At 65.7% G+C, this 114,736-nt stretch carries 110 protein-coding genes and 1 pseudogene (1 of these 111 only partly in view); 67 read left to right on the top strand and 44 right to left on the bottom strand.

Annotation, left to right across the window (positions count from 1 at the left end; all coding sequences use genetic code 11):
• A protein-coding gene (locus WEB52_02265) for a hypothetical protein (protein ID MEX2225257.1) crosses the window boundary here: on the bottom strand, positions 1–7,441 show its 5' portion. 4,496 nt of this gene lie to the left of the window's left edge; the window shows 7,441 of its 11,937 coding nt (coding positions 1–7,441); it begins with the start codon at positions 7,439–7,441; the stop codon falls past the left edge of the window.
• A 799-nt stretch (positions 7,442–8,240) separates the two neighbouring features.
• Complete coding sequence (locus WEB52_02260; protein ID MEX2225256.1) at positions 8,241–8,735, bottom strand: DNA methyltransferase; 495 nt, start codon at positions 8,733–8,735, stop codon at positions 8,241–8,243.
• Positions 8,736–9,189: 454 nt separating this feature from the next.
• Here WEB52_02260 and WEB52_02255 point away from each other — a divergent pair, with 454 nt between their 5' ends.
• Both WEB52_02255 and WEB52_02250 read left to right on the top strand, forming a co-directional pair.
• Positions 9,190–9,528, top strand: a complete 339-nt coding sequence (locus WEB52_02255; GenBank protein ID MEX2225255.1) for a hypothetical protein — start codon at positions 9,190–9,192, stop codon at positions 9,526–9,528.
• Complete coding sequence (locus WEB52_02250; protein MEX2225254.1) at positions 9,525–10,631, top strand: hypothetical protein; 1,107 nt, start codon at positions 9,525–9,527, stop codon at positions 10,629–10,631. Before WEB52_02255 ends, WEB52_02250 begins: the two co-directional genes overlap by 4 nt.
• A gap of 586 nt (positions 10,632–11,217) precedes the next feature.
• Here WEB52_02250 and WEB52_02245 read toward each other — a convergent pair.
• Positions 11,218–11,481 (bottom strand): hypothetical protein, encoded by a 264-nt coding sequence (locus WEB52_02245; GenBank protein MEX2225253.1) that lies wholly within the window; start codon positions 11,479–11,481, stop codon positions 11,218–11,220.
• Between the two features lie 173 nt (positions 11,482–11,654).
• Here WEB52_02245 and WEB52_02240 point away from each other — a divergent pair, with 173 nt between their 5' ends.
• The 6 genes from WEB52_02240 (at position 11,655) to WEB52_02215 (ending at position 17,310) form a co-directional block, all read left to right on the top strand.
• Positions 11,655–11,810 carry a hypothetical protein gene (locus WEB52_02240; protein ID MEX2225252.1) on the top strand — a complete coding sequence of 52 codons (156 nt, stop codon included), beginning with the start codon at positions 11,655–11,657 and terminating at the stop codon, positions 11,808–11,810.
• Between the two features lie 478 nt (positions 11,811–12,288).
• Positions 12,289–13,236: a deaminase gene (locus tag WEB52_02235; protein MEX2225251.1), complete on the top strand. Its 948-nt coding sequence runs from the start codon at positions 12,289–12,291 to the stop codon at positions 13,234–13,236.
• A 130-nt stretch (positions 13,237–13,366) separates the two neighbouring features.
• The gene (locus WEB52_02230; protein MEX2225250.1) at positions 13,367–13,492 is read left to right on the top strand and encodes a hypothetical protein; all 126 of its coding nucleotides are present in this window, start codon (positions 13,367–13,369) and stop codon (positions 13,490–13,492) included.
• Positions 13,493–14,147: 655 nt separating this feature from the next.
• Positions 14,148–14,972, top strand: a complete 825-nt coding sequence (locus WEB52_02225) for a Crp/Fnr family transcriptional regulator (GenBank protein MEX2225249.1) — start codon at positions 14,148–14,150, stop codon at positions 14,970–14,972.
• Between the two features lie 308 nt (positions 14,973–15,280).
• Positions 15,281–15,883 carry a sigma-70 family RNA polymerase sigma factor gene (locus WEB52_02220; GenBank protein ID MEX2225248.1) on the top strand — a complete coding sequence of 201 codons (603 nt, stop codon included), beginning with the start codon at positions 15,281–15,283 and terminating at the stop codon, positions 15,881–15,883.
• Positions 15,884–15,999: 116 nt separating this feature from the next.
• Complete coding sequence (locus WEB52_02215) at positions 16,000–17,310, top strand: ATP-binding protein (protein ID MEX2225247.1); 1,311 nt, start codon at positions 16,000–16,002, stop codon at positions 17,308–17,310.
• A 108-nt stretch (positions 17,311–17,418) separates the two neighbouring features.
• Here WEB52_02215 and WEB52_02210 read toward each other — a convergent pair whose 3' ends face one another.
• Entirely contained in the window at positions 17,419–17,718 is a 300-nt protein-coding gene (locus WEB52_02210) for an exodeoxyribonuclease VII large subunit (protein MEX2225246.1), read from the bottom strand.
• Positions 17,719–17,824: 106 nt separating this feature from the next.
• On the opposite strand from WEB52_02210, the gene WEB52_02205 reads away from it, so the two are divergent.
• From WEB52_02205 to WEB52_02195, 3 genes are all read left to right on the top strand, one after another.
• Entirely contained in the window at positions 17,825–18,292 is a 468-nt protein-coding gene (locus WEB52_02205) for an AAA family ATPase (protein MEX2225245.1), read from the top strand.
• Positions 18,292–19,641, top strand: a complete 1,350-nt coding sequence (locus tag WEB52_02200) for a hypothetical protein (GenBank protein ID MEX2225244.1) — start codon at positions 18,292–18,294, stop codon at positions 19,639–19,641. The genes WEB52_02205 and WEB52_02200 overlap by 1 nt, the downstream gene beginning before the upstream one ends.
• Positions 19,642–19,838: 197 nt before the next feature.
• Entirely contained in the window at positions 19,839–20,282 is a 444-nt protein-coding gene (locus tag WEB52_02195; protein ID MEX2225243.1) for a hypothetical protein, read from the top strand.
• A 231-nt stretch (positions 20,283–20,513) separates the two neighbouring features.
• Here the strand turns inward: WEB52_02195 and WEB52_02190 are convergent, their stop codons facing one another.
• The gene (locus WEB52_02190; GenBank protein ID MEX2225242.1) at positions 20,514–20,786 is read right to left on the bottom strand and encodes a hypothetical protein; all 273 of its coding nucleotides are present in this window, start codon (positions 20,784–20,786) and stop codon (positions 20,514–20,516) included.
• A 257-nt stretch (positions 20,787–21,043) separates the two neighbouring features.
• On the opposite strand from WEB52_02190, the gene WEB52_02185 reads away from it, so the two are divergent.
• Positions 21,044–21,466: a nitroreductase family deazaflavin-dependent oxidoreductase gene (locus WEB52_02185; GenBank protein ID MEX2225241.1), complete on the top strand. Its 423-nt coding sequence runs from the start codon at positions 21,044–21,046 to the stop codon at positions 21,464–21,466.
• Between the two features lie 306 nt (positions 21,467–21,772).
• Entirely contained in the window at positions 21,773–22,813 is a 1,041-nt protein-coding gene (locus tag WEB52_02180; protein MEX2225240.1) for a matrixin family metalloprotease, read from the top strand.
• A gap of 179 nt (positions 22,814–22,992) precedes the next feature.
• Here the strand turns inward: WEB52_02180 and WEB52_02175 are convergent, their stop codons facing one another.
• Both WEB52_02175 and WEB52_02170 read right to left on the bottom strand, forming a co-directional pair.
• Positions 22,993–25,230: a diguanylate cyclase gene (locus tag WEB52_02175; protein ID MEX2225239.1), complete on the bottom strand. Its 2,238-nt coding sequence runs from the start codon at positions 25,228–25,230 to the stop codon at positions 22,993–22,995.
• A 7-nt stretch (positions 25,231–25,237) separates the two neighbouring features.
• Positions 25,238–26,380, bottom strand: coding sequence for an FIST N-terminal domain-containing protein (locus WEB52_02170; protein MEX2225238.1), 1,143 nt, complete (start codon positions 26,378–26,380; stop codon positions 25,238–25,240).
• 677 nt (positions 26,381–27,057) lie between these two features.
• Between WEB52_02170 and WEB52_02165 the strand changes: the two genes are divergently transcribed.
• Complete coding sequence (locus tag WEB52_02165; GenBank protein ID MEX2225237.1) at positions 27,058–29,265, top strand: EAL domain-containing protein; 2,208 nt, start codon at positions 27,058–27,060, stop codon at positions 29,263–29,265.
• Between the two features lie 117 nt (positions 29,266–29,382).
• On the opposite strand, the gene WEB52_02160 is transcribed toward WEB52_02165, so the two are convergent.
• The 4 genes from WEB52_02160 to WEB52_02145 all read right to left on the bottom strand — a co-directional run bounded on the left by WEB52_02160 (position 29,383) and on the right by WEB52_02145 (position 34,781).
• A complete protein-coding gene (locus WEB52_02160) occupies positions 29,383–30,147 on the bottom strand; it encodes a Crp/Fnr family transcriptional regulator (protein MEX2225236.1) in 765 nt (254 codons plus the stop codon).
• Between the two features lie 669 nt (positions 30,148–30,816).
• The gene (locus WEB52_02155; protein ID MEX2225235.1) at positions 30,817–31,857 is read right to left on the bottom strand and encodes a hypothetical protein; all 1,041 of its coding nucleotides are present in this window, start codon (positions 31,855–31,857) and stop codon (positions 30,817–30,819) included.
• Between the two features lie 183 nt (positions 31,858–32,040).
• Positions 32,041–33,069: a HAMP domain-containing sensor histidine kinase gene (locus tag WEB52_02150; protein MEX2225234.1), complete on the bottom strand. Its 1,029-nt coding sequence runs from the start codon at positions 33,067–33,069 to the stop codon at positions 32,041–32,043.
• Positions 33,070–33,311: 242 nt separating this feature from the next.
• Positions 33,312–34,781 carry a PAS domain S-box protein gene (locus WEB52_02145; GenBank protein MEX2225233.1) on the bottom strand — a complete coding sequence of 490 codons (1,470 nt, stop codon included), beginning with the start codon at positions 34,779–34,781 and terminating at the stop codon, positions 33,312–33,314.
• A gap of 715 nt (positions 34,782–35,496) precedes the next feature.
• On the opposite strand from WEB52_02145, the gene WEB52_02140 reads away from it, so the two are divergent.
• From WEB52_02140 to WEB52_02055, 18 genes and pseudogenes are all read left to right on the top strand, one after another.
• On the top strand, positions 35,497–35,715 hold the full coding sequence (locus WEB52_02140; protein MEX2225232.1) for an SCP2 sterol-binding domain-containing protein: 219 nt from the start codon (positions 35,497–35,499) through the stop codon (positions 35,713–35,715).
• 87 nt (positions 35,716–35,802) lie between these two features.
• Positions 35,803–36,054: pseudogene (locus tag WEB52_02135) on the top strand (sulfatase-like hydrolase/transferase).
• A 211-nt stretch (positions 36,055–36,265) separates the two neighbouring features.
• Positions 36,266–36,586, top strand: a complete 321-nt coding sequence (locus WEB52_02130; GenBank protein MEX2225231.1) for an EAL domain-containing protein — start codon at positions 36,266–36,268, stop codon at positions 36,584–36,586.
• A gap of 173 nt (positions 36,587–36,759) precedes the next feature.
• Positions 36,760–37,278 carry a DMT family transporter gene (locus WEB52_02125; protein ID MEX2225230.1) on the top strand — a complete coding sequence of 173 codons (519 nt, stop codon included), beginning with the start codon at positions 36,760–36,762 and terminating at the stop codon, positions 37,276–37,278.
• 107 nt (positions 37,279–37,385) lie between these two features.
• The gene (locus WEB52_02120; GenBank protein ID MEX2225229.1) at positions 37,386–39,074 is read left to right on the top strand and encodes a PEP-utilizing enzyme; all 1,689 of its coding nucleotides are present in this window, start codon (positions 37,386–37,388) and stop codon (positions 39,072–39,074) included.
• 16 nt (positions 39,075–39,090) lie between these two features.
• Entirely contained in the window at positions 39,091–39,933 is an 843-nt protein-coding gene (locus WEB52_02115) for a PEP/pyruvate-binding domain-containing protein (GenBank protein MEX2225228.1), read from the top strand.
• Complete coding sequence (locus WEB52_02110) at positions 39,930–41,399, top strand: MFS transporter (protein ID MEX2225227.1); 1,470 nt, start codon at positions 39,930–39,932, stop codon at positions 41,397–41,399. Before WEB52_02115 ends, WEB52_02110 begins: the two co-directional genes overlap by 4 nt.
• Positions 41,400–41,512: 113 nt before the next feature.
• Positions 41,513–41,893 carry a hypothetical protein gene (locus WEB52_02105; GenBank protein ID MEX2225226.1) on the top strand — a complete coding sequence of 127 codons (381 nt, stop codon included), beginning with the start codon at positions 41,513–41,515 and terminating at the stop codon, positions 41,891–41,893.
• Between the two features lie 265 nt (positions 41,894–42,158).
• Positions 42,159–42,719, top strand: coding sequence for a hypothetical protein (locus WEB52_02100; protein MEX2225225.1), 561 nt, complete (start codon positions 42,159–42,161; stop codon positions 42,717–42,719).
• Between the two features lie 740 nt (positions 42,720–43,459).
• Positions 43,460–43,705, top strand: coding sequence for a hypothetical protein (locus WEB52_02095; protein ID MEX2225224.1), 246 nt, complete (start codon positions 43,460–43,462; stop codon positions 43,703–43,705).
• 47 nt (positions 43,706–43,752) lie between these two features.
• Complete coding sequence (locus WEB52_02090) at positions 43,753–44,232, top strand: TadE family protein (GenBank protein MEX2225223.1); 480 nt, start codon at positions 43,753–43,755, stop codon at positions 44,230–44,232.
• Positions 44,233–44,276: 44 nt separating this feature from the next.
• Positions 44,277–45,548, top strand: a complete 1,272-nt coding sequence (locus tag WEB52_02085) for a hypothetical protein (GenBank protein MEX2225222.1) — start codon at positions 44,277–44,279, stop codon at positions 45,546–45,548.
• Positions 45,549–45,560: 12 nt separating this feature from the next.
• Entirely contained in the window at positions 45,561–46,370 is an 810-nt protein-coding gene (cpaB, locus tag WEB52_02080) for a Flp pilus assembly protein CpaB (GenBank protein MEX2225221.1), read from the top strand.
• Between the two features lie 59 nt (positions 46,371–46,429).
• Entirely contained in the window at positions 46,430–47,659 is a 1,230-nt protein-coding gene (locus tag WEB52_02075; protein MEX2225220.1) for a response regulator, read from the top strand.
• A 3-nt stretch (positions 47,660–47,662) separates the two neighbouring features.
• Positions 47,663–48,991 carry a CpaF family protein gene (locus WEB52_02070; GenBank protein ID MEX2225219.1) on the top strand — a complete coding sequence of 443 codons (1,329 nt, stop codon included), beginning with the start codon at positions 47,663–47,665 and terminating at the stop codon, positions 48,989–48,991.
• 2 nt (positions 48,992–48,993) lie between these two features.
• Positions 48,994–49,962: a type II secretion system F family protein gene (locus tag WEB52_02065; protein ID MEX2225218.1), complete on the top strand. Its 969-nt coding sequence runs from the start codon at positions 48,994–48,996 to the stop codon at positions 49,960–49,962.
• A gap of 9 nt (positions 49,963–49,971) precedes the next feature.
• Entirely contained in the window at positions 49,972–50,874 is a 903-nt protein-coding gene (locus WEB52_02060) for a type II secretion system F family protein (GenBank protein ID MEX2225217.1), read from the top strand.
• A gap of 12 nt (positions 50,875–50,886) precedes the next feature.
• Complete coding sequence (locus tag WEB52_02055) at positions 50,887–52,002, top strand: FHA domain-containing protein (GenBank protein ID MEX2225216.1); 1,116 nt, start codon at positions 50,887–50,889, stop codon at positions 52,000–52,002.
• Between the two features lie 24 nt (positions 52,003–52,026).
• Here WEB52_02055 and WEB52_02050 read toward each other — a convergent pair whose 3' ends face one another.
• Positions 52,027–53,382 carry a M28 family metallopeptidase gene (locus WEB52_02050; GenBank protein ID MEX2225215.1) on the bottom strand — a complete coding sequence of 452 codons (1,356 nt, stop codon included), beginning with the start codon at positions 53,380–53,382 and terminating at the stop codon, positions 52,027–52,029.
• Positions 53,355–53,810 carry a hypothetical protein gene (locus WEB52_02045; protein ID MEX2225214.1) on the bottom strand — a complete coding sequence of 152 codons (456 nt, stop codon included), beginning with the start codon at positions 53,808–53,810 and terminating at the stop codon, positions 53,355–53,357. The genes WEB52_02050 and WEB52_02045 overlap by 28 nt, the downstream gene beginning before the upstream one ends.
• A gap of 246 nt (positions 53,811–54,056) precedes the next feature.
• Between WEB52_02045 and WEB52_02040 the strand changes: the two genes are divergently transcribed.
• A complete protein-coding gene (locus WEB52_02040) occupies positions 54,057–54,647 on the top strand; it encodes a hypothetical protein (protein ID MEX2225213.1) in 591 nt (196 codons plus the stop codon).
• A 124-nt stretch (positions 54,648–54,771) separates the two neighbouring features.
• Here WEB52_02040 and WEB52_02035 read toward each other — a convergent pair whose 3' ends face one another.
• Both WEB52_02035 and WEB52_02030 read right to left on the bottom strand, forming a co-directional pair.
• Entirely contained in the window at positions 54,772–55,155 is a 384-nt protein-coding gene (locus WEB52_02035; protein ID MEX2225212.1) for a DUF192 domain-containing protein, read from the bottom strand.
• Between the two features lie 10 nt (positions 55,156–55,165).
• A complete protein-coding gene (locus WEB52_02030) occupies positions 55,166–55,327 on the bottom strand; it encodes a hypothetical protein (protein ID MEX2225211.1) in 162 nt (53 codons plus the stop codon).
• Between the two features lie 364 nt (positions 55,328–55,691).
• Here WEB52_02030 and WEB52_02025 point away from each other — a divergent pair, with 364 nt between their 5' ends.
• A complete protein-coding gene (locus WEB52_02025) occupies positions 55,692–56,333 on the top strand; it encodes a LysM peptidoglycan-binding domain-containing protein (GenBank protein ID MEX2225210.1) in 642 nt (213 codons plus the stop codon).
• 23 nt (positions 56,334–56,356) lie between these two features.
• Here WEB52_02025 and ispD read toward each other — a convergent pair whose 3' ends face one another.
• On the bottom strand, positions 56,357–57,058 hold the full coding sequence (ispD, locus tag WEB52_02020) for a 2-C-methyl-D-erythritol 4-phosphate cytidylyltransferase (GenBank protein ID MEX2225209.1): 702 nt from the start codon (positions 57,056–57,058) through the stop codon (positions 56,357–56,359).
• 40 nt (positions 57,059–57,098) lie between these two features.
• Here ispD and WEB52_02015 point away from each other — a divergent pair, with 40 nt between their 5' ends.
• Positions 57,099–57,419: a hypothetical protein gene (locus WEB52_02015; GenBank protein MEX2225208.1), complete on the top strand. Its 321-nt coding sequence runs from the start codon at positions 57,099–57,101 to the stop codon at positions 57,417–57,419.
• An 81-nt stretch (positions 57,420–57,500) separates the two neighbouring features.
• On the top strand, positions 57,501–58,202 hold the full coding sequence (locus WEB52_02010; GenBank protein MEX2225207.1) for a DM13 domain-containing protein: 702 nt from the start codon (positions 57,501–57,503) through the stop codon (positions 58,200–58,202).
• A gap of 19 nt (positions 58,203–58,221) precedes the next feature.
• Here the strand turns inward: WEB52_02010 and WEB52_02005 are convergent, their stop codons facing one another.
• Positions 58,222–59,037 (bottom strand): alpha/beta hydrolase, encoded by an 816-nt coding sequence (locus WEB52_02005; protein ID MEX2225206.1) that lies wholly within the window; start codon positions 59,035–59,037, stop codon positions 58,222–58,224.
• Positions 59,038–59,290: 253 nt separating this feature from the next.
• Here WEB52_02005 and WEB52_02000 point away from each other — a divergent pair, with 253 nt between their 5' ends.
• From WEB52_02000 to WEB52_01990, 3 genes are all read left to right on the top strand, one after another.
• Positions 59,291–60,184: a TIGR03619 family F420-dependent LLM class oxidoreductase gene (locus tag WEB52_02000; protein MEX2225205.1), complete on the top strand. Its 894-nt coding sequence runs from the start codon at positions 59,291–59,293 to the stop codon at positions 60,182–60,184.
• Between the two features lie 174 nt (positions 60,185–60,358).
• Complete coding sequence (locus WEB52_01995; GenBank protein ID MEX2225204.1) at positions 60,359–60,742, top strand: hypothetical protein; 384 nt, start codon at positions 60,359–60,361, stop codon at positions 60,740–60,742.
• Positions 60,743–60,966: 224 nt separating this feature from the next.
• Positions 60,967–61,326 carry a hypothetical protein gene (locus WEB52_01990; GenBank protein ID MEX2225203.1) on the top strand — a complete coding sequence of 120 codons (360 nt, stop codon included), beginning with the start codon at positions 60,967–60,969 and terminating at the stop codon, positions 61,324–61,326.
• A 136-nt stretch (positions 61,327–61,462) separates the two neighbouring features.
• Here WEB52_01990 and WEB52_01985 read toward each other — a convergent pair whose 3' ends face one another.
• Positions 61,463–62,758: a Glu/Leu/Phe/Val dehydrogenase dimerization domain-containing protein gene (locus tag WEB52_01985; GenBank protein MEX2225202.1), complete on the bottom strand. Its 1,296-nt coding sequence runs from the start codon at positions 62,756–62,758 to the stop codon at positions 61,463–61,465.
• A 94-nt stretch (positions 62,759–62,852) separates the two neighbouring features.
• Between WEB52_01985 and WEB52_01980 the strand changes: the two genes are divergently transcribed.
• Together WEB52_01980 and WEB52_01975 are read left to right on the top strand one after the other, a co-directional pair.
• Positions 62,853–63,026, top strand: a complete 174-nt coding sequence (locus tag WEB52_01980; protein ID MEX2225201.1) for a hypothetical protein — start codon at positions 62,853–62,855, stop codon at positions 63,024–63,026.
• Positions 63,027–63,208: 182 nt separating this feature from the next.
• Positions 63,209–63,430: a hypothetical protein gene (locus tag WEB52_01975; protein ID MEX2225200.1), complete on the top strand. Its 222-nt coding sequence runs from the start codon at positions 63,209–63,211 to the stop codon at positions 63,428–63,430.
• A gap of 23 nt (positions 63,431–63,453) precedes the next feature.
• On the opposite strand, the gene WEB52_01970 is transcribed toward WEB52_01975, so the two are convergent.
• The 6 genes from WEB52_01970 to WEB52_01945 all read right to left on the bottom strand — a co-directional run bounded on the left by WEB52_01970 (position 63,454) and on the right by WEB52_01945 (position 71,185).
• A complete protein-coding gene (locus tag WEB52_01970; protein ID MEX2225199.1) occupies positions 63,454–64,968 on the bottom strand; it encodes a PAS domain S-box protein in 1,515 nt (504 codons plus the stop codon).
• Between the two features lie 162 nt (positions 64,969–65,130).
• Positions 65,131–66,993, bottom strand: a complete 1,863-nt coding sequence (locus tag WEB52_01965) for an ATP-binding protein (GenBank protein MEX2225198.1) — start codon at positions 66,991–66,993, stop codon at positions 65,131–65,133.
• A gap of 426 nt (positions 66,994–67,419) precedes the next feature.
• Entirely contained in the window at positions 67,420–69,072 is a 1,653-nt protein-coding gene (locus WEB52_01960) for a VWA domain-containing protein (GenBank protein MEX2225197.1), read from the bottom strand.
• 45 nt (positions 69,073–69,117) lie between these two features.
• The gene (locus WEB52_01955) at positions 69,118–69,495 is read right to left on the bottom strand and encodes a hypothetical protein (protein ID MEX2225196.1); all 378 of its coding nucleotides are present in this window, start codon (positions 69,493–69,495) and stop codon (positions 69,118–69,120) included.
• A gap of 128 nt (positions 69,496–69,623) precedes the next feature.
• Entirely contained in the window at positions 69,624–70,760 is a 1,137-nt protein-coding gene (locus WEB52_01950) for an acetyl-CoA acetyltransferase (protein MEX2225195.1), read from the bottom strand.
• A gap of 8 nt (positions 70,761–70,768) precedes the next feature.
• On the bottom strand, positions 70,769–71,185 hold the full coding sequence (locus WEB52_01945) for a Zn-ribbon domain-containing OB-fold protein (protein ID MEX2225194.1): 417 nt from the start codon (positions 71,183–71,185) through the stop codon (positions 70,769–70,771).
• A 200-nt stretch (positions 71,186–71,385) separates the two neighbouring features.
• Here WEB52_01945 and WEB52_01940 point away from each other — a divergent pair, with 200 nt between their 5' ends.
• Positions 71,386–71,799, top strand: coding sequence for a TIGR03618 family F420-dependent PPOX class oxidoreductase (locus tag WEB52_01940; protein MEX2225193.1), 414 nt, complete (start codon positions 71,386–71,388; stop codon positions 71,797–71,799).
• Positions 71,800–71,935: 136 nt separating this feature from the next.
• Entirely contained in the window at positions 71,936–72,733 is a 798-nt protein-coding gene (locus WEB52_01935) for a phosphatase PAP2 family protein (GenBank protein ID MEX2225192.1), read from the top strand.
• 3 nt (positions 72,734–72,736) lie between these two features.
• On the opposite strand, the gene WEB52_01930 is transcribed toward WEB52_01935, so the two are convergent.
• Positions 72,737–74,653: an NAD(P)/FAD-dependent oxidoreductase gene (locus WEB52_01930; protein ID MEX2225191.1), complete on the bottom strand. Its 1,917-nt coding sequence runs from the start codon at positions 74,651–74,653 to the stop codon at positions 72,737–72,739.
• Positions 74,654–74,904: 251 nt separating this feature from the next.
• On the opposite strand from WEB52_01930, the gene WEB52_01925 reads away from it, so the two are divergent.
• The 4 genes from WEB52_01925 to WEB52_01910 all read left to right on the top strand — a co-directional run bounded on the left by WEB52_01925 (position 74,905) and on the right by WEB52_01910 (position 77,790).
• Positions 74,905–75,756 carry a hypothetical protein gene (locus WEB52_01925; protein MEX2225190.1) on the top strand — a complete coding sequence of 284 codons (852 nt, stop codon included), beginning with the start codon at positions 74,905–74,907 and terminating at the stop codon, positions 75,754–75,756.
• A 201-nt stretch (positions 75,757–75,957) separates the two neighbouring features.
• Positions 75,958–76,335 (top strand): hypothetical protein, encoded by a 378-nt coding sequence (locus WEB52_01920; protein ID MEX2225189.1) that lies wholly within the window; start codon positions 75,958–75,960, stop codon positions 76,333–76,335.
• A gap of 260 nt (positions 76,336–76,595) precedes the next feature.
• Positions 76,596–77,030 (top strand): hypothetical protein, encoded by a 435-nt coding sequence (locus tag WEB52_01915; protein ID MEX2225188.1) that lies wholly within the window; start codon positions 76,596–76,598, stop codon positions 77,028–77,030.
• A gap of 31 nt (positions 77,031–77,061) precedes the next feature.
• The gene (locus WEB52_01910; GenBank protein ID MEX2225187.1) at positions 77,062–77,790 is read left to right on the top strand and encodes a GNAT family N-acetyltransferase; all 729 of its coding nucleotides are present in this window, start codon (positions 77,062–77,064) and stop codon (positions 77,788–77,790) included.
• 7 nt (positions 77,791–77,797) lie between these two features.
• Here WEB52_01910 and WEB52_01905 read toward each other — a convergent pair whose 3' ends face one another.
• From WEB52_01905 to WEB52_01875, 7 genes are read right to left on the bottom strand one after another with little or no spacing between them, the layout of a single operon-like run.
• A complete protein-coding gene (locus WEB52_01905) occupies positions 77,798–78,253 on the bottom strand; it encodes a hypothetical protein (GenBank protein MEX2225186.1) in 456 nt (151 codons plus the stop codon).
• Between the two features lie 12 nt (positions 78,254–78,265).
• Positions 78,266–78,718 carry a hypothetical protein gene (locus WEB52_01900; GenBank protein ID MEX2225185.1) on the bottom strand — a complete coding sequence of 151 codons (453 nt, stop codon included), beginning with the start codon at positions 78,716–78,718 and terminating at the stop codon, positions 78,266–78,268.
• Positions 78,719–78,765: 47 nt separating this feature from the next.
• Positions 78,766–80,040, bottom strand: a complete 1,275-nt coding sequence (serS, locus tag WEB52_01895) for a serine--tRNA ligase (GenBank protein MEX2225184.1) — start codon at positions 80,038–80,040, stop codon at positions 78,766–78,768.
• Positions 80,041–80,049: 9 nt separating this feature from the next.
• The gene (locus WEB52_01890) at positions 80,050–80,454 is read right to left on the bottom strand and encodes a hypothetical protein (GenBank protein MEX2225183.1); all 405 of its coding nucleotides are present in this window, start codon (positions 80,452–80,454) and stop codon (positions 80,050–80,052) included.
• A gap of 13 nt (positions 80,455–80,467) precedes the next feature.
• Complete coding sequence (locus WEB52_01885) at positions 80,468–81,025, bottom strand: vitamin K epoxide reductase family protein (GenBank protein ID MEX2225182.1); 558 nt, start codon at positions 81,023–81,025, stop codon at positions 80,468–80,470.
• Positions 81,022–81,498: a DUF1440 domain-containing protein gene (locus WEB52_01880; protein ID MEX2225181.1), complete on the bottom strand. Its 477-nt coding sequence runs from the start codon at positions 81,496–81,498 to the stop codon at positions 81,022–81,024. Before WEB52_01880 ends, WEB52_01885 begins: the two co-directional genes overlap by 4 nt.
• Positions 81,495–82,541 carry an SDR family oxidoreductase gene (locus WEB52_01875; protein ID MEX2225180.1) on the bottom strand — a complete coding sequence of 349 codons (1,047 nt, stop codon included), beginning with the start codon at positions 82,539–82,541 and terminating at the stop codon, positions 81,495–81,497. Before WEB52_01875 ends, WEB52_01880 begins: the two co-directional genes overlap by 4 nt.
• Before the next feature lie 112 nt (positions 82,542–82,653).
• On the opposite strand from WEB52_01875, the gene WEB52_01870 reads away from it, so the two are divergent.
• Together WEB52_01870 and WEB52_01865 are read left to right on the top strand one after the other, a co-directional pair.
• Positions 82,654–82,992, top strand: coding sequence for a helix-turn-helix transcriptional regulator (locus WEB52_01870; protein ID MEX2225179.1), 339 nt, complete (start codon positions 82,654–82,656; stop codon positions 82,990–82,992).
• Positions 82,974–83,723: a permease prefix domain 1-containing protein gene (locus WEB52_01865; GenBank protein MEX2225178.1), complete on the top strand. Its 750-nt coding sequence runs from the start codon at positions 82,974–82,976 to the stop codon at positions 83,721–83,723. The genes WEB52_01870 and WEB52_01865 overlap by 19 nt, the downstream gene beginning before the upstream one ends.
• On the opposite strand, the gene WEB52_01860 is transcribed toward WEB52_01865, so the two are convergent.
• The 4 genes from WEB52_01860 to WEB52_01845 all read right to left on the bottom strand — a co-directional run bounded on the left by WEB52_01860 (position 83,720) and on the right by WEB52_01845 (position 87,253).
• On the bottom strand, positions 83,720–84,190 hold the full coding sequence (locus WEB52_01860; protein ID MEX2225177.1) for an NUDIX domain-containing protein: 471 nt from the start codon (positions 84,188–84,190) through the stop codon (positions 83,720–83,722). The genes WEB52_01865 and WEB52_01860 overlap by 4 nt on opposite strands.
• Complete coding sequence (locus WEB52_01855; GenBank protein ID MEX2225176.1) at positions 84,191–85,324, bottom strand: methylated-DNA--[protein]-cysteine S-methyltransferase; 1,134 nt, start codon at positions 85,322–85,324, stop codon at positions 84,191–84,193.
• 70 nt (positions 85,325–85,394) lie between these two features.
• Positions 85,395–86,672 carry a pitrilysin family protein gene (locus WEB52_01850; protein MEX2225175.1) on the bottom strand — a complete coding sequence of 426 codons (1,278 nt, stop codon included), beginning with the start codon at positions 86,670–86,672 and terminating at the stop codon, positions 85,395–85,397.
• Between the two features lie 89 nt (positions 86,673–86,761).
• Complete coding sequence (locus tag WEB52_01845) at positions 86,762–87,253, bottom strand: SRPBCC family protein (protein ID MEX2225174.1); 492 nt, start codon at positions 87,251–87,253, stop codon at positions 86,762–86,764.
• 122 nt (positions 87,254–87,375) lie between these two features.
• Here WEB52_01845 and WEB52_01840 point away from each other — a divergent pair, with 122 nt between their 5' ends.
• From WEB52_01840 to WEB52_01830, 3 genes are all read left to right on the top strand, one after another.
• A complete protein-coding gene (locus WEB52_01840; GenBank protein ID MEX2225173.1) occupies positions 87,376–88,521 on the top strand; it encodes a GGDEF domain-containing protein in 1,146 nt (381 codons plus the stop codon).
• A gap of 363 nt (positions 88,522–88,884) precedes the next feature.
• Complete coding sequence (locus WEB52_01835; GenBank protein MEX2225172.1) at positions 88,885–90,027, top strand: hypothetical protein; 1,143 nt, start codon at positions 88,885–88,887, stop codon at positions 90,025–90,027.
• On the top strand, positions 90,024–91,385 hold the full coding sequence (locus tag WEB52_01830) for a hypothetical protein (protein MEX2225171.1): 1,362 nt from the start codon (positions 90,024–90,026) through the stop codon (positions 91,383–91,385). The genes WEB52_01835 and WEB52_01830 overlap by 4 nt, the downstream gene beginning before the upstream one ends.
• A gap of 94 nt (positions 91,386–91,479) precedes the next feature.
• Here WEB52_01830 and WEB52_01825 read toward each other — a convergent pair whose 3' ends face one another.
• The gene (locus WEB52_01825) at positions 91,480–91,920 is read right to left on the bottom strand and encodes a zf-TFIIB domain-containing protein (protein MEX2225170.1); all 441 of its coding nucleotides are present in this window, start codon (positions 91,918–91,920) and stop codon (positions 91,480–91,482) included.
• Between the two features lie 195 nt (positions 91,921–92,115).
• Between WEB52_01825 and WEB52_01820 the strand changes: the two genes are divergently transcribed.
• Positions 92,116–92,808 (top strand): hypothetical protein, encoded by a 693-nt coding sequence (locus tag WEB52_01820; protein MEX2225169.1) that lies wholly within the window; start codon positions 92,116–92,118, stop codon positions 92,806–92,808.
• Positions 92,809–92,832: 24 nt separating this feature from the next.
• Positions 92,833–93,570: a hypothetical protein gene (locus WEB52_01815; protein MEX2225168.1), complete on the top strand. Its 738-nt coding sequence runs from the start codon at positions 92,833–92,835 to the stop codon at positions 93,568–93,570.
• On the opposite strand, the gene WEB52_01810 is transcribed toward WEB52_01815, so the two are convergent.
• Positions 93,541–94,566: an alpha-hydroxy acid oxidase gene (locus WEB52_01810; GenBank protein ID MEX2225167.1), complete on the bottom strand. Its 1,026-nt coding sequence runs from the start codon at positions 94,564–94,566 to the stop codon at positions 93,541–93,543. The two genes, WEB52_01815 and WEB52_01810, sit on opposite strands and share 30 nt — an antisense overlap.
• A 157-nt stretch (positions 94,567–94,723) precedes the next feature.
• Between WEB52_01810 and groL the strand changes: the two genes are divergently transcribed.
• From groL to WEB52_01780, 6 genes are all read left to right on the top strand, one after another.
• Positions 94,724–96,340, top strand: a complete 1,617-nt coding sequence (gene groL, locus WEB52_01805) for a chaperonin GroEL (GenBank protein ID MEX2225166.1) — start codon at positions 94,724–94,726, stop codon at positions 96,338–96,340.
• A 75-nt stretch (positions 96,341–96,415) separates the two neighbouring features.
• Positions 96,416–96,883, top strand: a complete 468-nt coding sequence (locus WEB52_01800) for a hypothetical protein (protein MEX2225165.1) — start codon at positions 96,416–96,418, stop codon at positions 96,881–96,883.
• A gap of 156 nt (positions 96,884–97,039) precedes the next feature.
• Positions 97,040–98,296 (top strand): ScyD/ScyE family protein, encoded by a 1,257-nt coding sequence (locus WEB52_01795; protein MEX2225164.1) that lies wholly within the window; start codon positions 97,040–97,042, stop codon positions 98,294–98,296.
• A gap of 179 nt (positions 98,297–98,475) precedes the next feature.
• Positions 98,476–99,750: a ScyD/ScyE family protein gene (locus WEB52_01790; GenBank protein MEX2225163.1), complete on the top strand. Its 1,275-nt coding sequence runs from the start codon at positions 98,476–98,478 to the stop codon at positions 99,748–99,750.
• 90 nt (positions 99,751–99,840) lie between these two features.
• Positions 99,841–100,443: a hypothetical protein gene (locus tag WEB52_01785; GenBank protein ID MEX2225162.1), complete on the top strand. Its 603-nt coding sequence runs from the start codon at positions 99,841–99,843 to the stop codon at positions 100,441–100,443.
• Positions 100,444–100,645: 202 nt separating this feature from the next.
• On the top strand, positions 100,646–100,996 hold the full coding sequence (locus WEB52_01780) for a hypothetical protein (protein ID MEX2225161.1): 351 nt from the start codon (positions 100,646–100,648) through the stop codon (positions 100,994–100,996).
• A gap of 72 nt (positions 100,997–101,068) precedes the next feature.
• Here WEB52_01780 and WEB52_01775 read toward each other — a convergent pair whose 3' ends face one another.
• The 3 genes from WEB52_01775 to pdxT all read right to left on the bottom strand — a co-directional run bounded on the left by WEB52_01775 (position 101,069) and on the right by pdxT (position 104,326).
• Positions 101,069–102,664: a R3H domain-containing nucleic acid-binding protein gene (locus WEB52_01775; protein MEX2225160.1), complete on the bottom strand. Its 1,596-nt coding sequence runs from the start codon at positions 102,662–102,664 to the stop codon at positions 101,069–101,071.
• A gap of 1 nt (position 102,665) precedes the next feature.
• A complete protein-coding gene (locus WEB52_01770) occupies positions 102,666–103,517 on the bottom strand; it encodes a hypothetical protein (protein MEX2225159.1) in 852 nt (283 codons plus the stop codon).
• A 200-nt stretch (positions 103,518–103,717) separates the two neighbouring features.
• Positions 103,718–104,326 (bottom strand): pyridoxal 5'-phosphate synthase glutaminase subunit PdxT, encoded by a 609-nt coding sequence (gene pdxT / locus WEB52_01765; protein ID MEX2225158.1) that lies wholly within the window; start codon positions 104,324–104,326, stop codon positions 103,718–103,720.
• 142 nt (positions 104,327–104,468) lie between these two features.
• Between pdxT and pdxS the strand changes: the two genes are divergently transcribed.
• The 3 genes from pdxS (at position 104,469) to WEB52_01750 (ending at position 108,415) form a co-directional block, all read left to right on the top strand.
• Positions 104,469–105,383: a pyridoxal 5'-phosphate synthase lyase subunit PdxS gene (pdxS, locus tag WEB52_01760; protein ID MEX2225157.1), complete on the top strand. Its 915-nt coding sequence runs from the start codon at positions 104,469–104,471 to the stop codon at positions 105,381–105,383.
• A gap of 656 nt (positions 105,384–106,039) precedes the next feature.
• Positions 106,040–106,663, top strand: coding sequence for a chloramphenicol phosphotransferase (locus tag WEB52_01755; GenBank protein ID MEX2225156.1), 624 nt, complete (start codon positions 106,040–106,042; stop codon positions 106,661–106,663).
• Positions 106,664–107,272: 609 nt separating this feature from the next.
• On the top strand, positions 107,273–108,415 hold the full coding sequence (locus WEB52_01750; protein ID MEX2225155.1) for an alpha/beta fold hydrolase: 1,143 nt from the start codon (positions 107,273–107,275) through the stop codon (positions 108,413–108,415).
• 240 nt (positions 108,416–108,655) lie between these two features.
• Here WEB52_01750 and WEB52_01745 read toward each other — a convergent pair whose 3' ends face one another.
• The gene (locus tag WEB52_01745; protein ID MEX2225154.1) at positions 108,656–109,546 is read right to left on the bottom strand and encodes a patatin-like phospholipase family protein; all 891 of its coding nucleotides are present in this window, start codon (positions 109,544–109,546) and stop codon (positions 108,656–108,658) included.
• Between the two features lie 221 nt (positions 109,547–109,767).
• Between WEB52_01745 and WEB52_01740 the strand changes: the two genes are divergently transcribed.
• The 4 genes from WEB52_01740 (at position 109,768) to WEB52_01725 (ending at position 111,831) form a co-directional block, all read left to right on the top strand.
• Positions 109,768–110,160, top strand: coding sequence for a hypothetical protein (locus WEB52_01740; GenBank protein MEX2225153.1), 393 nt, complete (start codon positions 109,768–109,770; stop codon positions 110,158–110,160).
• A 188-nt stretch (positions 110,161–110,348) separates the two neighbouring features.
• On the top strand, positions 110,349–110,945 hold the full coding sequence (locus WEB52_01735) for a hypothetical protein (GenBank protein MEX2225152.1): 597 nt from the start codon (positions 110,349–110,351) through the stop codon (positions 110,943–110,945).
• Positions 110,946–110,961: 16 nt separating this feature from the next.
• A complete protein-coding gene (locus WEB52_01730) occupies positions 110,962–111,300 on the top strand; it encodes a hypothetical protein (GenBank protein ID MEX2225151.1) in 339 nt (112 codons plus the stop codon).
• Positions 111,301–111,831: an RES domain-containing protein gene (locus WEB52_01725; protein ID MEX2225150.1), complete on the top strand. Its 531-nt coding sequence runs from the start codon at positions 111,301–111,303 to the stop codon at positions 111,829–111,831.
• Between the two features lie 5 nt (positions 111,832–111,836).
• On the opposite strand, the gene WEB52_01720 is transcribed toward WEB52_01725, so the two are convergent.
• Entirely contained in the window at positions 111,837–112,682 is an 846-nt protein-coding gene (locus WEB52_01720; GenBank protein ID MEX2225149.1) for a DegV family protein, read from the bottom strand.
• Positions 112,679–114,343, bottom strand: a complete 1,665-nt coding sequence (locus WEB52_01715; GenBank protein MEX2225148.1) for a DAK2 domain-containing protein — start codon at positions 114,341–114,343, stop codon at positions 112,679–112,681. The genes WEB52_01720 and WEB52_01715 overlap by 4 nt, the downstream gene beginning before the upstream one ends.
• Positions 114,344–114,736: the final 393 nt, after the last annotated feature.

The following is a 114,736-nucleotide window of genomic DNA, read 5'->3' as shown; positions in this document are numbered from 1 at the left end:
TGATCGTGTCGTCGCCGTCGCCACCGTTGATCGTGTCGAGCCCGTCGCCGCCGCCGATGTTATCGCCGGCGTCGATGCAGCCGTCGTTGACCTTGGTGTCGCCGTCGTCGTCAAGCTGGTTCGTGCACTCCAGGCCGGTTTCTGCCGGGCCTACTGCGGCCAGCGTCGAGTTTGAAATACCGCCCGTGATGTTGTCATCGCCCGGGCCGCCGCGGATCGTGTCCGCGCCCAATCCAGCGTCGATGCCATCGTCGCCGCCTGAGCTGCCGCTCGGCGTGATGTCCGGCCTTGCGATCGTGCCATCATCGCCAAGGATGAAGTCGACGCCTGTACCGGTATCGATCGAGTCGTCGCCCTGGCCGCCGATGATGTCGTTGTCACCTTCGCGCGCCTGGATGACGTCATCGTCGGCGCCGCCGTCGATGAAGTCATTCCCGAGACTGCCCGTGAACTTGTCGTTGCCGATACCGCCAATGAGCACGCTCGGCACGGTGAAGTCAATGACCTCACCAACGGTTGGACAGCCGTCGTTCACGACGGACTCCGTCTCACCGTCGTCAGTTGCGCCGTCGTCGTCGATGTCGTTCTCGCACTGGTCGCCCGACTCCTTGTCGTCGCCGACCTTCGGGCAGCCGTCGTTTATGAAGCCGTCCAGCGGATCGTCGTCATCGTCCGCGTCGAGGCATTCGGACTCCGCCCCGACGACGCCATCGAGCAGGTGGATCTCGTCCTCGTCATCCTTCGGGTCGCCCGGCGAGTCGCTCATATCGCCTATGACAAGCGACCAGCCACCAGCCGCTTCCGTGACGAACGTCTGCGTGATGCCGAACGCCGTCACCGTCAAAGTGTTGTCGTCGATCTGCGTGACCGTGAATTCCTCCGCGGTCGTATTGATGCCGATCGACCCTGCGCCACGTCTGTCGGAGTGCGGTCCGGTGTGCAGGAGTAGCACACCTGTCTCGGTATCAGCAGGTAATCCGGCAGAGTTCTCGACCTCCCCGGCGAGAATCGGTTCGACGTTCAGATCGCACTGCACTTCGAACTGCAGCAACGTGATCTCGGCAAGTAGCTTCTCCCAGGTCTGAGACCAGAAGAACAGATCGACTTCCGCGAACACCTTCACGAAGAGGCCGAACTCTCCCGAGAAGATAAAGATGCAGAATGGATTGCCCGTCGCCTCGATGATGTTCGCGACTTCCTGGAACTTCAGTCTTCCGTCGGTATTCGGGTCCTGCAGGTCCAGGCAGAGGTTTAAGAACACGCCGCCGCGCGCCCCCGCGGAGAAGATCAGCACGCTGACGTTCGCGCCCGCGAACAGTTCTCCCCGCAGTTCCAGCTCGCAGTCGTCGATGCCCTGCGCGTTCTGATCACCCAGGAACAGACCGTTGAGCAGCGAAGCCGCGTCGGCGCCTTCGAGCAGGACCTCGCGCAGACCTTGCGTGTCGTAGCCGATCGTCAGCCGGCCGCGCAGGGTCGCGCTGCCGCCCACCTCCAGGAACACCGGAGGCAGCGACCAGATCGGCCCGAACTTCTGGCTGTAGTTGAAGCTCGCTTCGGCTTCGGCGTCGAGCTGCACCAGTACGACGTCCTGGCCGAACATCAGCGTCAGCAACTGGCCAGGGTCGTCCCACACCGGGAAGCTGAAACCGATCGACTTCGTACCGGTGACGCTCGTCACATCGCCGTCCGTCGCCGCCGGCCCGAACGTGTCGTCGACGCCGTCGAGGAGCGATGCGAGTCCGTCGATGGTATCCGTGTAGGCGCTTCGCGCCTGCGATGCGGGCAGCGTGCCCTTCTGGAGCAGGGCGCCGTCAAGCCCAAACGAACCATCGCCGATCGGTATCGTGAGGTCGCCTCCGGGTGCCGTTGTCGGGATGCTGTTGACGAACGACACGATCTTCACGACCGTGATGATCAGTTCCAACCGTGGATCGGATGGCCCGAAGGTCTCGATCAGTGTCAGCAGCGACTGGCACGAACCGGACATCTCGGACAGCACGGGGATGCACGCCTCCAGCACGTCGATCACGGGCTGAAGTGGGCGCGTATATTCCTGGATGTCAGAGAACGTCGGCGCCAGGAACTTGCTGATGAACGTGCCCGCGTCCAGCACAAGGTCGTCGATCATCAGGCCCAGGCAGTTCTGTCCCGTGTCCTCGGCGTTGATGCCGCCACCCGGCGACGTGTCCGTGCAAGCGTTCGCGTTCGGATCTTCGAGCTTGTCGGTGTCATTCTCACCGTTGAGTGACCAGTGCCAGTCAAGCTTGAAGTCGCCGATCAGCTTCGGCAGCGCCGCCTCGCCCGCGATCGATGTTTCGATGTGCAGGTTGACGTCAGCATCGGCCGTCAGGTCGAACTCGACCAGGTCGCTGAATGACGGCATGTTCGCGACGTCGGTGAATGTCAACTTTCCGTCCGGCGACGCGCCGGGGTCCATGAGATTGATGGTGAACTGCGGACGGAACACGGACTGCGGGTCCGCCTCGTCGCCGCCTGGCAGACATGGCGCGTCGGTGCTCGTAACTGCGAAGCTGCAGGCCTGCGCCGGGTCGCCGTCCTTGACGCGCACGAGCAGGAAACCCAACTCGCCTTCGAGCTCCGCGCCGCCGAGCGTCACTTCGGCGCCCACCGTCAGCTCATCACAGCCGTCGTTCGGCACGCCGTCGTTGTCGTTGTCAAGGTAGTCGTCGTTGCACTGCTCGGGCGTCTCGGCCGGCCCTTCAGGCTCATGGGTGAGCAGGAAGAAGCCGTCCTCCTTGTTGACGCCAAAGCCCAGGTCGATCTGCCAGGTCGCCTCGATCTGCGCCTCGTCCGCGCCACGCGATTGCAGGCTCAAGCCCGGAATGCCGATGTTGAAGTCCGCGTCCAGCCCGGTCTCGCCCTGCTGACCGAGGCGCACGTTGAAGCGGATCTCCGTGATGTCACCCGCCGGCGGGTCAAAGCCGTCGGGCGCGAAGCAACCATCGTTCACAGTGCCGTCGGGCGCGGCGAGCGTGCCGCCGGTCTCCGCGGCAGCATCGCTGTCGAGCGCATCGTCACACTCCGCCCCGGATTCGGCGAAGTTGCCGACCTGCGGACAGCCATCGTTTCGTTTGCCGTCGGCATCATCGTCGGCAGAACCCGTGCAGTCGGTCTCCGGCGCGATGCAGGGATTCCCGTCACAGAAGAACTCGTACAGGAAGTCGCCGTCGGCTCCGGTAGGCTCGATGGTCCCATCGCCGTCCGTGTCGGCGAGGATGCCCGCGTCATTGAGCGCGGTGCCGACGGTGTCGCGGAATGGATCCAGCAACCCCGCCACGTCGCTCGTATTGACGGCGGGCGGTCCGACGCTGAGCGGGTCTGAAGCGAACTCCGCAATCAGCTCCGCCTCGATCTTGTCGACGAACGCGATCGCTTCGTCGAGTTGGTCGCCAACGAGCGGCAACTCGAACCCGAAGATTTCGCCGTTCAACAAATCGCGCAGCTTGTCGAAGAATTCACCCAGGCCGGAGTGCAGCAGCGCCAGGTTGATCAGTTGCTGCGCGATCAGGTCTTCGATCGCGGACGGGTCAGGGAACGTCGCATCGAGCGTGCCGAGGTCGGTGATGTCGGCGATCCCCACCTCGATGTGGTGCGCCGCCGTCGTCTCGTCGCCGATCGCCACGCCCTCGAAATACAGCGGCAGCACGGCGCACGCATCGTGCGCACCGGCCGAGCCGATGTTCTCGCACTGTGCAGGCTGTGTATCCGGGCCGTCGAAGGCCGTCCCGGGCCCCGAGAAGTCCAGATCGGCGAGCGCTACGCGCTCCGTGTCACCATGCTGCTCGGCGACGTCGAACTGCGCGCCGAGATACAGGCGGCCTTTGTCTGCCCATGAGACACAGCCGTCGTTGAACTGGCCGTCACCGTCCTCGTCGACGGCGGGCACCTCGTCGCAGGTCGTTTCGGCGACGCCCGTCGCCGCGGGCGCGCTGCCCTCCGGGCAACCGTCGTCGGCCGTACCGTCGGCATCCTCGTCCACGTCGTTGTCGCATTCGCCGGCGCCATCGTCTTCCGGCACGACATCGGTCGCGCAGCCGTCGTTGACGCGGCCGTCCTTGTCGTTGTCCGTTGTGTCGGCGCCGCAGATTGCCTCCGCGACCGGGTCGTGCGTGCCGATGCTAACCTCAAGCGGGCCGAGCGCGGCTTCAATCACGAAGTCATCGGCTACGAGTGAAGCGTCGATCGACATGCCAGTCGAACCAAGTACGAACGGCGTGAAGTCATCGAGATCCAGACCGAAGTCAAGGTCGAGCACCGCGGTGACATTTGCCTCAACCTGGCCCGAGGCGTCGAGCGCGACCAGGTCCAGGTCGCCGAAGCCCGCAATCGCCGAGAGATCCGTATTGAGCGTACTCGCGTGCTTGAGCGTGACGTCGACATCTGCTTTGAAGAGCAGATCGTTCTCGCCGCCCGCCGTGTCGAGCGTGATGCTCACGTCGAGCCCCTGCACGTTCGTGTCGCGTGCGGTGCCCGGCGCGCTGTGCGTCAACTCCAATACGTTCGGATCGTCCGCCCCGAGGCTGTCGAAGGCATCGGAGAGGAGCTTCTCGAGCTGCGTCTCGACGCGCTGCAGCGTCGGGATTACCGCCGGGCAGCCGTCATTGACCGCCGCGGGAACGTCGGGCTGGATGCCCGCCGCGACGGCGTCGTTGTCTTCGTCGCTGGCGTTGTTGGAGGGCGCGCACTGGTCCGCAGACTCAGGCACGCCGGTCTGGGTTGGGCAGCCATCGTTGATGTAGCTGTCACCATCGTCGTCGGTGTTGTTATCGCAGTCCGCACCCTCTTCGGCAGTGCTTTCGAGCTGATCCGCCAGGTCGTTGATCGCGTCGGCGTAGCTCAACAGGTCCTTGAAGCTTGTGCCGATGAGCGGCAGCGGGTCGCTGAGCGAACTGCCGATGTCGCTTTCTTCCATCGCTTCGATCTGATCCGCCAGCGCGCGCACGAGCGCCACGATCTTGTCGAGCATCGCGATGCTCTCGGACTCCGGGTCCGAAAGCCCGGGACAGCCGTCGTTGATTGCGCTGTCGCTGTCGCTGTCGACCGAGTCATCGCAGTCCGCTCCGCTCTCCGGGCCGTCGCCGACCTGCGGGCAGCCGTCATTCACTTTGCCGTCGCCGTCTTCGTCGTCGGCGGTTCCGCAGGGACTGAAGTTGAACAGGTCGCTCGTCTTCAGATCGCTGCCGTCGACTGAGAAGTTGTCGAACAGGTCCGATGGGCTCGTGAGTGGACCGTCGAGCGTCCCCGACAGCACGATGTTGCCGCCGCCCACGTCCTGGCCGCCCAGTTCCGCCGCCACCGCGAGCGTGCCGTCGATGGCGACGTGCGCCTCCGGCGCGAATGTCGGACCGCCCGGCGTCGAGTCGCCGAGCACGTTGAAGAGTTCCTCCAGCGTCAGCCTTCCGTCGCCGCCGTCGTCGTAGATGTCGATCTCGATCGATGCGCAGTCCGGGTCCTCGGCGTCGATGCCGTCCGTGTCGCCGTTGTCGACGCCGTCCGCGCAGCTTCCGGCTCCGTCGCCGTCTTCTTCGCCGGTGGAGGCGACCGTGATGTCAGCGTCCGAGATCGTCGCTTCCAGGATCGCGATGCGAGCCGAAGCCGTGACGTTGGTCGCCGTCGCCTTCAGGCCGGCTGTCAGTTCGGGCGTGCCCGCGGATGTCCCGACCTCGACGAACGCTCGCTGTTCGATCGTCTTCGTTCCGGCGCAGTCGCCGTCGAACGCGTCGATCTGTCCATCATCGGGCAGGGCGTTGTCCGGCTCCGCGCTGTTGTCGATACCGTCCTCGCACGAGCCGATGCCCGCGCCGTCTTCCGTCGGCTGTGCCGAGAGGTCAAGGCCGAGCGTGAGCGCCGCCTCGTACCCGGCCTGGAAGCCGAAGTTGGCGCCTCCGGTGACCGAGATCCCTGAAAGCACATCGAGGCTGCCGCTAAAGTCCACGGGGATGTTCTTCGTCGCCCCGTCCGCGAAGCCGATCACATACGTCAGGTCGCCGGTGCCGGTATTGCTGAACGACGGTGTTATGTCGCCGGAAAGGCCCAGCCTCTCCGCGAGCTTCTCGCCCAGTTCGACCGCGTCGTCGAAGTCCGGGTCGCCCTCTTCATTGAGCGGCGTGAGCGGGTCGTCCAGCTTCAGGAGCCCGCCGGCGATCGGGCAGCCGTCGTTGATCTGGCCGCCTCCGTCGCCATCGTCGTTGGTGTCATTGGCGCACTCGGCGCCCGTCTCCGGTGAACCCGCTGTCGGGCAGCCATCGTTGATGCGGCCGTCGCCGTCATCGTCGGCCGTGTCTCCGCCACACGCCGTCTCCGGCGCCCCGTCGATCGCGTTGCCGAGCTTTTCGCCGATTGCCAGCACGTCGGTGTAGTCGCCGCCGATGAGCGGAAGCTGTACGTCGAGCACGCCGCCCGCCTGCAAGCCATCGAGCCACGAGTTCAAGCGCTGCAGCGCCCGGAACGCATCGCGCGGCGTCATGTTGCGCAGCTTGTCCAGGCCGGCGTCGTCCAGGTCGAACGTAAAGTCGTCGCCCAGCGGTGCTGTCGTGTCGTTGAACGTGAGCGTGCCATCGGTCGTGCCGGGGATGAGCGTCGTATCGAACGTGACGGTGCCGGTGAGGCTTCCGGCCGACAGCGAGGCGTCTACCAGGTCGGCAAGCGCCGTCGAGGTGAACTCATCCAGCGTGATCGTCGGGTTCGAGGCAGCGTTCTCGGGGTCCTGGAGCGTGATGTCGGCCCCGAAGCTGAGGTCGACGTCGCCGCTGACCGAGACCTCCGTGAACCCGAGTTGCGCCGTGAAGGTGGTGAGCGATCCGGTGTCGGTGTTCGCCCGGAACTCGATCGTCGGCTCGCCGACGACCACGAAGGCCTGCGCCAGGCCGTCGATGTCGGCGACGGCGGTGTTCAGTTCAAAGTCCAGTGTCGTCGCGGCCGAAAACTCGATGTCGAGCGCGCCGCCATCCAGCGTGACGTTGTCGCTCGCGAACGCCATGTCAATCGGAATGCTGGCCGATGCGTTAATCGGCACGTGGACGGAGATCACGTCCCCCGTCTGCGTGACGGCAACGGGATCCTCGCCGCCGTCGCAGGTGCCATCGCAGCCGACGACCACGTCGACGCTGCCGAGCGTCGTATCCGCCCCTTCGAGCGAACTCTCCAGCGCGTCGAGGTCGGTGTCGTCGAGACCGCTTCCGAGCACGTCGCTGAACAGGGACGACAGGTTCAGCGCGTCGCTAATGTCCTGTTCGGTCAACGGGACGTCCTCGCCGAGCACGTCGTACCCGGCGAGCGAGTCGAGCACGCCGTCGGCGGATTGAAGCGCCGTGATGATATCCGTAGCGTTCGGATCGACCGCTTCGGCCTGGTATGTGCCGCGCGAACAAAGCGCGGTGAGCACCACGACGGCCGCAAAGATGGACAGACGACGAAGCATGACGACCCCCGACGCGCGCCGTGCTGGCGTGCGCACTAGGGCACGGGCGACACCCCCATCGGGCGGTGGCCCACTTGTCCCCATGCCAAGGACTCAAAACCGCGAGGAAGTCCGCCGAGTGGATGCGCCGTGGCGAACTTAGGGGCCGAGAATACGGCCTAGATATCTATTGCGTCAACTAGTCCAAATTTGATGTCAATCTTCTCGCAGTTCCGGCATCCGGGGGGACCTCTCGCCTTCGGCATTACGGCCGCATCCATCGACTTCGGCGCCGGATACTTCGCACGTCGGGAAGTTCGATCGCACGGCTGTCCGCATGCGGATGGCTGGGTCTCTAGTCGAGGTCAACATGATGACTTGGCCCGCCAAGCACGACTTTCGACTAAGAAGCGAGGCATTGCGGAGCGCTGGCAACGAGGGTGACATTCCTCTGACTGAGGCCGAAGAACACGAGACTAAGTCGATCTGTATCGATGTAAGGCAGCGCCGTTGCATAAGGAGGCGACGTCACGATGGCATCGAAGGATGCATGGCCGTGTTCATCGTTTCCGAGCCGGCGGGCGTCGCCGATCGAGTTCGCATGCGACCGCTGCTACTACCCGTGCTCTCTTCTCAGACGAACGCAGAAGAGGCTCCATGCGATCTCCGCGCTACATCGCCTTATGCAGCCCGTTAGAGGCTCCTTTCTCGAAGCACGTTTGCTCTCAGGGCCAAGGCACCCCTTGTTCGCCAACGAGGAGCCCTTCAGGTCGCTCCATTGGCGACCGGATGAAGATGTTCTACGGTTCTGGTTCATTCCTCACGTCGTTGAGGAGATCGCCGAGATTCTCTCGTTTTGTGAAGGTGCCACCACGATCCAGGCGAGGTGGCTCTCACTAGCGGTGTTGTCGTCAATTATCGTCTCGGTTTCGAAGCAGGATTCTGAGACTCGGTATGTTCGCCAGCTGCTCAGGTACTCGCGATCGAGGCCCCCTAGGCCTTGCAGCCAATGGCGCCGCGCCCGCTTTCTCTTTGATGGCGACCCAATCACGATCGTCGAACAGAGCGCATTTTGCCGCCGATATGATTTTGCCAAAGGGTTCGCGTCGACGCCAATCGCCCGGCGCCCGAGCAACATGGCCTCCGCCAAAGTTGTGCCGCTGCCGCAGAAGGGATCAAGGACGACGTCACCTTGTGTAGACAACGTCTCTATGAGAAGGCGTGCAAGTTGGGGCACGAACTTTGCTGCGTAGGGGTGAAGGGAGTGCGTTAGGTATCCGGTATCTGAATCCGCGAACGACCAATCGGCCGACACGAGCTTCGATATGCGCACATCAGGAAGAAGAGCGCCAAGAAGGCCACGAAGAAGGCGGCGCGGGCGGCGAGCCACGATTCGTACGGGTGCGGCGTCTGCCCCGAGACGTTCCCGACGCTCAAGGCGGCGACGACGCACGCGCTGACGCACACGCAGAGCTAACCCGCCACCTCCTGCAGAACGACGCGCTCCTCGCGGGGCGTGTCGCTCTCTCTCTTGCGATCGCAACGCTGCCGCCGCGCATCGCGTACCGCCACGAAGAACCGCGAACGACGCACGAAGACGAGCGTCTCCCGCTGGCACTCATCGACGCGATCATCGCCGACGGCGAACCGTCACTATCGCTGGATAGCGGGACAGTACCTTCCGCCGGGACAAGCAGAGGTACCGATTGGTAGTGGCGCGCACATGCAGGGCGATCAAACAGGACGGCGACCGCTGCCGCTCGGCGCCCATGCATGAGCACGAGTTCTGCTTCTGGCACTCACCGGAGCACGCCGAGGAAGCGGCGCAGGCACGCAGGCTCGGCGGACAGCGGAGGCGGCGCGAGTCGACGCTCGCCGGCGCCTACGACGTCGAAGGCTTGGAGACCGTCCAGAACATCCGGCGCGTCATCGAGATCGTCACCTTCGACGCCCTCGGCATGGACAACTCCGTGGCGCGTGGCCGGCTCCTCATCTCGGCGATGCAGGCGGCGACGAAATTGCTGGAGACGGGCGAACTGGAGCAGCGCGTGGCCGAACTGGAGGCCATCCTGAAGCCGCGCCAGCAGGCGGCGAAGTCGCGGCGATGACGGACGCCAACAAGCGCCTCGACCGCATGTTCCCGCTCCTGAACGTGAAGGAGCGCGCCATCATGACGCTCCACGACTACAAGGCGAGCAAGCCGCAGGATCTCGTGCTCCTGAGCAGCACGACTGACAAGCAGACGGAGGAATTCAACCGCTACATCGGCATGATGAACGCTGCGAACAGCGACCTCGCGCACGTCATCGACATCATCCACGGACGCGCCAAGCAGGAAGAACTGCGCTTCTACTGGCTCGAGTCGATGCGCATTGCGGCCATGCAGATGTACGGCATCCGTGCAGCGTTCGCGATGAGCGGCCGCGAGCCGATCACGGAGAGCGCGTACCGCGAGCGCGAGCAGGAAGAGCGCAAGGAGCTGATCCCGATCGACGAGTGCGCGATGCTGTACACGGAGTACCACCACGCCTGGGACGACGCCGACTACGAGACGGGCGAGGACGGCAACCAGCAGCCGAGCGACGAGGCGTGGTACCGCGTGCGTGACGCCAAGCTCGCCGCGATGCGCGAGGCGGTCGTGGATGGGACGCTCATGGCGTCGGGCAAGGGCAAGCGCATGCAGATCGAGTGCGGCGCGTTCTTCGACTGGATCGGTGCGCCGGTCGCGGTGCCGCCCGACCTCGGGATCGAGTACGACGTGCGCCCCGACGAGCGCTGGCGCGAGGTGGAGCGCCGGCGGAAGGACCAGGCGTTCATCAAGACCGTGCTCGACGGCGGCGCCTGCACCTTCGACCTGCCCCTGGACATGGAGTCTGCCGCTCGTCCTGCCCGAAGACGTAGGGCGCTTCGACGAGCAGACCGCCCGCCTGGTCGCGGTGCAGCTACGCGCGGCGGTCCGCGAGAACTGGCGCGAGCTGCGGGCCGTCGAGCAGAAGATCGACGAGTTCACGGAGGAGTTCGGTGGCGAGGACGTGTGGCACCCCGGACCGCCCGTGAGCGCTTCGGCGAGGCGAAGGCGATGCTGACGGACTTGCACGAGCAGGTCCAGACGTACACCGGCGCCTTCGAGTTGGCGGAGCCAGACGACGAGCTCAACGCGATGGTCGAGCGGATCGTCGAGCGCGAGATGCGGAGCGTGCCGACGCGGTAGGCGACGGCTCCGCTCCGAATCAGCCCTGCCGGAATGCTGGTAACCTGAGGAGTCCCACGAACGTACAACACGGCCCGGTGACGTCGACGGAGTGATTCTCCGCCCGGTCGAAGGGCGAGCATCCATGAGTTCACAGAACAAGCAGACCGAACATACCCGGCACGAGTGGCTCAACCTCCGGATCGGACGCATCTGCACCGTATGCCGCTGTGTTCAGGTCATCGGACGCTTCGACGAAGCGGTGCCTTGCAAGGCTGAAGACCTCGCGAGCTGAACTTCATCGAAGGGGCGCGTCGGCGGAGCCAGGCTTGGCGTACTACCGATTGTGTACTTGAGAACTGCTCTTTGCGCCCTGCAATTTCGCACGCATGGAGATCTAGCTACACAGAGAAGGCCCGTTGAAGGGCAAATGCCGAGCAGTCCGGTCGGGGAACCCGACGACGACCTGAAGGCGATCATCGCGCGCATCGCTGATCAGGAGATCCGGGGGATTCTGAAGAACTCAGGCGGTAGCTGCCTGCGCAACACGAACGGAGGAGGTGGCCGACAACGTTTGAACCGGGTGCCACCCATGGCGGGACGCGTCCTAGTGCTGGGCTCGGACCATCTGCACAACATCGGCGAGGTAATCCGGCTCGTAGGGTTCGTGCAGGCAGATGTTTGCGTCGATCGGCGTGTCGCCCGGGGGATGCCTGCCGTCGCGAAGGCAGATGATGCAGAGGTCCGATGCGGTTCGACGCAGCAGCGACACGATCGACGCGATCGAGGCGCTGCTCTCGCGCGAGTTGATAACGAGAACGCAAGCTCCGCTCCTAGAGAGTTCTCGCTGAGCGGCAACGATCTCGGTCACGCGCGTGTTTGGTATGCCTGACTGTTGGAGGAACCACGAAACGAATTTGAAGCAGGATTCCCCATAGGCGAGCACGACTACTGGCGTCTCTGCAGATGGGTCTGAGACACGAGCAACCACCATGATGAGGACATGTTCTATTGCCGCGAGGTTACAAATCAATTGTTGGCGTCTTGAATCGTGCGACAACGATCCGATACAGCCGAGGCCTTCACGAGCGCGTTGAGGAGTACACGGGGCCGTTCGAGCTACCGGAGCCGGACGACGAGCTCGACGCGATGGTCGAGCGGATCGTCGAGCGCGAGATCCGTCACGTGCCGACGCGCTAAGCGACGAATCAGATCGCAGAGGCATTGGTACACCAGGGGTTGGGCAGGTCAGACGCGGGATTGCGTTCGCTACTGACCACTCAGTATGCTTGCGCCGGGGTGGAGCGAGGGCACCGTGACACCGCGAGACGGCTGGCAGCGTTACATCAACGCCATGCGCGATCACATGGCTGCGGACGAGCGACTCTTCGATCGCCTGCGCTACATCCTCGGCGACGCGCTCTCCCCTCCCGGCCACCTTGATCCGTTGGAGAAGGCGACCTGGAGGGATCTGCTTCGAGCGTCCGAGGCTGCGTCGATCGGGCATCGCGAAGCTCTCGATGAGTTCTTGGCCAGCGAGAGTACGCGACCTCGGTGATGGTGTCGCGCACCACCGAGCCCAACACTATTACTGCGATGTGCGCCGACCGGGCGTGCGCTCACAAAGAGTTGAGGGCTGGTAGAGTGGGCGGACACCCAGCCACTCATACAACGAGAGGTGACCGCAGCTACGGTCGAGGCTGATGACAACGACAGGTCCGGACACCAAGCTGATCGGGTGTTCATGGAGCGAGCGATAGCACTCGCTCGTCTGTGCGAGAGCGAGCCAAGAAGAGTCTCACCCAAGGTCGGAGCACTGGTGGTCCGCGATGGCGTCCTGTTGGGCCGGGCGTTCAGAGGCGAACTCGCCCCTGGAGACCACGCGGAGTTCACACTTCTGGAGAAGAAGCTGGGCGCCGCCACGCTGGCGGATGCAACGTTGTTCACCACCCTTGAGCCATGCACCAGACGGAATAGCCCGAAGCTGGCGTGTGTGGGGCGAATCATCGAGCGGCGGCTCGCCCGGGTCGTGATCGGCGTCCTCGATCCCAACGACGCTATCCGTGGAAGAGGTGAACTACGCCTCCGCGAGGCCGGCATTCAGATCGCTCGGTTCGATCCGGAACTGATGACTCAGATCGAGGAGTTGAATCGCGAGTTCGCGCGCCTGCACGTCGGTGCTCTCCAAGTTGAACGCACCAAGACGCAGACTTCCGATCCAGTTGATCCGGACCAGGTCGGACCGAACGGCCACCGAGTCGGCTACACCGAGGACGGTGACAAGGTCGAGTGGATCCCCGATGAGGACAACCCCGATGAGGTCTGGCCGTTACTTCTGCGCCGTAACGACGAGCAGATCCTTGCCACGTACAACCAGCTCTGGGAGAAGGTCTGGTGGAACCGCCACCAAGTATGGAAGCAGAAAATCCGAAGCGGCGACGAAGAGCTAAATGAGGCTCAAGAAGAGGTTTTTAAGCGTGCTTCGGATTCCGCTACGCGCATCGAGAAGAAGTACGGGCTAGAGAACTTAGGATGGGACAACTTCGAGTGGGGGTTGCTGAACGGACGCATGTCTGCCCTGTCATGGGTTCTTGGTACCGAGTGGGACGAGTCACTCGATACCTAACGTCTTGGGAACGATGAAGCACGCCACGAGAGGTTTGATTTGCGAACGGCCATGCGTGGCCGCGCGTTCGAGCTTTCGAGTTGCGCGGGTGGCCGGCGGGCGGAGGCGACTGGATCTCGGTGCGGAACAGATGACGTACCAGAGTCCCACAGGACGCCGCCGTGTCGACCTCGTCGTGGAGATCGATGATGGCTCGACCGACGTCATCGAGACCACGGCCACGGATCGGGATCGATCAACGACGCGGTTCGTCTGAGGCGCTACCGTGGCGCCGTCCCACGCACCCCACGGGCGCTATCTCGCGATAGTGAAGGCCCTAAGCAAACGTGCAGACGGACCAATGGTTGGGAGGAGATCAGCAGAAAGGCGCTGGCCAGCTTCCCCCACACGCGAAGATCAGGGTTAACCCGACGTCCGCATCGCACACAAAGACTCGAGCGCGCACCCGACGTAGCTGCGTAGCTTTAGCTGCGCCCGAGCCGCCGGCCCCGCACCCCACCGCACCGCACCGCACCGCACCGCACCGCACCGCACCGCACCGCAGGTGGAGGATAGGCGCCCTCGCCTGTCCATCGTCGCGCAGCAACCACCCGCGACGCGCGCACGACAAGAATGTAGTTGCGTAGCTTTAGCTGCGCCGGCGCCGCAGGCGATTGCCTTATTTTCTGAGGATCCCCTTCCCGGCCCGGACGGGCGGGCGAGAGGGGGATACTGGTCCGTGTTCTTAGGCACGGATACCCCTATGCGCCGCCGAGGCGTCTCTGGATCACTCGGAGGCGGCTTGACGTGCCAAAGTGATCCTTCTTGTGCCGATCGACGGATAGAAGGTGTCGCGCACACTGTGTGCGGCGCGGCTCCGTACCACATAATTGAGGTCTGATGGATATCCGTAGCGGCCTGCTGTTTCCGATTTGGATTGGCACGCCCGAACCCGGAGGCCGCCTTTGAACGCAAGCGCTCGTACTCCTCCATCGAGCCCGCATCGACGCGCGATCGCGAATCGCATCCTCTCTGCTCTCCCGAAAGCGGACTACGAGCGCATCCTTCCCGATCTGAAGGTGGTTCCGCTCAAATTCCGCATCGCCCTCCATGAGCCGGGCGACAAGATGCCGTATGTCTTCTTTCCCAGTACGGGTGTCATTTCGATGCTGACGGTGATGGGCGATGGGGCTGCGGTGGAGATCTCTACCATCGGCAACGAAGGAATGGCGGATCTCTTCGTATTCTTGGGCCTGGAAGAGTCCGACTCGAGGCTGCTCGTTCAGGTCCCCGGCAGCGCGATGCGGATGGAAAGCGAGCGGTTTCGCGAGCACGTGGAGCAGCTCCCGCGCCTACGAGCGCTCCTCGGATACTACGCCGTCGCATCGTTTGCCCTCGTCTCGCAGTCCGCGGCCTGCAATCGTATGCATCCCGTCGTCGAACGCTGCGCACGCTGGCTGCTTATGACGCACGACCGGGTGGACGCGGCTGAGTTCCCGATGACACATGTCTTCCTGTCGGAGATGCTCGGCGTCACCCGTCCGACCGTGTCCGTTGCCGCCGAAGGCCTCCAGGAAGCTGGCCTGATCACCTACCACCGCGGGAAGGTCACCGTGCTCGATCGCCCCGGCCTCGAGGCAGCAAGCTGCGAATGCTATCGCCTCGTTCGGGAGCGCTTTGATCGTTTGGCCGGGGGCAGCGACGACGACTCGAACGGGCGGCGCCTGTTGTCCTCAGGCGAGCACGCCTCGGCCTGACGCGATACGTGCGTTCTGATCAACGCAAATTAGTATGGCTTTGCAACGGTCTTCAATCAGACATACGGTCTGTCTACTTGCATACCGACCAGCCTCGGCGTATCGTCTGTAGGGGCCACCGGCGGCGTACATGCTCGTACGGTCAAGAGGTCCGACAACCGCCCCCGGAGTGGTGGGCATTTCCCCTTAAAGGCGCGGCGCCTCCTCTTCGACTCTCAAGAAGCAAACTAGCCGAACTGGATCCTCCACGTCTTTACCGAGTCCACCATTCGGGCACGCTGGCGCACTGGGCGTTAGGAAAGTTCAGTATGACCGCTGTATCCATCGAAGACGCATCCATGCCACGCCGTCTCACCGGCAGCGGAGCCGTCAACGACTGGCGGCCCACCCTCCCCGGCAGCATGGATCCGAAGACACTGCACTATGCGTACGGCGCCCATCGCGAGGCCGCGTACAGGCTCGCCTACCGGATCCTCGGTGACGGGCCCGCGTCGGAGGATGCCGTGCAGGATGCGTTCCTCAAGCTTTGGACAGGCGCCACACAGTTCGACCCGTCACGTGGCTCCATGCGCGGGCTGCTGATGACGATCGCGCGCCACACATCGATCGATGCCATACGGCGCCGTGCCCGGCGCCTGCGCACAGAAGGCGCGTATTGCACCGACGCGACACGCACAAGCGACGGGCCCGAGCAGGCGACCGAGCGCAGCGAGGACGTGCGGAAGGTCAGACGCGCACTGCTCATGCTGCCAAACAGACAACGGAGCGTGATCGAGATGGCATTCATCTCCGGGCTCACTCATCGGCAGATCGCCGCGAAGATGGCCATCCCGGTCGGCACCGTGAAAAGCCGCATGCGGCTTGGGATGCGAAAGCTCGCCTTGACCCTGGGCGACGAGCGAGAACGGTGAAGCATGTTCGTAGCCAGACACCCTGAGCCATCGTCGCGGCTGACAGGGCAGAACGGACCATCCTCATGACGGCTTTGGATCGCCTGATTGCCACCCGCCAATTCTTCCGTCGGGGCTTGCTTGTCCCTGCGCTGGTTGCCGTCGGCGCCTTTGCGCTTGCCATGTCGCTCTTGCTCGCCATCGACGATACGAACGGACGAATCGGCGGCGTCGCTGTCCTCGTGTTCGCCACAATTGCCATCGCGTCCGCGATCGTCGCGCTGTTGATCGTCGCGATCGCGAGTGTCTTGCGGATTCGCGCAGGCGATATCGAACGCGCACGGATGCACGCCATGACGACCGCGACCGATGATGGCATATGTTGCGTCGACCAGGACGGCCGGCTCACGTATGTGAATCCGGCCGCAGAGCGCATGCTGGGTTGGCGCTTCCAGGATCATAAAGGCGACGCGCTGGCAGACGTGTTCCGGCTCAGCCACCGTGAGGGGATCCCGGTGGACCAGGATCCTCCGCTCCTCGCCGCCGTCCTCGCCAGCGAGTCCTATGCCGGTCGTGATGTCGTCGTCTGTGACGACGGCCGCCTCCTCTTCGTCGACGTGCGCGTCGCGCCAATCATGCTGCATGGGGCGAAGACAGGTGCGGTTGTCGTGTTCGCCGACGACACGGACCGCAGTCGAGAGGAGCAGGCCAAGGATGACTTCGTCGGCTTCGCGTCACACGAACTGAGGAACCCGCTCACCGCGATGCTCGGGTTCTCGTCGTGGCTCGCGAGAAAGTTGGAGCAGGAGCCCTGGCGGTTCGACGCTGACACCGCAGAAGCCATTGCCGCGCTTGCTTCCGAGACCGGCAGGATGGAGTCAATCATCGAGCTGTTCCTGGATCTGACGCAGATACGCATGGACCGGCTAAGCCTCGAGCCTGATCTCGTCGACGTGACCAAGCTGCTCCGCCAGGAGGGGTCCGCGGTGAGGAGCCGTTATCCTGCCGCCACAGTCGAAGAAAGCCTCCCCAACGGCAGGGTGCTGGCGATCATGGATGAGCAGCGGTTGCGCCAGGTCGTCCTGAATCTGCTCGACAACGCCGCCAAGTACGGAGGCACAAATCCCCGCGTCATGCTCTCCCTCACAGCGTCTGACTCGATTGCCGAGATCCGCGTAAAGGACTCTGGTTCGGGCATTCCTCTCGAAGACCAGCAGCACATCTTCGAACGCTTCTTTCGAAGCGCCGCGCCGGCAACGGGCCGGAAGACGGGGTTCGGCATTGGCCTGTATGTCACCAGGCAAATCGTGGATCGCATGGGCGGCGAACTCTCGTTCATCAGCGAAGAGGGCAGCGGTACCGAGTTCACGCTTCGGCTGCCGCTCGCGCGGGAAGAGTTCCTTGACGGCGCTCGCCTTGAAACAGAGGAACCGGCACTGGCTCGTTAGCACACTCGACTGGCGATGGGCGTTGGTCTGGTCGCGGACAGACAGCCGGCGCGCCGTGCGTCCATAATGGCGTCGAAGCCCCTCACAGGAGCTTTAAGGCGGGGTGGGCTAGCGGACGGAGGCGGGGCCTGATGCTAGTCCATCCGCATTTTTCTCGTGTCGCAGGCGCGGCGGCGACCACCGACCACCGCGACATCGCAAACCGCGCTGCTGCGCCCACCCCCGAAGCTCCTGGCGCGAAGGAGTACAAATCTCCGCGGCAGCAGATGGCGTGGGAACGGTGCGATCGGCAACGAAGTCGGTGAGCGTTCTGTCCGTTTGATGTCCGATGGCGGCGATGACTGGAATCGAGCAGCCAGCGATCGCCTGGATGAGGTACCGCGACCCCGACGAGCTTCGCGTCAACACCAGGTGATTCAGGCAAGCGACGTCAACTCACCCGCCATCGGAGGTACAGACGGCCAGGGCGACGCCACTCTAGACCGCGATGCGTCCGTCGATTCCGCAGGTGACTATGGAGTACCTCCGCGACACTCTGGGCCCGGGCGCGCCGGACATCGTCGTGATGCTGCCTGAGATTCCCAGGCGTATCCCCGATCTCGAAGAGTCACCGCAGCTCGAGCCGGAGGCGGAGCGGGCGCGGCTCTTCGACAGCATCAACGCCTGGCTGCGCAACGCCGCCGAGACGAAGCCGCTGGTGATCTTCCTCGACGACCTGCACTGGTGCGACCGGCCGTCGCTGGCGCTGCTGGAGCAGGTGCCACGCGGCTGCGCCAACCAGCGCATCGTCATCGTCGGGACATACCGCGACGTCGAGGTCGACCGCGTGCACCCGCTCGCGCAGACGCTCGCGGCACTGCGGCGCATGGAGCACCACGAGCGCATCGCCGTCCGCGGCTTTACGCAGGAGTCGGTGCAGGAGCTGCTCACCGCCATCGAGTCGAGCGAGTCCACGGCTGCCGGCCGTCACGCGCTGGCGTAGTGCTGCACGATGAGTGCGAGGGCAACCCGTTCTTCATCCGCGAGGTGCTCAACAACCTCGTCGAGACCGGCAAGCTCGTGCAGCGCGACGGTGTCTGGGTGGGTACGGTCGCGTCGATGGAGGAGATGGGCATCCCCGAGGGGATCAAGGAAGTGATCGGCCGGCGTCTTTCGCGGCTGAGCGATGCCTGCAACCTCATGCTCGGCCGCGCGTCGGCGATGACCGGCGGCTTCACCTGGGACGAGCTGCGCGCTATCTGTGACGAGCCAGAAGACGGCCTGCTGGACGCGCTCGATGAGGCGCTCGGCGCGCAGCTCATCGCGGAGCGCGAGCGCAACACCTACGCCTTCACTAACGCGCTGATCCGGGCGACGCTCTACGACGAGCTAAGCACGCCGCGTCGCGTGCAGCTCCACCGGCGCATCGCCGAGGCGCTGGAGCGCCTGTACGCCCGGCGCATCGACGAGCACTTGCCGGAGCTGGCGCACCATTTCTTCGAGGCGGCGTCCGGCGGCGATCTGGAGAAGGCGATCGACTACTGCATGCGGGCCAGCGACGCGGCACTGGCCGCGATCGCGTACGAAGACGCCGTGCGGCATCTGGAGCGAGCACTTTCCCTGACGGAATTGACGGACGATCCTGGGGAGGCATTCCGGTGTCGGCTCCTTCTCCAGCTCGGCGATGCCCAGGCGCGAACGGGGAACCTCGGCCGAAGCGATCTGGCGTTTGATCGGGCGGGCCAGCTGGCACTGAGTTTCTCGCGCAACGACATGCTGGTGCACGCAGCGCTCGGCGCGCAGTTGTTTGCCCACGGCACGGGGTCGGTCAACGTTGCCCTACTCAAGGCGGCGCTGGATCGTCTTGAACCGGGCGACAGCATCGTTCGTGCTCGCTGCATGGCACGGCTGTCACCGGCGTTCGCGCAAGACGCGCGAGGCGCCGAGCTGGCGCGGGGCGCCGTCGCCATGGCCGAACGCCTGGGTGATAAGGCTTCCCTCATGCACGCGCTCGCGAGCCTTCATCGCCACCTGTTCCTTGTGGTGCCCGACCGAGTCCAGGATCGAATCGAAGTCGCCAGCCGAATACTTGCCGTGGCGGAAGAAGTTGGTGACCGAGAAATGGCGCTCGTCTCCGGACACTGCAACCTGCAGGGCGACCTCATTCATCTTGGCGAGATGAAGGCGGCGGACGTGCACATCGCGGCCCACGCCAGGCTCTCGGAAGAGCTACGCCAGGGAGCGCAGCAAGGGCACACCCTGCCCTGCAGGCCATGCGCGCGCAGCTCCGCGGGCAGTACGCCGGCGCCGATAACCTGGCTCGGGCCGCATTTGAATTTCGCAGCTCGATAGGCAACCCCTTCGCCAAATCTATCTGGCTTCTGGAGCGCTTCGCGGTGCACTGGGACAGAGGAAGTCTCAGAGAGGTCGCGAACGTCACGCCGCTTCCTCCTATCTGGGATGAACTACTCCGCGGTTTGGCGGCCGTTGAGTTGGGCGCACGGCCAGCTGCGCCGAAGCTGCTAGACCGCCTGGCAGCGGATAGCGATGTGATCCCGTTTGGCAGCCCCGCCGAGGCCTTCCAGCTCGCGCTCTGTGCGGAACTTTGTTCGCAGCTGGCGCACACAACGTCGGCGCCGGTGCTACTGCAGAGGCTCGCCCGCTATGAACAACGCACGATCACCCTGAATGACGCGTCTGTCGTGCTGGGCGCTGGCGCTCGCTACCTGGCGATGCTCGAGGTAGTGATGGGTGACTGGGACCACGCAGAACGGCATATGGAGATGGCGCTGGACACCACCCGGCGCCTCGAGTCGCCACCGTGGATCGCGCGGACGCAGCATGACTACGCGCGCATGTTGCTCGCGCGCGGCGCCGCCGGCGATCTCCAGCGCGCGCTGGCGCTAAACGCGGAGGCGCTGGCGACGGCGCGCGAGCGGGGGATGCGCAAGGTCGCCGCCGACTGCGAGCGGCTGTTGGCCACCGTCATGTAGTCGATGCGCTGTCGCTCTTGCGCATGTCTCGCGAGCATGATCTAATCCAACGGTCAGTTGCCCGTTGGGAATGACACCCGGATTCGTTCGCAGCGCGCGCGATCTTGGAACTCGAACGGCGCTGACGCCAGTCGAATCGCCGTTTGCTGCGCCAGGCGGCTAATCCTGTTAAGTGCACGTCGACAAGCTGAGCGTCAAGGCCACCTCTCACTCGGCCACGCCAGAGGGGGCTCACTTGGTCGCGAAGTTGTGCAGCTTCCGGTATCGCCGGTCCGGCACCACGCCTTCCGGAAGATTCGGCTTCACGTTCTCCTCGAACGAGCGCTGGCCGTCCTCCTCGGACTCCCATACTTCCACCACCGTCCACACACCGTCATCGCCCATACCCGCCGCGTGCGAGATGAACCCCTTCGCCTGCTTCAGCCGTGGCATCGCATTCGCGGCGATACCGTCGTAGATCTCGGGCGTCATGCCTGGGACCTTTCCTGTCATCATGACTGCCATAGATTGTGCCTCCTTTTCGTGCTTTCGACGGATCTCCGTAATACCCGAAGTCACTGCTCCTCGTCCACTGCACCTCGGCGTCGGCTTGCTCTTGCTGGCAGGCAATCACCTTCCTGTCCTGATGATGAAAGGTCAGACCTCGGAATCCCTTCAACCGCGACCGCCAACTATGACCGGCACCGCTCCGCGCTGGCGGTACGCTCGCTGCTCCTGTCAGGCTAAATGGAGTTCGCGCACACAGAGCAAGGAGCTCATCAATGCCGAATCCTGCCAGCGAAGACTTCAACAAGCAGATCATGGCCGAGTTTCACGCCAACCAGGGGAAGGTTGGAGGGCCGTTCGCGGGCGCAGACATCCTCATCTTAACCTCCACCGGAGCCCGAACAGGCCAGACGCGCTGGAATCCGCTCGTGTACACCAGGGATGGCGATCGGTTCGTCATCGTGGCGTCGAAGGGCGGGGCGCCAGCCAGCCCCGACTGGTACCACAATCTCGTGGCAAACCCTTCGGCGGTGATCGAAGTGGGCACCGACGTGATCTCCGTGGAGGCCTCGATCGCCAGGGGCGCGGAGCGCGATCGTCTCTACGCGGGGCATGCGGCGAAGATGCCGCAGTTCCTCGAATACGCCAAGAAGACCAACCGGACGATCCCGGTGATCGTACTAACCCGCAAGCGCTGACGCGGACACTATTCCTCCGTAGTGGCTGCGCGAGTACCCGCTCGTGGCGGGCGCCGACTTCCTGATCGAATCTGCAACGCCGGCGAGATGGCGGCGCGCGGCCTCGGCTACGATGAGTTGGCGGCGATCAATTCCGCGCTGGTGTACGTCTCGATCACGCCGTTCGGATTCCGCCACCGCGTTCGGGCTCGACTCGTCCCAATAGCCGCCTTGTCAAGTCCCGAGGCTCTCGCCGATTGACAGCTCGGGCGGTCCCGACTAGCGTAGGAGCCGCTTCATAGATCATCTTTCCGGGGGAGGTTGGCCGTGGCGAAACTACTGGGGCTGTCGCTCATCGTGCTCATCGCGTTCGCGACGCTCGGCGCGTCTACAAACGGGAGCGACGCATCCGCCGGAGGCCCCATCAACGTCGCCGGACTGGGCGTCGCCGAAGTCGACGGGAAGCGCGTGATGGTCGAGGTGTTCGTCTCGGTCACCCGTGGCGCTGACCCTGTCGCGCAGGTGCATGCTGCCCTTGAGGAGCGCGGCGCTCGCCCGCTACAGAAGAGCGAGTACGTGCCGACGGGGCTCGTGTGGAACCAGTTTTCGGACGACCAGACGACGAACGACTACGTGCGGCAGTACTACAACCCGGGAAGCGCCTCGACGGCGCCCGACCCGACGAGCGGCGGCGGCCTGACCGCCCTTCTAAACACACACGCCACCTGGAGCAATGTTGCTACGTCGAGCTTCGCGTTCGAATACCGTGGCACGACGTCACGCTGCCCGTCGCTGGTGCAGGAGTGCCCCGGCGATCAGACGTTCGACGGCTTCAACGACGTCGCCTGGCTCGACCTGGGGCGATGTAGCATCTTCCGCTGCACGTTGGGCGTGACGTGGTTCGCCACGGAGGATCCCGACGAAGCGGACATGGCTCTGAACACGCGGGTCGCATGGCGCACGAACGGCAGTGACTACGACGTCGAGACGGTGATGCTGCACGAGAACGGGCACGTCGCGGGGATGGGCCACTCCCAGGTGAGCGCGGCCATCATGTACGCGTACTACAGCAGTGTGCGACGGACGTTGCACCAGGACGACATCGACGGCATCAGCGCGCTGTACCCGGCGGGCGACGTCGCGACGAATACGCCGACACCGACCGCTGAGCCGACGGACACGCCGACTTCAACGGCCACGCCGGGTCCTACCGATACGCCCGGCCCGACGGACACGCCGGCGCCATCGGCGACGGCGACGCATACGTCCGAGCCGACGCTGACGCCGACGGCCACGAGTACGACCGAGCCGACGGCGACGAACACGCCGCACTGCCCGGCCGGGTGGCAACGCCAGGGCAGATGTTGACCGAGATCAATCCGCGCCAACATCGCCGCGTTGGATGCCTGTTAGGAGCAGCGTCGACTAAAAACCGTTCAGTGCGTGGCGGCGTCGGGTGGATCGAAGTGGTCTAGCGAAACGTTCTCTGTATCCCGCCCTCAAAGGGAAGCCACACATAGCCTCGTGTCCTGCGGAGGTCTGGCTCGTCATGCGGCGAGGTGCTGCATTTGGTTTTCGCCGTTCGGTTCGCGCTGAGGAAGTTCACCGCGACGATGGACGCCACAAAGGGCGTCGACGACGTCTGGTGAGAACTGCAGACCGCGGCAGGCGACGATTTCCTCGATGGCTTCGGCAAGGGGCCGGCCTGCGCGATACGGACGGTCTTGGATCATCGCATCCAGGGCATCGGCAACGGTGACGATCGCAACCTCTTGCGGTATCTCGGCACCTGTTAAACCGTCCGGGTAGCCGCGTCCATCCCACCGTTCGTGATGCCATCTCGCGACCTTTGCTGCGAGATCGAAACCGATGCGACCCGAGAGGAACTCCGCGCCCCACACCGTGTGCTGCTTAAGCGTGTCCCAGATACGGTCGAATTCCGCATCGTCCGTGTCGAATCGCATGGGGCTCGAAAGGATGCTGTCCGGTACGCTGATTTTCCCAATGTCATGGAGGGTGGCAGCGAGGCCGAGCTCTTGTATCTGCTCGGGAGCATACTCCAGTTCGCGAGCGATCAATTCCGAAAGAACGCGGATGCTGGCTAGGTGCAGGCCCGTGGTCTGATCGTGGGCTTCCGCTGCGGCGGCCAGCATCAGTACGGTCTCCGCCTGAGCCGTGGATACGCGCGTAGTCGCCTCCTGCATGCCCTCCATCAAGGCGGCCATCCGAACGATGGCAGCTACTTCATTGGCGATGGCTGCCAGGAACTGCGCGTCACGAGGATCGAATGCTGCGCGACTGCGACGAGCCACAGCTAACGTACCAATGAATTCGGCCTCCCAGAACATGGGCGCAACGATCGCCGACTCCAAGCCGGCCGCGGCTAACACCGCACGCTCACCGTCGTTCAGGCGTGCGTCGGCTGCGATATTCTCCAGAATGATTGGTCGACGCGTCTGGGCAAGGATCACGTTGATCGGTCGGTCACGCCCATCGTCGCGAGCTTGCTCCGCTGCCCAGAGTTCGGTCAACTCATCGACGCGCCCATCGTGCAAGGAACTGTCCGCGTTGAGACCGGTGTCGCGAAAGATCTGACAGTCGACCGCGTCATAGCCTGTGCCCATCGAGAGTCGACCGGCGATCAACTTCAGCTTCTCTTCGAGCTTTCCTGAAGACGTGAGGAGCGGTACGAGATCCGCGACGATGTGCGACACGCGATCGCCGAGCCGCCGATTTGCGTGACCCTCCTCAAGCGCGCGCTTGCTCTTCGCTGCGTACATCGCGGCGTCGGCGAACTGAATCAGCTCGGCCATGGAACTAGCTTCATCTGGATACACGCCGAGGCCGACGCTCACCCGAACTCGGATCACCGCGCTGGTCATCTCATCGATCACACGACTCTCAAGAAGCGTCTGGTGCAGCCGAGCTACGTACTCTTCTGCATGCGCACGGTCAGCGCCGGCGAGGACCACCAGGAACTCGTCGCCGCCGTATCGCCCGACGACGGCGCCCTCCGCGACGAGCGCGCTCGCGACAGCACTCAGCACTGTGTCGCCCGCCAGATGGCCATAGGTGTCGTTCACGGCCTTCATACCGTCGATGTCGACCATCGCAAGCGCCACGCGGCTCAGGTCCGAACGATCGAGTTGCTCGGCGAGGCATTGGGTGATCCCGCCGTGATTAAGGGCTCCCGTGAGCGAGTCGCGTCGAGCCTGTTCAAGGATCTTGCGTACCGCTTCCTCACGTTCCGTCACATCTCGAAAGCTCCAAACTCGCCCAGCAAGGCCCGTACCGCTGGGCAACGTTCGCGAGTAGCGCTCGAATATATGTCCATCACGGAATGCCAGGGCGTCAAAGCTCTCGTCAGGGGAGGCGTACAATTCACGCACCTTGCGCAGAAACGCCTCCGGGTCAACGAGTTGTTCGAGCACGAATCCCAGGAGTTCGTCGTCGTCGCCCCGCTCCGCGAGTTGTCGCGGAACACGCCAGAGTTCCAGGAAGCGCACGTTGTAGTACATGACGCTACCGGTGGCGTCGACGGCAAGGATGCCATCCGCCGTCGATTCCAAGGTAGCGCGCAATAGCTCTCCCTTTTGCCTAAGCTCGCTGTTCGCCGACAGCAGTTCCAGTGAGCTGAGATCCAGCGATCTCTCGGTCATGCGCCGGTCGGTATCGGATGAATCATACGCGTCCGAGACGGCGGCGAGCAGCGCCTGGACGTCAGAGGAGAGCGTATTGGCATCGATGCAGTGGCGCCGGAGCTGGCGGGCAAGCAGGCTGTGCATATGATGCCTAGGCCGCGCGTTCCGACAGCGTCGTGATGGTCATCGTCTGATTGTGCAGCTCACACTTCGCGTGAGGAGTGAACGGAGAGATCTCGCCGTACGAGTAAAACCCGGCGAGCGCGGTGTGTTCGCCGAGTACGTCTCGCACGCCTTCCACTTCCTCCTCGACCCGTTGCTTGAGCACCATCTTGCGCCCTACGCAACTGATCAGGATGGCGAGGTCGGGTGAAGATCCGTCGACTGCTTCGTGGCTCGTCCGCGCCGCCCCAACGGCGCCGTCGATCAGGCGGTCGAAGTTCGCCTTCATGAGGCGCGCGTACGCCCCCATCGGGACATCGCCCGCGAACGTCATGCTCTGCGCTTCTTCGTCCACCCCGAGGATCGTCCGCACCACCGGCGTCTCTCCGTCGCGCGTGCGGAGACTCAACGGGAAGAGTAGGCCCGTGGCGGGAAGCCCGGCCGCATGCTTTCCGAGGTACTGCTTGTACAGCTCAAGCGCCGACTTGCCGTCAAGTTCGTACAGAACGTTCCCTTCCGAGCGCGTGATGAGACGCTCCGGGCCGAAGGAGTCCCAGCCGCCTAACGATGCGTATCCGACCCGGAGCGCATCGCCGTAGAAACCGATGGCGCCGATGGCATCGCTCTGCGGCTTCCCTTCGAGAATGACGAGCGTCTTCGCAAAGCGATCGCCGTCGCCCGATAGTCCGCCGGTGATGCTCACGCCCTCCGGGAGACGTGCACTCAGGCCCTTCACCAGGTCACTGCCGTTGACCTTCAAGCCGTCGGAAAGGACGAACACATGGACCAGCCCCTCGTGCGGCAGGATCTGCGCCAACCGCTCGCCGGCGTCGTAACTGTTCGTGACGTCGAACATGCGGATGCCGGCGTAGCGCAACTCGGTGTGCTCGAAGTCGATTGCCGTCACTGCGATAGAATCATCGTCGACATGAACGTCATGGATCTCGCCGGCGGTTGAGCAGCCGAATATCAGCGCGTGCGGATAGGCACATTTGATCTCCTCGAGGCAACCGGCGTCCTCGAGTCTTGCGGTGCTGCTGAACACCAGCGCCAAGTCCGCCGTCTTCATTTCACGCGGTGTGGCCGGCTCCCAGCCACGACTTTCGGTCCATTGAGTCTGTTCGAGCTTCAAGCGGTCACCTCCGATGATGTGGATTCAGAGGTACTATCGGCCCCCGAGTGTGCGCGTTGAAGCCGACAGCCACTCGGCGGCTAGGTGGAGGCTCCTATCAATCCGAGATCGCTTTAGGCATAAGCCAGAGGTCGAGTCGCAATTTCGGTCGGTACGCACGATTCGCACGACTCCGCCACCGTGCCGACGTGCATCCGTCGCCTGGGGTTCGGTGATGCCGCGAACGCTATGGGACGATAGTGGGAGCAGCCTATCTCTGATGACTCGCGGCGCACGTTTGCGATAGGGTCACGAGCGGATCATGAGGATCGCGCTGTCTGAAGTAGAACTGGCTTCCGGCTAGTGAGTCGGGATTCGTGCTCGCGGCTATCAGATTGGCGCACGCCGTCGGGAATGTCACCGCGCCGGCCTCGTCCTGCGATGCCACGTAGAACGGTGCAGCAGCCGAGAAAATAGCCACGGCGAACGCAGGTACGACCACAATCCGTCGCAACTTGAATCGGACCATAGCGGTCCTCCTGAGGGAATCATCGGCAGCTTCGACGCCCGCTGAATGTCAGAGTGGCCCGTCCAGCCGGACCTCCGAGCGGCCGAACATCCTTCTAGTAGGAGCGATGCGCGTGTTCAAACGCCGGGCCTGGCCTCGCATATCGGTGAGCGGAACAACCACGGTCCTCGTGGTTCTGTTGCTCCTCGCCGCGGTCCTTATCGTCGTCGGCACGCAAGCGACGGCGGATCGCCACTCGGAAGCGCAGGGCCGCGCCGACCGCGCCATCGCCAATACCGGGCTGTTCCAAGAGGCGATCAGCAGCGCCTATGACGAATGGGTCATGGTCACGAGTTATTTCGTGACGCAGGACGAGGCATACATCACGCGGTTTCGAGAGTCGCGGAGCAGAGTGGATGAGTCGCTCGCCGAATTGATCGCGGACGCGCGCGTTCACGATGCCGCATTTTCGCAACAGCTCGACGAGTACGCAGCGACACATGGACATTTCGCGGCGGCCGAGGAGCAGGTGATCGATGAGATCACGTCTGGCGATCTTCTCGCTGCGATTTCAATCGCAGTGGACAGTGCATTGACGGTCGAGTCTGCCGCCTTCCTGGAGGACCTCAAAGGCGAAATCGAGGCCCAGCAAGCCGAGTTGCGCAGCGCGCAGCGCGAACAGGAACGCGCAGTCGAGGCGACGGCGCGCTGGTCACTCGCGATTGGCGGCCTTTGCCTTGTCCTGCTCGCCGTCGTCGGTGCCGCGAGCTACCAGTGGATAGGGAAGGCGCTCCGCCGGACAAGCCTTGCCACGCGTGCGATCGCGTCAGGAGATCTCACGGCGCGCGTTCGACGTGAGGGACCGCGCGAACTCGCCGACCTGGCCGACGACGTCAATTCGATGGCAGATGCGCTGATTCGCCGTTCAGAGGAACTGAACGCGTACCTCGCGCAAGACTTGGAGGCGCGCACCCGGGAATTAGAGCGGGCGAACGGTGACTTGGAGCGCGAGGTGGAGGACCACCGCCGGACAAGCCAGAGCCTCCAGCGGACTCTGGAGACGGAGCGCGAACTCAAGCAACAACTCCGCCATCAAGCGTTTCACGATGGTCTAACCCAGCTCGCGAACCGCGCGCGCTTCCTGGACCGGCTGGAACACGCCGCAGAGCGTGCCGTCCGGGACGGCAAGCAGCTCGCGGTGTTGTTCATAGACATTGATGACTTCAAGTCCGTGAATGACTCCCTGGGACACCCGGCAGGAGATCGCCTGCTCCAAGAAGTCGCAAGGCGAATCGTGGCGTGCCTCCGTCCCGGAGACACGGCGGCGCGCATAGGTGGCGACGAGTTTGCTGTCCTCGTCGAAGAGGTCGCACACGCGGACGAAGCTCGGCACGTCGCCGAGCGCATCTTGCTTGCGCTCCAGTCGCCGGTCGCGCTTGAAATGCATGAAGTGTTCGTTCGAGCGAGCATCGGCGTGGCGCTCGGCACGAGCGCAGATCCTCCAGACGAAGTCCTGCGGCGTGCAGACGTGGCCATGTACGCCGTCAAGTCGCGTGGAAAGAACGGGCATGCACTCTATCGGCCTGCGATGGAATCCTCCGTCGGTATCAACCTCGCCCTCGCTAGCCAACTACAGCGAGCCCTAGAGCGAGATGAGCTTGCCCTCCACTACCAGCCGAGTGTGCGGCTATCCGACGGCAACATCGCCGGAGTCGAAGCCCTACTTCGATGGAACCATCCGACCAGAGGTATGCTCGCACCGCAAGAGTTCATATCGGTCGCGGAGAGCACGGGCATCATCATCCCGATCGGGCAATGGGTGATCGAACAAGCCTGCAAGCAAGGTCGACAATGGCAGCTTCAGTTTCCCGCCGAGCCCCCGCTCTCGATCGCCGTGAACGTCTCTGCCGCACAGGTACATCAACCCGGACTTCTCGACATCGTGCGCGGTGCGCTCAACGAATCTGGTCTGCCTCCCTCGTCTCTCATCCTGGAGATCACGGAGACCGTCATGATGCAGAACGTGGAGCGGTCGATGGCGCATCTCATGGAGCTCAAGGTGCTGGGCGTTCGGCTGGCCATCGACGACTTTGGCACCGGCTACTCGTCGTTGAGCTACCTGCGCCGCTTCCCCATCGATGTGTTGAAGATCGATAAGTCGTTCGTGGATGGACTCACCGAGCAGGGGAAGGAGCAAGAGATTGTCCAGTCGATCATCGAGCTTGGGCAATCGCTGGACTTGGAGATCGTGGCCGAGGGCGTCGAGCAGGTTGAGCAGGTCGGTTGGCTGCGGGCGCGGTCCTGTGACTTTGTTCAAGGCTTCTACTTTAGTGAGCCCCTCCCGCCTGAGGATGTTGGCGCCCTACTTCGGGCCGCGCCGCAGTCAAAGTCGGCTTGATTTCTATCGGTACGTGGAGTCAGAGCTGCCGGGGCCACCTTCCGTTTCTACCAGGGATCAGGCGTTCGACGGAGTAACACCGCACGCTATGACGACGCAATAGCGTCGGCAATAGCATCAGACAGACGCTTGTTCACCCGAGGACAGCAGCCGCCTGCCGGGTGTGCTGCCCTTGCTACGGCCGGGCAGCCGGTCAAAGCGCTCCCGGATGAGGCGGTAGCACTCGCAGCTGGCACTCTCGAGGCCGCGCCGGTCGAGTACCGTGACCTTCCCGCGATGGTAGGTGATGAAGCCTGCGGCCTGGAGAGCTGCGGCGGCGGTGGACACGCTCGGCCGCGGGACGCCGAGCATCGTGGAGAGGAACTCGTGCGTCATCGGGAACGCGGCGGCGTCCACGCGGTCGTGCGTCATCAACAGCCAGCGCGCGCAGCGTTCGACCATCGGATGCACGCGATTGCAAGCGGCGGACTGTGCGACGAGGGCAAGCATCGACACGGTGTAGTAGCCCAGGAGCGTTCGCAGGATCGGCATCTGCTCAACGTGCTCGCGAAACCGCTCGCTTTCCATGCGCATGGCGGTGCCAGGGACCTGAACGAGCAGCCGTGAGTCGGATTCCTCAAGCCCGAAAAACACCGAGACATCGGTCATCCCCTCGTTGCCGATCGTGGCGATCTCGACCGCTCTGCCATTTCCCAGCACAGTGAGCGTTGAGATCACGCCGGTGTTGGGGAAGTAAACGTACGGCATCTTGTCACCGGGCTCGTGGAGGGAGATGCGAAACTTGAGTGGAACTTCCTTCAGGCCCGGGAGGATGCGCTTGTAGTTCGCCAGCGGGAGAGAGGAGAGGATGCGGTTCGCGATACGGCGTCGCTGCCTGCTCATCGAGGCACAGGTACTCTCGCTTTCAGGCGGGCAGGCCTGCGCACACCCGCGTGCAATGACCCTGAGAGGATAAGCGATCTGAGGCTCGCAGTTGCGCGCGGCTACTTCGACATTTGATGCGAACCCTCCTCCCTGGCCGGAGGAGGCAGCATCATGAGTTGATAGCACAGGATATTGTTGGGGGCCCTCACCGTAAGGGCCCCCAACGTCTGGGCACTAAGGACAAGAACTCACGCCGTGCCCATCGCGCTGGGCGATCTGACCCAAGTCGATCACGCTCACCGTTTAATCTCGCTAGATTCAGCTATCTGGCACGCGGCCGACTTCGCTTAGGTTCTCAATTTGGTACGCACTATGACGACATAGCGGACGCCCCGTAGCCCAGTACATAATGCTCTACCGGATGATCGAACCTATTGGCGCGGTCGCACGCCCGTCACAATTCGGCATCTAGGGAGCACCGTGTCCTCGGTTCCTCGTGGGCAGTGGTGATTGGCGGCACCGCTCACTAACTCCGGCAGGACCGCTCCTGCGGCGTATCATTGTCCCCATGGGTGCCTCGGACTGGTTCGGTGTGATTGTAATAGTCGCGTTCGCGGGTTACTTCGTGCTGGTCGGACTAACCGCCCTCGCACTCGACCTAGTCGGGACGATTTCGCCGCGGTTCGCTCAATGGTGGCGGCAGGTGCGGGAGGAAACCGCGCGGCAGAGAGAGCAATCACACCGTTCACTCATTGCTGGCTCGGCGCCTGGTCCCGAGCCGATCTTGCGCGCCATGATCGTGACGAACACGCGTGTCATCGGCTCAGGCCACGCAGTCAGCAGCAGCGCGCCAACGACGAGTCCGGCCAGACGCAATGCCGGCGCATGCTTCGGAATCTCGTCCGCGAAGTCCGATGCGGCGGCGCCTTCGCTTCGTAGGACGGTGCCACGCGCCGCTCTCGCGAGGCGCGTGTCGCCGGCGATCATGGCGCCGGCGCCGACCGTGAGCCCGGCGAGCACCACGAGGAACGCCTGCGTCCGGTAATCGTTGACCAGATGATCGAACACATGCTCGGCGGCGTTGGGATTCTGTGCGTACGATGCGACGATGGGGCGCACGGGTGCCAGGATGACCACGGCCAACACGCCTGACGCCAGCAGCACGAACCCGGCATTCCGGATGGCGACGCGCCTGTCTCGAGCGACGGCGACCGCGAGCGCATAGCAGGCAACCGTGGCGCCGAGCGCGATCCAAACGATCGTGTCGTGGCGCGCGATTACGCTCTGGATCGTGCTCGCCGTTTCCGCGTCTTCGATAAGGACGACTTGCCCGGAGTCCTCGGGGAGATTGAGGCGATCCAACAGCCCGCTCCCATTGTCCCTGTCGAAGTCCGCGGCGGTTTCCTGCAGGATCGCGCGCAGATCGAGCACCACCGCACCGTCGCTGAATGCGACGTTGCCCTCGCCTTCCAGGATGCGCACGACACTGCCATGGATCTCGGTGAGCGCGACATCGAGGACCGCGTGGATCTCGTCTGATTGCAGCACCCGAAGCGCGACCCGCTGGATGACCTCGCGGGCGGTGACGGCAATCGCGGGCGCCAGCGGCTTCATGCCTTCGGGCAGAGCCTGGCTGATCCGCGCCTCAACGTCTCCTTCGGCCACGAGTTCGGTCGAGACGCGGAAGCCGAGTTGCTGCTGCACTTCCTCCCCCTTCGAGGACGTCACCGACCGTCCCGACGAATCGATCGGTATCGAAGAAGGTGCGGTTGGCCCACACCGTCGCATTGGTGGAAAGCGTGAGCACCGCTGCGAGCGCGAGGCATGTCGCGCTAAGAAGTGAACGCATGACGCCCCTCGCCCAATGGCTCGATGGCACCCTGGCGACGTCAGATCGTCGTCACTCGACCGTCACTCAAGGCCCTCGGATGTGGCCCTCACGAGACGGACACCGAACTCGGATCCGCCTCCGGTGCGCGGCGCGGCCCACACCGATCCACCCTGGAGTTCTGCCAGGCGTTTGCAGATCGCCAGGCCAATCCCGCTGCCGGTGACCTGCGTCGTTGTAGCCGCGCCGCGCACAAAGGGAAGGAAGAGACGTTCCACGTCCTCGGCGCGAATGCCCACACCGCGGTCTGAAACCACAACTTCAACCGAGCGGTCGTAGACCCGCACGCCAATTTCGATGGATGTGTTCCGGTCGGGGCTGTACTTCTCTGCATTGCCCAGGTAGTTCGCCAACATCTCCTCGACGAACTCGCTCACGGCGAGCACGTACACGTTTCGAGCGTCAGGCTGGATCGAGACTTTCCGCGTCGGGTAGGCATCGCGGTGCCGCGCCACGAGTTCGCCGAGCAGCGTGTCGAGATCGACACAGGAATCCCGCGCCTCCATCGACTCCATGCGGGCGATCTTCAAGAGGCTCGTGGTGAGCCGGAGGAGGCGCTTCGTTTCGGCTTCGACATCGTCCAGGGCGATCTCTCGCAGGTCCGGCGGAACGGTTGCGAGTCTGCTGTTGAGAATATGGACGTTGCCGGAGATCGTCGTGAGCGGACCGGAGAGCTCATGGGCGAGAAACGCGATGAACTCCGTCATTCGAGTTTCATTTGTCTTAATCGCGTGTATGTCAGTCGCCGTGATGAGCCATGTGGCCGGCAGCACACCGTCCATGCGGGTCCCATGAACGGCGTACCACCGCCCGCTACCCGGCCGCGGTCCATTGAGCCGGCACCGATCATCGAAGTCCTGGTCGGAAGCGACGGCACGGGTCCACTTGATGGCGATGTCGCGGCGGTCCGGAAGGTCCACCAGCCACTGCCACTTGGTGCCGTTCACCAGGGGCATGTGAGCGGGTATGGGCCAGTATCGACCGCGAGCCACATAGTCGCCGCCTTCCGTTGCGAGGCACGCCGGGATCGGCAGCAGGTCGAGCAGCGCCACGTAATCGGCTACTCGATACAGCTCTGCGATGGGATCGTGTGCCCGGCGGGCCAGCGCTACGGCATTGTCTGCAATCACATGCATCCCCCTCCAACGCTTCCGGCATTCACGATCGGGCAGTTGCTTCGATGCTGAGCCGTGACCGTCTGTTGAGGCCGCAAGAGTGAGAGTACGGGCTGGAGCCATCCCGCCACATGCCGATGAATGGGAGTTTGCGTACCTATTTCTCGCCCGAGCAGTGTTTAATCGAGGAGCTCTTCGCGGAATGCGCGGACGCCGGCCGCCGTGCGGGAAGGCGCATCCATCTTCGAGAGAATAGCGGCGACGTGCTTGTTGACGGTGAACGTGCTGATGCCGAGGGCTTCGGCGATTTCCTTATCGGCGGAGCCTGCCGCGACGTGATGCAGCACCGTGAATTCGCGAAACGTCAGGCCATACGGATTGCGGCGCGCGATCTGCCGTTCGACCTTGCCTTCCAGTTCCGCGCGTTCCTCGCGGCGGTCGATCTCGCGCCGCATGTTCCGCTCTGCGGTGAACTCGCGGACGAAGGCAAGTACTTCGTCATTCGTGACCGGTACGATGCGGGCTTCGTACAGCCGCTCGTCGCCGTCGTACACAAGAGCGTACTCCATCTTCTGGCGTTCGCCCCCGTCCAATGCCTCATGCACCGCACGTAGAGAGGCCACGGCGATATCTTCGGGCATGATCTCGACAATGTTCCGGCCAACAAAGTCCGCGGGAATTGCGAACGGCGTCGCACCCTCCGCCGGTATGAACTCACGATAAACCCCGGCCCTGTCGATGCGGAACACCATGTCTGGCAGCGCTTCGATGACGGCGCGCTGACGACCTTCCGCCTCGCGAAGCGCTTCTTCGAGCCGCACGCGCGGGCTTACGTCGCGCACAATACCCTCGATCGCCGCCAGGTTTCCCGTGTCATCGTTTACCGGGATGGCGACATATTCGCCGTACACCACGTGTCCGTCGCTGTGTACCCAGCGCGTGATCGCGCGCGTCGTCTGGTTCCGGACTTCCCTGCCGAAGATCTTCTCGTGATCGTCAGCGTGGAGAATACGCATCGCGAGTCGCCAGTCGGCGTAAAACTCGTCCGGGTCGTAGCCTGTGAGGACCTTCACGGAAGGGCTGAGGTACTCGAAATGCGGTTGCGGGTGAAAGTCGAAGTGAAAAACTACGTCCGCCGCACGTTCCGCGAGCAGGCGGAACATCTGCTCGCTGCGCCTCATCTGTTGCTCTGTGCGGTGTCGTTCCAACTCCCCGGATATGCGGGGCGCGAGCGCGCGAATCGTCGATTCGATCGGCAGGCTCTCGTGGATCGGTTGGCGCGACATCACGGCGATCTGGCCCAGAACCGCTTGATCGACACCGACGAGCGGCACGCCCAGGAAGCTTCTCATCTGGTGTTGGCGTAGCCAGGCGTTGTCCGGAAATCTGTTCGCGATCTGGTCGCCACAGAAGTAGAGGTTGTTCGTCCGTATCACTTCCCCGGAGGGCGAGTTGTCGGTGGCATACGTGCCGGCAAGCGCGAGTTCGTCGCCGTCCGAGGTTGCGACGACACGTTCTAGCGTCGAAGCCTCAGTGACTTCAGAGACGTAGGCAAGGTCGACGTTGAGCTCGAGTGCCGCGTGCAGCACGAGTTGCGCGAGGAAGGACTGCCCCACGAGAGAGGCCGTCGCGCCCACGATGTTTCGCACGATGTCTGCGTGATTGCCGCGGCGCGGTTCAGCTTCGAGGCTCGCGAGAGTTGCGTACGAAGGAGGTTGGTCGCCGTCCGATTGGTGTCGTCGTGATCGCCGCCCCATCGGGTGTCATCCGTGACGCTAAGCCCCCGGTCAGTGACGCCTGCAACGTTATGGATACCTCAGTTGGTGACCGATTGGTAGGTAAAGACTGGTAAAAGAACGGCGAACTGGCAAAGAATCACCAGACCGGCGTACGTGCGTTCTGGGGCGACCGAGCCAGCAAGGTGTCCCCGCCAGCTCTGCTTAGATCCATCCCGAGCTTTCGAGATGCATCGCGACGAGGATGTTCGCATGATGGCGGCGTGAACGGCACGGAACCGAAGCGTGCGCGGGTGCGCGGGCCTCCGTTTCGACGCCGGTACTTCCCATAAGACCGCCCCGGGCTCTGCGATAGTTACACACCATTCCATCGGCGTGCCGGTCAGTCCGTTGGTGGTCGTCGCGCTGATCCTGACGTTGCTTACGCCGGCGGCGCACGATGGCCGTGGCGGTGCGACGTTCTTGTGCTGGCGCGAAGCTTCATCGGCGACGGGCGCGCTGCTTGTCCTTGTAGAGCACTACGCAACTAAAAGCGCCAAGCCCGAGTATCTCGGACGTGTCTTTTGCGTGGTTGATCCGTTGCGCCGGCGCGCAACACACCGTCGCTGGCAAGCCTTCACCACGATCCATGGCGGACAATTGCGTTTGCCGGCTATCCGCGCGCAGCCAACCCGACGACGCGGACTGCATTCTCGAGATGAGCGAAGAAACGCTGTCGGACATCCTCAGTGGAACGCAGAACGTCGCTACGGCTCAGCTCTCGGGACGCATGAAGGTCCACGGCGACGTGTTCCTGGCGCTTCGCGTGATGCGCGCCGTAGAAGGGGCTGAGCGTAGTGTTGCTTGAGCGGGCGGCCCAACTATCCCACACGAATTCGTAGCGTTGTGAACGCGACGATGCGACAAGGGAACCAGGAAGAACAGGAGACCAAACGTGGCGCGACCGAAATTCCAGGGCACCATCAACATCGACATCAGGGACTCCGTGCCGGATTGGACGCCGTATGAGCCGCCGCGGGCGCCGGAAGGAGCGCCGCACGTGCTGTGCATCGTGCTCGATGATGTCGGATTTTCGGCGATGGAATGCTACGGCGGGCCGATCCCGATGCCAAACATCGACCGTATCGCGGACAACGGGCTCCGATACACGCAGTCGCACACGACGGCCCTGTGCTCGCCGACGCGTACGCGCCAGGCGATCGCTCGATTCGTCGAGGATGCGCACGATGCGCGTGCCCCGACCTCACGCCGGCCCAAACTCCGTTGCCGCGAGATATCAGGCCAGCACTACGACGCAATAAGTGTGACGCCGTAATGCTGCATCAGTCCGGCAATCGCCGCCAGATCACTACGATAGCCACCACGAACCAAAACGTAACCAGAGACAGCGTCGTCCAATCGACGACTTTGGCACAGGCTATTCCTCCCTGAGCTACCTCAGGCAGTTTCCCTTCGACATTCTGAAAATCGACAAGTCCTTCATCGATGGGGCGGGCGACGAGCACAACGGACACGAGTTGACGGCAGCGATCATCGAACTTGCGAAGACGCTCCAGTTGACGGTGGTCGCCGAAGGTATTGAACGCCTCGAACAGCTCACGCGTCTGCGATCCCTGGACTGCGAGTTCGGCCAGGGCTTCTACTTCGCGACGCCGGCGGATGTTGGGACAATGGACGAGTTGCTGGCGGCGGCTGAGCGGGACTCGAGCGTCGCGTAACGCAGCCCTGTAGTCTACGTGTGCCGGATTTAGTAACTGCCCCTTCGAGGCATGAAGCTCCATCGTGTGCTTCCCTGTTAGCGTGGCGGACTATGCGTGCAGGCTCGGGCGCGCACGTGGCGGCGTAATGCCGTCTAATCGATAAGTTTGAACTCTGGCACTGGGAGGTCATCATGACGAGCACGCTCTATCTCTCGCTCGCGATCCTGGTCGGCGCCGGCGTTGCCACGCAGACGGCACTGCTGGCGGCGATGGGCCGCGACAAGGGGCCATACGAAGGCACATGGATCAACATGCTCGCGGCAATCGGCGGACTCGCCATCCTCTTTGTCGCGCGGGGGATGATCGGGCGCTCGCCGATGCTTCCGGTCCCGTTCAGCCACGCTGCGGCATTCGTTGTGGTCGTCGGCCTCGCCGGCGCGGCGCTCGCGATTTCGGTGCGCGGGCTGAACCCCGTGTACGCGATCACCGGCCTCTTTGCCGTCGCGTACCTGCTGGCGATTGGCTACGGCGCCCCGAAGATCGGCATCGCGCTCTTCGTGGCCGGCGTGACGGCGGGGCAACTCGGCGGCGCACTGGTGTACGACCATGTCGGCGCGTTCGGACTCGACGTGCATTACGCCAGCCTGACGCGCATCGCCGGGCTTGTCGTCGTGCTCGCCGGGGCGCTGATCGTGCGATTCGCGCCCTAAGCCTGGGTTCACAGGATTGGGTCTAGGCTGGACGCGCGTTGAAGCGGTAGGATAGCTGTCTTATCTGTCTTCCCTTGGGCAAGGGCACATTCAGGAGCAGCGGAGCCATGACGACCAGCACCACGAGCGCCGACCAGCAGGTACCGGCTGGCGACTTCCCGATCACATGGGACGACCCACTCGATGCTGAATTCCCATGGTTCCAGGACGTGATGCACAACCCGCTGCCGATCACGCCGCTCACCGCCACGCTCTTTCAGCCGGCGTTCGCAGAGGGCGCGGGCCGGGCGATCGGCAGGCTCTCGATGCCGGTCGAGGGCCTGAATGTCACGATCCAGAATGGCTACGTCTACCTGGGACCACGGCCGGTGCTCGGCTCGCCGGACGAGATGGAAGCGCGCTTCGCCGAGATGCAGCGGCTGACGATCGAGCTCACTTCGACCGTGCTCAAGGACTGGCGGGAGACGTTCGAGCCGATGGTGCTGGCAAAGTGCGATCGCGTGTTCGCCTTCGACTACGACAACGCGTCGACGCGCGAGACCGCGCAGTTCGTGCGGACCCTGCGCGACGAACTGGTCGACGCCTGGGACATCCACATGCGGGTGAACATCCCGCCAATGAACGCCGTCTTCGGGTTCGAGGAAATGCTCGGCGGGGCGCTGGGCCAGGAGGCCGTGCAACAGTCGCGATTGTTGCTGCAGGGCTTCGATAACAAGTCCGTGCAACTGGGACGCACGCTCTGGTCGCTGAGCCGCTGGATCCGCGGCATCGACGGTCTTACCGAGGCGATCGCCGCTGCGAGGGTGCGCGACGGTGCGGTCGACATCGGTGATCACGGGCAAAGCGGCGCGTTCCAGGAGCGCTGGCAGGAGTTCTTGGACACGTACGGCTGGCGCTCCGACCGCTTCATGGAGTTCGGGCACAAGTCGTGGCGCGAAGATCCGTCGACGCCGCTGACGCAACTCAAGGGCTACCTGCGCATCGATGACGCGCAGGATCCGTTTGCGGGGCACGGGCGCTTCGTCTCCGAGCACGAGGCGATCGCCGCGAAGATCGAAGGGCAATTGCCTCCAGAATTGCGGCCAGTGTTCCGTATGATGCTTCCGCTCGCGCAGCAGTACATTCCGATCGCGGAAGACCACAATTTCACCATCGACCAGAAGTTCACGATGGTCGTGCGCTCGGCGATCCTGCGGCTGGGCCACAAGCTCGCGGCCGAAGGCGCGCTCCGCGATCCGGAGTCGATCTTCTACCTGACGTTCGATGAGATCTGCGACATCGCAGACGGGACGACGCCGGATGGGCTGGACGAGCGGGTGCGGCAGCGGCAGCGCGAACTGGGCAGGCAGGCATCGATGAAGGCGCCGACGATGATCGGCACGCCGCCGCCGGCGGATGTGCCGCCGGATCCGGTCGTGACCAAGTTCTTCGGCGTCGGGCTCGTGCCATCGAGCGACGCGTCAGTGATCACGGGGCACCCGTGCTCGACCGGCGTCGTCACCGGTGAGGCGAAGATCGTGCTGACACTGGACGAGGCGGGGAAGGTGAACCCCGGCGACGTCCTGGTGTGCCGGATGACGATGCCGGCGTGGACACCGCTGTTCGGCGTCGTAGCGGCGGTGGTCGCGGACAGCGGCGGCCCGCTATCGCACTGCGCGATCGTCGCGCGCGAGTACATGATCCCCTGCGTCGCCGGCACGGTGAACGGGACGGCGGTGCTGCGCGACGGGATGCGCGTGCGCGTCGATGGCGGCACGGGCATCGTCACGGTGCTCGACGAACGCAGGCGCGGCTGAGCGACGGGCGGCGACCATGAGGCCGATACGCTGGCTAGGTGACGACGATTGCCATCTGCACGAAGCGGTCGGCGGCAAAGCGGCGACCCTGAGCCGCTTCGCTTCCGTGCACCAGGTGCCGCCTGGTTTCGCCGTCGCGGCGCTGCCGGCGGCGATCGCTTCGCTGCCGGATCATTTGCAGGCCGAGATCCAGCGCGCGTACAACGTCCTCAGCGAGCGTCGCGGCGGGAACGACGTCCCGGTGGCCGTGCGCTCGTCCGCAATAGACGAGGACGGAGCGGCGGCATCGTTCGCGGGACAGCACGACACGTATCTCAATGTACGGGGCGCCCTGGCCGTCGTCGATGCGGTACACCGCTGTGTGCGCTCGGCGATATCGGGCGAAGCGCTGGCGTATCGCTCGCAGCGGGGCATCGCGCTGGAGGATGTGCTGATCGCCGTGCTCGTGCAGGAGCTTGTGCCTTCGGACGTGTCGGCGGTGGTATTCAGCGCGAATCCGCTGAACGGCGAGCGCGACGAAGTGATGATCAACGCCAACTGGGGCCTTGGCGAGAGCATCGTTGGCGGCAGCTCGACGCCCGACACGTTCATCGTCTCGAAGGCGCAGTTCCAGGTGTCCTGGCGCGATATCTCGCACAAGGAGCGCATGACCGTCCTCTGCGACAACGGCACGGCGGAAACCGATGTGCCGCTGGACATGCGCTCGCGACCGAGCCTGGACGACGACCAGATCCTGCGGATGGCGAGGCTCGCGCTTTCGCTGGAGGAAGCAGCGGGGTACCCGGTCGACCTCGAGTGCGCCATCGCGGACGACGTGCTCTACCTGCTGCAGTGCCGTCCGATCACCACGCTCGGGTGACCGGCGCCCAACGACTGCCGGTCCCACAACGCACGACGACGGGCCAGCCAAGAGTACCGCTGCTGCTCGCGCTGTCGTCGCTGGGCGCCGTGCTGGCGCCGCTCAACTCGACCATGATCGCCGTCGCGCTGCCGGAGATCCGGCAGGAGTTCGACCTGAGTCACGCGGCGGTGGGCTGGCTGATCTCCGGCTACCTCATCGCGATGGCGGTGGCGCAGCCGCTCGGCGGCCGGCTCGGCGATCAGATCGGCCGCACGCGCGTGTTGCGGACGGGGCTGCTGGCGTTCCTGGCGTTTTCCATTGCCGCGACGTTCGCGCCCTCGTTTGCGTTTCTCGTCGTCTTCCGCATCGGCCAGGCGATCGCAGGTGCGGTGCTCATCCCCAACGGCATGGCGATGCTGCGCACGATGGCGCCGCCGGATCAACTCGGGCGGCTCAACGGCCTCAACGGGTCGATCCTTTCCGCGGCGGCCGCGGCGGGGCCGCTGCTGGGCGCGGCGGCGCTCGCGATGGGCTCGTGGCGACTCGTTTTCCCGTTGAGCGTGCCACTCGTGCTCGTGGCGCTTGTGCTGCTGCAGAGGTTCCACATACACGAAGAGCGTGGGCCGGCTCGCACGCCGATCGACTGGGCGGGCACCGCATTGTTCGTCGGGCTGCTGACGGCGGTGACGCTGCAACTGGCATCGTTACGCGAAGGGGACGGCGCCGTGGAGACCGTGCTACGTTGGGCCGCGCTCGTCGCCTTGGCACTGGCGTTCGCGTGGCGGCAATACGTGACAACGTCGCCGGCTGCGGAGTGGCGCCTGTTCCGCGTGCGCTCGTTCGCAGCTTCGAGCGCGTGGATCTTGCTGACAAACCTGTCGATGTACACGACGCTGCTGATGATCCCGTTCTTCGTCCGCGACGTGCAGGGGAAGAGCACGGAGGTCGCCGGCCTGCTGCTCGGCGCGATGTCCGTGCTGGTGGCGATCACGTCGCCGTTCGGCGGCCATCTGTCGGACGCGTGGGGCAGGCGCCCGCTCGCCCTGATAGGTTCCGCGCTGGCGTTCGGCGGTTCCCTCGTGCTGCTGCTCGGCCTGAGCAGCGGCGTTAGCGCGTTCTACCTGGCGTTCAGCCTGGCGATGGTCGGTGTCGGGCTGGGTCTTGGCATCGGCGCGGCGACGACGGCGGCCATCGAATCGGCGCCGGCGATGTTCGCGGGCGCGGCATCGGGCACGAGTTCGATGATGCGGTACGCCGGGAGCATTTTGGGCGCGGGCGCGCTGGCGGGCGTGCTGCGCGACGGAGGCAGCGGAGCCGCTGACGTCGACACGTTCCGCCTGGTGGCGCTGGCGGTCGTGATCACGGCGGCGCTGGCCGTCGCGGCGTCCGTATTCATTCACAGGTTCGTCGCGCAGCCGATCGTCGCCGTCGGCGACAGCGATCCCGGCACGGCGATGGCGTCGCGCGGAGCGGCGGCGCGGTAACACCGAGCAACTCGTCAGATCAGGATCGAGTGTCACCGAATGTGCCGGATCCGCGGCGCGATCGACTCGACCGCGTCGGATCGCATGAATGCCACGCCTGCTACAAACAGATAATGATCAGTAGGCACGGCGTCCGCGTCGCGGTCGGCGGCAGCGGCGTGTTGGTCGGCGGCAGCGGCGTGTTGGTCGGCGGCAGCGGCGTGTTGGTCGGCGGCTTCGCCGTGTTGGTCGGCGGCTTCGGCGTGTTCGTCGGCGGCACAGGCGTGCTCGATGGCCTGGGCGTGCTCGTCGGCGCGACGGGCGTCTTGGCTACGACGGGCGTGCTCGTCGCGGCGACGTCCGGCCGCGCGGTCGGCGATGGCGGCGCGGCGTTCGTCGCGACGGCCGGCGGTGTCGCGTTGCGTTCTGGCGACGGCGCCGTCGTCGATCCGGCGCGCGCCGTCGCCTCACCGGACACGCCTCATCATAGAAATATCGGATTTCTAAGGGTATAGACGTAGGGGTTGGCGCGCCCCGGCGGGGGCATAAACTGAAGCCGCCCTGAAGCGGGGCCGGGGCGCGGGAAGAGCCGCTTCTGGGACCGGAGGCTACGAAGGGCAGTCTGGAGCCGCATGCCCGAGGCCCGGAATCGCCGCACCGAGACTGCGATGCAACCCTAACCTCCGCATCGCGTGGCTTTGCCGGAATGCCAAGCCGCGCCGTGTGCACGATCTCCATAGCCCCGAAGCATGGGCAAGGAGGACACATGGATACCTGGGTATGGCTTGGGATCGCGGTCGTCGTCGTGGCGCTGGGGCCTTCGCATGGCAGCAGGGCAGGCGGCAGCGCACGGAGCGGCTACAGTCGACGTTCGGCAACGAGTACGACCGCACCGTCGAACGGTCCGGCGACCGCCGGCAGGCCGAGTCGGAACTAGAGGAGCGGCGCGCGCGCGTCGAGCGATTGCAGCTGCACGAGATCCCGCCGGAGCAGCGGCAGCGGCTGCAGACGGCGTGGACCGAATCGCAGGCGCGCTTCGTCGATGAGCCCGACACCGCGATCGACGACGCCGAACGGCTCGTCGATGAGGCGATGAAGGCGCGCGGCTATCCCGTCGGCGATGACTTCGACCGCCGCTACGACGATCTGTCGGTGGAATACGCGCACGTGCTCGACAACTACCGCCGGGCGCGCGACGTCTCCGTCGCGCGGAACGAGGGCGGCGACGTTACGACGGAGGACCTGCGGACCGCGATGGTCTGCTATCGCGACCTGTTCACGGAGCTGTTGAACACGTCGGAGGGGCCGCCGGCGATGCGTGATTCACGGCGCACCGCCTGAGCCCGATCGGCATTGCAGGCCGCAACGAAACTGGCCGGGAGCGGGGCGGGCAAGGATGCCCCCCCCCGGACGGCGCCAATCCCACGAGCCGACTTTCGCTTCTTGACAATATGCGTCCACCGATGCATTTGACACGTGCCCGCGCCGCCCGCTGGATTCAACCGGAGCTTGACGGCGTCATGCGCCCGCCACATTGGACGGGTATGATGGCCTCTGCCGCGCGGTGGGCGCCGCCAAATGTCAATGGACGTTATTGACACCTTATTGAGGGCAGTGTTAGCTTCATTTCTGCCTTACCCGCACAGGCAACGCGGGCGCCGCTCGGGGTGGCTACGTCGCTCGCCAGACTGAAGTACGGACCAGGGGGCTCCCGCCCGCGCGGCCTGCAAGGCTGTGCGGGTTACGCGGCGTTTGGCCGGTTGGCAAGCGGCGTCAAGCGCGCATCGGCGTTACGCAACGACGGCGCGAGCATGGCGTTCTAGGGAGCGAAGACTGCTGCGGAGACGCAGATGGGGGAAGGCGCTCGCTCGTCGGGCCCCGCGCGCGCGAGAAGGCCGGAAGACCGGCGCTCGCCGCGAGAGGGCACACACCGCGCTCACACCAACACCCGCGCGGGGTGCGTTGCCGGAACCACGGAGGTGACGCAGGAAAGCCAGCTCACTCCCGACAGCAGAGGGATCATCGCTTCCGCGGGGCGGGGCGTGAATCAGCAATGACTAGAGGTAGCAGGAGGATCACAGGTGGTTAACGAGTTCATGCTTTCGGCCTGCACGTGGGCGCAGGCGCTCAAGACGGCGGCCATTGCGGCCGTGACGCCGGAAGACGGCCAGGACATCATGGAGTACGCCGTCCTCGCGGGCGGCATTGCGCTCGTGCTGGGCTTCGTGCTGTTCGTGGTCGGCGACAACTTCCTGCTCGCCGCCTTCGAGACGTTCGCGGAGGAGATCGAGGCCTGCGTCACGTTCGACCCGGCATGCGGTAACTAATCATTGCGCTGGAGGCGGGGCGTCCATCGCCCCGTCCCCTTCGAACCATGATTGGCAGACGGAACGTCCGAGAGCGCGGACAGGGCATTGTTGAGTTCGCGGTGATCTTTCCGATCTTCGCGTTCTTGCTCTTTGCCGTCATCGACGGCGGCCTCGTCATGGGCCGCTACAACAACGCAAACCAGGCGGCGGGCGTCGGCGCCCGGCTGGCGGCCACCAACACGCCGGTGAGCACCGTCCGCTCGGCAATACAGGATCAGATGCACGGCGAGATGTCCGGCCTGACGTGCGATGACAGCGAAGACGATGTGTGCATCGACTTCCGCACCGGGCCGAACGGCGAAGCGGCCGGCGACGTGGGCTCCATCGTCGTCGTGTACGTGCGCTACGAGTACGACCTGATCACACCCATCGTGGGTAATGCCACGGGTGGAGACTGGGACATCGACGCCTGTAGCGTGCAGCGCGTCGAACGGCCCATATCCGGATCCAATCTGAGTTTTGACCAGAACGTCACGGAATGTTGAGAACGAACCGGCCGCTGCGGTCCGCCGATGGAGAGGAGGGGCAAGTGCTCCTGCTCTTCGTCGTGCTGTTCTCCGTCATCCTCGCGATGGGCGCGATGTCGCTGGACCAGGGCTTCTGGCTGGGGCGGCACCGCGCGACGCAGGCGGCGGCTGATGCGTCCGCGCGCGCAGGCACGCTTGCATTTGTCGCAAACACGAACGCAAGTTCAGGTTGCGCGCCCGGGGATCCTCGGAGCGTGGCAGCATTGAACGCCGATTCCAATCGCATCGACGTGACCGTGGCAACGTGTTCGGGGCCCAACACGAGCTTCGCGGCTTCAGCAGACTGCCAGGGCGCGATCGACAGGCCGTCGGTGACGGCGGATGTGGGTCAGGAACTGCGCGCGTTCTTCGCCGGCGCGTTTGGCATCGATGACATCGAAACGCGCGCGGAAGCAACGGCGTGCGTGGGCACGATCTCAACGATGGGCATCGACCCGGGCCGTGACGATCATCTCATCTCGGCCTTGCCCGTCTACATTCAGAACAACGACACCTACAGCGGACGCGGCTGCTTCAACAATGGCGCGCCGAAGATCGGCCAGCAGTGCGTGATCGTACGCGCCTGCGAGCGCCAGGGTGGCAGCGGTAACAACCAGGATGACTGCACGTTCGGCAACGACCCGGTGCGCTCCGGCGTGTTCGAACGGACGGATCCCGACGAATGCGAAGGCGATCCGACTCAGGACGACATCCTTGACGCGATTCGGAATCGGGACATGGGCTTCCTGTGCAGCGTCGAAGATGGGAACGGGTGCCCCGGAGACAACGTGTGCGTCGACGCGGAACCGGCGCCAGACAACGTAAACGAGCACGCGGACATCATGAATGCGTTCGAGGTGCGATTGGCGAACGCGCCCCCGGAATGCGATGAGTTCGCCGAGTTGTTCCGGCGGTTCGATGGCGGGACCGTCGTGGCACCGTGGGACAGCGGCGGCAACCCGGACGAGACGGTGTACGTGCCCGACCAGGACTGCAATATGGGCGATTCTGGTCGCGCCGGCATACTCGTGTTCACCGAGGGCTCGTCGCAGCGCGTCAAGGGATTCGCAACGGTATACATCATCGGCTGTTTTACCGAGGGGACCAATTTCACCACGCAGGAAAACACGTGTAGCTTGTCGAGTCAGGACGATCACGATCAAGAACTCCGCGGCGTGCTCCTGCGGACGTACCTGCCGGAGACGGACCGCGGCGACCTGGGCCGCGTGAGCATCGATACGTCGGGGTCAAACCAGAACATCAACATTCCATTCACCACGCAGACGGTCGAGTAAGGAAAGACTTCTATGGCACGAACACTGACCGCAGGCGGCCCGGACCGGGCGAACCGGATGATCTTCTTCGGCGCGGTGGGCCTTGCGCTGCTGGCGGCGTTGCTGGTGTTCGCGGCGCTCGCGAACTTCGGCGGCGATGGCGGCACCGCCTCGATCGGCGACACGTTGGAAGTCGTCGTGGCGTCGCAGGACATCAGCCCCGGCGACGAGATCACCGGCGACATGGTCGAACTGGCGTCATTGCCGGTGAGCGTGCTGGTGGATGACGCGTTCACCGAAACGTCGCTCGTCGTGGGCACGACGGCGAACGCACGTCTCTTGCGCGGCGACCAGCTTGCGCCTTCAAAGGTGCAGGGCCTGGGCGACGAAGAGGCCGATGGTGTCGCCTTCATCATCCCGGACGGGATGCGAGCAGTCGCCGTATCGGTGACAGAAGAGACGGCCGGCGGCGGCAACATCTTGCCGGGCGATCACGTCGACGTGGTGGTCGTCGCGGCGACGACCGTGGACGGTGTCGATATCACGCGCGGCGTGCTGCTCCTGCAGGACATCGAGGTGTTGGCGGTGGCGCAGGAGACCCTGCGACCCGTCACGCGCGTCGATGTAGCCGGCGAGCCGCTTGAGACGGAAGACTCGGAAGGCACACTCTCCTCGCGAGATGGCGCGGAAGAAGACCCGGATGCGGCCACCGTGACGCTCTCCGTATTCCCGGAGGACGCGCCGCTGCTCGCGGTCGCGCAGGAAGAAGGCGCCGTTTACCTTGTGCTCCGTGCCATCGGCGATGGCGGGACGGTGGACGGAGTGGAGCGGGTGTTGCCGTAGGAGCCACGGCGATCGGCAGGGGAAGAACGCACGGATAGCACGAGAGAGGCAGACCGAGAGTGGCCAAAACACCGTCAGCGCTGATTGTAGACACGGACATCCAGGCGCGCTTCGACGTGAAGCAGGTCGTGAAAGCATGCGGCCTGACGATTGCGGGGGAGTGCGGATTCGGCATGGAAGCCGTGTCAACCGCGAACGAGTTGCGCCCTGACGTGGTGCTCATCGGCATCATGGAGCCCATGGAGCGGCCGCTGCAGACGGCTGAGTCGCTGCAAAGCCTGCTCCCGGAGACGCCGATCCTGGTGTACTCGGAGTTAAAGGACGTCGAGACGATCCGCAAGGCGATGATGGCGGGCGCGCGCGACTTCCTCACCAAGCCGATCAAGCCGGAGACGCTGCGCGCTTCGGTGCTCGCTTCGCTGGAAGCCGAAGAGAAGAAGAAGCTGCGCCAACTCGGCCAGTTGCCGACCGCCGCGACGTCCGGCACGATCGTGACGATCTTCGGCGCCAAGGGCGGCATCGGCAAGTCGACGATCTCGACGAACGTCGCGGTGGCGCTGGCGCGCATGGAGCGCTCTTCGGTCTGCGTGGTAGACCTCGACAACGGCTTCGGCGATATCGCCGGCATGCTCGACGTGAAGCCCGAACGCACGCTCGCCGACCTGGTGCGCGACGTCGACCAGCTCGACCGCGACGACATCCAGCGCTACGTGACGCGCCACGAGCTGACGGAGCTGGACGTGCTCGCCGGCCCGACCGTGCTCGAATGGCGCCGCATCTCGCCGGACGAAGTGCGCCGCGTCGTCGAGGTGCTGGCGCAGAACTACGACACGGTGATTCTCGACACGTCGGGCATGCTCAACGAACTGGCGGAGATGGCCGTCGAGATGGCGACGATCGTGCTGTGGGTGACGACGACGGAGTACGCGAGCGTCAAGGACTCCCTGGAAGCGATGCGCGCGCTCAAGCTGCTCTCGTATTCGCAGGAGCGCGTGCGCATCGTCATGAACGCGATCTCGCCCGATGACGGCGTCCGGCCGAGCGTGGTGCAGGATGCGCTGCAGCGCGACGTGTTCTGGACCATCCCCTACGACAAGAAGGTGCGCCAGGGCACCCACCTGGGCCAGCCGATCGTGATCACCGCACCGCAGTCGATCGCGGCGAAGAGCCTGACCGACCTTGCGACGATCATCCATGGCGGCCGCATCGAGAAGGGCGGGAGGCTGCTCAGCGGGTTCCGCTGGCGGTCAGGCGGCGGGGCGCAGCAGATGGCAGAGGCGGGCGGCTAACACATGGCGATCGATACGACCTTCGGCAACGGCCGGTACGAGTTCCGCATCGACGACGAAGAAGGCGACGGCGACTACTTCGACGCGGTACACATGGTGCACCAGAAGATGCTGCAAGAGATGGACATGAAGTCCATCGAGAAGCTCGATACGGAGCACGCGACGGAAGCCGTGACCGTGGCCGCACGCCAGATGGTGCTGCAGACGTATCCCTCGCTCCTGGGCGATGACCGCGAGCGCGTCATCAAGCGCGTGATCGATGAAGCGATCGGCTACGGGCCGATCCAGCCCCTGATCGAAGACGACAACGTCTCCGAAGTCATGGTGAACGCGCCGGAGGAGATCTACTACGAGCGCGACGGCATCCTGTACCTGAGTTCGCTCAGGTTCAAGGACGGCACGCACATCATGCGGATCGTCGAGCGGATCATCGCGCCGCTCGGGCGCCGCGTCGATGAGTCGTCTCCGTACGTGGACGCGCGCTTGCCCGATGGCTCGCGCGTGAACATCGTCATTCCGCCGCTCGTGCCGCGCAGCCCCACGGTCACGATCCGGAAGTTCCGGCGCGAAAAGTTCAAGATCGATGACCTCATCGGCAACGGGACGATGACGGAAGAGACGGCGGAGTTCATGCTGGCGTGCGTGCGCCAGCGGCTGAACATCGTCATCAGCGGCGGTACCGGTACCGGCAAGACGACGCTGCTGAACGCGCTCTCATCGGCGATCCCGAACAGCGAACGCATCATCTCCATCGAGGACCCGATCGAGATGCGCCTGCAGCAGCCGCACGTGATCGCCATGGAGGCGCGCCCGCCCAACATCGAAGGCAGGAACGAGATCGCCCAGCGCGACCTGGTGCGCAACGCGCTCCGCATGCGCCCCGACCGCATCATCATCGGCGAGGTGCGCTCGGCTGAGGCATTCGACATGCTCCAGGCGATGAACACCGGTCACGAGGGCTCGCTGACGACGGTACACGCCAACTCGCCGCGCGACGCCGTCATTCGCATCGAAAACATGGTGATGATGGCCGGGTTCGACCTGCCGGTGCGGACGATCCGCGAGCAGATCGCGTCGGCGATCCACGTGATCGTGCAAATCGCCCGCTTCTCCGATGGCCGGAGGCGCATCGTGCAGGTCACCGAAGTCACCGGTCGCGAAGGCGACATGGTGAGCACGCAAGACCTCTTCGAATTCAACCAGCGCGGCCTCGATGACAAGGGGCGCGTCATGGGCGACCTCCGCCCGACGGGCATCGTCCCGTCGTTCGCGGACGAGTTTGCGCTGAGCGGCATATCGCTCGCCGCGATGGGCTTCGGGATGCAGGGATAGCCATGGAAATGCTGGCGGCGCTGTGTACCGGGTTCGCTGTCATGCTTTTCGTGTTGTACGTGGGGCGCCGACGGCTTTCGCGGCCGGAGATCGTGCGCATCCAGCGACTGGCGGACGAACCGGCTCCCACGCGACAGGTGATCTCCTGGGACGACCTGCGACGGCGTGGCCCTTCGAGCCTGCCCTTCCTCCGCGACGTACTGCTGCAAAGCAAGTGGGCGCTTGGCATGCAGTCGGAGATCGAGCAAGCGGGGCTGCGGCTGCGCGTTGGCGAATATCTCATTGCGCGGGGCGCGATTGCCGTCGTCGCGTTCGTGATGCTTGCCGCCTTGACCGGCGGCGCCGCCATCGGACTCGTCATCGCAGCGGTGGCCGCCGTCGTCGGCTGGCTGGCGCCGCGCGTGTGGCTGCGCATGCTGCGGCGGCGCCGCGTCGAGCAGATATCCAAACAGCTCCCGGAAGCGACGCAGATGCTCTCGAGCGCGCTGCGCGCCGGCTTCGCGTTTCAGCACGGCATCGACATGGTGTCGCGGCAGACGGAGCCGCCCCTCGCCGACGAATTCACGCGCGTCATGGTCGACCTGAACATCGGCATGGGTGTCGACGAAGCGATGCTCAGCCTGCTCGCGCGCGCTGACTCCGAGGACATGAACCTCGTCGTGACGGCGGTGCTCGTGCAGCGCGCAAGCGGTGGCAACCTGGCCGAGATCATGGACACCGTCAGCGAGACGATGCGCGAGCGCGAGCGCCTGGTCGGCGAAGTGAAGACGATGACATCGCAGCAACGGTTCTCCGGCACCGTGCTGACGTTCTGGCCGGTGGGACTGCTCGGCCTGTTCGCGCTCATGAACTGGGACCAAACGTCACTGCTCTTCACGACGGGGGCCGGCCAAATGCTGCTGCTCGTCGGCGGCGGCCTGCAGTTGCTGGGCTATCTCACCATCCGCCGCATCCTGGACATCGAGATCTAGAGGGTCGATATGCCGTTCTTCGCGTCGCTGATGGTGTTCGGGTCGGTCGTCCTCTTCGGGCTGTGGTACGTGCGCAGCAAGAACCAGATGGAAGACCGCGTGCGCGCGCTCTCCGCGCAACGCCGCGCGATGCTCGAGCAAGACGACCCCTTCACGCAGCGCATCATGTTCCCGATGGTGCACGGCTTCACGACGCGCGTCGTGAACGTCATGCCCACGGCGCTCATCGTGCGGGCGGGCAAGTGGCTCGAAATCTCGAACAGCAGCATGAACCTGGGCACGTTCCTGACGATCGTGCTGGTAACCACGACGCTGCCGGCGGCCGCCGCCTTTGCCCTGGCGTTCTCTTCGGCGGGAGCCATGCCGGGCGGGCGCACGATGTTCCTGATTCTCGGTATCGCCTTGTTTGGGCTGATCGCCCCGTTGATGCTGCTGCGCCGCGGCGCCAAGAACCGTCAGAACTCGTTCTGGAAGGCGCTCCCCGACAGCCTGGACCTGCTGACGACCTGCGTCGAGGCGGGCCTGAGCCTGGACTTCGCGTTTCAGCGCGTCGCCGACCGTCAGCGCGGGCCCGTCGGCGAAGAGATCAGCCGCATGCTGCGAGAAAAGGCGCTCGGGCAGACGCGCCGCGAAGCGCTCACCGGCATGGCCGAACGCATCGACCTGCCCGATGTCAACGTCTTCGTGAACTCCGTTATCCAGGCGGAGACGCTCGGCACAGGCATCGGCCAGGTGCTTCGCACGCAGTCCCGGCAGTTGCGCATGCGACGCCGTCAGCGCGCCGAACAGGTGGCACGCCAGGCGGCGCCCAAGATGGTGTTCCCGCTGGTATTCTTCGTCCTGCCGTCGTTATTCATCGTCGTGCTTGGTCCGATCGTGATCAATGCGCTGGACGTCGTGGGAAGCCGATAGCGGGGCGCCTTCATGCCGCAGCCGCAAGGACCGCGCTCTTTCGACCCGTACCGGATCCTGCAACTGCAGCCGCATGCCGCGCGCGATCTCATCGTCGAGTCGTACTGGACGCTCGTGGCGCGCGCCAAGTCGCACGGCAACGACGCGGCGATCCGCGCGCTCAATGCCGCATATGAGCTGCTGACCACGGCCGAACGCCGCGCCGAATACGACCTCGTACACAGATACGTGCAGGAAGAACTACCGCCGCCAGACAAAAAGAAGCACAAGGACGGCAAGAACGGTGCGAAGGCGGCGCCCGACCACTACACGCTGCTCGCCGTTTCAGCCGAAGCTGACGTCGATGTCATCGAGCTTTCGTACCGCATTGGCATGCGACGGGCGGCGGGATACCGGCCCGAGCTGGTACTGATGCGCGAACAGCTCACAGATGCGTTCCAGACGCTGTCTGATCCGCAGGCGCGGGCGCAGTACGATGCCACGCTCGCCGTCGCGCGGTCCTCGAACGGTTACGTCGCGATGCCGGAGCCAGCCGAGGGCACGGGGGCCGCGCCCGGCGTGCCGGACTTCCTTTCGAAGAAGAACAAGCCGCGAGGCGGAGACCCCGAGAGCGCGCCGCGCAGGAAACGCGGCATGTTCGGCCTGTTCGAGAAGCGCGAGAAGAGGCCGGTGGACGGAAGTGTGCGGCGCGACAACCGCCTGCCGGCGCCGCCGACGACGAAGGTCGCCGAAGAGACCGCCAGGGGCGACCGGCTGTTGGAACTTCGGCCGTTTGGCGCAGAAGTGCTCGCCGGCGCGATGCGGCGGCCCCCCGCGCCCGAGCAACCGCCCATGGCAGTGCTCTCCGTCAGGGGCCCGCTGGGCGAAGAGCGCGTGCCGCTTCCGCCTCGGACGATCACGATCGGCTCCTCCGAAGAAAACGACATCATTCTGCCCGGAAAGCGCGTCGCGCCGGAGCAGGCGCGCATGTGGCCGCATGGCGACAGCTTCGCGCTGCGGGTGACGGGCCGCGGCCAGGTGCGGGTCAACGGCGTCGAGCCGATGCTGGCCGTCGTCCTGCTCGAAGACGCCGACATCGTCGACATCAACGAATATCGGCTGACGTTCCTCAACGCGCCGCGTCGCTAAGCTTCCGGCCACCGCGACGCAGGCTCAGGTCGTCAGCGCCACCAACGTCGCGTAGGCGATGCGGATCGTCTCTTCCAGCGATTCGGGCCGTATGCGCTCGACGCTGTCCTGCGGCGTATGGATCAACGTGTCGTTGCGGTAGAAGAACACCGCCGGGATCCCCGCCTCGATGAAGCTGGCGTGATCGCTGCCGGCGCCGTTCGGCACTTCACCACGGCGCGCCTCGATGCCGATCTCTTCTCCGGCGATTCGCGCCGTGTCGATCACGTCGTCGCTGCCAATCAACACGAGGTCGCTATCGAGACCGACGACGTCGAGGTTAAGCATGGCCCGCAGCGCGTCTCGTGCTTCGTCGTCTAACTGCCGGACGTATTCCTTGCTTCCGAATAATCCGAACTCTTCGGCGCCGAACAGGACGAAGCAGTTGGCGTCCAGCCTGTCGTTCGCAGCGACGACGCGCGCAAGTTCCAGCACCGCGGCCGTGCCCGAGGCGTTGTCATCGGCGCCGCCCGTCACAGCGACGCTGTCGTGGTGGCCGCCGCTGACCGTCTCGCAGGCACCGGCGCCGGGAGGCTTCGCGACTACGTTGTATGCGGTGCCACGCCGCGGGCTCACGGTGATCGTCGCTTCCACCGCACCGCCGGCGGCCAGCGCACGCAACGCTTCGCCTGCTTCGGGCCGCAGGCCGATGACTTGCACGCTGGTATTTGCTTCGGCGAGCAGGCTGCCCTCCTCGTTGTTGTAGATGATCGCCCCCGCCGCGCCGGCAGCGACAGCGTTCTCGACCTTCTGCTGGAACGTCAGTTCACCACGCTCGATCAGCGCGATGCCGCCGTTGAGCCCGCCGGCCGGGAACTCCTCAGGACGGCCGATGCCGGCAAACACCAGCGCGCCCGTCGCGACGCCCTCGGCAGATCCGTTGAAGGCGAACCCCGGATGCGCTTGGCCCTGCGCATCGACGCGCGCCGGGAGGAAGGCGCTGGCATCGAACGCGAACTCCTCGACCGTGACGTCGTAGCCGTAACGGGCAAGTTCGGCACGGATGTACTCGACGCCGAGTCGTTCGCCCTCGGTGCCGGCGACGCGCGGGCCGATATCGACGCTGAGCGCGCGCACGTGTTCCAGCGCACGCTCGCCGGAGGCCTCGGGGTCCAAGAGCGGGTCGGGCGTGGCGGACGCCGCAGGCGTCGCGGCAGCGGCCGTCGCCGATGCAGACGCCATCGGCGTGGGTTCGTCGTCATCGCCCGAGCGGCAGGCGGCGCCCAAGGTGGTCAGGACACACGCGACCAGCACGAGGATCAAGAGGCGGGCCATCGGCGCGTGGGCGAGCCGGCGGAGACGCGATGGGTCGATTACGAGCGCCCCCTTCGCCGGAACCACTCCTTGATCCGGTCCATGCGCGAAGGCTCGCTGTATTCGATGACCTGGCCGCGCCAGCTCTTCTGGACGTGACGCGCGCCGACCGTCGTACGGGCGCCGCCCGTCATGAGCGAAAGCACGAACGCGAGGATCGTGAGCGCAAGGCCGCCGAGCGTGACCCACGTGCTCCAGGCGCCCAGGGCGTCGTCGAACAGCCAGCCGATGAGCATCAGGGCGAGTCCGGCGAGCATGAGCTGGCCGAGCGAGATCTGCGACAGGCGACGCTTCGCGCGCTCGAAGAAGGTCGGGCCGCTGTCCTCGCGCCGCACGTCTTTGCGGCGGTTCCGGATCTTGGCGGCGAGGCGTTCTTCGGGGACGAACGTGTCCAGCTTGCCGAGGAGTTCCTCGATCTCGCGCTGGACTTTGTCGGGAGGATTCTGCTGTGGCATGCGGCGCGTCTCCAGGACGGTGCCCTGAATTGTAGCCCTCGGGACGCCGGTTGGAAACGCGAGCCGCCAAGACGCCGCCCGCAGGGCAGGCGCAGAATCAACGCGCGGGTCGACGACAGCCTCTGGGACGAGATTTACGGAGAGATTACCCGGCGTTGCACGAGACGTGCAGGTACACGGGCTAGGCTCTCGTTGTGTGAAGCGGGGTACGTGACCCCCCGGCTGGTTGAAAGGGAAGGCGAGAACATGAACATCAAGACCTGGTGCATCGCGGCGGTCGCGGCGGCACTCGTAGCCGCCGGCGGACTGGTGTTCGCCTCGGGAGCCGGCGCGCAGGACGGCGACGCAGCTGGCGGGCGTACCGGCATCATGGCGCGCGTCGCGGAGAAACTCGGAATCGGCGAGGAGCAACTGCGGAGCGCGTTCAAGGACCCGCAGCTCGATGCCGTCTCGGAGGCGCTCGCCAACGGGCGCATCAACGAAGAGCAAGCGGCGAACGCCCGCGAGCGCATCGAGCAGGGGAAGCCGCCGCTGGGCGTCGTGCGCGCGCACGCCGTGCTCCAGGCGCGACGTGCGATCATCGAGTCGGCCGCTGGGGCGCTCGGGATCACGGCGGATGAATTGCGCGCCGAACTACGCGCGGGCGCGTCGATCGCGGACGTCGCCACGGAGCGCGGCGTCAGCATCGACGACGTGAAGGCGCGGATCATCGCGGACGCCGAAGCGCGGCTCGCGGCACTCGTGGCGGACGGGCGCATCGACCAGGCGGGCGCGGACGCGGCGCTCGCCACGCTCAGCGAACGGCTCGACGAGATCGTCACGCGCGCGCGACCGTAGTAGTTCGCCCGTCGCGATGTTCACGGCGCGCGTACCTCTGTCCGCGAGCGGACGGGGTACGCGCCGCCGTGCGCGCGGATCACTGATCATCGACCGGTAGTGCGGCGGCGCATGACAGCGCCGATTACGACGAAGGCGCGTTCACTTCTTCGAACACCAGCAGGTCGCCCTTCTGTGTGTTCGTGCGTTCGGCGACGCCTGCCGGAAGCTCGAGCGTGTCCTTTGCGCCGCGCCCGCCGAACGCGAGCCACCACTGCCGCATCGACGGGACGATCTTGACGACGCGATCGTCTTTATCGAGGAAGATCGCGTCGAAGCGAAAGCGCATGAAGCACGAGTGGATGGAGTTGCTCCTGGTGAGCAGGATGCCGCCGCCTTCAGGCACACGCTTCTTGAACATCAGTCCCCAGAAGCGCGCCCAGTACGAAGACGCACGCTGACCGTTGGTGGCGAGGATGGTGCCGCGATCGGCGTTACGCACCGAGAAGGTTGTCAGCGTTGTCGGCATGGATCTCCGATCAGCGTTTCAGCGCGACCTGTATGAAGTACGCGCAACCAACCACGTACCAGAGAAGAAAGTAATAGCCGGGTCCGAAGTAAAGGCCGACGGCGCCGAAGACGAGCGTGAAAGCGAGCAGCGCGTCCCAGTTGCGACGCAACGATCGTAACCAATCGCTCATAGGTCGATACTAGTTTCTGCGATCCGCATTTTCAATCGAACGGCGGCGTTTCCCCGATCGAAGTCTTCTATCAATGATGGGGTGCGCGATCGGGCGCAGGAATAAGGGAACGCCCGCAGTTGTCCTGCAGCCCGCTCAAACAAAAGACGCAACGTGACGCGTGTCCGGGCTCGATGACGCGTGTCTTCGGTGGGCGCAACCACCACAACCCGCCGGGGGCGGGCGCTACGTGAGGCGTCCGGTGATCGCCGCCATAAGCAGGATCCAGCTTCGAACTTCGTGCTGAGCGGTGCACCTTTTGCCGCCCGAAGGGCCGTCCGCTACGATGGCCGCTGGCTTCCCGAGGGCTGGCAGGAGGGGACGGTTGAGGCTTCGACGCCGGGCATGGTCCGTCGCGCTTGGCGCGCTGGCAATCGCAAGCATCGCGGGCGCGGCATGCGGCGGCGAAGGCTCCGACGCCGGCGAGCCGCCGGACCTCAGCAAGGTCGCGACGGCGACGCTGCCGGCGGAATTGCCGGAACCGATCCTCATCGGCCTGGGCAACGTGTCCACCACGGGCGGCCCGACGTACACGGTGCAGTCGGGCGACACGCTTGCCGGCATCGCCGCTCGCTTCAACCTGAGCCTCGACGACCTGCGCGCCGCAAATCCGGTGCTCGACCCCGCGCAACTTTCCGTCGGCGACGTCGTGCGGTTGCCGGAGGGTACGGAGCCCGCTGCGCCCACCGAGACGCCCGCAGCAAGCGAGGAACAGACGCCGACCGAGGCGCCGCCGCCGGTTGAAGAACCGACGAGCACGCCCGAGCCGCCGGCGCCGACGCCGACGCCATCGTCGATCGGACAGACGTACGTCGTGCAGTCAGGCGACATCCCGGAGACGATCGCCGCGCAGTTCGGCATCACCACGGCGCAGTTGCTCGCCGCGAATCCCGGCGTCAATCCAAACAGCCTGCAGGTGGGCCAGGTGCTGATCATCCCGCCCGCGGCGGCGCCGGAGGGCGGCTAGCGGCGCAGCGAGATCTCTCGCCGTTAGATGCCGTCTTCCTCGAACCGCCGCCGCAGCAGCGTTTCCGCGATCAGCAGGTCGTCGCGCGTGGTGATCTTGATGTTGCGAGCGTCGCCCTCGTAGACACGCACCTCATGCCCTGCCGCTTCGACCAACGAAGCGTCGTCCGTGGCATCAGACGTTGCTTCCAGGTGCGCGCGCAACAGCAGCGTTCGGTCGAAGACCTGCGGCGTCTGTGCCAGCCACACGCGCGCGCGGTCACGCGTCTCGCGCACGACGGGCGGATCGCCGTCGACTTCCTTCACGGTGTCGCGCGCCGGCACGGCGCAGATCGTCGCGCCGGCTTCGCGCGCGAGCGCCACGCCTTCGGAGATCAGGTCCGAACTGACGAGCGGCCGCGCCGCATCGTGGATCGCGACGATCGTCGCGCCGTTCGCCGCTTCGATGCCGGCGCGGACCGAGTCCTGCCGGCGCTCTCCGCCCGGCACGACGTTGATGACGTTCGTGAATCGCCACTCTACGACGAGGTCGCGCATGCGGCTGATGTTTTCGGGCGCCGCGACGATGACGACGCCTTCAATCGCCGCGGTGTTCTTGAATGCGGCCAGCGCCCACGCGACGAGCGGACGCCCCACCAACTCGGTGAAGACCTTGTCGACGCCGTTCATGCGCTCGCTGCGCCCGGCGGCGACGACGATGCCGTATGCGGGGCCATCGATCGCCATGCAACGGCATGGTACGCCATGACGGATGTACACTCACGCTATGGACTCACGCCCGCGCGCCGAGCAACTGCTGACGATGTCGAGCGCCGGACGCCGGCTCGTCGACCTCATCGCGGCGGCCGAAGAACCCGTCCACTACAACGTCATGCGCCACCTCCTGCGTGTCAGCGAAGAGACGATGACCGAGGTGCTGCAGGAGGTCGTTGAGCTGGGGCTGGTGAAGCGCGCCGGCCACCCGCTGCTCTACGTCCCGGGCGACGAGGATATCGGCCAGGAGATGCGTGAAGCGCTCGGCCCCGACCGCCTGGCGCGCCACCGAGCGCAGATCGCATCGGCGGCCAGGCGCGTATTTGAGACGTAACGTCTGGCGCCGCTCCCGCACAGTAGAGGGTGATTATTCCAGGGGCTGGAGCGGCCTAATCTGGCGTGAGAGGCGGGGATGATGTTTGAGTTCCTCGGCGAGTTCGAAGAGATCGCCGGCGACCTGTACCCCTATCGATGGCCGATCTCGATCGCCGCGGTCGCGTTCGCGGCAGCGGTCGTCGCGCTCGCACTGCGCATGCGATGGCATCGCGCGCTGTGGGAGCATCGCGTGTTGACGGCGGCAGTCGCGGTGCCGCTCTTCGTAGCGGCGGCGCTGTTCGGCACGTACACGCTGCCGCCGCTCTGGGAACGCTCGCGCCTCGACGAGGCGAGCCCGCTCGCGAGCGCGCCGACGGTCGCCGCCGCCACCGCGGGCGCCACGCCGGCCGCGGCGGCCACACCACCCGGCGACGGCGGTTCGATGCCCGCCGGCGGGAGTGCCACGTTCATGGCGCGCGTCACGCACCATGGCATGTTCCAGGGCGCCGACGACTTTCACTTCGGCCGCGGCGATGCGATCCTCATCGAGACGTCGCCGCAGACGTTCACGCTGCGCTTCGAGAACTTCTCCGTGCGCAACGGCCCCGATCTGTTCGTCTATCTCTCCAACGACCCTGACGACGTCTCGGACGCCGTGAACCTCGGCGACTTGAAGGCGACGGACGGCAACTTCAACTACGAGATCCCGGCGGACGTCGATCCGGCGTCGTATCGCTACGCGATCGTCTGGTGCAGGGACTTCGCCGTGCTGTTCGCGTCGGCGGCGCTGGAGATGGCGTAGGCGCGTCGTCCGGGTGATGCTACTTCGCCGGCGCGAGCGCATGACGCTCGAGATGCGCCCGCAGCGCGGCGTTGAACAACTCCGGGCGCTCGTACTGCGGCGAATGCCCCGCTTCCGGGACCTCGACCAGCGTCGCGTTCGGAATGGTCGCCGCGAGCCGCTTCGACGCCTCGACCAGCGCTATATCGAGCGCGCCGTAGATGACGAGCGTCGGCGCCGCCACCTGATGCGCGCGCTCCTTTACGCCTTCCCACGTGGCAAGCGCAGACCCGCACCCCAGGAAGCCATCGACGGACATCCGCGCGAGGCGCTCCTTCTCTTCGGCCTTGCGTTCGGCGGACATGTGCGGCGGCGGCTTCGTGATGCCCGGCAGGCTGGCGACCGCCGCCATGCCCTGCCGTGCGGCGATCAGGTTGCGCGCGGCGATCCAGTTCTTCACCGCTTCGCTGCGCGTGGCGGCGAAGCGATAACTCGTGTCGTGCAGCGTCAGCGAGATCAGCCTCTGCGGACTGCGCAGCGCAATCTCCTGCACCACGGCGCCGCCCATCGAGTGGCCGAGCAGATGGAACCGCTCGAAGCCCGCGTGCGCAACCACAGCCTCGACGTCGTCCGCGAGGGCGTCGATTGTGTAACACGCGCGGTCCGCCGGTGCGTCGGACTTGCCGTGGCCGCGATGGTCCATCACGAGCACGCGGTGCGTCTTCGAGAACACCGGGAGCTGGTGACGCCAGTCCGTGATGTCGCCGGTATAGCCGTGGATAAGCACGAGCGGCTCGCCGCTCTCGCCGTGCGTTTCGTAGTAGATGTTGACACCGTTCACGGCAAGATGCGGCATCGAATCGTCCTCCCAGTGCTGGCCCGGACCAGGTCGATTGTATCGTGCGGAGATGCAAGGGTCGCGTCTGGCGCGGATCAAGTCTCCTCCACCCGTCATCCTGAGCAAGCGAAGCGCGGCGAAGGATCTCGTCGCGGCGACCAATATCTAAGTGGCCGCGCGCTGCGGATGCCAGCGCCTGCCTTGCTCCAGACCGCCGCGCAATCGATGATTCTGCGGCGTGAGGCGCCGTTCGAGCCACAGGGAGGATCGTATGGAAGTCGGATTACACGTGCCGCAGGTCGGCCCGAATGCGAACATCGCGAACATCACCGCATTCGCGAAAAGCGCCGACGACGCGGGCTTCGATGGCCTGTGGGTGTTCGACCACGTCGTGCTCCAAAAGGAGCAGCAGTCGAAGTACCCCTACTCCGCCGACGGCAACATGGGCTTTCCGCCGACGATGAACTTCCTCGAGCCGCTGACGCTGCTCACGTACCTCGCCGGCTTCACAAAGTGTGCCCGGCTCGGCACGTCGGTGCTCGTGCTGCCGATGCGGCAGCCGGTGCTGCACGCGAAGATCATGGCCACGATCGACTTCCTCTCCGGCGGGCGCTTCGTGCTGGGCGCGGGCGTCGGCTGGTGGGAGCAGGAGTACGAAGTGCTCTCCGTGCCGTTCGAGCGGCGCGGCAAGCGCATGGACGAGTGCCTGCAGCTCGTGCGCTCGCTCTGGACCGACGAATGGGTCAACTTCGACGGCGAGTACTACGAGGCCAAGGACTGGACCTGCAACCCCAAGCCCGTGCAGGCAGGCGGCATCCCCATCTGGCTCGGCGGCGAGAGCCGCGGCCAGCTCCAGCGCGTCGGCAGGTACGCCGACGGATGGCTGGCGACGGCGAAGTCGCTGCCCACCCTGCAGGACGACTTCGCGATCGCCCGCGAGGCGGCGGAGCGGGCCGGACGCGATCTCTCGAAGCTATCCATCTCGATCGAGGGCGCGGGAATGCTGGACGCGGACCACCAGGAGCAGACGGCTGAGCAGCTTGGCCGGCTGAAGGAGATGGGCATCCGCCACGCGATCCTGGGCGTGCATCCGCGGCTCATGGCCGAGGCGGTGCCGCTCATCGAGTCGTTCGCCGCGAAGCACCTCCAGACGCTGCAGGCGTAGCGACCGCTCCCCGCGGGGAACTCGCAGGTTGGCATGGGCGTCAACTTCCCACGCGGGGTAGCGCAACCGGCCGGGCTTCTTGACGCCTGCCGCATCCTCCTGAAATCAGCGCCTCATCGCCTTCGTTGTTCTTTGTGACGATCAGGCTTCGCAGGAATCGGAGGCCACGACACGATGGGTACCATCATCGACCAGGTAGAAGGCAAAGAACAGCAAGCAGCGGTCCGCTGCCCCGTCTGCGGGCGCGGCGACGGCCCCGGCAATCACTGCCCGCACGTGCGCTGGGCGTTCGAGCAGGGCGACCCGCTCGACTTCGCAAAGTACGCGATGCAGGCGAGCCCATACGTCCGCGGCCGCGGTCACAAGTGGACCGACATCCCCGCCGCGTGGTGGACCGCCAACGGCGACTGGATCATCGCGCAGATCGATGTCCGGCTGCACATCGGCGACGGATACGTGTTCGGCGAGTTGGGCGATCTCGACCTGCTGGCGCGCGATGTGTGGAAGGCGTTCTCCCCGGACCACCAGCGAACGTCGATCTCACGCGTCGACCTGTAACCCCCTGACGCAAGCACCGCTTGTGACGCCCGGCGCGATCCCGTCGCGCACGCAAACGCGTGTCACAACTAAACTGGCACGCCATTCACCGACTTGCAGCGCCGTAGCAATCGCGTGTCGATGCTGTTGCACGTCGCGCGTGCCGCCTGCGCGCGTTGGGATCGGCGGCGCGGGCGTCCTATGGTGTCCTGAGAAGCAGGAGACAGTCATCAAAGGAGGACGCCATGGCAGGCAAGGGCGCAATTGCACCGCACCACACCGATGTGAAAGACGGCGAGTGGGACGCCGACGCGGTCGAGCGCACGCTCGGAGACGACGATGTCAAGGCATTCCGCCAGGAGTACGCGTACGTCGACCCGGAGTCGCCGGAGCGCAAGACCGGCGCGAAGTTTCCGCACCACGAGGTGACGGACAGCGGCAAGGTCGGCGCTGCGAACGTCAGGGCGCTCACGTCCGGCGTCGGCATCTTGAACGGCGGCCGAGGCGGCGCGGACATCGACAAGCGCGAGCGCAAAGCCATCTACAATCACCTGGCGACGCACCTGAAGGACGCCGGACGCGAACCGCCACCGCTCGACGAGTAGCCACCGCACGCATACGTGAAATGCAAATGTAGGGGCGCAGAGCTGTGCGCCCCTACCGTACTGTGTGCTTCTGCGCCCCGCGGGCTGAAGCCCGCGCTCGATAAACGTCTCTACGGTGCGGGCCGTGCGGCGGACGCTACACGAACGCGCGCAGGCGAATCGCGCGCGCGACGCGCTCGACGGCGATCGCGAACGCCGCATCGCGCCACGAAGTCCCGTTCGAAGCGGCATCGCGCACCTGGCCGTACGCCGCGACGATGCGCTGCTCGAGTTCTTCGTTCACGCGCGTTTCCGTCCAGCGGAACTGCTGGATGTTCTGCGTCCACTCGAAGTACGACACGATGACGCCGCCCGCGTTCGCCAGGATGTCCGGAATGACCGTGATGCCGCGCTCGGCGAGGACAGCGTCGCCGTCGAGCGTGATCGGGTGGTTTGCCGCCTCGACGATCAGGCGCGCCCGCACATCGCCGGCGTTCGCCGCGTCGATGACCTCGCCGGTCGCGGCGGGGATCAGCACGTCACACGGCAACGCGAGCAGCGCCGACGCGTCTTCGATAGGCTCTGCGCCCGGAAACGACGTTATCGGCGAACCGGCATCGAGATGCGCGACGAGCGCCGGCACGTCGATGCCGCGCGCGTCGGCGATGGCGCCGCGCAGGTCGCCGACGCCGGTGACGCGAAAGCCCCACGCGTGCGCGAGCAGCGCCGTCCACGATCCGACGTTGCCGAAACCCTGCACGACGACCGTGACATCGCGCGGGTCCATGCCGGCATCGGCGCAGAAGGCGCGCGTCACCAGCATGACGCCGCGTCCGGTCGCGGACTCGCGTCCATACGACCCGCCCAGCTCGACCGGCTTGCCCGTGACGATCGCCGGCGCGTAGCCATGCGCCGAGCCGTAGGCGTCCATCATCCACGCCATGGTGCGCGCGTTCGTGCCCATGTCGGGCGCGGGAATATCGCGGCTGACGCCGAGAATGTGCGAAATGTTCTGCATGTAGCGCCGCGAAAGGCGGTTCAACTCGCCTTCGGTCATCCGCGAGGGATCGCACTGCACGCCGCCCTTCGCGCCGCCGAACGGCACATCGACGAGTGCGCACTTCCACGTCATCAACGCCGCCAGCGCCCGCACCTCGTCCAGGTGGACGTCGGGGTGGAAGCGGATGCCGCCCTTATACGGCCCGCGAGCGCCGTTGTGCTGGACACGGAAGCCGGAAAACACTTCGAGGCCGCCGTCGTCCATCCGCACCGGCACCTCGACGTGCATCTCGCGAAACGGCGCGCGCAGCAGCTTGACGACGTCGTCTTCCAGGGCCAGGTGGGCGGCGGCGCGCAGGAATTGCTGTTGCGCATCCTGCCACGGCGATGACGCCCGCGCCGTCGGGACGGCGGCGAGGAATGGCGCGCTGCTGCGGACAGGGGTTCGAGGCATCGTGCGGCTCCCGGCTGAGGTATCGGCCGCCCGGCGCTCACGGCCTGTGCGGGATCCCCCTATGATCGCGTGCGTTTCGTCACTGCCCTCGGCGTTGACAAACTACGGCGCGGCGCAGGCCGGCGATATCGTCATGTCGTCGCGCGTGTTCGAGGTTGTCAGCGGCGACTATCCGCATGCCCGCCATGACTCCATCGCGCTGAAAGGCAAGAGCGGGTTGAAACACGTCCACATCATCTCGCTCGATACGGCGGCGGCGCTCGCGTAGCTCGCCTCGCGGCATCTCCCTAGGTGCGATCCCGCATGAAACGCACGTCATGCGTGCGCCGGCAGGAACGCCGCAAACCATCGAATCGGGCGTCCCCGCAGCGCTTGTCAGGGTGTTAGCCGCGCGACTCTTGTCGAAAACCCTCATCGCTACGAGCGGCGCGGCGTGCGACACCTACGCCCATGCTGATACTCGACAAGTCGCGAGCGTTGGACCTCATGGTGGCGCAAGCCTCACGAGAGCAATTGCCGGAGGAATTCAGCCTCAGCGCAAGCCCATGGCAGGGCGCCGGCCAGCGAGCGCCGTTCCGCGTGGCGGTGTACGGCCCGTTGCGGGCGGCGCCTGCGCGGCGTGAGGAGCGCACGTGGCAGCAGGCTTTGGCCCCGGCCACGCTCGCCGGATGACGTGATCGATCAGGCGCTTGAGGTCAGGGGCGGCTTGCGCCGAACTCGCTCGCAATGACCGGCACGCTGAACGCGAACGTCGTGCCGCCGCCGACGCGTGATTCGCACCAGATACGGCCGCGCTGCGCCTCGACGAGGCGCTTGCATACCGTAAGACCGAGCCCGAGGCCGCCTGAGCGGTGACCGGTACTGCTGCGATAGAAGGGCTCGAAGAGGCGTTTCACATCCTCTGGGGTGATCCCCGTGCCCCGATCCGTCACCGACACAATGACCTCGCCACTGCCCGACGCAATCGAAATGTCGATGGGTGCGTCCGGATCGCCGTACTTTTCCGCGTTCGTCAACAGGTTCTCGAGGATCTGGTCGACGAAGTCCGCGCTCGCTTCGGCCAGCGGCAGATGCTCTTCGGCGTCCACGTGGACGTTGCGCTCCGGATACCGTTCGCGGTGGTGCGTCGCCGCCTGCGCGATGATCGGCGTGAGTACAGTCGGCTCGAGTTCCGGCGGGTGGCCGCGATCGAGCCGCGCAAGCGCGAGCATGTCGTCGATGACGCGCGCCAGCCGCTCGGCGTCGCCGTGAATGTCGGAGAGCGAGGAGCGCACGACATCTTCCGGCAGATCAGCGATCCTTCGGCGAAGGATCGCGGCATTGCCGAGGATGGTCGTCAGCGGCGTGCGCAATTCGTGCGACACCAGGCTGATGAACTCGTCCTTGATGGCGAGCGCTTCGGCAACGGCGGCTTCCCATCGCTTACGCTCGGAGATATCGCGAGCCACCTTCGATGCGCCGATAATCCTGCCATCGCGATCGCGTACTGGTGAGACGGTAAGAGAGATCGGAACGTGAGTGCCATCTTTCGTGCGCCTCAACGTCTCGAAGTGTTCCACGCGCTCGCCACGCCGCACGCGGGTGAGCACGCTATGTTCCTCATCCCGGCGGTCGGCGGGAATGATGACGTAGATGGAATGGCCAATCACTTCATCAGCCTTGAACCCGAAGAGCCGCTCGGCTCCATCGTTCCAGGACGTTATCGTTCCGTTCAAGTCCTTGCTGACAATGGCATCATCGGATGACGCGACGATCGCGTTGAAATACGACGCGACTTCCTCCGCCCGTCTCCTCTCAGTGACGTCAACAAGCACGTTCACCGCGCCGATGAGGTTGCCTTCGGCATCATGCAGCGGTGTCGGATACGGGACAAACCAGACGCGCGTTCCGTCGGGCCGCTCGGCGATGGCTTCCTCGCCGCGCACGATGCGGTCCTCCTTGAGACACACGCCCATGGGACACTGGTCATGCGGTAAGGGCGTGCCGTCAGTCCGGTAGATTTTCCATGAGCCGCACCACTGGTCCTTCCCGAGTTCCGGTTTGCGGCCCCAGAGCTGGAAGGCGGCGTCATTGAACGACGTGATAATCCCGTTTGCGTCCGTCGTGTAGACGGCGACACCCAGCGCTTCAAGGAAATCCGGCGACGCGTAAGGCGCGGCGTTGGCGCCGTTCTCGCGGCCCTTCGGTCGTTTCAGGCGTTCGAGTACCACGTTTCCTCTTTCAACCGGTGCGTCGTGACAGCGTGAGCGCTGCGGGAAGCGGCTGCGCGCGTTCCGTATGCGAGAAATTGTAGCAGCGCGGCCCGTTGTATTCGCATCTCAATACCATCTAGTCACGTGGCGCCATTGCGGCGCGTTCAGCGCTGGGCCCGGCTATTCGTCTTCGATGATCGGAAGCGCGAAGCCGAACTCGCTGCCGCCTTCGGCGCTCCGCCGTGCAGCCCAGATGCGTCCGCCCTGCGCTTCAATCAGCCTGCGACAGACGGCCAGGCCGATGCCGACGCCCTGCGCCAGGCTCGCCGTCGTACTCGACCGGTAGAACGGTGTGAAGATGACGTCCAATTCGTCCTCACGCACGCCCGGCCCCTCGTCGAGCACGCGGACGATCAACTCGTTGTCGGCGCGGCTCGCCTCAATACGGATCTGTCTATCCTGCGGACTGTACTTCTCGGCGTTGCTGATCAGATTGCGCAGCGTCTGCTCCAGGTACGGCGGCGAACCCAGGACCGGCGCCGGGTCGAGGTCCCATCGGACGTCGATCACGCGGCCCGGAAATGACCTGCCGTGTGACGTCACGATCTGCTGGACGATCCTGCGCACGAGCATCGGCTCGCGTTCGATCGAGCTTCCCTGTTCCAGCCGCGCGAGCACCAGCAGGTTATCGATGATGCGGTGCAGGCGTTCCGCTTCGGCGCGGATATCTGCCAGCGCTTCGATCCGGTCTGCATCGGCGATCGCATCAAACCGGCGATCGAGCACTTCCGCGTTCCCGAGAATGGTCGTGATCGGCGTCTTCAATTCGTGCGAGACAAGACCCAGGAACTCGTCCTTCGCCGCGTTGGCGTCGCGTAGCTCGTCCGCGACGCGGCGCGCGGAGGCGAACAGGCGCACGCCATCGAGCGCGATCGCGGCGCGACGCGTCACTTCCTCGATGAGCTGGACGTCCTTCAAGCGGTACGTGCGGTCCGCAACCGCCGTCAACGTGCCGATCGTCTGGCCGCGCACGCGCATCGGCGCCATGATGATGGAACGGGCGGCGATGCCACGCGCCGCGTCGAGTTGTTCGCGATTGGGCGTGCATGCCTGCAGCCACCCCTTCGTGACGTCCTCGACGACGAAGGTCTGACCCTCGGCGACGGCTTCGCTGACGGTCTGATCCGATCCCGGCGCCGTCAGCCAGTCGCGAAGATGGATCCGCGATAACGCGCGCGCGTCGACGCCTTTCACCGTTGCCGCTTCCAGGCGCCGGACCTGGTCTCGGCCTTCAAACACGTCTATCACGCAGATGTCCGCGAACGCCGGTACGAGTAAGCGCGCGAGCGCTGCCAGCGTCGGCGCGTGTTCGCCGGCATCGCCATTCACCTGCGATGCGTCGAGCGTGGCGCTGAGCACCGAGGAGGCCTCGGAGAGCATGGCGAGGCGGCGGTTCGCATCCGCCAGTTCTTCGTTCGCGCGCCGGGTCTCTTCGTGCAGCCGCGACGATGTAATCGCTGCGGACGCGAGGCTCGCGAGCGCCTCCGCGACGCGCACGTCGCCATCACTCGTGACGTGCGGGCTTCGATAGTAGAAGGTGAGCGTGCCGTGGTTCTCGCCTGCCATGCGCAAGGGCATGACCATCAGCGAGCGGATGCCCTCGGGGCCGTAGCCGTCCCGCCGGCCTTCAAGCAGTTCTTCCACGTCGACGTCGGGGATCACCATCGGCCCGGTGAGCCGCGGCGTCTCGGGCGTCACCGCGATCGTGGCGTTCGCGAGGTACGCGGCAGAAAGCCCCTGCGACGACAGCACTTCCCAGGCGTTCGCGCGGGCATCGAAGTTCCATAGCGCGTACGCGTCGGCGTTGATGAGCTGCGTCGACAGGCGAAGGATGCGCGGCAGCACATCCTTCAGCTCCAGTGATTCGATGAGCTGGCCCGCCGCCTCGACGAGCAGCATCAGGCGGCTTTCGGCCAGGGCGTGTTGCCGCGACGCCAGCAGGTCGCCGGCATCCGATCTCGCTGGTGTTTCAGGTTCGATCATGAGCATGCCGCCGGGCGCAACAGCGCGCTGCCAGCAGGATGAGTATCACGGCCCGAAGATGACGCATCCGTGACAGGCGGCGGTCCTTGCATTTCGAGAGCATAACAGGGCCCGAAACGCGCGACGACAGCCCATACTTGTCACCGAATGGGAGCGGGTTGCCGCGCCGCCGCCACAGCGCGAAGGGCGGAGCGCCTTGCGGCGCCCTGCCCTCCTGTTATTCGCTGCGATCACCCGTAACTTCCGGGCGGCGAAGTACTGATTGAAGGGATTCTCGATCGGGAGCTTCTCGAACGTCTTGAGACGTATCCGCGCCGAGCATCTCCGCTGTTCCGAATTCTGGCGACATGCGTGCGAACTGCCCGATAAGCATAGATCGCGCTGCTCGCGCCGTTCAGCCTGCCGGGGGTCGTCGCTGGCGGAGATCTAGAAGCGGAGCGGCCGCTCGTTACCTTCTTCGACGTACACGAGCTTGTGCGGCCCGATCTGTACCTCGTCGCCGTGCTCCAGCACGCACCAGTCCGTCGGCTGCCCGCCGACGAGCGTCCGGCGCCGGAACCCGCCGGCGTGGTGCATGACGTACTTCCCGTCGCGCAACCAGATCCGCACGTGCGCGGGCGCGACATCGACGCTGGCCGGCAACACGATCGTGGACTCTCGCGGCGATGATCCGATCACGATCGGCCCGGCGCCCAGTTCGTACGTCTCTCCTCGCCCACGCGGCGTCCTTTCGACGAACCGCCCGCCCGCCCGCGTCCGCGATGCGCTGGCGACCTCCACCGGAACGGTCGCGGACACCACGATCGTCGGCGCGGGAACGCTCATGCGCTCCGGCATGGGAGCCGGCTCCGGCACGGAGGCGGGCTCCGGCGCCGCGGATGGCCCCATCGATGGCGCCAGCGTGGGGGGGCCGGACATTACCGCCGCCGTCCGGAGGGGGCCCGCCGGCCGGGGCAACGGCTGTGCGGCGGCGCGTTGCTGATTCGGCGCCACCCATTCGCGCTGGTGGTGCTCTACACGCATCTGCCGCAGCGTCGCAATTGCCCAGTAGGCTGCACCGGCGATGATCCCGGCGCCGATCAGCGCCAGCAGCGCAAAGAGCGCCGTCCGTGCGAACTCGGTTGTGGCCGTATCGTCGTCCGGGTGGCCGAACGCCTCCGCCGGATCCAGTCCGCGACGGAATCCCGCCACCGCCCCCGCGGGCGTCCCGTCTATGTCGGCGATCAACCGCAGTTCGCCCGCTCTTCCGTTCGCGGCCGCTGTTCCCGACCCCGTCATGGTGAGCACGTACTGACCGCGCAGCACGCTCGCGATGTCGCTCAGCGCCCCGGCGGCGCCGCTCGCTTCCGCAACGCGGTGCTGTCCCATTGTTACGGCGGCGAGCCCCTCGAGGAATGTGCCATCACTCGCCGGCCCGAGCGCGACCGTAAAGACGGGCGCCGCGACGGTCTGCGCCACGCCGAGCGCCGCACCGGCGGTGACATCCGGCGATGTGCTGCCACTCGCCGCGAGCAGCACAATGGCTTTGCGCTCGGTCGTCGTCGCACCGGCCGCAAACGAGCCAGCCTGCGCCGCCTGGTGCAACGCGGACCCGCCACTGGCCTCCAGCCCGGCAATCCCGGCGACGAGCGCGTCCCTGTCGAGTGTGAATGGCACCACCGTCTTCACGTTGTCGTTGAACGCGAACACGGCAGCCTCGTCCGCCGGTCCAAAACCCTGCACGAACGCAATCGACGCCAGCTTCGCCGCGTCGAGCGGCGCGCCGCGCATGCTCGCGGACACGTCGATGACCAGCGCAACGCCGAGCCTCTGCGATGGGTCCGAGGCAGCCGTCACTCCGGTCAGCGTGATCGGCGTTTCACCTTCGAACGGTTGGAAGGAAGCGGCGCTCAGGCCGGGGATCGGCGCTCCGTCCGCATCGAGCGCGCTGACGACGGCGCGGATCCTGGGATACGCGAGGCCGTCGACCTGGTGAATCTGCAACGTGGGCGGCGGCTCTTGCGCGCGCCCGGACGAAGGCATGGCGAAGAGGACGCCGCCGAAGAGCGCCGCCATGGTGAGGAAGATCATTGAATGCATTCGCGGCACTCTGCGCCCCCGCCGCATCCCTGCCTGCTCCCCGCCTTACCGGTGGTTATAGAACTCGACGGTCCAGCGCCACTCGCTGCCGTCCTCCGCGTTCCACCACTGCTTGAGGATCCCCACCTCTCCTCCGGGCAGCAGCACCGGACGGCCGATGTCCTCGTCCTGTGGCCATTCGTCCTCGCGCACCAGCGTCTCGCCGCGCCGCCGGATGCGCGTCATCGGGAAGTGCCGGCCTTCCCGCTTGAGGCGATCGACGAATGCCACCCGTTCGCCCGCCTCGTCTCGAACTTCTATCCGCAGCGAGTTCGGCGCCGCGTGGATCATGATGGCGTCCGCACGCTCCATGCAACCGAGTGCGAACGAAAGTCCGGCGGCCGCCGCGTCCGGATACCACACATCCCACGTCTCCAGGGGCATCCTTCGCTCCTTCGCGCGAGAACATAAGGGTACAGCGGCGAAGCCCCGCCGTGAAGCATGCGTCGTAAGTTTTTCGGAAACTAGGTCGGAGGCGGGTCTTCGTTCGATTCCGGGCGGCTGGCCGGCTCTCAGGCCCGCTCGTCGTTTGTCAAAATCAGCGTCCCGGCGGCGTGGAACATGCCGCCGACCCCGTGCGCGATGCTCGTCTTGACGCCCGCCACCTGTACTGCCGCCTCGCCCCGCAATTGACGCACGGACTCCTGGATCGCGAACATGCCGTACATGCCGGTGTGCGTGTAGCTCAGGCCGCCGCCGTTCGTGTTCAGGGGAAAGTCGCCGCCCGGCGCCGTCCGCATCTCCTCGAAGAACGGGCCGCTTTCGCCCTTCCCGACGAAGCCCAGGGCTTCCAGCGCGAACATCGGCGTGTGCGCAAAGGCGTCGTAGAACATCGCGTGGTCGATGTCCTTGCGGGAGATTCCGGCCTCGTTGAACGCCAGGTCTCCGGACACCTTGAACGCGCGCGACTCCGTCATGTCGATCATCTGGCTGATCATCGAGTGTTCGCTCGACTCGCCGGTGCCCAGGACGTACGCCGGCTTCTTCGGGAAGTCCTTCGCACGCTCCGCCGCGACCACGACTAAGGCGCCGCCGCCATCCGTCACCAGGCAGCACTCCAACAGGTGCACCGGCCACGCGATCACACGCGAATTGAGCACATCCTCGACGGTGATCGGCTCCCGCATCATCGCCCGCGGGTTCTGCTCCGCCCAGCGACGCGTCGCGACGGCAACCGACGCCATCTGCTCGTGCGTCGTGCCGTATTCGTGCATGTGGCGCAGGATCGGGATCGTAAAGCGCGTCGGCGGCCCGGCGACGCCGTACGGCTCCTCGAACTGCGCCTGTAGCATCTGGCGAGCACCGCCCCAGCCCCCCATCCCGACGCGGGACCGGCCGCTCTCGCCGTGCGTGATCAGCGCCGTCGTGCAAAGCCCCGCCCGGATCGCCGCCGATGCGTGCCGCACGTGCATCATGAACGAGCAGCCGCCGACGCTCGTTCCGTCCAGGTAGTTCGGCACAATGTTCAGGTACTCGGCCACCGCCACCGGCGACTGGCCCGCGCAGAGCACCGCGTCGATGTCGTCCTTCGTCAGCCCCGCGTCGTCCAGCGCGTTCAACGCCGCTTCCGCGTGAAGCTGGATCGCCGACTTGCCGGGCAACACGCCAATTTCGTCGGTCTCCGCCGCCCCGACGATGGCCGTCGTCATCCGGAGGCTCATGCGCGTGATCCCGCCGGACGGAACAGCGGCACCGTGATGTCGTCGCTCTGTTGTTCGAACGTCACCTCGACGGGCATGTCGACGGGCAGGTTCTCCGGCGCCGGTTCCACGCCGATGATGTTCGTCATCATCCGCGGCCCTTCATCGAGCTCCACGATCGCGATGACGTACGGCGTCCAGTCCTGGAACCCGTGGGCGGGGCGATGGCTGATGACGTACGAATACAGCTTGCCCTTCCCGCTCGCCGTGAACCACTCGACGTCCTTAGATGCGCACCACGGGCAGAACGGCCGCGGATAGAAGTACGCCTTCGAGCACGAGCGGCAGCGCTGGATGCGTAGTTCTCCGCGCTTCGTGCCCTCCCAGTACTCGCGTGTCTCAGGCGTCGGTTCGGGAAGAGGTCGTTTGGGCATCGACCGGGAGTATGCCAACGCGGATTCGTTAGCGAAAGGGCAATCAATCGCCCGGTCCGCGGTGGAAATCGTCGAAGAACGACAGGCGCCTTCCGAAAAGTACCGTCGGCGAAGAAACCCATCGCGGGAGTCATCGAGGCCGCCAGGAACGTCCTCGTGCTCTAAAATGAGGATGAAGGAGGCACGCGACGGCCAGTGACATGACGGAACCCGAGATCGAGCAGTTCCTCGCCGAGACGCGCCTCGGCATGTTCACCACGCTCCGCAAGGACGGATCGCCTGTGACGGTCCCCGTCTGGTTCGAGTGGGACGGGTCGGTGGTGCGCGTCTTCGTCAGCGCCGATTCCGCGAAGGTGCGCAGGATCACTCGCGATCCCCGAGCGACACTCCTCGCCGCCAATCACATCAGCGAGCCGGAGGCGTGGGTCGCGTTCGATGGCACCGTGACGATCTCGGACTCCGTTGTGTTCGAACTCGCCGAGCGCATGGCGCACCGTTACTGGGATATTGAGCAGCAGGAACGCCGCGCGACCGTCGACTCATGGAGGGAGGCGGCTCCCAACCTCCGCGTCCTCTCGATGAGCCCCGCGCGCATCCGCAGTTATAAGGACTAGTCGCGCTCCGACGGTCCGTCCGACGCGAGCGCCGGGAAGACGGCATCGGCGCAATTCGTAGTTCAATCGCACTATCCCCAAATAACGTGCTTCGTGTTAGGATCGTCCGGCCAAGTTCAAGGAAGCGATCGTAGCGATGGATGCACTCCTTCTCAAGAGTGTGCGCTGGACGCTCGTCGCAGGGATCTTTGCCTTCATCATCTATAGAAATCGAGCGACCCTCGATCGCGTCGGGTTCGGCCGCGAAATTTCGCTCGTCGTCTTCGCCTACTTCGCCTATTTCGCCGTGCGCGGCGTCACCCAGGGCGCCGAAGCGCAGGCGCTGATCAACGCAGACCGGGTCGTCGCCTTCGAACGCAAGTTGGGCATCCTCTGGGAGCCGGCGTGGCAGGCCGCGATTCTCCCGCATCCGTTGCTCGTTGACTTCTTCAACTGGATCTACGTCTGGGGCCATTGGCCCGTGATTATCACCGTCGCGACCTGGCTCTTCATGTCCCGGCCCGACCTCTACCGGCTCTACCGGAACGCGTTTCTCTTCTCCGGCGCGATCGGCCTCGTGATCTTCGCGACCTTCCCCGTCGCGCCGCCCCGTCTTGCCGGCGACATCGAGGTCATTGACACCGTGACGCTTCACTCCAACTCGTACCGCGTCCTGCAACCGCCGGGCCTCGTCAACCAGTACGCCGCGGTCCCCAGCCTGCATTTTGGCTGGAACATGCTCTTGGGCATCGCCATTGTCACTGCCGCGCGCTCGCGATGGGTGAAGCTCGTGGGCGCGGTGATACCCCCGATCATGTTCCTCGCCATCGTGCTCACCGCGAATCACTACATCATCGATGCCGTGGCGGGTGCGGCAGTCGCCGGCGTCGGCTTATGGCTTGCATGGTCCGGCGCGCGCGACGGTCCATCCGGCCAGTACGCAGATGCCTACTGACCGCTACAACGCGACGAAGTCCGCCGGATCGGGCTCCCGCGTCTGCTGCCAGTACTCGATCGCGTTGAACGGCCAGTTCTGCGACACGCGCCCGAACTTGTTCTTGTACCAGCTGTTGACGCCGCTCGCGCCCCATGTGCGCTTCTTGTTCGCCTCATCGATGCGCCGGTTGTACGCGTCGTGTACGTCCTGCCGGCAGTCCAGCGCCCGCGCCTCACCCTCGATGAGCAGCCGCATGCAGCCCATCACGTACTGCACTTCGCACTCCGAGAAGTAGATGATGCTGCCGTTGACGACAATGTTCGTGTTCGGTCCGTAGAGCATGTAGAAGTTCGGGAAGTTCGGCACGACCAGGCCCATATACGCCCGCGCGTCGCCGCCCCACTGTTCGTTCAGGTCGACGCCCTGGCGCCCGATGACGCGCATCGGCACCAGGAACTGCGACGCCGTGAACCCCGTGCCGTAGATGATCACGTCGACCGCGCGCTCGACTCCATCCGTCGTCACCACACCCGACGTTGTGATCCGCGCGATCGGCTCCGTGATCAGACGCACGTTGTCGCGCTTCAACGTCTCGGCCCAGATGCCGTTGTCCAGGATCATGCGCTTCGCCGCGGGCGGATACGCGGGCAGCACCTTCTCCATCAGGTCGGGCCGATCCGCGAACTGCGCCTGGATGTACCCCGTGAGCAACATGCGCAGCACGTCGTTTTCCATGCTCACCGAGCGCTCCATGTTCGGCCACGCATCATCGACGATCGCCGCCGGCAGCAGCCCCTCCGTCGTCATCCAGAACATCCAGAAGCGGTACCAGTGCGCGTAATACGGCACGTGCCGAAACAGCCACTGCAGCCCCTCCGGCACGTCATCGTGATAGGTCGGCACCGGCACGAACCAGTTCGGCGTGCGCTGGTACACGTACAGCTCCGCAACTTCCGCCGCGATCGCCGGGATGAACTGCGCGGCGCTGGCGCCCGTGCCGATCACCGCGACGCGCTTCCCCTTTACGTCGACGCTGTGGCCCCAACGGGCCGAGTGAAACGCCGGCCCGGCGAACGTCTCGCGGCCCGCGATTTCGGGGATGTTCGGGCGGTTGAGTTGCCCCACGGCGCTGATCATCGCCTGCGCCTCGAACGTCTCCTCGCCGTCCGGCGTGCGGAGCCGCAGCGACCAGTGCGCCGAGCCCTCGTCGAACGTCGCGGAGAGCACTTCCGTGTTGAAGCGAATGTGCTCGCGGATGCCGTACGCGTCGACGACGCCGCGGAAGTAGTCGAGCAGCGTCCCCTGCGGTGAGAAGAACTTCGGCCAGTCGGTCTTCTGTGCGAACGAATAGCTGTAGAACGCGCTGCCCACATCGACGCGCGCGCCCGGATACGTGTTCTCGAACCACGTGCCGCCGACATCGACGTTCTTCTCGATGATCGTAAACGGCACACCCGCCTGCTTGAGCCGGATGCCCGCAAGGATCCCCGACATCCCCGCCCCGACGATCGCGACCTTAAACGCGGTCCCCGCCGGCATCCGCCATTGCGGCGCCCGCGGATCTTCGCCGGATGGCGCCAGTTCCTCCAACAGCAGCGGGATGTACTCCTCCGTCGCCTTATTGCCCGTCATCCACTTGATGATCGCGAGCACGCGCTCTTCATCGCGTCCGTCCGCCGCCTCGACGTCGCCGTCGCGCAGATGACGCAGCGCGTCGAGCGCCAGATCCTTCGCCGTCGCCTGCTGCTCCTCGGTCATGCCGCCCTGTGGCGCACCGGGCGCCAACGTCTGCGGCAACAGCCCCTCGCGCATCAACGACAGATCGCCCGTCGCGTGCGCCAGCGCCGGCAGCAGCGCCGGCAAAAACGCATCGTCGAGCGACCGGCGGATCACGTCATCGCTCGCGACGATCGGCTCGACCGCACCAGAAATAGCCACCTTGCCGACTCCTCGCCGCTCCGCATCCCACCGCTGGGAAAGTGTAATTGCCAGGCGCCCTAACGCGAAGCGAACGCACCCCGGCGATCTCGCCGCCAGCGGTGCGGCCGCGGTCCCGTTCCCAGAAGGTGAGCATGGCGGCGGTAGAGGTTGGAAGCGAAAGAAGCGAGAACCTTCCAGCATCCAACATCCCGCCTCCCGCTTCCCGCTTCCATCGCGCAGTAGCCGATACTTCCCGATGGAGGAGCAGGATGCCTGACACAGAATCGCCCTGCCGGCTCTACGTGTACATGGCGTCGCAGGCGCCGGTGGCGGTCGTGCTGCGTCGCGGGCCCAGCGCCTGGTCGCGCCTGAGCCTGTGGCACACCGAAAGCGACACGTTCGAGCACGGACAGTGGCACGGGCGCGTGTATCCGCGTCGCTGCGACGTCTCGCCGGACGGGTCGTTGTTCGCGTACTTCATCCACAAGGCGACCGGCGGCCCCGACGTGAGCGTCGATTCGTGGGCGGCGGTGAGCCGGCCGCCGTTCTTCACGTCGCTCGCGCTGTGGGCGGTCGGCACGACGTACTTCGCGGGCGGCCTGTTCATCGACAACGACACGTTGTTCATGAGCTGGATCACCGATGAGCAGCCAGACATCGGCGCGCTGCCATCGTGGCTCAAGATGACGAAGGAGTTGCCACACATCTCGCGCACGCCGGAGTGGACGGACCAGACGGTGCACTTCAATCGACTGCTGCGCGACGGCTGGACGCCGGCGGGCCCAATCGATGAGCCGAAGACGACGTGGGAGCGACGGCAGCCCGCCGGCGACATCACGCTGGTCCGCGCCCCGGCACTCGATGTCGACGTTGCGTCGGACGGCGGCCGCCACGTCGATAGCTACGCGCTCCAGTTCGCGGACGGCGAGGTGGAGGTGCTGGGACGCGCGACGTGGGCCGACTTCGACCATCGCGGGCGGCTCGTGATGGCGCAGGACGGGCGGCTCGTCGAGTGGCAGCGGGGGCGCGGTATGCGGGAGATCGCGGACTTCAACGGCCAGTCGCCGGTGACGGAGAAGTCGCCTTCGTGGGCGGCGGAGTGGCCGGGGCGGGGGACGTAGGACACGGGAAGCGGGAAGCGAGAGGTTGGAAGCTGAGGGGGAGCTCGGCGTCTGCGCCGCGAGCGCTATTGCCACTCGACCTCCCATTTCCGACTTCTGACTTCCCACTTCCGACTTCCCGCTTCCCCTACGGGCTCCGCCTAGGGGTGCCGATACTTCGTCGAAGGAGGCGGGCGGTGGCTCGCGCCTCGGGAGCGTTCGATGGCGTTCGGGAAGAAGAAGGCGAAGGACGAGGAACCGGCGGCCGGCGTGCTCGTCGCGCCTGAGCCGGCACTCGAAGCGGGCGCGGCGCTCGACGGCGAGATGTTCGCATCGAGTGCCGCCGCACCGGATGACGCCGACGCGCCGGCGCTGGACGAAGCGCCTGCCGATAACATCGCCGCCATCGAGCCGGCGCCTGAGCCTGCACCGGCGGCCGATCCGCTCGCAGGCGGCCCCGACCTGCTGAGCATGTTCCAGACCACGACCATCGAGGCCGATGACAAAGCGGCGCTGCTGGAGCTGGCTGGCGAGGTCGAGATCGACGACCTGCTTGAGGACCTGCAGACCGTGAAGGCGGCGCTCGGCTCGAAGCGGTAGCCAGCGATAGCCACGCCAGCGTCGGCACGCCGCACCCGCATGTTCTCACAATCGACGACCGATGACTCCCACGCCGCCTGCAACGAACACCGCCGCACTTGCGCGCTCGCCGTCGAGTACAAGCGCGTGCAGTTCCGGTATACGCGGTGACGGTACGTGTTCGGCGATCGCCCTCTCCGCACGCGTGATCCGTTGCAAGGCGTCGTCCAGACCGACTACACTCCGCGCTAACGAACGATCAACGAAGGGGAGCGACCACCATGATCGACCGCCTGCGCGACTTCTTCCGCAACGAGCACATCGGCATCACGATCCCCGTCGGCGTCGTCATCGGACTGGCGCTTACGTCCCTGCTGCAGACAACCTTCTTCTATGTGCTCACGCCACTACTTGCTGAGACGCCGTTGGGAGACGACGACAGGTCGTTCGGCGGCGGGTTCGCCGACCTCGACTTCTACATCGGCGATGCGCTCATCTTCTACGGGGCGCCGCTCATGGACCTGCTGACGTTTGCGTTCGTTGTACTCATTGCCTGGACGCTATTCATACGGCCAACTGCCGCTGAACTCGCGGCAGCCGATGACGACGACGGCATGCGCGAATGCCCCGAGTGCAAGTCACCGATCGTCGCGGACGCCACCCGCTGCGCATTCTGCACAGCGCAGATTACGCCGCTCGCGGAGCCGCCGAGTTAGCTACAGCCACACTGAAACGAGGTGCGCTCGCGTGAAGAGCGAGACCATTGAAAAGATCGAGCGAGCGTTCGCCGAAAACTTCGAAGTCTCCCCGCGTGCGCTGTCGCTGGAGCGCGTGCTGGTGCGGGCGCATCCACAGATCTACGCCGAGTACGCAGGCGCGCAGCTATTGCGCACGCCTCATGGCTACTTGTTGACCGTGCTGCCGGAGTGGCTCGAGCGCGCGACGAAGGCCGTCCGAGACGTCCCCGCTGCCAGCGTGTTCGACGTGCAGACGCTGAGCGCAATCTTCGGCGACGCCGCCGACGTAGCGATCGGCCCATCGACGATCGCCTACGCCGATGAGGAGGTCTTCAGGCCCGCGACGCCGATGGGCGAGCGGCTACTGACGCGCGAGGACGCGGAGGCGATGATCGAGTTTCGCGAAGCTTGTGATCCGCTCGAGTGGAACCATGGCGGCGCCATCAGTCCCGCGCAGCACCCGACCTTCGCTCTGTACGTCGATGGCGCGATCGTCGCGGCGGCGTCGTACGACTACCAGGGCGAGTACCTGCGGCATGCCGGCGTGATCACGCACCCGGGCCACCGCGGTAAGGGCTACGGCGCGGCCGTCGCGAGCGCCCTGACGGCGCACGGCCTCGGCGAGGGCGGCATCATGCAGTGGCAGACGTTATTCTCGAATGTCCCGTCGCTTCGGATCGGCCGCGCGCTCGGCTACGAGCCGTGGGTGGAGACGATGGCCGTACACTTTCGGAGTTGAGGCTCGCTCATTTCCGATCGTGGAGCGCCGCCGTGGTCGGCAGCCGCAACACGCGCGCCGCAAGCATCGCGATGCCCCAGACGACCATGGCGGTGAGGGCGCCGGACGTGACCCCGAGGAACAGCGCATCCACCATGTTGACCTCATCATCGCTGCCCCGCACGTCGTAGGCCGCGGACAGCGTGAACGCGGCGAACGTAGCGATCGTCACGAGCATCGAGGCGGTGGCGACGTCGGGCAGATCCGCCTGTCGGACAAGGAGCAGCGCGACGACGACGGACGACAACGTGGCGACTCCCCAGAGAGAGACCAGCGCCCCGAAGTTCGCGTCTCCTGGCCCCGTGATGTAGGGCGCGATCGCGAGCGCTCCCGCCACCTGGACAGCGAAAAGAGCGACGCCCGCCGCGACGAGCGCCTTCTTGCGTGCGGTGAGCGGAAGCTGCGGGCGGTCGTCGAGCGTCACGTCGTCACTTCTTCACGTACGGTAGCGCACGACGAGGTCCCGTAACGTCGCGGCCGCAAGTCCCGTCGGGACGCCGAGGAAGAGCGCGTGGACGCCGATCAAACCGAACGCCAGCGCCCACTGCGGCCCGAAGCGCTCTGCATCGAACGATCCGCCGCGCGCGGCGTGGATGATGACGTAGAGCGTTTCCGCGGCGGCCCACGTCGCAGCCCCGAGCACCACGGTGAGAAGGAATGCGCGGGTTCCGCGATCCCGCCCGAAGAGCGCGAGCGCGGTCGCCAGCACGCCGCCGCCGACCATCAGGAGCAGCGGATACCGCAGCGCGCGGACGTCCAACCATTCCGCCGCAACACCGGCGAGGACGGCGACGAGCGGCGCGCAGAGCAGCGGCCATGAGCGTTCGATGTGCGCAGGATCCATTTGGAGGCGAACTGCTTTGGGCGTCAGCGGTTGGGCGTTAGACATCAAGGTCAGTATTTCGGGACGGGATAGGTGCGGCAAGCACCGTCCGCTCAGATGGCTGCGGTGATGCGTTCCATGCCGCCCATGAACTTGCGCAGGACTTCCGGGACGACGATCGAGCCGTCTTCCTGCTGATAGTTCTCGACGATCGCGATCATCGTGCGTGGGAGCGCGAGCCCGGAGCCGTTGAGCGTGTGCGGGAACTCGGGCTTTGCGCCTGCCGCGCGGCGGAAGCGGATGTTCGCACGCCGCGCCTGGAAGCCGGTGCAGTTGCTGACGGAACTGATCTCGAGCCACTCGCCGACGCCCGGCGCCCACGCCTCTACATCGAACGTGCGCGCTGCATTGAAGCCGAGGTCGCCGGTGCAGATGCTGACGACGCGATACCGCAGGTCGAGCGCGCGGCAGACGTCGAGCGCGTCGTCGAGCATGCTCTCCAGTTCCTCGGCTGACTTCTCCGGCTCGCAGAACTTGTACATCTCGACCTTGTCGAACTGGTGCACGCGCTTGATGCCGCGCACGTCGCGGCCGGCGCTCATCTTTTCGCGGCGAAAGCACGGGGTCCACGCGACGTAGTGCTTCGGGAGAGTGCCGGGCTCCAGGATCTCGTCGCTGTGGAGGTTGGTGAGCGGCACTTCCGCCGTCGGCACGAACCAGTAGTCTTCCTCGGCGTCGCGATAGAGATTGTCGCGGAACTTCGGCAGCTGGCCCGACTTCCACATCGCTTCTTCTTTAACCATCGAAGGCAGGTACATCTCCGTGTAGCCGTGCTTATCGATGTGCATCTCCAGCATGAACGCGATCAGCGCGCGCTGGAGGCGAGCGCCGGCGCCCGTGAGCACGTAGAAGCGGCTCCCGGACATCTTCACGCCGCGCTCGAAATCGATGATGCCCAACGCTTCGCCGAGATCGTAGTGCGGCTTGCGCCAGGGGTCGCTGTACTCCTCGCCGTGTTGCTGCTCGATGCGGTTGTCCTCCTCGCCGCCGCCATAGGGCGTCGCCGGGTCGGGGATGTTGGGGATCTCCATGAGGAGCGCGTTGAGCCGTTCATCCACGTCGCGCAGTTGCGGCGTCAGTTCATCGATGCGATCAGCGACGGATTTCATCTCGCCGATCATGCGCTGGCGCTCGTCGGGGTCTTTCTCGGCGCCGATCTTCTTGCCGACGGCGTTCTGTTCGGCGCGGAGCCCTTCAATCTCCGTCAACAGTGCGCGGCGCCGCTCGTCGAGCGCGAGCACATCGTCCAGCGGCGCCGCCGTGTGGCGCGCTTCGAGCGCCTTGCGGACGACGTCGGTCTGCTCACGGATGAACTGCAGGCTGAGCATGCCGGAAGATTACGATTTTTCGTCTCGGAGGCGTAGCACGTCGTCGCGCGGTGCGATGAGCGCGGCCCAGCCGCCCCCGAACCGCGCGACGGTCCTTCCCGACAGCAGGACGGCGACGGTGAGGAGGAGACCGGATGCCATGTCGCTGGCGATGCCGCTCGCGCTGTCGTAGCGAAGCAGCCAGGGCGCCAGCACAAGCCAGAGCCCGATGATCACGCACGCGAGTCGAACGCCTCGTAGGCATTCCCACAGCGCGATCGTCGCGAAGCTCACGACGACGGGTCCGGCAATGTGGCCGTTGGTGGGCGCGGCGCCATCGAGATCGAGCACCGCCGGCGCTACGGTGATCCAGATGCCGACCGCGACGGCAACGGCCTGGATCCAGAACGAGGCCGAGGTCACGCGCAGATCCACGGAACCTCCGTATTCAACTCAGCCCCCAGAATCGACGCCACACCGAGGCTCCACGATCGCGCTCGCGTCGAAGATATTGCAGGCTCGCCAGCACCTCGTCCATCGCCGGACCGATCATGATCAGCGAGGCCGCGGCGGAAGCCAGGCAGAGCGTGCACCACGCGTCGAAAAGCACTGGTTGGAACACGACGAGCATGACGCTTACGACGCCCAGCGGCCCGACGGCGACGCCGAACAGCACGACGATCCAAGGCATCTTGCGCCAGCGTTGTGTGCCACCGACGACGCCTGAAACGACATCGACCAGGTAGCCGAACGCGCCGAGCGCGGCGTCGGGGACGGGCAAGGCGCGGGACACGCGCGAGTTCAGGATCTCGCTGCTGCCTTCGCCGAAGAACGGTTCCCACACATCGTCGACAACCTCGAGTTGGCAGAGCGAAAGATAGCCGGCGATGAGAAATCCGGCGAAGGCGATCGCGGCGATCGGCAAACGCTGCGACCAGGAGGATGGATTGGTATCCCAGCCCGGAGGTACGGCGGAGTGCGCCGCCGCATCGGTGGCGGCCGTCATGCGTTGCGGTCGCGGCGGATCGCGGAGAGCACGAGGCCCATCGATATGCCCCAGACGACGTGCGCGGCGATCATGACGGCATTGCGGTCGGCAGGCTGCTGGGTCGCGGGCGGCATGATGCGCAATGCCGGCAACCAGCCCATATAGCTGATCGTCCAGACGCTCAAGGCGAACAGCAAGCCTGAGACGACGCGCGGGACGGCGACACGGTCGGCAAGCACGCCGTACAACGATCCGGTGGCTGCGCCGTACGCGAAGTGATTCGCGGTCGTCACCGCGCGGACTTCCCTTTCGTCCATGGATTCGGCGAGTCCGGTGCGTTCGGCGAGTTCTTCGGTGATCTCGCGCGGCGGCAGGGGATCGCGCGCATTCCACGGCGAGCGGCCGTGCAGCACGGCCATCGCGAGCGTCATCGGCGCCGTGGCGACGAGGCCGCTGACGCTACCGGCGATCATGGGCGCAATAAGGCTCATCGTGGTTTCTCCCCGCATGAGGCGCGACGCGCGAGCAGCGCAGCGGCCAGGCCGATGACGCCGACGGCGCCCGCGACGGCGATGTTGTTTCGGTGCATCTCCAGCACGAGCAGCGTGCTCGTGTCGCTGGCGCGCGCATCGAAGTCGCCGTGCGCCGCATAGTTGCCGGGCACGGTTTCGAAGAGGTTATCGACACGATCGGGATCGGCTGCGCCGTCGTACTGCTGCGATTCGTACGCGCTGGCCGCGAGCCGGTCGAGGACGCCCGGCATGATGCGGTTGGCGACGATGACCTTGAGCACCGACCAGGCGGGCACGACTTCGCGACGGCGGTGCTTCGAGGCCCAGACGATGGCACGCGCGGCCACCTCCGGCTGATAGATCGGCGGCACGGGCTGCGCCTTGCGCGGAAGGCGGCTGCGCACCCACGAGAACTGGGGCGTGTTCAGCGCCGGCATCTGCACGCTCGTGATCCAGACGGCGCTGTGGTCGTGGTAGAGCTCGGAACGCACCGACTCGGTGAAGCCCTGGATGGCGTGCTTTGCACCGCAGTACGCCGACTGAAGCGGAATGCCGCGATAGGCCAGCGCTGACCCGACCTGCACGATCGTGCCGCGGTCCCGGGGCGCCATCCGACGCAGGGCGGCGAGCGTCCCGTAAACGTAGCCCAGGTACGTTACTTCGGTCACGCGTCGATACTCTTCCGGTGTCATTTCGAGCGCCGGCGAGAAGACCGACGTCATCGCGTTGTTGACCCAGACGTCGATCGGCCCCAACTCGCGCTCAAAGTGCTCCGCTGCGTCCTCCACCGCCTGCGTATCGGCAACATCGCCCGCGAAGATCGAAGCGCGGCCGCCGCACGCCTCGACCTCGCGCTTCGCCGCTTCGAGGCGCCCGCCGTCCCGGGCGAGCAGGCCGACGTCGCAGCCGTCATCGGCAAACAGGCGGACGCAGGCACGCCCGACGCCGGCGGACGCGCCGGTGATGACGACGACGCGCCGTGATGCGGCTCCGTCGTTCGAACTGAACGGAAGAATGCTCACAACCCACCTTAGGCGGAGAGCAGCGACGACTCTCACGAGGTTCGCCGCAGGAAGGTATCGGTTCTGTTGCAGCGCTTGACAGCCGCGCCTCACATACCTAGGCTGTCTGGGTATGAATCCAGACATGCTCAAGGGCAACCTGGAGATGATGCTCCTTGCGGTCGTCGCGCGGGCGCCGGCGCATGGCTACGCGGTCATCGAGGATCTGCGCAGGCAGAGCGGCGGGGCGTTCGACCTGCCGGAGGGCACGGTGTACCCGGCGCTGCACCGCCTGGAGAAGCAGGGACTCTTGGAGAGTCGCTGGTCGACGGCCGCGGCGCGCAAACGACGTCTGTACGAGATTACGATGAAGGGCGCCGCCGAACTACGCGGGCGCGAGCGGCAGTGGAGCGCGTTTTCGCGCGCGGTCCGCTCGGTGATGAAGGAGAAGGCATGGGCGCCGACGAACTGATCGACGCATATCTCTACGAACTGCGAAGCGCCCTCCAGGCCGACGGACGCGAACGCGACCGCATCGTCGCGGAGATCGAAGATCACCTGTGGGAGTCGTGGGAGCGTTATGTCGATGAGGGCGTTGCGCCGGACGATGCGGCGCGGCTCGCCATCGCCCGCTTCGGCGGCGCGCAGGAGATCGCGGCGGCGTTCCCGCCGGAAACCGCCGGACGCCGCTTCGCGCGTCTTTACTTCACGGCGGCGACGCTGTTCGCAACATTGCTGATCACGATTGGACTCGCCGCGATGATCACGCTGCCCGTCCATTCGGTGCTGGGTGCGGACTTCCTCTACGGGCCCGAGGGCCAGTGGAAGGCGCCGGCGCGTTTCTGTTCGAACCGCGACTTCGCCTTGAGCGAATGTCAGCAAGCGTGGGACGACTTCTTCGTGGTGCGCGCGTTCGGCTTTGGCGCCGCGGCGACCTTGCTGGGCGCGATGATCGCCAGTGCGCACGTGCTCGGCGCGCGTTACGCCTTTGGCGGGCCTTCGCGGCGCACGCTGGTCACCGGCGCGTACCTCTTCGGCATCGCGGCGGTGCTATTCCTGGCGGGCGGCACATTGAAGTACGCGTTCGGTCCCGAGTCCGGATGGAACACCTGGTTGCCGGCGGGACTCGCGTCGATGCTGACCTCGAGCGCGTTCGTCGCGTTGCTGCGCCGCAGCGACGACCGGGCGGCGACCGCCGCTTAGCCTGCTTCTCGCACGATCGTGATCGCTTCCAGCGCGAGCACGCGCACGTCTTCGGCCACCGGCGTGTCGACGCCGCATGATGCGAGCGCTATCGGTTCGCCGGCGCGGAGTTGCTCTTCGGGGACCCACACGAACCCGGCAGCAAGCGCGGCACCCGGCACGACAGGACGCAGCGCGTAGATCATGTCGATGTGCTGGTGCGGCCCGTCGGCGATGTCCTCGACGAGGATGAGCATCGGCGGCGGCAGTTGGGCGGGCCTGGTGAAGGCGTACATAGTCGTCGGCGATACGACTTCTGCATCGATGCCCGTCTCTTCACGCACCTCGCGCACGACGGCCTGCACCGGGTCTTCATCCGATTCGATGTGGCCGCCGGCCGGCAACCACATGCCGTTCTTGCGGTGCCAGTGGAGCGCGGCCCGGTCGCCATCGACGAGGAAGCCCGTCACGGTGAAGTGTCGCTGCATCTAGCGATTCGACTTCCTGATGGCGACCTGCGGCCTTTGTTCGATCTCCAGGAGCTTGCGCTTGCGCTCGAGACCGTACGCGTAGCCGCCAAGACCGCCGTCGCTACGGACGATGCGGTGGCACGGGACGACGATCGCGATGGGATTCGTGGCGCAGGCGCGAGCAACGGCGCGCCGCGACGTGGGACGCGCGACTGCCTCTGCGATCTGCGTGTACGTGCGGGTCGTGCCGGCGGGCACACGCATCAACTCCTGCCAGACAAGGCGCTGGAACGCCGTCCCGCGAATATCGATCGGCAGCGGGCTCGACGCAAGGCGGCGTGATGGCCGATCGAGCCGCGCCAGCACGTTCGCCACCCACTCGCCGATGCTCTCGTCGTCGCGCGTGATCGTCTTCGCGGCGCTGAACTCGTTGTGCAGCGATGCTTCGAGACCGCCGTCGCTGTCGCCGATGATGATCGAGCACACGCCGGTCGCGGTTGCCGCGACAAGCAGCCTGCCGAGCGGCGACGGGACGATGCTGTAGGCGATCTCGGCGCCGCGGCCCTTGCGGCCGTACGTGGCAGGCGTCATGCCGAGGTGTTCGCCGGCGCCTTCGTACAGGCGGCTCGACGAACCGTAGCCTGCGTCGTAGAGGACGCGCGTGACGCCGCCCCCGGCGCGCAGGCCGTCTTTGAGACGCCACACGCGGCGCGAGCCGGCGTACTGCTTCGGAGAGACACCCAGCACACGCTTGAATGCGCGATGCAAAACGCGCTCGCCGATGCCGAGGCTTGCGGAGAGTTCAGCGAGCGTCACAGGCTCGCCGCCTGCGTCGTCCAGCAATTCGCAGGCGCGCCGCACGAGGACGCGGATGTCGCGCTCAGGCCCGGCATCGGGCCGGCAGCGCAGGCAGGCGCGGTAGCCCGCATCGCGCGCGATCTCCGTTGTCGCGAAGAACGACACCCCGTGGCGGCGCGGCAGGCGCGACGGGCACGAAGGACGGCAGTAGATCTTCGTCGAGTGGACCGCCACGACGAAGGTGCCGTCGGCGTTCAGATCCTTGTCGACTACCGCCTGCCAACGCGCGTCGTCGACGGTCATGCGGTGGGCAGTCCGTACGGTTGTTGTCCTTTGGTCAAGCACTGTGCTCATGTGCCACCTCCGAACCTAAGGTAGTAGGGCCGACGCATGCAAACCATCCGGTTTTGGACGCCAGAGCAGATCACGCCGCGTCGAGGATCTCCTGCAGGAGGTCGGCATCGCCGCCGGGTCCGACGACGGCCATCGAGAAGCCGCCCGGCTTGAAGAGCCGCTGTGCGACGTGCTGCACCTCGGACGGCGTCACGGCGTTGATCGCGTTCACGACATCGTCGATCGACTCGATCTCGCCGTTCATCAGCAGCGATTCGCCCGCGCGCTGCGCCAGCGCCATCGTCGACTCGAGCCCGAGGCGAAAGTTGCCCACAGAGAAGTCGCGCGCCTTCGTCACTTCCTCCTCCGGCGCCGGATCGGTCGCCAGCAAAAAGAGTTGCTCGCGGATGACGCGCGTTGCTTCTTCGAGATGCTCCAGCGTGACGCCGGCCGACACGTTCATGACGCCGACATCGGTGTACCGCGCCATGCCCGAGCCGACGGAATACGCCAGGCCGCGACGTTCCCGCACCTCCTTGAACAGGCGCGAACTCATGCCGCGTCCCAGGACGGTGTTCATCACCATCTGCGGGTAGCGCTCCGGGTCGCGGCGCGCCACCCCGTGCAGCGCGATGCCCATGTTGCACTGCGCGATCTCCCGCTTCTCGACGACGACGCGCTCAGGCGCGAACTGCATCACGGCGGCCGGCGGCGGCGCGATGTCGGCCGCAGGGATGTCGCCGTAGAGCTGCTCAGTCAGCGTCATGACTTCGTCGTGCGTGGTGTTACCGGCGACGCTGAGGACGGTGTTCGACGGCACGTAATACTGCGCGACGTGCTCCACGAAGTCTTCGTGAGCCATGGCCTCCACCGTCTCGAGCGTACCGGCGACCGGCCATCCGATCGGCTGGTCGCCAAACGTCGCGCGCGACAGCAACTCCGATGCCCATGCGCCGGGCTGGTCGAACGAGCGACGGATCTCCTGCTGGACGACGGTGCGCTCGCGGTCGATCTCCTGCTGCTCCAGTTTCGAGTTGCGGTACATGTCGGCAAGCACGTCCATCGCCTGACCGAGTTTGTCGAAGGGGACCTGGTTCCAGTAGCAGGTCAACTCGCGCGTGGTATAGGCGTTGAGCACGCCGCCGGCCCCCTCGATCGCCTCGGCGATCATGATCGCGTCGGGACGGCGCTCCGTGCCCTTGAAGAGCATGTGCTCCATGTAGTGCGAGAGACCGTTGGTGCGCCGGTCCTCGCCGCGCGAGCCGATGCCGACGAACACGTTGACGCTGACCGACTGGGCCGTCGGCACCGGCGTCGTCACGACGCGCAGCCCGTTGTCCAGCCGCGAGATCTGCCATTCGATGGGCAAGAGGACATCCTTCCGGGAGGGCGAGTGCGCCCTGAATTGTACGTTGGATACAAGAGTATAGCGGGGGTCTTGTGGTGCGGCCGCCGAGGCTAAATCGCGTCGCTCGATGCAGGCGCGGCGTCCGCCCGCGCGGCGAATTCCTCGGCGCGATGCTTGCAGGCGTTCACCTGCTCGCGGGCGAGGCGCCGAAGCCGCGGACGCACCATGAACGCGTCGATCACGTAGCCGAACGGGGCATATCGGACGCGGTAGTCGAAACGGTACGTAACGGTGCAAGAAGCGCCGCGCGGCACCGCGGTCCACGTGACGGTGCCCTCTGCGAAGATTCCGCCCTGCATGCGCGCGACGTACCGCGCCGGCGTGCATTCGAGCACTTCCGCGCGCGCCGTCGCACCGGTGCCCTGCAGCGCGAACTCGAAGGCGGTGCCGGCGCCCTCCGTCAGGCGCACGATGCGCAGCCCGGCGCCGATGAATGCCGGGTGCCACTCCCCGTAGCCCGCGATCTGGCTTGTCGCTAACGTCGCGTCGAAGAACTCTTGTGGCGTGGCGGCCACGGACTCACTGGTTTCGACAGCAGACATGCTGGCGTTCGCCTCCGATCCGCCCATCCCGGCCGGGGGTGCTGGCACCCATCTTCATGCCCCTTGGCGCGCCGTTCAAGCGAAAATCAACGTACTAACGAGTCTCAAACGATCACCGCTCAATGCCGAACCTGATCCTGACAGATAGAGCCTGCAGTGCGGGCAGCACGGCCGACGGCACGATTACCATGCTCGAACCGTCCACGCATACGCATATCGAGAGCGCAGCGAAGATCCCGGCGGCGCACCCGTCCCGGCACGGCACGCAGGAGCCGTTCCAGGAAGCTGTCGACCCTGGTTACTGGCCGCGCGCCATCGGGCTGCGCCTCCTCATCGCCGTCTGTTACCTCGTGCTCGCGGCCATCGGACTGCTGCCGATGTCGGACCTGTGGTTGGGAATTAGCGGCGGTGCGTTCCTCGTCTACAGCCTGGCGATGTACGCCACGTACGTGCGGGTCGGCTTGCTGCGCGCGTATCACCAAACCATGTCGCCGTACACCGACACGCTGATCGTCACGCTCTGCATCGTTGCGCTCGCGAGGCCCGAATATCCGATCTGGGCGGGCTACTTCCTGATCATCCCGTCGCTGGCGAACTTTCACAGCACGCGCTTCCTGCTCGGATTCGCGGTGTGGAGCATCGCCAACTGCGTCGCAGGCTTCGCGGTGCTCGATGTGACGGGACGGGCGGGCGTGAGCTGGCCGATGGCGACCATCATCTCGTTCATGGCCGTATTCACCGCGATGAACGCGGACATCATCGGCACGAGCAACCGCAAGCTGCGCGCGATGGTCCGGGAAGCATCGTTGACTGACCCGCTCACGGGACTGGCGAACCGCCGCATGTTCCGCCAGGTGCTCGACGCGCACCTGGCGCCGGAGATGCGTCCGCTGGCCGTGCTGATGTACGACGTCGACAACTTCAAACAGATCAACGAGACGCGCGGCCACCTCGAGGCCGATACCGTGCTCGTGGCGATCGCCGCGGAACTGCGCCACTGCTTCCGCGATGCAGACGTCGTAGCGCGGTACGGCGGCGACGAGATCATCGTGCTGGCGCACGTGCAATCAGCGAGCGAAGCCGCGTCGATGGGAGAGCGCAGCCTGACACTCGTGCGCGAGCGGTGCGGCGTCACGCTCAGCGCGGGCATCGCGGTGTTCCCGCTGACGGCGCGGACGCTCGAGGCGGCGGTAGCCGCCGCCGACGCGGCGCTGCTCGAAGCGAAGCACAGCGGCAAGGCGCGCGTCGCCGTCGCACGTGCCGCCTGATTCTTCTTATCTTTCTCGATCGAACCGGCAGCGCCAGGCCGGGCCTAGTTGACAGGATCGCGCGGCGCAACTAGACTCTGCCTCGATTCGAGCAGGGCAAGATCGGGCGAATCGGCGGTTGTGGTGAGGCAGTGCGGTGGAACATAACTCGAAGGTTGAAGCCCTGAACGCCCCTCACGCTCGATACCCCGCGGATTCTTCCTGAGACTCGCATTTGCACGCGTCTGCTACTGTTATGCGGGCACGCGTGTGCGGGAGTCAACGGCATGCGCAAAGAGTTGCTCCGGCCCTGGCGGGGTGCCGGCGCGAACGCATGAATAGGCTGGCTCGCAAGAGCCTCCTGACAGGGAGAGTCAAGGGCCTATGATGCTCGTCCGCGTCATTGCCGCGCTCGCCAAACCGGCGCTCGTCGGCGGAACGCTCACCGTAACGGTCGCCGGCTCGTACATCGGCTACGAGCGCTGGCACGACGACGGCGTCAGCCCGTTCCAACAAGTCCAGTCGCAAGGACAGCGGCTCCTGATCAGCGAGTTCGGCGAGGACGCCGATACGATCGTCGCCGTCGATCCCGCCGATGCCGCTGCCCGCACGGAGATCGCGACGATCGATCACGCCCCCGGCTACGGCATCTTCGCGACACTCTCACCCGACGGCGAAGCGATCGCCTACACGGCATTGCCGTCCGACAGCGCGCAACCTTCGCCGGATGCGGCGGCGCACGCCGCGATCGTCGACGGCGACGGCGACGTGGCGCTGCTCGCCGATGACGTTGACCTCCTCGTGCCGCCCGTCTGGTCGCCCGACAGCGAATCCATCGTCGTGCGCAAGAATGTGCCGGAGGACGACGGCGCCGGGTCGTTTGAACTGATTGCGCTCGCGATCGACGGATCGCGCGCGACGGTCACCGCGTGGTCGAACGCCGCGGTCTTTCCTATTGCCTTCGCGCCGGACGGTTCGACCCTCTACTTCGCGACGCTCAACGAGCGCGGCACAGACCTCTACCGCGTGGCGCCGGACGGCGCAGATGAGACGCTGATCGCGCACCTGAGCGATGAGATCGCGCGCGACTGGCGGCTCTCGCCTGACGGTACGACGCTCGCGTATACGGTCGCCGAAAGCGGCCTCACACCGCGCGTGGTCACCAAGACGCTCGACCTCGCGTCGGGGGAAGCGGAGCGCGTGACGTCGAGCGAGGACCGCATGGAATTCAACCCGGCGTGGAACGGCGACGACGAGTTGACGATCAGCTCCGTCAAGCCTGAAGGCGGAAGCGACGCCGTTTCGGTGGATGCTCGCGGCGGCGTCTGGCCGCTGAGCAGAAACGACGACTCGATCGACGTGCCGCTGGCGTGGTCGCCGGACGATTCGACGCTCGCCGTTCGCACCGTCGAAGGCGAATCCGCGTCGGACACAGCAACTAGTTATGTCGAGTTCTTGACGCCGGGTGGCGCCCGCGACCGCGTCTCCGATTCGGCAGACGTGCTGATCGTGGGGTGGATCGAGTGATCCGCGGACTGCGCCGGCTGCTTCCCGTCCTGGGCATCTTCTTAATGGTCGCCGTGATCTCGCCGATCGTGCCGCGCGACGATACGCGCGTCGTGCAGGCGTGCGCGTTCGCCACGCCGCCGACCACGTACGAAGGGCTTGAGGATCGATCGTTGTACATGGCGGCTATGGACCTCGCCGGCAACGACATGCTGTTCCCCAAGGACAAGTTCTTCTCGCAGGCACACCTGGAAGTGGGCACGCGCAACAATCGCGTCCCGGGCGAGCTGTACATCCCGCCGACGTTGCTAAAGGCGATCAGCTGGATCGAAAGCGTCGCCACGCAAGGAGCGCCGGACCTGCCGTTCGGCGCCATCGGACCAGCGCTGGTGTCGTTCGACTGCGGCTACGGCGTCGCGCAGGTGACGAGCGGCATGACGGCGCCGCTCGGCGAGGGCGGCGACGTCACCGACGAACAGGCGCTCACCGCGACGCACTTCGCGTACAACATTGGCCGCGGGGCGGCGATCCTCGCCGACAAGTGGAACTCGGCGCCGGAAGCGCGTCCCGTCTCGGGCATCGACACAAACAGCGATCCGAAGCTCGTCGAGAACTGGTATTACGCGATCTGGAGCTACAACGGATTCACCGGCCCCGGCGCCAATCGCAGCAATCACCCGCTCGACCCGCTGTACGGCGCCTGGCCACGGACGCCGTACAGCTGCGGCCCCGCTAACGACGGCCTGAGCCACAACCGCTCGCTGTTCCCCTACCAGGAGTTGGTGTACGGGTGCATGGCGCATCCGCCGACCGTGCAGGGCAATCAGCTCTGGAAGCCGCTCGATGCATCGCTGCCGGATCTCAACAACCCTTACTGGCGCAGACCGCTCGATCTCGCGAACTTCCGCTATCCGTACAGCGCGATGGACATGCCGACGGCGCAGCCCTCGCACCAGGACCCGACGCCGAAGCCGACGCTGGTACATCGTTTCGCCGTGCTCGGCATTCCGAACATGGTGGTCGACCCGCCGATCGTGCTCGTCAACGTGCGTCCGGGCGAATCGGCCACGCCCGGCGAAGTACACATCTCGAACACCGGCAGCGGCATCGTTGCGTGGCGCGTCACCGCGAACAGATCGTGGGTCACCGTCTCGCAGGTCGCCGGCATCGCCGTCGGTGCGAATCTGCCGTGCCTGTCGTCGTCGCCGTGCGATCGTGCCGCGACGCTGCGCATCTCCGTGGATCCGGACAAGGTGCTCGGCAGCGACGCGGCGGTCGTGACGATCCGCGGCATCGGGCACGGCGGCCGCATCCAGGACATCGCGGTGTTCGTGCGGGCGAACGTCGCGATCGGGATCCCCGGTACGACGCGTAATTAAATTAAGCTATCACGACAGCCTGACTGAGATTGACAGATGTCGTAGGTCGTTCTCTTGTTGCCGGTGAGGGATAGCCGGCGCGAAGTCGTCGGCCTCACCCCCGCAAGAATTCCATCAGGCGATCTAGCCAGGATGGGTTCCGCATCTTGTACATGAGCGCGCCCCACTCCACCTCCGCCTTATTCGCACGCTCCAGATCCTCGACACGCTCGTCCATGGCGTCGCGCACGTCACTCGCCTCGCCGCGATCGAGCCAATAGCCGTGTTGGGCGCGGCACACGTCGAGGTGGACGCCCTCGCCGCGGTAGTCGAACGTGGTCATCGGCTTGCCGCAGGCGGGACACAGTAGGTTACTCGGCGCCTTCGCCCACTCGATCATGCCCGCGCGCCACGCCTCATCGGACTCGACCGTTGCCTCAAGTTGCGTGAGTTCGTTGTGGTCGAGCCAGCGGCCATTGCAGTTCGGGCACCGCTCGACCGCTATCCCGTCAGCCGTCTCTCCTTCGAGTGACGTTTTGCAGCGTGGACATCTCATGCCAGTCCCTTTACATGCCCGGCGTAGTCGCCGGATCGGAAGAGGTTGAGCGGAATCTTACCGCGGACGCCGGGATAGCGTGATCCGTCCGCCCGCCGCGTGCGAATGAGACTCGTAGCACGCGTACGGTGACGCGGCGACGCACTGGCCGCCATCGCATTGCAACAAAATCTACAGAGGAGGACACAGGCAAGCATGAAGCATGGATTCTGGAAGAGGGCGTCGCTGGCCGGCGCCGGTCTGGTCATCATCTCCGCTGCGGTCTTCGGCGCAGCATGCGGCGATGATGACGATGACGACGACACGACGCCGACGCAGCCCGCCGCGATGGCGACGCAACCCGCGGCGGAACCCACCGAAGACGCGAGCACGCCGGAGCAGGGCGGCGCGGACGACCTGGGCGAAACGCCGGGATGGGCCGCAGGGCAGGAAGGCACGGTGTTCTACACCAGGCCCTTCTTCTGCAACAGCGAGCCGTGCGTCGTCGGCGAAGCGGGCATGAACCCGCAGGACGTGACGGATCCGGTGCCATCGGTCTGGGTGCTGGTGCCGCTGTTCACGGAGACCGAAGGCCTGACGTTCCACTGCAACACAGAAGGCATGTGCCCGACGCATCCGACGGAGCTGGACGTCAGCGCGATCGGTCTCGGTGACGTGATCCCGCTGCCGCCGCACAGCCACATCATCGACCCCAATGAGGCGGGCTTCAGCGCGGCGGGCGAGACGCCGTGGAAGGTCGTCGTGGTCGGCGTCAACAGCCGCGAAGCATGGGACATGCTCGAGGCGGGCAAGTCGATCGACACGCTGCGCGAAGTGCAGGCGATGGGCGACACGTCGGCGACGGCGGACATCCCGTCGAACCTGATCCTGTTCTTCGGTGTGCGGTAATTGAACGCGAACGGAGCGACCGCGATGGCAATTTCCTCGGTGACTCTCCAACGACACGCCGTCGCGATCGGTGCCTCGCGGCCGTCGGGGAGGTGGAAGGAACGGATCTTCCACCTCCTGGCGGCGACCGGCGCGGTAACGGTGATCGTCGGCGCGTACCTGCCCTGGGCGACGTTCTACGCAGGGCTCATCGAGCGCAACGGCGTGCCCGGCCACGGCAAATACTTCATCGCGCTCGCGGTCGGCGCGCTCATCGCGAGCGCGCTCTCGTCGATGCGCGGGCTTGCGCCGCTGCGCTCGCTGACGCCGATCTTTGGCGTCGCGATCGCCGCCTTCGCGGTGCGTGACCTGCGCAACCTCTACGCACTGACCGACAACCCGGCCGCGGCGTTCTACGTGCCCGGCCAGGGACCGGGGCTCTACGTCGTCATTGCGGGCGCGACGCTCCTCGCGGCGTCATACTTCGCAGCGCCGCGCGTCCGCGACTGGCGGATGACGGACGTCGCAGCGACCGGCGTTGCCGCAGCGTTCACGATCGGCGTCACGATGCTGATCGCCGGCGCGTATGGCGAGTACTACCTGCACTTTGCCGGCGGTCACGCGCACAACCACACCGATGCATTGAACCCGGCGCACGTGCTGACGTTCTCCGGCGGCTCGCTCCTGTTCGTCGCATCGTCCGCGATCGTGTACCGCCTCGGCGCGAGGCGGCGGCCGCCCGTCGCGCGGCGCTCACACGACGTGGGCGCGAGTGATGTCTGAGATCGACGGCGTCCCTAGCAGTGACATGGAGTAGCGCACTTCGGCGGCCATCAGGTCGAGCGCGAGCGTGACGCCCTCCTGGCCGCCGCAGGCGAGCGCGTACAGAATTGGCCGGCCAACAAAGACGGCACGCGCGCCGAGCGCCAGCGCGGTCACGACATCGCTGCCGCGGCGCACGCCGCCATCGAGATAGACCTCTGCATTACCGGCGACGGCATCCACGATCTCTTCGAGCACATCGATCGATGCGGATGCGCGATCGAGCTGGCGGCCGCCATGGTTCGACACCCACACGGCGTCCACGCCGTGCTCGACGGCGAGTCGCGCATCCTCGCCCGTCATGATGCCCTTGAGGATGATGGGGAGCTTCGTCGTGGCGCGGAGCCAGGTCACGTCGCTCCACGTCAACGTGACGGGCGGCGGCGCCGCGGCGGGCGCATCCGGGAAGTTGCCAGGCCGCAGGACAGACGTATCCAGGAGAGCGCGCAGCTCGCGTTCGCGCCGGCCGGGCACGGCGAGGTCGACAGTCAGCGCGATGGCGGTACATCCGGCCGATTCGGCGCGGCGAATCAGCGCTTCGGTGCGCGGTCCGGTGTTGTCCTGCACGTAGAGTTGGAACCAGAACGGCCCGCCGTCAGCAGCGCCGATCTCCTCGATCGGACGCGTGGACTGGGTGGACGCCACATAGAGCGCGCCTGCGCGGCTGGCCGCACGGACGGTGGCGCACTCGCCTTCAGGGTGCGCCAGCCCGTGCTGTGCAGTCGGCGCGATGCCGACCGGCATGGTCACCGCTTGTCCGAGCAGCGTGGTCGCCGTGTCGATCTGCGAGACGTCCACGAGTACGCGGGGGCGCAGGCGGCGCCGGGCGAACGCGGACTCGTTGTCGCGGAGGGTGACTTCGTCGCCGGAGCCGCCGGCGTAATAGGCGAACTGGCCAGGCTCCATGCAGGCCCGTGCCAGTTCCTCAAAGTCTCGCAGGTTGTGGGCGTCAGGCACGGTTTGCTCTCCGGGGCCAATCTAGGCTCGATGCCCGTCTTGATCCAGCCGATAGCAGGGGCTAGAATCAGATTTAGCACTCCCATCCGGAGAGTGCCAGAACCCGGACGAAACTGCACGTTCCACCCGAGAACCATGCACAAAGGATGAGGTAGATATGCCCAAGCAGCTCCTTTTCGAAGAGGACGCGCGTCACGCCCTGATGCGCGGCATCGACGCGCTCGCCGATGCCGTCAAGATCACGCTCGGCCCCAAGGGCCGCAACGTCGTTCTCGACAAGAAGTTCGGCGCCCCGACCATCACCAATGACGGCGTCACAATCGCCAAGGACATCGAGCTCGATGAGCCGTTCGAGAACATCGGCGCCCAGCTCGCGAAAGAGATCGCGTCGAAGACGAACGACATCGCAGGCGACGGCACGACGACCGCGACGGTGCTCGGACAGGCGATCGTGCACGAGGGACTGAAGAACGTCGCGGCGGGTGCAAATCCCATGGCGCTCAAGCGCGGGATCGAGGCGGCCAGCCAGGCCGTCGTCGCGCAGTTGAAGAAGAACGCCAAGCCGGTGACGACGCGCGAGCAGAGCGCGCAGGTCGCATCGATTTCAGCCGCCGACGCGACGATCGGCGAGCTGATCGGCGAAGTGATGGAGAAGGTGGGCAAGGACGGCGTCGTCACCGTCGAAGAATCGAAGGGCATCACGACGGAAGTCGAGTATGTCGAAGGCATGGCGTTCGACCGTGGCTACATCAGCCCGTACTTCGTGACCAACAGCGAGAAGATGGAAGCGGAGCTCGACGAGCCGTACATCCTGATCACCGACAAGAAGATCTCCGCGGTGACGGACATTCTCCCCATGCTCGAGCGACTGCTGCAGGTGAGCAAGAACCTGCTGATCATCGCGGACGACGTCGAAGGCGAAGCGCTGGCGACGCTCGCCGTGAATAAGTTGCGCGGCACCATCAACGTCGTCGCCGTCAAGGCGCCGGGCTTCGGCGACCGCCGCAAGGACAACCTGGGCGACGTCGCCGCGCTTACCGGCGCCACGCTGATTAGCGAGGAACTGGGCCGCAAGCTCGACGCCGTGCAGGTCGAAGACCTCGGCCGCGCCCGCCGCGTGATCATCTCCAAGGAGAACACGACGATTATCGAGGGGCGCGGCAAGCCCAAGGACGGCGAGGCACGCGTGAAGCAGATCAAGGCTGCGCTCGAGACGACCACGTCGGACTGGGACCGCGAGAAGCTGCAGGAGCGCCTCGGCAAGATCGCCGGCAGCGTCGCGGTCATCAAGGTTGGCGCCGCCACGGAAGTCGAATTGAAGGAAAAGAAGCACCGCGTCGAGGACGCCCTGTCGGCCACCCGCGCGGCCGTCGAGGAGGGCATCGTCTCGGGCGGAGGCGTCGCGTTGATCAACGCGCAGGCCGCGCTCGAAAAGCTCGACCTGACCGGCGACGAGGCGACGGGTGCCCGCATCCTGCGCCGCGCGCTCGAAGAGCCGCTGCGCCGCATCGCGACGAACGCCGGCAAGGACGGCTCGGTGATCGTCGAGCAGGTCAAGAAGCTGAAGCTCGGCGAGGGGTACGACGCATCGCTTGACGAGTTCGGCAACATGATGACCAAGGGCATCATCGACCCGCTGAAGGTGACGCGCGCCGCGCTCGAAAACGCGATCTCGATCGCCGGCATGGTGCTCACGACAAACTGTCTGGTGACGGATCTGCCCGAGAAGAACGGCGCAGGCATGGGCGCCGGCGCACCGCCGCCCATGTACTAGCGTACGACATCGCATTCGCGGACCGGGCACGGAGAAGCGCCGTGCCCGGTTCTTCGATCGCGCAGGGGATGACACATGTACACAGAGAACGGACTGCTCGTGGACCTGAGAGAGATCAACCACATCGTCAGGAACGCCGACGTGTTCGCCGCGGCGTTTCGGCTCTTCCCCGAACGCATCCTGGTCGATACGCGTCACGACGCGACAGACCCGGACGGCCCGTGCGGGATGCCGATGCTCGCGATCGTCGATCCTGTTGCGACGTTGCAGGAGCGCTACTTCTGGTTGGGCCAGCAGCGGCCGGCGCTCGGCACGCCGAAGCACTTCCAGTTCTTCTTCTGGCCCCACAGCATCCGCTATCTCGAAGAATGCGGCGTGTGGGCCACCATCCGTGAACGCGTCGTCGCATCGGGATTCGCCGGCGCCGGCGAGACCTGCGATGCCGCGTTGCGTGATCTCTATCAGCGCGAGTACGCCGCCAACCGCGACGCCATTCGCGGCGACAGGTATCAGACTCTCTGGGCCGACGCTGGTACCGCCTGACGAATCACTAACGCATCCGTCCGGAATGGGCGTCGGCGCATGACGCGGGCGTAACAACGCGTGCGCCGCCGCCGGACAGTAGTTGCTTTCAGTGCTCCATAAGACGAGAATTGGCGCCGTTCCCGGGACGAATCCGGAGCAAGGAGGAGGGTTCTTGTGAAACCGCAGTTCATTCTGGCCACAGCCGCGCTGCTGGTCGCAGCAGCATGGCTGATGGCCCAATCCGTCTCGGCGCAGGAGGAAGGACCGCCGCCGAGCGCCGGCACGAAGATCGCCGAAGGACTGGCCGGCTCGCAGGGCGCGGCGATCGGGCCGGACGGCGCGCTGTACGTCACGCTGTCAGGGACCGGCGGCGACACCGAAGTGACGCCACCGGACGACTTTCCGCCGGATGAGCCGGTACCGACATTCGGCCTGACCGGCACCGTCGCGCGCATCGATCCCGCGACCGGCGAGGTGACGACTGCCGGCTCCGGGCTGCCATCGATCGGTGGCGAGGAAGGCGCCGGTGGAGCGGTCGACGTCGCGTTCATGGGCAGCACCATGTACGTGCTGACGACCGGCGACGCCGACGAGTTCGGGCAGGAAGAATGGCCCAACGGCATTTACCGGGTCGCGGGCTCCGACGTCGAACTGATCGCAAACATCGGCGAATTCAATCGCGATAATCCGGTCGACTTCCCGGACGCAGGACCGGGCGGCAATCCGTTCGCCATCGACGTCCGCGGCACCGAGTTCTACGTCACAGACGGTAACCACAACCGCGTGCTCCGGGCGACGACGGCCGGCGCGGCCAGCATCGTCACGACGTTCGATAACGTCGTGCCGACGGGCCTGGAGACCGGCTCGAGCGGGCCGATCCTCATGACCCAGTTCGGCGCGTTCCCGCAGACGGCCGCGAACAGTTTCGTGGTATCAGTCGCCCTGCCGACCGGCAACGCGACGAACGTCGCGAGTGGATTCGCGCAACTGATCGATGTTGAGAACGGGCCGGGCGGTACGTACGCACTTCAGTTCGGGAGCACGGACACCAGTCCTGACGGCGACCCGTTCAGCGGCAAGATCCTGACGCTCGCGGGCAGCACGCTGACGCCGCTCGTGACGGGCTTCATGTTGCCGACGTCACTGGACTTCAGCGGCGACACCGCCTACGTGACGACGCTGCTCGGGGAGGTCTGGCAGATCGAGGACTTCTCGACCGTCGAGCCGCCGCCGGCCGTCCAGCCGACACCCGTCGTTCCGGTCGAGCCCGGCGTGGCGCCTACGGCAACGCCTCGCACCGGCGTGACGGCGCCGGACACGGGCACGGGCCCTGGCGGTGGCAATCACAACGTCATGCTGCTCGTCGCCCTGGCGATCGGCGCGATTGGCATGGCAACGGGTGCGGTCGCCGTTGCGACCAGGCGCGCGTAAGTTGTGACGAGGGGCAGGGCGGCTCGTCGCCCCGCTTCGGCGCTGAGAGCCTCCGCCGAAAGTCGTAGACCGGTCTCCGCCGCTGCGACGCTGACGCTGTGACTCATCGACGCTACATTCTTGCCGGACGGAGGGCATTTCTCGCACACAATGTGGATTTGGGGGAGAAGGAGACAGCCTTGAGTTTGAGATTCATCGTCGTAGGGTTGGCCGCGTTGGCCACGCTGACCGTGTTCGCCGGGATGGCATCCGCGCAGGATGGCCCACCCGGGCCGAGCGCCGGCACCGTGTTGGTAAGTGACTTGATCGCGCCACGAGGGATGGTGGTTGGGCCGGATGGCCTCATCTACGTCGCAGAAGCGGGCACTGGCGGCGACACGGAGTTCGTGACGCCCAGCGGAGAGACGGTCAACAACGGCTTCACGGGCCGCATCTCGTCGATCGATCCGGAGACGGGCGAGCGCACGACCCTCGCCGAAGGCCTTCCTTCGCAGCGCCTAGAAATGGGCGACCAGATAGGCCCGGCGGACGTCGCGTTCATCGGCAGCGCGCTCTACTACCTCCAGACGCACGGTGGTGAGCACTACGGATTCCCCGACAACCCGACGGGCATCTACCGCGTGCAAAGCAACGGCACCGTTGACCTTGTCGCCGATATCGGCCAGTTCAACATCGACAACCCCGTAGCCGCGATCGGCAGCGGCGCGCAACCCGATGTCGAGGTGGGCGGCAATCCGTACAGCATGATCGTCCGCGACGGCCAGTTCTACGTCTCGGACGGCAACCACAACCGCCTGTTGGAAGTGACTACTGGCGGTGACGTCTCGGAGATCGTCGAGTTCCCGGACCACCCCGTAAGCACCGGCATCGCCCAGACGACTAGCGGTCCCTTCCTCGTGGGTTACCTGGGCCGCGGTCCGTTCCTGCCGGACGACGGCAGGGTCGTGAGCGTTTCGCCGGCCGGCACGATCACCGAGATCGCGCGCGGCGTGCCGATGATCACCGACGTCGAGGTCGGTACGGGCGGTCAGCGCTACGCGCTGTCGTTCGCCGACGGATTCGCGCCGTTCACGGGCAGCGTGCAGCGCATCAACGCCGACGGCACCATGACGACCATCGTCGCCGGGCTCACGTTCGCGACCGACATGATCTTCATCGGCGACACGCTGTACGTCACCGACGACGGGCTGAGCGCGCTCGGCCCCGGCGAACTGATCGCCATCGAGAACTTCTCGGCGGTGCAGCCGCCCGCGCCGGCTCCGACCGCAGCACCCACGCAAGGCGCGCCCGCGCCAACGCCGACCGTGGGTACCGGCGTCACCGCTCCGGATACCGGCAGCGGCGGATACACGGACAGTAGCGGCGGCGCGACCACGATTGTCGTCGCGATCGCGCTCGCAGTAGCCGCCGCGGCGGCGAGCGGGTTGGCGGCGCTCGCATGGAAGCGGCGCTAGCGACAACAGCAACTCCGAGGAGGGGCCGGAATGTTCCGGCTCCTCCTCGAAAACAGACAGATATCAGATTAGATAGCGAGAAAGAACATCATGAAGACGCTACATTACCTCGCACTCGGCACACTGGCCGTCACCGCGTTGCTCGCCGCATGTGGTGGCAACGACGACGATGCTTCGGACGATGATGCGACGCCGCGAGCAAGCGCGACGGCGCGGGCAACCCGGCCCGCAGCCTCCGCCACCGCCGACAACGCGACGGCGACGCCCGAGGCCGCAGCAACGGCCACGCCCGAAGCTCCGCCGCCCGTCAACAGCGCTGCGACGCCGGCCACGGCGCCGCCTCCTCCGCCGCAGGCGCCCGCCCCCACAAGTACGCCGATTCCGCCACCGCCGCCCCCGCCGTCGGTGCAGCCCCAGTCGCTCAGGATCGTCGCCAATCGCACGACGTTTGCGCCGACGCAACTCACGGCGAGCGCGGCTTCAGCAATCACGGTGACGCTCGACAACCAGGATGCCGGCGTCGTGCACGACATCATCATCTACACGCCCGCGGGCGCCATCGCGGCACAGACGGCGATGTTCGCGGGGCCGGCGCAACAGTCAGCGACGTTCACGGCATCCGGGCCGGGCAATCACTTCTTCAAGTGCTCGCTCCACCCGCAGCAGATGACCGGATCGATCGCGATCTCCTGAGCGACCCGCGTGCGTCGGTGCGCCTCTGCCACATCGGGCCTGTGTGCTCACGTGCAGGGGGTCGCCGCGCTCTGCGTCAGTCCTGCACCGTCTTGCATTTGCGAGTCGCCACGCGCGCTTGATCTGGTCGCGAAAGCAGCGTTCGCCTCCGGCAACCCGTCGAACGCTAGGCTGAAGGGTCAAGGGCGACGAGAGGGACAGCATGGCACGAGATCGCAAACAGCAGCGCGACGCCGCCACGCTGGGAGATGCGCAGCGCCCGGAAAGCACGGGTGAGCGCGATGCAGATGCCCCGAACAAGTCCGACAGGATGGAGCATGCGGAGATCCGCGAAAACATCCCCGGAGAACGAGACGACTTGAACGCGGACAATAGCCAGGGGTTCACGGGCGAAATCGGGGACCGCGACCGGCAAGTTCCCGGCAGCGAAGCTACCCGTCGCACGGTTCCGCGCGATGATGCCGGATCGACGCGCGAGCCGACCGAATCGCGCCAGCGAGATGACGCAGCGATGAACTCCGACGACTTCGAGAACGAAGATACCGTGGATTGAAGCCGCAGATTCCACCTGTATGGAAACGGGGCGACCGAAGCGGCCGCCCCCTTCTCCTGTCCAACGTAAGGCTTAGTAGCGGACCTCGTCGCGGCCGATCATGACGCGGCGATACGGTTCCCGGCCTTCGCTGCGTGACGTGAGATTGTACTGTTGCGCCATCTGGTGCTGGAGACGGCGAATGTAGGCGTTCTGCGGCGTCAGCTCAACGGCACCGGACTCGCCGTTGAGGACGCCGGTGATCGCATCTTCCGTTTCCTGCATCGCCGTTGACACGTCGCCGCCACTGCCCCGCTCCGCCATCGAGAGCAGGCTCTGCTCCATCTGCACGACCGTGTTGGTCTTCAGGACGTAAATGGGGATGCCGCGAGACTCCGCGTCGCGGAGCGCCTGCGGCTTTCGCCGGAAGTACGTGCGGAGCGTCATGACGCTGTCGGCATCGCCCAGTTCGTCCGCGATCGCGACGCGGGCCGCCGTCTCGCGGACAGCCTGCTCCAGGCGCTTGCGGGAGATGCCGAACGGGTAGACGCGCCGCACGGCCGCATCTTGTGCCACCACTTCCTCTGGTACACGCTCGCGGAACGGCGTCGGGCGGCGTTCGCGGATACCACGACGCTCCGCAGGCTGTCCGCCGCCAAGCGACTGGATCGAGCGCGGCGCTGCTAGCACGCGGACATCGCCGTCCTCATCGAGTTCGCGCACTTCGGCGGGAATCTTGTAGCCGCGCAGGAGCGAGTCGATCGTCTCCGCTACGTCGCCGTGTACGGCCACGCGGTCCCAGCTCTGGATTTCGACGACGACGTCGAACGTGGGCGGCGCCTTGCGCTCGAGGATCGATTTCTGCGTACCGCGACGGCGCGCTTCTTCGTCGCCGAGCGTCACGGACTGGATGCCGCCGATGAGGTCAGCGAGCGTCGGGTTCAGGATCAGGTTTTCGAGTTCGTTGCCATGCGCGGTCGCCACGAGCTGCACGCCGCGCTCGGCGATGGTGCGCGCCGCTGCAGCCTCGAGTTCCGTACCGATCTCGTCGATGACGATGACCTCGGGCATGTGGTTCTCGACCGCCTCGATCATCACAGCGTGCTGCAACGCCGGCGTCGGCACCTGCATGCGTCGCGACGTGCCGATAGCGGGGTGGGGGATGTCGCCGTCACCGGCGATCTCGTTCGATGTGTCGACGATGACGACGCGCTTGTTCAAGTCGTCGGCGAGCACGCGCGCGACTTCGCGCAGCATCGTCGTCTTGCCGACGCCCGGACGGCCGAGCATCAGCGTGCTCTTCCCCGTCTTGATCAGGTCCTCGATGACGTGGATCGTGCCGTAGACCGCTCGGCCAACGCGACACGTCAATCCCACGATCCGGCCGCGCCGGTTGCGGATGCACGAGATGCGGTGCAGCGTGCGTTCGATTCCGGCGCGGTTGTCATCGCCGAACTCGCCAATGCGCGAGACCGCGTAATCGATGTCTTCGGGCGTCACTTCCGCGTCGGAGAGCATCACTTCGCGGCCGGGATAGCGCGCTTCGGGGCGGCGGCCCAGGTCCATCACGATCTCGAGCAACTCGAAGTTGTCGTCGCGCAGCTTCAGCGGGCCGCAGATGTGCGGCGGCAGCGCATCGAGCAGCAGATCGAGGTCGTCGGTGATCACGCGTTGCAAGTTGTTCGTCATTCTAGACCATCGTCGTCCGCGCGACGGCGGGCACTCTTTGTGCGACCTTCACGGGCCGCACCGTGCGCCGCGAGAGCACGGCGTACGATTCGCCTTCTTCGAATCCGATGCCGGCGAGGCGCTCAGCTACCGCCCATTGATGCTCCGGCACCAGCGTATACGCGCGCTCGCGGTTGGCGACCTTGTGAAGCGCCGCTCCGATCAGATCATCCAGGGCGTCGTGCGTGCCGAGCACCTCGAAGCGACCGATCTCGCCGTCGCCGGCGACGCGCAGCCAGCCCGAGAGCTTGCCGCCGTCCCGCAACACCCACTGCGAGGTGCGCCCGAGCCGTTCCTGCGCCGCGGTCCATTCGGTGAACGTCATCGCCTCGAAGCGGCGGACCGACTCCGGCACAAGGTCGTTGTAGAGCTGGAACACGCGGTACGCGTCCTCCTTCGTGCGCCGCTCGAGACCTTCGACGTTACGCCGATGCGCCGCAAGCGGTTCGCTGCTTGACCAGTACACGGTCTCACGCGCGTACGCGCCGAAGCCGCATCGAATAATCGCCGCTTCGAGGTGGCTCGCCCCGGGCACGCGGATGAAGATCCGCAGCGCGCCCGACCTGCCCGCCGCCTCCGTCACCTGGTCGACCAGGCTCAGCAGCACGCCATCATCGTCCGGCTCGGCATCGATGAGACAGTCGATCTCCCAGGCGAGCTTCGAGCCGCGCTTGCGCGCCGAAACGAGTCCGCGCAGCGTCGGCCCTTTCACGCTGATCCAGGTGTGGCGCCCGGTGGCGAAGCTGAACCACTGCTCGAACGCTGTCTCAAGCGGGTGCGGCGAGTCCTGCGTTCCGATCCGGTCGAGCGTCATTGCCTCGTTCGCGTAGACGCGACCGTCGTAAGAGACCAGTGCAACGAGGTCAGTCGGAAGGACGGTACGCGCGGTGGGGGTCAATAGACGTCCACGCTCCTGTACGCTACGGACTCAATTGTAGCGCGGATTGGAGCACCCTGTGTTGCTAATTCGGCGGCGCAGATCTCTCATAACAGCATCCACGAGCGTCAAGATGGCTACTTCGGGGCGCTGCGTTCGCGACGGTGCGCCTCCGCCAGTTCGGCCAGCAGCCGGTGGAATCGATCGTCATGGGTCAGCTCCGGGTGAAAGACGGTTGCCAGCAGGCGCCCCTCCCGGGCGGCGACGATGATGCCGTCATCGAGTGTGGCGAGCGGCTCGACGGCCGGCCCCGCACGGTCGATGCTGGGCGCGCGGATGAAGACAGCGTGGAACGGCCGATCGCCGAGTCCCGCGACCGCAAGCTCCGCCTCGAAGCTGTCGACCTGGCGGCCAAAGGCGTTGCGCCGCACGTCGATGTCCATGAGTTCCAGGTTGGGGCGATCGAGGTCGGTGGCATGCTTCGCCAGGACGATGGCGCCGGCGCAGGTGCCCCAGATCGGCAGTCCCTGCCGCCCGAGGCGCTTGATCGGCTCGCGCATCTCGTAGATGTCCAGGAGGCGCGTGATCGTCGTGCTTTCGCCGCCCGGGATGATCAGCGCATCGAGCGATGCGAGCTGGGACGGCAGCCGCACCTCGACAGCTTCGAGGCCGAGCTTCTCCAGCATGGCGATGTGCTCGGCGAAGTCGCCCTGCAGGGCGAGGACGCCGACGACTGGCTTCTCCATCGATCCATGATATCGCCGATATCGAGGGCCGACTCGGGCCGCAGCGGACTCATCGCGTGGATCCAATCGGAATCCGTCAATTGGCCCTCAATCAGCGCCGCCGCATTCGATACACTGATGCTCTCACGAACGGAGGAGCACCATGGTTGCAACGAACGATCGCGTCAACGGCAGCGCCACCACAGGCACGTGGGCGGTCAAGAAGGGCCTGGCACAGATGCTGAAGGGCGGCGTCATCATGGACGTCGTGACGGCGGACCAGGCGAAGATCGCCGAGGAAGCGGGCGCCTGCGCCGTGATGGCGCTGGAGCGCGTGCCATCGGACATTCGGGCGGACGGCGGCGTCGCGCGGATGTCGGACCCGGACATCATCACGGCGATCGTCGAGGCGGTGACGATCCCGGTGATGGCGAAGGCGCGCATCGGGCACTTCGTGGAGGCGCAGGTGCTGGAGGCGCTGGGCGTCGACTACATCGACGAGTCGGAGGTGCTGACGCCGGCCGATGAGGCGAACCACGTCGACAAGCACGGCTTCAAGGTGCCGTTCGTCTGCGGCTGCCGGGACCTCGGCGAGGCACTGCGTCGCATCTCCGAGGGCGCGGCGATGATCCGCACGAAGGGCGAGGCGGGCACGGGCAACGTCGTCGAGGCGGTGCGGCACATGAGGCAACTCTGGTCGGACATCCGCCGCATCCAGTCGATGCGCGAAGACGAGTTGTTCGCGGAGGCGAAGAACCTGGGCGCGCCGCACGAACTGGTGAAGGAAGTGGCTGCGCTGGGCAAGCTGCCGGTCGTGAACTTCGCGGCGGGCGGGATCGCGACGCCGGCGGACGCGGCGCTGATGATGCACCTGGGGGCCGAGGGCGTATTCGTTGGGTCGGGCATCTTCAAGTCGGAGGACCCGGAGAAGATGGCGAAGGCGATCGTGAAGGCGACGACGCATTACCAGGACCCGGCGATCATCGCGGAGGTGTCGCGGGGGACGGGGGTGCCGATGCGGGGGTTGGAGATCGGGACGATCCCGGAGCACGAGATCCTGGCGAAGCGCGGCTGGTAGCGCCTGCGGCGCGCACAGCAAGCAGCACACAGCAAACAGCAAAGGGGAGCGGGCGGAATGCGTCCGCTCCCTCCTCTTTGCCGGCGCCGTTAGAACTAATGTTTCACGTGAAACATTGAGTGTGGTGGCTGTAGATCTCGATTGATCGCATGTTCGGGATTGCGATTTGGCTCCGGGGGATTCGCATCTTGATTGTCCGTTTTGATTGAGTGTGCGTCGGCGCGTGCTGGCGGTTGGATTGGCGTGCGGCCGGCGCACACGAGGACGCAGCGAGTTCGGAGCTGGCATGTGGTCTCCCGCACGGATGGTACGGCGGCGGGCGGCGGATCTCGAAGCGTTGCGTGGCACGGGGGGACGTTCACCGCAGAGGCGCAGAGACGCAGAGGTTAAGGGGGTGGGGCGGGGATGTCGGTGCCGCGCGGACTTTCAGCCCGCGCTCGGGTGGGTGGTGATGGGCGTCCGTTGGCGGCGGTGCGTCTGCGAATGCGGGATCCTTCGCGTTGCTCAGGATGACGGTTGTGCGACGCTTCGGGTTCGTGGCGCGGTGCGGGAGCCGCGCGGGGCTTCCAGCCCGCGCTCGGGTGTTCGGGCGCAGAGGCGCTCGGGCACGCGAGGACAGGTAGTAGATTTGATGCGGGCAAACGTTGGGAGTTTTGATTGTGGCAGATGAAGGACAGCCGGGGCAGATTGTGATCCTGAATGGTGTGCCGCGGTCGGGGAAGACGAGCATTGCGCGGGTGATCCAGGATACGTTCGAGGGTGCGTGGATGAACATTGGCGTCGATGCATTCTCGCGTCACGTGACGCCGCGGGAGTTTCAGCCGGGGATCGGGCTGCGTCCGGGCGAGACGGGGCATGCGGCGGAACCGATGGTGCCGGTGTTCTACGCGGCGATGTATGCGTCGATCGCGGCGCATAGCAGGCTCGGGCTGAACGTCGTTACGGACGTCGGGCACCACGATTCGTACGGCGACGACGTGATCGGCGCGTGCGCGCGGCTGCTCGCGGGTTTGCCAGTGCTGTTCGTCGGCGTGCGTTGTCCGATCGAGGCGATCATGGAGCGTCGGAACATGGGCGAAGGCCCGTACGTGAAAGGCAGCGCCGGGGATCCGGTGCCGGCGCCCGTGCTGCGATGGCAGGACGCGGTACACGCGCACAGCGTCTACGACCTGGAAGTCGACACGTCGGTCATGAGCGCGCAGGAGTGCGCGGAGGTGATCCGGGGGCGGCTGCGCGATGGCGCACCCGGGACGGCGTTCGCGGAGATCGCGAAGCGATAGCGTGCGATGCTGGAGGTGTGTTCACCGCAGAGGCGCAGAGCGGTTGGGGTTGCTTTCACCACAGAGGGCACAGAGGCACAGAGGTTTTGGGGAGCGTGGTAGCGGCTGGCCGCGGTGCGTCTGCGAAGGCGGGATCCTTCGCTTTGCTCAGGATGACGGTTATGCGGCGGTTGGTGCGCGGGTCGAGAGTGTCGTGCTGGGAGATTCTTCGCTTCGCTCTGAATGACGGGGAGCCTCACCCCCCGGCCCCCTCTCCGTCGGGCGGAGAGGGGGAGCTTGAGTGAGTGTCGGCTTCGGGTGCGACGTGGTTGTCGTGCTAGGAGATTCTTCGCTTCGCTCTGAATGACGGGGAGCCTCACCCCCCGGCCCCCTCTCCGTCAGGCGGAGAGGGGGAGCTTGGTGAGTGAGTGTCGGTTTCGGGTGCGAGGGTGGTGCGTGGGTTGATGGTTGTCGTGCTGGGAGATTCTTCGCTTCGCTCTGAATGACGGGGGACCTCACCCCCCGGCCCCCTCTCCGTCGGGCGGAGAGGGGGAGACCCGAATGACTCTTTCCACCGCTCGATGTGGTGGGTACCGTCTAGTGGTGATTGCGATGCGGCGGATGCGGTGGATGGCGCTGTGGCTGGCGGCGGTGGTGCTGCTGGCCGCGTGCTCTGATGACGGCGGCGACGGCGCGCAGGTGACGGCCGAGGCGTCGGTCGAGGCGCTGACGGTTGAGGATGTGACGGCGCCAGGGCCGTACGCGGTGGGCGTCGCGACGTACGAGCTGGTGGATACGACGCGGCCGACGTCGGCGAGCGGCGACGTCCCCGGCACGGACGAGCGTCGTCTGCCGACGGAGGTGTGGTATCCGGCGGTCGCCGACGCTGCGAAGCCAGACGGCCGCGAACTGCTCGTCGACGAGAGCGGCGCGCCGTATCCGCTGATCATCTTCGCGCACGGGCTCAGTTCGTCGCGGTTGTTTTCGCCGGACTACACGCGTCACCTGGCGAGCCACGGCTACGTCGTGGCGGCGCCGGACTTCCCGCTGACGCGCATCGGCACGCCGGGCGGCGTGCGCTTCATGGACGTCGTCAACCAGCCGGGCGACGTGTCGTACGTCGTGGACACCATGCTGAGCTTCAACGAAACGCAGGGACACCTGCTGCAAGGCGCGGTCGATGGCGAGCGCATCGCGCTGACGGGGCATTCGCTCGGCGGCTTCACGGCGCTGATCGGCCTGTACGAGGTGTACGGCGTCGAACGCGACGAGCGGATCGACGCGGGGCTGACGATCTCGGCGAGCGGGTGCGTGTACGACGAGAACACGGAGACCGACGTCGCGATCCCGATGATGTTCCTGACGGGTTCTGAGGACCTGATCGTGCCGCGCGCCGGCAACCGCAGGGCGTACGATTTGGCGGCGGCGCCGCGCTACTGGGTGGAGGTGAGGGGCGCGAACCACGTGCGCTTCTCGTTCGCGGACATCGACGATGCGGTGGTCGCGCAGGGCGTGCTCAATCTCACCGGACGCGGCGGCGATGCAACGCCCGGCGATGGCCAAGGCGTCGATGACGGCGACCGTGCGTGCGGCGACGCGGCCAACCCGCTCGGTGCGCCGAAGCTGACGCTCGAGGAGCAAAACCGCGAACTGCGGCTGTACGCGACGCCGTTCTTCGACGCGTATCTTCGGGACGACGAAGCGTCGCTGCGGTTTTTGCAGGAGACGCTGCCGTCGCTTGAGGGTGCTGCGTACGAGTTTGAGGCGGAGTGAGGCGGGTGAGGAACCACAGAGGCACAGAGACACAGAGACGTTTTCTTTAAAGATGGCGATGCTGCGCGCCGGGGCGGAACTGAAGCTCCGCAGCTACGTCTTTTTCGTTTGACCGTTCGCAGAAGTCTAACGGGCTTGATGTTCACCGCAGAGCCGCAGAGACGCAGAGGTCTTTGGCAGGGGTGGCGATGCTGCGCATCGCCGGGGCGGAGTTGACGCTCCGGGGCTACGTAGTGCCGGTTAGGTGGCGCCGAGGTCGGTGGCTAGCTTGGGGTTGGCGATGAGTTCGGTCGCTTCGGCGGGTAGCGGCTCGCCGGCGAGCAGCGCCTTGATCGAGGGCAGCGCGGCTTCGGCGGCGGCGATGCCGGCTTCGAGCACGTCGACCATGTGGAAGGGCGAGTTGCCGCGAATGCGCGAGATGCCACGCGGGCGGATGACGAGCTGGGCGGTGCGTCCCGGCTTGAGCGGCGTCGTCGCGGCATGGAGTGTGAAGGGCACGCCGGCGATCGTGCGGTGCAGTGCGGCCTTGGCGAGGCGCCCGGCGATCCAGGCGGCGGGCCGGTGACAGACTTCGGGCAGGCTGAGGGGCTTGCCGAGTTCAACCGCGACGACGACATCGGCGCCGAGGCCGACGGCGGCGTCGACGGGGGCGCTGTCCCAGAACCCGCCGTCGAGCAGGTAGCGGCCCTGGTAGAGCACGGGGCGGGCGATCACGGGGATGGCGATGCTGGCTTCGATGGCATCGATGATGGGGCCGCGGTCGATGGCGACGGGGCCGCGCTCGACAATGTCGGAGGCGGTGGCGGCGTATTTAATCGGCAGGTCTTCGATGTTCCAGCCGGCGAGCGCCTCGTAGAAGCGTCGGGCGAGGCGGTTGCGGTGGCGGATCTTGAGGCGGTGGCGGAAGAACTGGATGACGTCGTTGGGGGGGCAGGTGCGGATGCCGTCTTCCATCTCGGCGGCGGTGCGCCCGACGGCGAAGGCGCCGCCGTAGAGGCTGCCGACGCTGGTGCCGGCGATGACATCGGGGCGGATGCCGGCGTGTTCGAGGACGCGGAGGACGCCGACGTGGGCGGCGCCCTTGGTGCCGCCGGCGCCGAGGGCGAGACCGAGCTTGAGTTGCCTGGGCATGTGGTGCTCCCTACCGGCGGGGTCCCGAGTCCACTCCTGTTCCATACATAAGATAACGTACGGGCGAGTGTGGGGGTTGCGGGCCGGGGTGGTCAAGTGTCGATTGGGTATCGGGGTGGGGTGGGTGTCAAGGGGTGCTGTTGACTGGCGGTGGTTCTGTCCTGTACAATGGCGCCTGAAACGACTTGTTAATCGTCTGTCATTATGTCGGGAGAGATCTAATGGGGCTCGAAATCCGCCTGGGTAGGGACGACCACAAGGTAACGGATGAGTTCATCTCATCCGAGCCCGTTGGGATCGACGCGTTCATCGTTGACGCGAACCACCTCCGGCGTCACTCCGTCGTCATCGATGCGGCGCGAGCGAAGGGGATCGGGGTTCTCGTCGAGCCACTTACAGAACGTCTCGTTGAACTTGGTTTCAGGGGCGGAAATCTTGACTACTGGGACGCCCTTCCCATTGATCCCTTTGAGTTCACGAAGCCCTCGAAACAGGTGGAACTTGTAGAGCGGGTTGTCGGACCGCAGATTGAACACGCAACACCCTCGTCGCACCTCACTTTTACGCGGAATCGGACGGCCTCATCGAGGTTAACCAAGAACTCGCTGGAATGACTGTTCAGGCATTCCGAAGCAAGGGGATACCTGTCAGGGCGATACTTTCGGCGCCGCTCGCGACCTTGAGGAACGCAGAGCGACTTGCGTCGGCTGTCCGCCAATACTCGCGACTTGGGCTCGAATCAGTTGATCTCCGGCTGTCGCCCGTCGGTGGGGATGAGGAAGGGCCGAGGAAGGTCGCAACGGTGTTCGAGATCCTTGAAGCGTTCAAGCTAGCAGGTATTCGCGTCTCGCTCGGGTTTCAAGGCGACATCGGCCAAACAGCGCTGGCGCTCAACGTGGTTGATGCGTACTCAACCGGCATCGGCTATCGCGAACGATTCGACCACTCCGGTGTAATGAGCCGACAACGCCGCCTGACCGGACAGGCCAAGCCCTCGGGCGGTCCCACAGCCGGTGTCTTTCTACCGCTCGCGGAAGGAACTGTGCCGAGAAGATTGGCGCAAGCACTCTACTCTGATGAGTCCATTCGCACTCGTTTGGCCTGTGACCTCGGTGGGTGTGCAAAACAGATCGACGCGCCAGTGAACGATCCTCGGGCACATTACTTGCATTCCCGGGCCTCTCGGGTCGAGGAGATCCTCAGGTATCCGCCGGCGTGGCGACCGAGCCACGAACGCGACCGCTTGCGTACCGCGATCGAGTTCCGCGAGAGGCTAAACGCGCACCAACTTCCGACATACACTCGTAAATTTAAGACGCAAGAGAAGATTGGCACTCGAACGATGAACGCTCTACTCACTCAGGTAGACCGACGAATCGACGCATCCAAGTCAGCTTAGAACCGAGAGGAATACATTGCCAACGGCAATTGCAGAAAAAGTGCGCTATCTCTCAGACCACCTCTCTCTCACACAGGAGGAAGTGGCGCAAATCGTCGGTTCGTCTCCTCGCGCCGTAGGACGATGGTCAGCGGGTGACGTTCGCCCCCAAAAGCTAACCAAACAGCGGCTTCTTGAGCTCGCGTTCATTGGAGAACAACTCGCAAGTGTCTTGCGACCTGAAGACGCTAACGTATGGATCTTTTCTCCAAACGCACTGCTGGATGGTGACACTCCCGCGGCACGCATTCACCGCGGTGACTACAAGACTGTTCTCGCACTGATCGAGGCGCTTGCGGACGGAGTCGTCGCTTAGTTGCCGGCGCGGGATCTTCTACAGCAGGTCAGCGACCTTGGTTCGACCCGTTGGTCTGGTGTCGCATATCGGCACACATCTACCGGTCGCGATCCCATGTCGGGCCGCGGAGCACTGCTGTTCGGAGGGCGGTGGAATCCGCCGGACGTCGTTTCGACCGTCTATTTGGCGTTCCCTGAAGAGACATGCGTGGCGGAGTTCCTAAAGGTCGCCGAAACCCAAGCCAGAGGAGCTTCGTCGTTCGCTCCGCGCTCGATACACACGTTCCAGCTCACAAACATCGAGTTGCTCGATCTCACCGCGCCCGGCTCGCTCGAGGCGGTTGGCCTCTCACTCGCGGACATCGAGTCGTCGGACCGGCGTGCATGCCAGGCCGTCGGCGAGACGGCGCACTACTTGATCTACCAGGGTGTGCTTGCTCCATCGTCGACGGGCATCGGGAACGTTATCGCGGTGTTCGAGCCTCGCGTTCGTCCCGGACAGCTAGCGCTGGTGGAGACTCGTCCGTTGTCTTCGGTGTTCAGCGACTAACGACGTCACCCCTCGACGACGGCGACGCCGAGCATGCCGGGGCCGCCGTGGGTGCCGAGGACGGGGCCGAAGCGGACCTCGTGGAGGGTGGCTGCTGGGGCGAGGGTGCGGGCGCGCTGGGCGAGCATCGCGGCGTCTTCGGGGGTGGTGGTGTGGGCGATCGCGACGTCGGTGACGCGATCGAATTTCGTGATCAGGTCGCAGATCTCGTCGATGGCTTTCCGGCGCGAGCGGGCGCGGGTGACGGGAAACGCTTCGCCGTCTTTCACGGTGAGGACGGGCTTGAGGCGCAGCAGGCCGCCGAGAAAGGCGCTGGCGCGGCCGATGCGACCGCCGCGTCGCAGGTACTCGAGCGTCTCGAAGGCGACGGCGACGTGCACGCGTTCCGCGACCGACTGCGCGGCGGCGGCGCACTCCTGCATCGACGCGCCTGACTGCGCGGCGCGGGCGGCGGCGAGCACGCACATGCCGAGGCCCATCGACACGCTGCCGGAGTCGACGACGGTGATTCTTTCGGGTGCGACTTCGGCGGCGACTGAGCGCGCGGTCTCGACGGTGCCGCTGAACTTGTGCGAGAGGTGCACGGAGACGACATCGCCCCGGGTGATCAGGTGGCGGTACGCGTGCTCGAACAGCGCGGGCGGCGGTTGCGACGTCTGCGGCAGTTCTTTCGTCGACGACAGGCGCTGGTAGAAGTCATCGGCGGTGAGGTCGATGCCGTCGCGAAAGGACTGGGCGCCGAACTGCACGGTGAGCGGCACGACGGTGATGCCGAACTCGCCGGCGAGGGGCTTCGAGATATCGGACGTGCTGTCGGTGACGATGCGGCACGCCTGCGGAGTGACGGTCATTCGACGCCCACGAAGTACGGGTAGTGCGGCTGGCCGCCGTGCACGACGTCTACATCGAGGCCGTGACGCTCGCGCAGACCGTCGGCGATGGCGTTCGCCGCGTCTTCGGTCTCGCCTTCGCCGACGTACAGCGTGATGAGCGACGCGTCGCGCGCGGCGAGGATGCGCGCGACGCATTGATGCGCGGCCTCGGCGATCGTCTCGGCGGCGACGGCGAGATCGCCATCGATGAGGCCGATCGGCTGGCCTGCGCGGACGTCGATGTCGTGGATGCGCGTCGGGCGGGCGGCGAGCGTGATCTCGGCGGTCGTGACGGATGCGATGGCGTCGTTCATGGCGGCGACGTTTTCGTCGAACGGCGCTTCGGTGTTGAGCGCGACGAGGGCGGCGACTCCCTGCGGGATGCTGCGGGTCTCGACGACGGCGACGAGCGTCGCAAGGCCTTCGGCGGCGAGTTTGGCGGCCATGACGACGTTCTTGTTGTCGGGCAGGACGATGACTTCGGACGCGCCGGTGGCCTCGATGGCGGCGCGGATGTCGCCCGCTGACGGATTCATCGTCTGGCCGCCGCGGACGACGCGCGCGCCCATCGACTCGAAGAGTTCGGCGATGCCGTCGCCGAGCGCGACGGCGACGACGGCGATGCCTTCCGTCGGCGCGACGGATGGAGAAGATGCGGCGAGGGCGCGGAACTGCGCCTCCATGTCGTCGACTTTTTCGTGCGAGACGTCGCCGAGGGTGCGGGCGTGCGCGAGCGCGTCGTCGGGGACGTGCGTGTGGACGTGGACGCGCACGACGTCATCGCCGCCGACGACGAGCACGCTGTTGCCGAGCGCGTGCATGCGGGTGCGCAGCGCGTCGGCGTCGATCGCAGCGCCGGTGACGACGAACTCGGTGCAGAAGCCGGACTGTGCGTCGCCGTGCGCGTGCGTGCGTACGGTGGCGGCGAGCCATGCCGGGTCGATGGCGCCGAGATCGGCGGCGGCGGTAGCGCCTTCTTCGCCGCGGAGGCCGCGCAACATGCCATCGAGCAGGACGTAGAGGCCCTGGGCGCCGGCATCGACGACGCCGGCTTCCTTCAGCACCGGCAGCAAGTCCGGCGTGCGATCGACGGCTTCACGCGTGGCGGTGACGACGGCGTCGAGCACGATGACGGTCGACGCGTTGCCGGCGAGCGCCGCGGCGTCGGCGGCGGCAGCGATGGCGGTGAGGATGGTGCCCTCCTTCGGCTGCGAGACGACCTTATACGCGGCGTCTCGGGCGCGGGCGAAGGCGCGGGCGAGTGATGCGCCGTCGAGCGCGGCGTCGTGATCGGGCATGGCCGCGAAGCCGGCGAGGATCTGCGACAGGATGACGCCGGAGTTGCCTTTGGCGCCCATGAGTGCGGCCTTCGCGGCGGCCGTCGCGACGACTTCGGCACTGCGTTCGTCGTCGAGTGTGATGGCGCCCGCCGCGGCCTGCATGGTCAGCGACAAGTTGGTGCCGGTGTCGCCGTCGGGGACGGGGAAGACGTTGATGGCGTTGATGGCGTCGGCCTGGGCGCGGAGGGCGGCGGCGCCGGCGCGGAACATGCGGGCGAGGGTTGCGCCATCGATGGTGAGGCCGGTGATGCGCGGGTTGCGCGCGTTGTGGTGGAGTCGTCGGATGAGGGGATTGCCCATGTTCCCCCTGTTTGGTGTGCGTGCGCGTTCTGGAGGATCGTACCGTATTGGAAGCGGGATGCGGGATGCTGGATGCTGGGAGCCGTTAGTCGCGGCGTCTGGTTCGTTGGCGGCGAACCTCACCCTCTTATCCCTCTCCGTCAGGCGGAGAGGGACGATCGACCTGTGCGCGGGAGGTCGCGTGCGGCGCGAACCAGGCGCCCAGTCCTCTTCGAGATCTGCGGAGTTGTTGATCGGGGTTAGCCCGCGAGGGTTTTGGCGTTTTGTTCTTCTCGGCGGGCGGCTTCGAGGAGGGCCTCTTTTGTGGCGGCGTCTGGCTCGTTGGCCGCGAACCCTTCCCCTCTTATCCCTCTCCGTCAGGCGGAGAGGGACGATCGACCTGTGCGCGGGAGG

Source organism: Dehalococcoidia bacterium (genome assembly GCA_040902535.1).
Taxonomy (GTDB): domain Bacteria; phylum Chloroflexota; class Dehalococcoidia; order DSTF01; family JACRBR01; genus JBBDXD01.
This window is presented reverse-complemented; position numbering and strand designations above follow the sequence as displayed.

What these genes read in the sequence shown, in the direction of transcription:
- WEB52_02255 (MEX2225255.1), top strand. Translation starts at nt 9,190, where the DNA reads ATGCATGAGCACGAGTTCTGCTTCTGGCACTCACCGGAGCACGCCGAG.
- WEB52_02250 (MEX2225254.1), top strand. Translation starts at nt 9,525, where the DNA reads ATGACGGACGCCAACAAGCGCCTCGACCGCATGTTCCCGCTCCTGAAC.
- WEB52_02230 (MEX2225250.1), top strand. Translation starts at nt 13,367, where the DNA reads ATGACGTACCAGAGTCCCACAGGACGCCGCCGTGTCGACCTCGTCGTG.
- WEB52_02220 (MEX2225248.1), top strand. Translation starts at nt 15,281, where the DNA reads ATGACCGCTGTATCCATCGAAGACGCATCCATGCCACGCCGTCTCACC.
- WEB52_02205 (MEX2225245.1), top strand. Translation starts at nt 17,825, where the DNA reads ATGGAGTACCTCCGCGACACTCTGGGCCCGGGCGCGCCGGACATCGTC.
- WEB52_02190 (MEX2225242.1), bottom strand. Translation starts at nt 20,786, where the DNA reads ATGGCAGTCATGATGACAGGAAAGGTCCCAGGCATGACGCCCGAGATC.
- WEB52_02185 (MEX2225241.1), top strand. Translation starts at nt 21,044, where the DNA reads ATGCCGAATCCTGCCAGCGAAGACTTCAACAAGCAGATCATGGCCGAG.
- WEB52_02175 (MEX2225239.1), bottom strand. Translation starts at nt 25,230, where the DNA reads ATGCACAGCCTGCTTGCCCGCCAGCTCCGGCGCCACTGCATCGATGCC.
- WEB52_02160 (MEX2225236.1), bottom strand. Translation starts at nt 30,147, where the DNA reads ATGAGCAGGCAGCGACGCCGTATCGCGAACCGCATCCTCTCCTCTCTC.
- WEB52_02140 (MEX2225232.1), top strand. Translation starts at nt 35,497, where the DNA reads ATGGCGGACAATTGCGTTTGCCGGCTATCCGCGCGCAGCCAACCCGAC.
- WEB52_02125 (MEX2225230.1), top strand. Translation starts at nt 36,760, where the DNA reads ATGACGAGCACGCTCTATCTCTCGCTCGCGATCCTGGTCGGCGCCGGC.
- WEB52_02120 (MEX2225229.1), top strand. Translation starts at nt 37,386, where the DNA reads ATGACGACCAGCACCACGAGCGCCGACCAGCAGGTACCGGCTGGCGAC.
- WEB52_02115 (MEX2225228.1), top strand. Translation starts at nt 39,091, where the DNA reads ATGAGGCCGATACGCTGGCTAGGTGACGACGATTGCCATCTGCACGAA.
- WEB52_02105 (MEX2225226.1), top strand. Translation starts at nt 41,513, where the DNA reads ATGATCAGTAGGCACGGCGTCCGCGTCGCGGTCGGCGGCAGCGGCGTG.
- WEB52_02100 (MEX2225225.1), top strand. Translation starts at nt 42,159, where the DNA reads ATGGCTTGGGATCGCGGTCGTCGTCGTGGCGCTGGGGCCTTCGCATGG.
- WEB52_02090 (MEX2225223.1), top strand. Translation starts at nt 43,753, where the DNA reads ATGATTGGCAGACGGAACGTCCGAGAGCGCGGACAGGGCATTGTTGAG.
- cpaB (MEX2225221.1), top strand. Translation starts at nt 45,561, where the DNA reads ATGGCACGAACACTGACCGCAGGCGGCCCGGACCGGGCGAACCGGATG.
- WEB52_02070 (MEX2225219.1), top strand. Translation starts at nt 47,663, where the DNA reads ATGGCGATCGATACGACCTTCGGCAACGGCCGGTACGAGTTCCGCATC.
- WEB52_02065 (MEX2225218.1), top strand. Translation starts at nt 48,994, where the DNA reads ATGGAAATGCTGGCGGCGCTGTGTACCGGGTTCGCTGTCATGCTTTTC.
- WEB52_02060 (MEX2225217.1), top strand. Translation starts at nt 49,972, where the DNA reads ATGCCGTTCTTCGCGTCGCTGATGGTGTTCGGGTCGGTCGTCCTCTTC.
- WEB52_02055 (MEX2225216.1), top strand. Translation starts at nt 50,887, where the DNA reads ATGCCGCAGCCGCAAGGACCGCGCTCTTTCGACCCGTACCGGATCCTG.
- WEB52_02045 (MEX2225214.1), bottom strand. Translation starts at nt 53,810, where the DNA reads ATGCCACAGCAGAATCCTCCCGACAAAGTCCAGCGCGAGATCGAGGAA.
- WEB52_02040 (MEX2225213.1), top strand. Translation starts at nt 54,057, where the DNA reads ATGAACATCAAGACCTGGTGCATCGCGGCGGTCGCGGCGGCACTCGTA.
- WEB52_02035 (MEX2225212.1), bottom strand. Translation starts at nt 55,155, where the DNA reads ATGCCGACAACGCTGACAACCTTCTCGGTGCGTAACGCCGATCGCGGC.
- WEB52_02030 (MEX2225211.1), bottom strand. Translation starts at nt 55,327, where the DNA reads ATGAGCGATTGGTTACGATCGTTGCGTCGCAACTGGGACGCGCTGCTC.
- ispD (MEX2225209.1), bottom strand. Translation starts at nt 57,058, where the DNA reads ATGGCGATCGATGGCCCCGCATACGGCATCGTCGTCGCCGCCGGGCGC.
- WEB52_02015 (MEX2225208.1), top strand. Translation starts at nt 57,099, where the DNA reads ATGGACTCACGCCCGCGCGCCGAGCAACTGCTGACGATGTCGAGCGCC.
- WEB52_02010 (MEX2225207.1), top strand. Translation starts at nt 57,501, where the DNA reads ATGTTTGAGTTCCTCGGCGAGTTCGAAGAGATCGCCGGCGACCTGTAC.
- WEB52_02005 (MEX2225206.1), bottom strand. Translation starts at nt 59,037, where the DNA reads ATGCCGCATCTTGCCGTGAACGGTGTCAACATCTACTACGAAACGCAC.
- WEB52_02000 (MEX2225205.1), top strand. Translation starts at nt 59,291, where the DNA reads ATGGAAGTCGGATTACACGTGCCGCAGGTCGGCCCGAATGCGAACATC.
- WEB52_01995 (MEX2225204.1), top strand. Translation starts at nt 60,359, where the DNA reads ATGGGTACCATCATCGACCAGGTAGAAGGCAAAGAACAGCAAGCAGCG.
- WEB52_01990 (MEX2225203.1), top strand. Translation starts at nt 60,967, where the DNA reads ATGGCAGGCAAGGGCGCAATTGCACCGCACCACACCGATGTGAAAGAC.
- WEB52_01985 (MEX2225202.1), bottom strand. Translation starts at nt 62,758, where the DNA reads ATGCCTCGAACCCCTGTCCGCAGCAGCGCGCCATTCCTCGCCGCCGTC.
- WEB52_01975 (MEX2225200.1), top strand. Translation starts at nt 63,209, where the DNA reads ATGCTGATACTCGACAAGTCGCGAGCGTTGGACCTCATGGTGGCGCAA.
- WEB52_01965 (MEX2225198.1), bottom strand. Translation starts at nt 66,993, where the DNA reads ATGATCGAACCTGAAACACCAGCGAGATCGGATGCCGGCGACCTGCTG.
- WEB52_01960 (MEX2225197.1), bottom strand. Translation starts at nt 69,072, where the DNA reads ATGCATTCAATGATCTTCCTCACCATGGCGGCGCTCTTCGGCGGCGTC.
- WEB52_01955 (MEX2225196.1), bottom strand. Translation starts at nt 69,495, where the DNA reads ATGCCCCTGGAGACGTGGGATGTGTGGTATCCGGACGCGGCGGCCGCC.
- WEB52_01950 (MEX2225195.1), bottom strand. Translation starts at nt 70,760, where the DNA reads ATGACGACGGCCATCGTCGGGGCGGCGGAGACCGACGAAATTGGCGTG.
- WEB52_01945 (MEX2225194.1), bottom strand. Translation starts at nt 71,185, where the DNA reads ATGCCCAAACGACCTCTTCCCGAACCGACGCCTGAGACACGCGAGTAC.
- WEB52_01940 (MEX2225193.1), top strand. Translation starts at nt 71,386, where the DNA reads ATGACGGAACCCGAGATCGAGCAGTTCCTCGCCGAGACGCGCCTCGGC.
- WEB52_01935 (MEX2225192.1), top strand. Translation starts at nt 71,936, where the DNA reads ATGGATGCACTCCTTCTCAAGAGTGTGCGCTGGACGCTCGTCGCAGGG.
- WEB52_01925 (MEX2225190.1), top strand. Translation starts at nt 74,905, where the DNA reads ATGCCTGACACAGAATCGCCCTGCCGGCTCTACGTGTACATGGCGTCG.
- WEB52_01920 (MEX2225189.1), top strand. Translation starts at nt 75,958, where the DNA reads ATGGCGTTCGGGAAGAAGAAGGCGAAGGACGAGGAACCGGCGGCCGGC.
- WEB52_01915 (MEX2225188.1), top strand. Translation starts at nt 76,596, where the DNA reads ATGATCGACCGCCTGCGCGACTTCTTCCGCAACGAGCACATCGGCATC.
- WEB52_01900 (MEX2225185.1), bottom strand. Translation starts at nt 78,718, where the DNA reads ATGTCTAACGCCCAACCGCTGACGCCCAAAGCAGTTCGCCTCCAAATG.
- serS (MEX2225184.1), bottom strand. Translation starts at nt 80,040, where the DNA reads ATGCTCAGCCTGCAGTTCATCCGTGAGCAGACCGACGTCGTCCGCAAG.
- WEB52_01885 (MEX2225182.1), bottom strand. Translation starts at nt 81,025, where the DNA reads ATGACGGCCGCCACCGATGCGGCGGCGCACTCCGCCGTACCTCCGGGC.
- WEB52_01880 (MEX2225181.1), bottom strand. Translation starts at nt 81,498, where the DNA reads ATGAGCCTTATTGCGCCCATGATCGCCGGTAGCGTCAGCGGCCTCGTC.
- WEB52_01870 (MEX2225179.1), top strand. Translation starts at nt 82,654, where the DNA reads ATGAATCCAGACATGCTCAAGGGCAACCTGGAGATGATGCTCCTTGCG.
- WEB52_01865 (MEX2225178.1), top strand. Translation starts at nt 82,974, where the DNA reads ATGGGCGCCGACGAACTGATCGACGCATATCTCTACGAACTGCGAAGC.
- WEB52_01860 (MEX2225177.1), bottom strand. Translation starts at nt 84,190, where the DNA reads ATGCAGCGACACTTCACCGTGACGGGCTTCCTCGTCGATGGCGACCGG.
- WEB52_01855 (MEX2225176.1), bottom strand. Translation starts at nt 85,324, where the DNA reads ATGAGCACAGTGCTTGACCAAAGGACAACAACCGTACGGACTGCCCAC.
- WEB52_01845 (MEX2225174.1), bottom strand. Translation starts at nt 87,253, where the DNA reads ATGTCTGCTGTCGAAACCAGTGAGTCCGTGGCCGCCACGCCACAAGAG.
- WEB52_01840 (MEX2225173.1), top strand. Translation starts at nt 87,376, where the DNA reads ATGCCGAACCTGATCCTGACAGATAGAGCCTGCAGTGCGGGCAGCACG.
- WEB52_01835 (MEX2225172.1), top strand. Translation starts at nt 88,885, where the DNA reads ATGATGCTCGTCCGCGTCATTGCCGCGCTCGCCAAACCGGCGCTCGTC.
- WEB52_01825 (MEX2225170.1), bottom strand. Translation starts at nt 91,920, where the DNA reads ATGAGATGTCCACGCTGCAAAACGTCACTCGAAGGAGAGACGGCTGAC.
- WEB52_01820 (MEX2225169.1), top strand. Translation starts at nt 92,116, where the DNA reads ATGAAGCATGGATTCTGGAAGAGGGCGTCGCTGGCCGGCGCCGGTCTG.
- WEB52_01815 (MEX2225168.1), top strand. Translation starts at nt 92,833, where the DNA reads ATGGCAATTTCCTCGGTGACTCTCCAACGACACGCCGTCGCGATCGGT.
- groL (MEX2225166.1), top strand. Translation starts at nt 94,724, where the DNA reads ATGCCCAAGCAGCTCCTTTTCGAAGAGGACGCGCGTCACGCCCTGATG.
- WEB52_01800 (MEX2225165.1), top strand. Translation starts at nt 96,416, where the DNA reads ATGTACACAGAGAACGGACTGCTCGTGGACCTGAGAGAGATCAACCAC.
- WEB52_01785 (MEX2225162.1), top strand. Translation starts at nt 99,841, where the DNA reads ATGAAGACGCTACATTACCTCGCACTCGGCACACTGGCCGTCACCGCG.
- WEB52_01780 (MEX2225161.1), top strand. Translation starts at nt 100,646, where the DNA reads ATGGCACGAGATCGCAAACAGCAGCGCGACGCCGCCACGCTGGGAGAT.
- WEB52_01775 (MEX2225160.1), bottom strand. Translation starts at nt 102,664, where the DNA reads ATGACGAACAACTTGCAACGCGTGATCACCGACGACCTCGATCTGCTG.
- WEB52_01770 (MEX2225159.1), bottom strand. Translation starts at nt 103,517, where the DNA reads ATGACGCTCGACCGGATCGGAACGCAGGACTCGCCGCACCCGCTTGAG.
- pdxT (MEX2225158.1), bottom strand. Translation starts at nt 104,326, where the DNA reads ATGGAGAAGCCAGTCGTCGGCGTCCTCGCCCTGCAGGGCGACTTCGCC.
- pdxS (MEX2225157.1), top strand. Translation starts at nt 104,469, where the DNA reads ATGGTTGCAACGAACGATCGCGTCAACGGCAGCGCCACCACAGGCACG.
- WEB52_01750 (MEX2225155.1), top strand. Translation starts at nt 107,273, where the DNA reads ATGGCGCTGTGGCTGGCGGCGGTGGTGCTGCTGGCCGCGTGCTCTGAT.
- WEB52_01745 (MEX2225154.1), bottom strand. Translation starts at nt 109,546, where the DNA reads ATGCCCAGGCAACTCAAGCTCGGTCTCGCCCTCGGCGCCGGCGGCACC.
- WEB52_01740 (MEX2225153.1), top strand. Translation starts at nt 109,768, where the DNA reads ATGGGGCTCGAAATCCGCCTGGGTAGGGACGACCACAAGGTAACGGAT.
- WEB52_01720 (MEX2225149.1), bottom strand. Translation starts at nt 112,682, where the DNA reads ATGACCGTCACTCCGCAGGCGTGCCGCATCGTCACCGACAGCACGTCC.
- WEB52_01715 (MEX2225148.1), bottom strand. Translation starts at nt 114,343, where the DNA reads ATGGGCAATCCCCTCATCCGACGACTCCACCACAACGCGCGCAACCCG.